This is a genomic window from Micromonospora lupini str. Lupac 08, assembly GCF_000297395.2.
GTDB classification, from domain to species: Bacteria; Actinomycetota; Actinomycetes; order Mycobacteriales; family Micromonosporaceae; genus Micromonospora; species Micromonospora lupini.
On record NZ_HF570108.1, the window covers coordinates 2066155 to 2181497 of the forward strand.

Sequence of the window (115343 nt, forward strand, 5' to 3'; positions counted from 1 at the left end):
GCGCGGGAACTCGCCGTCCGGCTCGCCGAGCTGAGCACCTTCGTGTCCGCGGTCTCGTACGCGGAGCTGGGCGACCTGGCGGCGACGCTGCACCGCGACCTGCAGGACCGGCCGTTCCGGGCCGCGGTCGTGGCCTCGTCACCCGAGGAGGCGCAGCGGCTGCTGACCGCGGCCCGCGAGGCCGTCGAATCCGGTGAGACGAGACTGATCCGCCCCGACGGCCGGTTCCTGCTCGGGCACGTCAGCGGTCCGGCCCGGATCAGCTTCCTCTTTCCGGGGCAGGGTTCCGGACGCGGCGTCAGCGGTGGTGCGTTGCGGCGACGGTTCGCCGAGGTCGAGGACGTCTACCTGCGCGCCGCGCTGCCCACCGGCAGCGACGTCGTCGCGACCGAGGTCGCCCAGCCGCGCATCGTCACCGGATCTCTGGCCGGGCAGCACGCCCTGTCGCTGCTCGGCATCGAGGCGTCCACCGCGATCGGGCACAGCCTCGGCGAGATCGTGGCCCTGCAGTGGGCCGGCGTCATGGACTCCGACACGCTGCTGCGCGTCGCGGGCGTCCGGGGCCGGACGATGGCCGGGCACAGCCAGGCCGGCACGATGGCCGACATCGGGGCGCCCCCCGAGACGGTCGACGGGATCATCGCGGGGCTTCCGGTGGTCGTGGCCGCCTACAACGGGCCCGAGCACACGGTCGTCTCCGGGTCGGTCGACGCGATCGAGGCGGTCTGCCACAAGGCACGGACCGCCGGTCTGAACGCGACGCGGCTGCGGGTCTCGCACGCCTTCCACTCCCCGCTTGTCGCCCCGGCCGCGGACACGTTCGCCGACGCCCTCGCCGGCGAGACCTTCCACCAGGTCGGCGCCCGGGTCGTCTCCACCGTCACCGGTGAGGTGCTGCCCGCCGGCACCGACGTGCGCGGCCTCCTGCGCCGCCAGATCACCGACCCGGTCCTGTTCCACCAGGCCGTCGCGTTCGCCGCCAAGAACACCGACCTGTTCGTCGAGGTCGGGCCCGGCCGGGTGCTCACGGGACTGGCCACGACGGTCACGGACGTCCCGGCGGTCGCCGTGGACACCGACAACGACTCGCTCGCGAGTCTGCTGCAGGTCGCCGGCGCCGCGTACGTCGTCGGCGCGGCCCCGGCCCCGGCGGCGCTGTTCGACGGGCGGTTCGTGCGGCCGTTGGAGGTCGGCGCCGAGTTCTCCTTCCTGACCAGCCCCTGCGAGCAGGCCCCGGAGCTCGGCGCGGCGATCGAGCGTGGGCCCGCCGTGGCGCCCCCGTCCACCACCGCCGACCCGGTCGGGGTGGGGGAGGAGTCCACCGAGGACCTCATGCGGCGGCTCACCGCCGAACGCGCCGAGCTGCCGATCGAACTCGTCCGGCCGGACAGCCGCCTGCTCGACGACCTGCACCTGAGCTCGATCACGATCGGCCAGGTGGCCAACCAGCTCGCACAGCGTCTGGAGCTGCCACCGGCGCAGATGCCGATCAACTTCGCGACCGCCACCGTCCGGGAACTCGCGGAGACGATGGAGACCCTGGCGCGTACGGCCAAAGACAGCGACGCCACCGCCACGCCTGTGGTGGCGGGTGTGGCCGGCTGGGCGCGGCCCTGGCGGCTCGACCTCGACGAGGTGCCGTTGCCTGCGGTTCCCGGCGACGCCACCGCCGGGAACGGCCGGTGGCACGTGCACGCGGCGGCCGACCACCCGTTCGCCGCGACCCTCGCCGCGTCGCTCGAACAGGCCGGGCTCGGCGGCGGCGTCCTGGTCTGCCTGCCGCCGGACTGCACCGAGGAGCAACTGGAGCCGGCCCTGCGAGGGGCACAGCAGGCCCTCGCCGCCGGCAGCACCCGCTTCGTCCTGGTCGGGCACGGCCGGGGCGCGGCGGCCATCGCCAGGACGTTGCACCTCGAGGCGCCGTCCGTGCTGGTCACCGTCGTGCACCTGCCCGCCGCCGGCGAGTCGGCGGTGGAGCTGGTGGTGCGGGAGGTCGCCGCGACGACAAGCTTCACCGAGGTGCACCACGAGGACGGGGTGCGGCGCGTACCGACGCTCCGCGCGCTGCCGGTGCGCCCCGCGACCGCGGAGGCTCCGCTCGGCGCGGACGACGTGCTGCTGGTGACCGGCGGGGGCAAGGGCATCACCGCCGAGTGTGCCCTCGCCCTGGCCACCGACAGCGGTGCCAGTCTGGCGGTGCTGGGCCGTTCCGATCCCGCCGAGGACGCCGAACTGGCCGCGAACCTGGCCCGGATCGCCGCCGCCGGCGTCACCGTGCGGTACGCCCGCGCCGACGTCACCGACGCGGCCGCCGTCCGGCAGGCGGTGCGGGACCTCTCCGCCGAACTCGGGCCGGTCACCGGCGTCCTGCACGGCGCCGGCCGCAACGAACCCGCCGGACTGGCCAGCCTGGACCCGGCCGCGTTCCGCCGCACCCTGGCACCGAAGGTCGACGGCCTGCGGGCCGTGCTCGACGCGGTCGACAGGTCCCGGCTCCGGCTGCTCGTGACGCTCGGCAGCATCATCGGCCGGGCGGGGCTGCGCGGCGAGGCGCACTACGCCACCGCCAACGACTGGCTGGCCGAGGAGACCACTGCCTTCTCCCGGGCGTACCCGGACTGCCGCACCCGGTGCCTGGAATGGTCGGTCTGGTCGGGCGTCGGCATGGGCGAACGGCTGTCGGTCGTCGAGTCGCTCAGCCGCGAGGGCGTCACGCCCATCACCCCCGACCAGGGCATCGCCATCCTGCGGCGTCTGGTCGCGGACACCACGGCACCTGTCGTGGTGGTGATCAGCGGCCGCACCGAGGGCATCCACACCGTCCGGTACCACCAGCCGGCGCTGCCGCTGCTGCGCTTCGTCGACCGCGCGCTGGTCCGCTACCACCAGGTCGAACTCGTGGTGGAGACGGAACTCAACGTCGGCACCGACCGCTACCTCGAAGACCACGACCTGGACGGCAACCTGCTGTTCCCCGCGGTGTTCGGGATGGAGGCCATGGCACAGGTGGCCGCGGCCCTCTCCGGCGCCGACATCGTCCCGGTCATCGAGCGGGCGGAGTTTTTGCGGCCCATCATCGTCGCGCCGCACGGGCACACGAGGATCCGGGTGGCGGCCCTCGTCACCGACGACGACGTCGTCGAGGTCGCGATCCGCAGCGAGGAGACCGGTTTCACCGCCGACCACTTCACCGCCCGGCTACGCCTCGGCGCCGACACCGTGCCCGACGGACCTCCGGACCAGGTGCCGGACGGTCTCGCGCCGGCCTCCATCGCCCCGCTCGACGACCTGTACGGCGGCACCCTGTTCCAGGGCGCCCGGTTCCAGCGGATCCGGCGGTACCACCGGGCCGCCGCCCGTCACGTGGACGCGGTCGTGGAGGCCGACGACTCGACCGCGTGGTTCGCCCCGTACGTCTCCGCGACGCTGCTGCTGGGCGACCCCGGCGTCCGCGACGCGCTGATGCACGGCAACCAGGTGTGCGTGCCGGACGCCACGCTGCTGCCCGTCGGCGTGGAACGCATCCACCCCGGCGGGGAGAAGCTGTCGTCCGCCCGCGAGCTGCGGTACTGCGCCACCGAACGCGAGCGCGACGGCGACACCTACGTCTACGACATCGCCCTACGCACGGAGTCCGGGATGACAGTCGAGCGGTGGGAGGGGCTGCGGCTGCGCGCGGTCCGCAAGCAGGACGGCGCCGGCCCCTGGGTGGCGCCGCTGCTCGGCCCCTACCTGGAGCGTGGCCTCGGAGACCTCGGGCTCACCGACGTCGCCGTCGCCATCGAGCCCGACGACCCGTCACCCGAGCCGGGCGAGCACTCCGTCACGCGCCGACGCGACAGCGCCCGCGCCGTCGGGCAGGCGCTCGGGCGGCCGGTCGAGATCACCTACCGGCCGGACGGTCGACCCGAGGTCGCCGGGGAGCACACCGTCTCGATCGCGCACGGCGCCGGCGTGACGCTCGCCGTCGCCGGAGCGGGCGTCCTCGGCTGCGACCTGGAGAGCGTGGCGCCGCGCAGCCCGGACGAGTGGAAGGGCCTGCTCGGCCCGCACGCCGCGCTCGCCGAGCAGCTCGCCGGCGACTCGGGCGAGGACGCCGACACCGCCGCGACCCGGGTCTGGACCGCGGTCGAGGCGATGCAGAAGGCAGGCCTGCCGATGCGCGGGCCACTCGTCCTGGGCGGTACGGCTCGTCCGGGCTGGGTGCTCTTCGCCGCCGGCGGCGCTCGGGCCGCCTCGTTCGTCACGAGCCTGCGCGGCAGCGACGGACGCGTCGTCATCACTGTTCTGGCCGGTGCGGAGGGATGAGCATGGAGAGCTACTACGAGCTGCGGCACACCGTCGGGTTCGAGGAGACGAACATCGTCGGCAACGTCTACTACGTCAACTACCTGCGGTGGCAGGGCCGCTGCCGGGAGATGTTCCTGAAGGACCGGGCGCCGACGGTCCTCGCCGACCTCCAGGACGACCTCAAGCTGTTCACGCTCAAGGTCGAGTGTGAGTTCTTCGCCGAGATCACCGCGTTCGACGAGATCGCCGTCCGGATGCGGCTGCTCGAACTGGCCCAGACGCAGCTCGAGTTCGGTTTCGACTACGTGCGGACCGGCCCGGCGGGCGAGACCCTCGTCGCCCGCGGCGCCCAGCGCGTCGCCTGCATGCGCGGCCCGAACAACCGGACCGTTCCCACCCGGGTCCCGGAAGCGCTCGAACGCGCTCTCGAACCCTACGCCGCCGCCGGGGTCCGGCGATGACGACCTTCGGTACGGACGAGTTGGCGGACCCGGTGCTGATGCGCCGCGTCTGCGGGACCTTCGCCACCGGCGTCACGGTGGTCAGCGTCGGCGGGGACGAGCCGCACGCCATGACCGCGAACTCGTTCAGCGCGGTGTCCCTCGATCCACCGCTGATCCTGGTGTGTGTCGGCCGGGACGCCCTCATGCACCAGGCGCTCAGCCGGGCCGGCGCGTTCGGCGTCTCCGTGCTGGCCGCCGACCAGGAGGCGGTGGCGCGTTACTACGCCGACCGACGCCGTCCACTCGGGCAGGAACAGTTCGAGTTCACCGAGTGGCGGCCGGGCGCGCGCACGGCGGCGCCGTTGCTCGGCGGCGCCGCCGCCCACATCGAGTGCGAGCTCTGGCGGTCGTACGACGGGGGAGACCACACGATCTTCCTGGGCCGTCCGTGCGGGATGCGCCGGTACGACGACGGCGACGGCGACGGCGAGGCCCTGGTGTTCCTCGGTGGCCGGTTCCGTCGGCTCGAGCGGGCGCCGTCGGCGGTGGTGACGTCATGACCGCCGTCATCCGCCCGGCGCCGTCCCTGCCCGGTCCGTCACGCGCGTCGGCCGTCAGCATGCTCATCACGATGGGCCGCGACCGCCTCGGCATGATGACGTCGGCGGCCGCCCGCTACGGCGACGCCGCGCTGCTGCCTGTCGGTCCGAAGGAGCTCTACTTCTTCAACCACCCCGACCACGCCAAGCACGTGCTCGCCGACAACGCGGCCAATTACCACAAGGGCATCGGTCTGGTGCACGCCCGCCGCGCGCTCGGCGACGGGTTGCTCACCAGCGAGGGTGAGCTGTGGCGCAAGCAGCGCAGGGTGGCGCAGCCGGCATTCCAGAGCCGGCGCATCGCCGCGCAGGCCGGCATCGTCGCCGAGGAGGCGATGGCCCTCGTCGCCCGGCTGCGGACGCTCGGCCGCAAAGGCCCGGTGGACGTGCTGCAGGAGATGACGGGTCTGACCCTCGGCGTGCTCGGGCGCACCCTGCTCGACACCGACCTCGGGCGGTTCCCGTCGATCGGCCGCGACTTCGCCGTGGTGCAGGACCAGGCCATGTTCGAGCTCGCGTCGCTGAGCGCCGTACCGCCCTGGGTGCCGCTGCCGCGTCAGGTGCGGTTCCGGCAGGCCCGCCGCCGTCTGCAGACGATCGTCGACCAGCTCGTCGCCGAACGCGGGACCCACACCGGTGACCGCGACGACGTGCTGTCGCGGCTCATCGTGTCGGCCCGGGCCGAGCCCGACCCCCGGGTCGGCCGGCAGCGGCTGCGCGACGAACTGGTGACCCTGCTGCTGGCCGGGCACGAGACCACCGCCAGCACGCTGAGCTGGGCGCTGCACCTGATCGACAGGCATCCCGAGGTGCGCCACCGGCTGCGGGAAGAGGCGATCGCGGTGCTGGGCGACCGGCTGCCGACCTTCGAGGACCTGGGCCGGCTGCGGTACACCGCCATGGTCATCGACGAGGTGGTGCGGATGTACCCGCCGGTGTGGATCCTGCCCCGCAAGGCGCTCGCCGCCGACGTGGTGGGTGGCTACCCGGTGCCGGCGGGCGCCGACGTGCTGATCTGCCCCTACACGCTGCACCGGCACCCGGACTTCTGGGACCAGCCCGAACGCTTCGATCCGGAGCGTTTCGACCCGGCCCGCACCACCGACCGTCCGCGGTACGCCTACATCCCGTTCGGCGCGGGACCGCGGTTCTGCGTGGGGAACCACCTCGGCCTGATGGAGGCCGCATTCGTTCTCGCCGTACTGGCCCGGGACCTGACGCTCACGACTGTCGCCACGCACGACGTCGTACCCGAGCCGATGTTGTCGCTGCGCATACGCGGCGGCCTGCCGATGACCGTGCGTCCGGCGGAGTAGAGGACACCGCCGGGTGACAGCCGACCGCTCTCACCCACGACCGCACCATCCGACAGCCCGACCCGGCCGGGTCGGGCGCCACCCGAGGGGGATCGTTGCCACCGAAACCAGTGGGTCCGCTGCGCAGACTCATTCCCGTCGTCTTCGTCCTGGTACTCGTCGCGGGGCTGTTCACGATCTCGCGGCTGCCGTCCGCGTCCGCCGCGGACCGACGCGCGATGGCGTCACAGTTCGCGTTCACCGAGATGCCCATCGCCCTGCCGCCGGGTCTGCCGCAGCGCACGATCCGGACGGTGAACCCGAAGTACGAGCACATCCGGTCCTGGATCTCGTCGGTCGGCGCCGGAGTGGCGGTCAACGACCTCGACGGGCAGGGTGGCGCCAACGACCTGTGCCTCGTCGACCCCCGCAGCGACAGCGTCGTCGTGACTCCGGCGCCCGGCGGCGGCGCCCGCTACGCGCCGTTCGTGCTGGACCCGGCGCCGTTGCCGATGGGACCGGCCATCGCACCGATGGGCTGCACGCCCGGCGACTTCAACGTCGACGGTCGGACGGATCTGCTTGTCGTCTACTGGGGACGGACCCCGGTCGTGTTCCTGCAGACCGGCAACGCGGCGGGACTGAGCCTCGCGTCGTACCACCCGGTCGAGCTGATCCCGCAGCAGCAGACCACCGACGGCCGCTACCGGGGACCACTGTGGAACACCAACGCGACAGCGGTCGCCGACTTCGACGGCGACGGCCGGCCCGACATCGGGATCTTCAACTACTTCCCGGACTCCCAGGTGCTCGACGCGCAGGGTCTGCCGAACGTGCAGATGAACCACTCCATGTCCCGCGCGCAGAACGCGGGCGGGGCGCACATCCTGCGGTGGACCGCGGCCACCGCCGGCGCCGAGCCGAGTGTCACCTACGAGGCGCAGAGCGCGATCGACCCCCGGTACGCCACCGGCTGGACGCTCGCCTCGGCCTCCGCCGACCTCGACGGGGATCTGCTGCCCGAGCTGTACCTCGCCAACGACTTCGGAAACGACCGCTTCTTCCACAACGTGTCGGCCCCCGGCCGGATCCGGTTCGCCCTGGCGGAGGGCCGCCGCGGCCCGCTGGACCCCAAGTCGCTTGTCGTCGGTCACGACTCGTTCAAGGGGATGGCCGTCGACTTCGCCGATCTGCGCGGCAGCGGCCGGTTCGACGCCTTCGTCAGCAACATCACCGAGTCGTGGGGGCTGGAGGAGAGCAACTTCGTCTGGCAGAACACCGCGGCGAACCCGCAGGAGGCGCGGGAACGGCTCTCCAAGGGCATCGCACCCTTCGAGAACAAGGCGTCCGCGAAGAACCTCGCCTGGGTGGGCTGGGGCTGGGACGTCAAGATGGCCGACTTCGACAACAGCGGACGGCTCGTCGTGGTGCAGTCCTGCGGCTTCGTCAAGGGCACTGTCAACCGGTTCAACTGGCTGCAGGAGCTGGCCGCCAGCAACGACCTGATGCTGCGCGAGCCGGACATGTGGCCCAACGCGCAACCGGGCGACGACATCGCCGGCTCGAACGCGCTGGCGTTCTGGGCGCCGGAGGACAACGGCCGCTACGTCGACCTGAGTCCGCAGCTCGGACTCGACGACCGGACCCCGACCCGCGGTATCGCAGTGGGTGACACCGACGGCGACGGCCGCCAGGACTTCGCGGTGGCACGCCAGTGGGGACCGCCCGCCTACTACCACAACACCAAGGCGCAGGTCGGCGACTTCCTCGGGCTGCGGCTGCACCGGCCCGCGCTCGCCGCCGCCACGGGCAACGACGCCCGCACCCCGGCGTACGGCGCGCAGGCCCGGGTGACCACTGCCGACGGCCGCACCCAGCTCGCCCAGCTCGACGGCGGCGGCGGGCACTCGGGCAAGCGCAGCTTCGACCTGTTCTTCGGACTCGGTGACCAGGGCGCCACGCCCGTCACCGTCGAACTGAGCTGGCGCGACCTCGACGGCGTCCAGCACCAGCAGACCCTGCCCCTCTCCGCCGGATGGCACGACCTCACGCTCACCGACCGAGCCCAGGAGCTGACCACACCATGACGGACGTCAAACGCGCCCCAATGGGCGTGACCACCACGGCCGAGGTCGCCGACGCGACCCGCAACGGCAGGGGGCCCGATCGGGCACCGGCCGGCGTCGACACGCGACCGCCCGTACCCCGGGTGGACAAGCGGGACCCCCGCTATCTGGCCCTGCGGAACTTCGCCATCTCCATGTCCATCCTCAACGTGCTCGGCTACACGGTCCTCGGGTTCGAGCAGCCCTGGACGTGGCCGCTGTTCGCCCTCGCGATCGGGTACACGGTCGAGATCGCGATCGAGGCGGTCGCCGCCCGCTCCCTGGGTCGCCGACCGGCCTACAGCGGCAACGGCGCGTGGGGCGTCTACACGTTCCTGCTGCCGACCCACATCACCGCGCTCGCCGCCAACATGCTGCTGTACGCCAACGACATGTTCTGGCCGATCGCCTTCGCCGTGGTCGTGGCCGTCGGGCAGAAGGCCGTGCTCCAGGCCCCGATCGCCGGACGCATGCGGCACTTCATGAACCCGTCGAACTTCGGCATCACCATCACACTGCTCGCGTTCTCCTGGGTGAACGTGGCGCCGCCGTACCACTTCACGGAGAACGTGCCCGACGTCTTCCGGATGTTCATCCCGATGGTCGTGCTCACCGCGGGCACGATCCTCAACGCGATGCTCACCAAGAAGGTCGCGCTGATCGTGGGCTGGGTCGGCGGCTTCGTCATCCAGGCCCTGATCCGGCACTACGTCTGGGACGTACAGCTCTGGTCGGCGCTGAGCATCATGACCGGGGTGGCGTTCGTGCTCTTCACCAACTACATGATCACCGACCCGGGCACCACGCCCTCCAAGCCCCGCTTCCAGTTCATGTTCGGCGCCTCGGTGGCCATGGTGTACGGCGTCCTGATGCTGTTCAACGTCGTCTACACCCTGTTCTTCGCGGTCACGATCGTGTGCCTGGCACGGGGTCTGTTCTGGTGGGGCAGGTGGCTCGCCGAGCGGCGCGGCACCCGCACCGCGGTGCAACCGGTGCCCCCACCGGCGGCGGTAGAGCTGCCGATCGCCCGCTGACCCCGCCGATCGTCCGCAGACCGGCCGGCCGTCCTCCTCATACGGGAAACCGCAAGCAGGAAGACGACCGGCCGGTCCGCGGCGCGAAGAATCAGTCGTGCATCCTGCCGTCACCGATTCGGAGAGAGGCTGCCATGACCGCCACACAGAGACCGGCCGTGCAGACCCCGATCGCCCCGATCCCGACACGCTCCGGTCGGCGCGGCGCGCTGATCGCGGGCAGTGTGCTCGCGGGAATCGCGTTGTCCCTGCTCTGGTCGTACCAGTTCGTCGACCAGACGATCGGCGACAACGTCGCCAACACCCTGCTGGGCCACGACGCGAAGGCGACCGCGATCGGGGGCACCGCGGCGGGTCTGCTGTTCGCGTTCGTCTCGGGGTTGGCGGGCACGTTCACGGCCTGCAACATCGCCATGGCCGCCTCGATCGGACCGATGACACACGCCGGCGCCGGCGGCACACCGGCGGAAGGGCTGCGCTTCATGCTCCGGCCGGTGGGCCTGCTGGCGCTGGGCATGGTCGCCGTCTCCGCCACGTACGGGTTCGTCGGAGTCCTGCTCGGCGACTCGCTGCCGCAGCTGTCGACGGCGACGACCGCCGGCGGCATGCCCGTACGACTCGTGCAGTCCGTGGTGGTCTTCGGCCTGATCGGACTCGCGTTCATCTACCTCGGCCTCGCAGCTCTCGACAAGGTCCCCGATCCCTTCGCGCGCCGCCCGTTCGCCCGCGTCTTCGTGCTCGGCATGCTTGTCGGCGCCTTCCTGATCGGCCGGCCGTACCCGTTGTTCCACAAGCTCTTCCAGTGGGCCGCCGACAACGGCAACCCCCTGTACGGTGCCGCGGCCTTCGTGCTCCAGTCGCTGGGCAACATCGCGATCGTGGGCATCCTGTTCGCACTCGTCGTCCTCGCCACCCGCGGAGGGCTGATCCGCTGGCTGTCCGCGCGACCGGCACGTACCCTCGCGGTCACCGGCTCGCTGCTGCTCGCGCTTGGCGTCTTCACACTCGTCTACTGGACCGTCCGGGTGCCCGCGATGTTCGGCTACGGCTGGTTCCCGACGATGCCCTACAACTGAGCGCGTCCGTCGGCCTCGTCCGACGGTGGCAGGATCTCGACGTACCCGTCGGTGCCGTGCACGCGGATCCGCTGCCCGTCGCGGATCAGCCTGGTCGCGTCCGCCACCCCGACCACGGCGGGCAGCCCGTACTCCCGGGCGATCACCGCCCCGTGGGTCATGAGGCCACCCACCTCCGTCACCAGGCCCTCGACCGCGACGAACAGGGGTGACCAGCTCGGGTCGGTGTAGGAGGTGACCAGGATGTCGCCGGGTTCCAGCTCGGCCTCGGCGATGTCCAGCAGGACGCGGGCCCGGCCCTCGACGACCCCGCCGGAGACTCCGAGGCCGGCCAGCGCGCCGGTCGGCACATTGTCGCGCCGGTACGCCCCGGCGATGGCCTCACCCTCGGAGGTGAGCACCCGGGGCGGCGTGAGCGTCTGGTGCCACCGGAACGCGTCCCTGCGCCGCGCGATGAGGTGGTCGTCGACCTGGTGCGTCCGCACGACGTCGTGCAGCTCGGAGAACGTGAGATAGGCGATGTGGTAGTTGTGGCGCAGCACGCCGGCCCGCACGAGACGCTCCGCCTCGGCCAGCAGGGCCTGCTTGTAGACGAAGTAGCGGCTGATGATGGCGTACTTCGGATACTCCCGGTACCCGATGAAGGTGCGGACCCGATCGATCATGCGCGCGGTCTCGTCGGCCTTGCGGTCCCCGTCCGGCAGGGCCCGCAGCCGCTCCAGCAACTCCTCGCGCTTCTGCTGCGCCTCCTGACGCCCCTGCGCGAAGCGCCGCCCGGCGGCCCCCGGCTCGACGAGCCTGATGTTGTCGAGGATCAGGGGCACGAGCGTGGTGGGGCGTTCACTCCAGCGCGGTCTCGTGATGTCGATCTCGCCGACGCAGCGCATGCCGTACCTGTCGAGGTAGGCCCGGATGGCGTCGCGCGCCTGCGTCCCGCCCGCGAGCTTCGGCAGCTCGTCGAGGAAGCCGTCGTCGTCGACGTCCCGCAGGAAGGCCACCACCTCCGGATGCGGGCGGATCACGTCCGCGACGTCGAGCAGCGCCAGGCCCATCTCCGACGTGATGTTGCCCGGAGCGGACAGCGTCAGGGTGTCGGCCGCGTTCTTCTCGCCCAGCCATTCCCCCAGTTGTTCGTTGAGCCACCAGGTGGCCTGCATCCCCGCCATGATCGCCTGCATGCTCAACGGATCGCTGAGGAGCCGCTTGTGCTCCTCGAACGCCTTCAGCAGGAAGTCGAACAGCTCCGGCCCCGTCACCGTCGCGATGTCGCGCCGCAGGGCGGCGAGAGACGCCTCGCTGCGCGCGATCAGCTCGGCGACGATCGCCGGGTCGTTCTCGATCGTGGCGGGTGCGCCGCCGACGGGCGGGCCGCTGGGCGCACCGTCCGGGAGCGTCGGGACGAAGTCGGGCCGGGCGAGGACGGTCTCCAGCGCGTCCTTGGTCAACGGATCGGACGTCTCCGCCATCCGGAGGAAGCCGGCGCGGCTCGCGGGCGAGGCCAGGAGCCGGGTGGCGTCGACGAACAGCCTCCCGCCGGCCTCGTGCATCGGCGCCATCGCCGTCAGCTGCCACATGGAGAGACCCAACGGCTTCATGGCGTCGGTCATCATCTGCTGATGGCCGACGGAGAGGTAGACGTGGTTCTCCCCGTCCCCGGCCGCCGCCGGGATGGGGAACAGCGTGGTGATCGGCCGGCTCTGCACGATCTCGACGTCACCGTCGACCAGGCACCATTCGATGTCCTGCGGGTCGCCGAAGTGCGCCTCGATCCGCCGTCCCACCTCCACCAGCCGCAGCACCTGCGCGTCCGTCAGCGCCGGCTGCTCCTGTCGTTCCGGACTGATCGCCTGCTTGCCGGTCCCGCCGGTCGGTAGCGCCTGGATGGCGAGACGCTTGGCGCTGATCGTCCGATCGACGATCACGCCGTCGCGCACCCGGTAGGCATCCGGGTTCACCAGTCCGGAGACCAGGGCCTCGCCGAGGCCGAAGCTGGCCTCCACGGTCGCGACCTTCCGGTTGGACGTGACGGGGTCGGCCGTGAAGAGGACGCCCGCCGCCTGCGCAAATGCCATCTTCTGCACGACGACGGCCAGGTGGACCGCGCGGTGGTCGATGCCGTTGCGCTGACGGTAGGTCACGGCGCGCTCGGTGAAGAGCGAGGCCCAGCAGCGGCTGACGTGCGCGAGGATGGCCGTCGCGCCTGTGACGTTCAGGTACGTGTCCTGCTGGCCCGCGAAGGAGGCCGTCGCCAGGTCCTCGGCCGTGGCGCTGGATCGCACGGCATACGCATCGTCCTCGCCGTGCCGGCCGAGCGCCCGGATGATGGCCGCCGCCACGTCGTCGGGCAGGGCGGCCCCTTCGATGGTCCGGCGGATCTCCGCGCTGCGGTCGCGGATCGCCTCCCGGTCGTCCGGCCGCAGGCGCGACAGGTGGTCGAGCTGATCGTCGATCGAGGGCACGTCGGCCAGGACCCGTCGGAAGGCGTCCGTCGTCACGCAGAAGCCAGCCGGTACGCGGATGCCGTCGATCCGCGACAGCGCCCCCAGCCGGGCGCCCTTCCCTCCGACGATCGCTACCTGCGTCTCGTCGACCTCGTCGAGACCTCGCACATACTTGTCGATCATCGCGCCCCGTTTCTTCGTCCGTTCCAGTGTCCGGCGGACGATTCTGCGGCAAGACCCGGGTCTTGCGGCAAGACCCCCATTGCGATATACGTTAAAGTGGGAGCGGATACCAGCGGTGTTTTTCCCGCTGCGGCAGGCCGTCCGGCACGTCCCCGCCGGCCCTCCACACGTCGCACGATCCCCGTCCAAGCGCCCTGCGGCAGCGCGGCTCACGCCGCCGTCGGCCCATCGTGCGGCGTCGACGCTGCTCGCACCGGGTATCCGAACCCGATCGGGGCGCGTACGCGAGAGGGGACCGTCATGGCGACGACCGCGCAGACCCTGTTCGTTCAGGGCGCTGGCACCGGCACCCACGACGAGTGGGACAACAGGTTGTTCGACAGCTTGCGGCGTGGGCTCGGGGACTCGTACGAGGTTCGTTACCCACGGATGCCCGACGAGGGCGACCCGAGCTACGCCGCCTGGAGCGCCGCCATCCGGCGGGAGATCGCGGCACTTGACGACGGCGCCGTCGTCGTCGGCCATTCGCTGGGCGCGGCGATCCTCGTCCACGCGCTCGCCGAGCGACCACCCGAACGGGACCTCGCGATGATCGTGCTGATCGCCGCCCCGTTCGTCGGCGCGGGCGGTTGGCCGGGCGACGAGTTCGAGTTGTCGCCCGACCTCGGTGCCCGGCTACCGCGGGGCGTACCGGTGCGGGTGTTTCACGGGCTCCGGGACGAGACGGCGCCGCCGTCGCACGCGGACCTGTACGCGGGTGTCATCCCGCAGGCGCGGGTGTACCGGCTGCCGGGGCGCGATCACCAGCTGAACGACGACCTCGGCGACGTGGCCGCAGTGATCAGGTGCGGTGACGCGCCTGCCGGCCGGGGGCGTCAGGGTGCGCCCGACGTCACTTGACACGGTTGGCTAATAGTATTAGCTTGAAGCTAACGCAATTAGCCAACCCCTTGGAGGATCCCGTGACCGAGTACCTGACCGTCGATGGCGGCACCCTGGCGTACGAGGTGAGCGGCGCCTCCGGGCCGCTCGTCGTTCTCGCCCACGGCATGGGTGACAGCCGCGCGGCGTACCGCTTCGTCGTGCCGCGCCTGGTGGCCGCCGGCTACCGGGTGGCCGCGGTCGACCTGCGGGGTTGCGGCGAGTCGAGCGCGCGGTGGCCCTCCTACAGCCGCACCGACATCGCGGGCGATCTGCTCGCGGTGATCCGCCACCTCGGCGGTCCGGCCGTGCTGGTCGGTCACTCGATCTCCGGCGGGGCCGCCACCATCGCCGCCGCCCAGGCGCCCGAGATGATCACGGGCATCGTCGAGTTGGCCCCCTTCACCCGCAAGCAGTCGATCAGGCTGGGTGACCTGCGGGTCGCCCGTTACCGCAAGGGCATGGCCCGGCTGCTCGGCACCGGCCTGCTGGGCAGCGTGCCGCTCTGGCGCAGCTACCTCGACATCGCCTATCCCGGGCGGAAGCCGGCCGACTGGACCGCCCGCACGGCCCGGATCGACGCCATGATGCGTGAGCCCGGCCGGATGGCGGCGATGCGCAGGATGGGCCAGTCGGCGCCCGTCGACGCGGGGGCGCAACTGGGAAACGTTCGCTGCCCGGCCCTGATCGTCGAGGGCACGCTCGACCCGGACTGGGCCGACCCGCGGGCCGAGGGGGAGGCGATCGTCGCCGCGCTGCCGGCCGGGCTGGGCCAGCTCGAGGTCATCGAGGGCGCGGGCCACTACCCGCACGTGCAGTACCCCGACGAGACGGTGACTCTGCTGCTCGCCTTCCTGGGCGCGCACGTCCGCGCCTAGGGTCGTGGCTCGCCCCGCCTCCGGAGCGCGCCGGCGACGCCGCGGTCAGGCCAGCAGTTGTTCCCGCATCCGCGCGCCCAGGTTGATCCGTCCCACCGCGCGCGGGCCGGCCGGATCGTGCACGTCCACGGTGTTGTTGCGACGCATCAGCGCGCGGACCGGCGGTGGCAACCGGGGCGGGTCGTCCATCGCGGCGAGGATCTGCGCGGCGCTCGTGATCAGTCGATCGACGAGGGCGGCGGCGTCGGTGTCCACCCGCACCCGGCCGTACTCCCAGCCCGCGGTGGTGAGGTCGAGGACCTCGAACAGGTGGGTCGCCAGCGGGTTCGGGTCGGTCACCCGATCGAGCCGGGCCGCCCGGCCGCCGACCACCGTGACGGCGGCGGCCACCTGGGCGTACGGGTGGAAGCCGCACGGCAACGCGAACAGTGGCCACCGCAGGCCGGGGCCGGCCTCCATCCACAGCGGCCGGTAGTTCCGCCGGTGCACCAGGAGCCGCCGGCCCGTGCGCCGGTGGATGTCCTGCGCCTGCGACCGCAGATCCAGGTGCGCCTCGTCGGCGACCTGGTGCAGAACCCGGGCCGCCACCACCAGGCCGTCGTCGCCGTCAAGCATCCCGGTCGCCGCTTCGACCTGCGCGGGAAATGGAACCCGCGCCTGGGTGCCGTATCCGTGCTGGAGGTCCCGCAGCAACGCCTGCTGCCGCTCCGGGTCGAGTTGGACCCGCCCGCCGCCCAGCAGTCGCTGGAGCCAACGCATGTCGCCTCGTTTCAGCAGAGCCGTCCCGAACCGTGGCAATGCTATGCGTCGGACGTTCCCCGGGTGCCGCAGGGGTGAGCGAGAGACGGCGTGCGCCGGCCGGGCGACGCGCGGGTCGGTGCCCGCGCCAGCGCCCGGCCGGCCCTGCCCCCGGCTACCGGGGTCCGTCGCTCAGGTGCGGCTCCACCGCTGGCTGGCTGCGCCGTTGCAGTCCCAGATCTGGGCGCGTGTGCCATTCGCCGTACCGTTGCCCACCAGATCCAGGCAGCGGCCTGAGGCGACGGCCGTGATCGAGCCGTTGGCGTTGAAGCGCCACTGTTGGTTCGCCTGGCCGTGACAGTCCCAGATGATCACCGATGTCCCGTTGGCGGTGCCGCCGTTGTAGACGTCGAGACACTTGCCTCCGTAGACCCGCAGCTCCTGGGAGCTGGTCGAGGTCCAGGACTGGTTGGCCTGGCCGTGGCAGTCCCAGACGATGGCCGTGGCGCCGTTGGTCTGGGACGCGCCGTTGACGTCCAGGCACCGGCCGGCGGACGTGTTGCGGATCGCCGACGTCGTGCTCGGTGGAGGAGTGGTCGGCGGGGGAGTGGTCGGCGGAGGCGTGGTCGGCGGAGGAGTGGTCGGTGGGGGCGTGCCGCCGCCGGTGACCAGGAACATGGCCGCGCCGTGTGCCGGCACCGACGCGCTGATCGTGCCGGTCGACGTCGAGGTGGTGTGGGACCACAGGTCGCGCACGGTGTACGAGCCGGCACTGCCGAGCCCGAGCGCGCTGGCCGTGGTGGAGATCGTGGTGGTGCCGCTGCCGCGGTTGAGCAGGACGGTGGCCACCCCACCGGTGGACATCGGCTTGCGCCAGACCTCCAGGTCACCGGTGTCGCTGATCTTGCGGCCCTGCTGACCGCCCCAGTCCTGGTTGACAGCGATCACGTCGGTGTTGGTCAGGATGGTGCGGGTGGCGGCCGACATGGTGCGGATGTCGTTACCGGCCAGCAGCGGGGCGTTCAACAGCGCCCACAGGCTGAAGTGGGCCCGGGACTCGGTGTCGGTGGGGCCGTTGCCGACCTCCAGCATGTCCGGGTCGTTCCACGCGCCGGGCCGGGCGTACGACTCCTTGCCGACCTGCTGGTCGAGGATGCCCATGATGGAGTTCCAGTTCCCACCGATGTCGCCTGTGGTACGCCAGGAGTTGCCCACCCCCGCGCCCCAGGTCCAGACGCTGTCCTGTCCCCAACTGCACAGGCTGTAGAGGATCGGCCGGTTGGTGGCCAGGAGCGCGTCCCGCATCGCGGTGTAGCGCTGCTGCGCGCTCCGGCCGAGGTGGTCGCCGCAGTTGTCGTACTTGAGGTAGTCGATCCCCCAGGATGCCCAGAGGTTGGCGTCGCGTTGCTCGTAGTTGATGCTGGCCGGGTACCCGGCGCAGGTGAGGGTGCCGGCCGAGGAGTAGATGCCCAGCTTGAGGCCCTTGTCGTGGACGTAGTCGGCGAGGGCCTTCATGCCGCTCGGGAACTTCTGCGGATCGGCGACCAGGTCACCGCTGCCGTTGCGTTGCTTCGTGGACCAGCAGTCGTCGATGTTGACGTAGCGGTATCCGGCCGCGGCCATGCCGCTGGAGACCAGGGTGTCGGCCGTCTGCCGGATGAGCCCTTCGTTGACGTTGCACCCGAACGAGTTCCAGTCGTTCCAGCCCATCTGCGGCGTGCGGGCCAGCCCGTTCTCCAGCGCCTGCGCGGGTTGGGTGGTGGTGAGCACCAGCGCGCCGCTGACCACCGCGGTGCCGAGGGCGGCCGCGAGGAAAGCGGGCAGCAGTAGGGCGATTCTTCGTCTGAGCATGTGCACTCCTTGCGGGTGGTCGGTGGCGAGGCCCACAGGAGCCAATGGCATAGATCGATGCCAATTTAACTCGTACGACATATGACGTCAACGTCGCCGGCATCCGGCGTGGGCCTCGGGGTCTTCGGGATCGACCGCGCAGCCCCTGTGGCCCACACCGTGGGACGGCTTTTAGTGAGGGTCATCTATATTGACGTCGCTCGGCGGCGGCGACAGGATCTCGGCACCACCACCCCACCGCCGCGATCTCCCCTGGGAGGCGTCATGCCCCGTCCCCGCCTGCCGCTCCTGCGGGCAGCCACCCGACTCGCCGCGCTCGCCGCGGCCACCGCCGGTGTGCTGCTCGCCGTCGCCACACCCGCCAGCGCCGCGGTCCCCACCGGCCGCTACGTCGCGCTGGGCGACTCGTACACCGCCGGCCCGCTGATTCCCACCCAGGTCGACCTGAACTGCCTCCGGTCCAACCGCAACTATCCGTCGCTGGTGGCCGCGGCCGCCGGCTCGGCGTCGTTCGCCGACGTGAGCTGCTCCGGCGCCACGACCGACGACATCCTCTACGGCGGCAGCGGCCAGCTCGGCATCACGGTGCCACCGCAGCTCAACGCGGTCACGCCGAGCACGGCGCTGGTGACGGTGCAGATCGGCGGCAACGACATCGGCTTCTCCGGCATCATCAGCGAATGCGCGGAGGCGAGCCTCAGCAGTCCCCTCGGATCGCCGTGCAAGAACCGGTACACCGCCGGCGGCACGGACCAGTTGCAGGCCCGGATCGCGGCCACCGTGCCGAAGGTGACAAGCGTGCTGCAGGCGATCCGCCGGGCCGCGCCGGGCGCGAGGGTCGTGGTGCTCGGGTACCCGGCGATCCTGCCCGACAGCGGATACGGCTGCTGGCCGGTGGTCCCGATCGCCTACCAGGACGTGCCGTACCTGCGCACCATCGAGAAGTCGCTCAACGCCATGCTGGCCGGCGCCGCCGCGGCGAACGGCGCCACCTACGCCGACGTCTACACGCCGTCGATCGGTCGCGACACGTGCAAGAGCAGCGGCACCCGGTGGGTCGAGGGGCTGGTGCCGCAGAACTCGGCCGCGCCCTTCCACCCGAACGCGCGCGGTGAGCAGGGCATGGGCAGCGCGCTGATTGCCACCCTGAACAGCTGACCGAACATCGTTCGGGCCGGCCCCGTCACAGCACGACGGCGGGGCCGGCAGCTCACGCCGTGGTACGGGTCGGCGCGAGCCCTCACCGCTGCCGGCGAGTGTTGAGCCGTGCGGCCTGTCGTGTCAGGTGGTCGCGCTCGGCGAGGTTGGGGGCCCGGTGGGCCGCCTCCGCGTACAGGCGTGCCGCAGTGGCGAGGTCGCCGTCGCGTTCGTGCAGGTACGCCGCCACCGCCGTGTGACGAGGCAGCGCGTCGTCCAGCGCCGTGAGCGCCGCCAGGCCGGCGCGAGCGCCGTCGGCCTCGCCGACGGCCACCGCGCGGTTGAGCCGGACGACCGGGCTGTCGGTCAGGCGTGCCAGCTCGTCGTACCACTCGACGATCTGCACCCAGTCGGTCTCCTCCGCGGTGGGCGCGTCGGCGTGGAGCGCGGCGATGGCGGCCTGGGCCTGGAACTCGCCCAGGCGGTCACGCGCGAGGGCGGTCTGGAGGATGTCCACGCCCTCGGCGATGACCGCGGTGTCCCACCGGCCGCGGTCCTGCTCGGCGAGTGGCACCAGGCTGCCGTCGGGCGAGGTCCGGCTGGCGCGGCGGGCGTGGTGCAGCAGCATGAGGGCGAGCAGCCCCGCCACCTCCGGGTGGTCGATCGCGCCGGCGAGCTGCCGGGTGAGCCGGATGGCCTCGGCGGCGAGGTCGACGTCGCCCGTGTAGCCCTCGTTGAAGACCAGATAGAGCACGCGCAGCACGGTGGCGACGTCGCCGGGTCGGTCGAACCGCACCGCGGAGACGGTGCGCTTGGCCCGGCTGATGCGTTGCGCCATGGTCGCCTCGGGCACCAGGTAGGCGTCGGCGATCTGACGGGTGGTCAGCCCGCCGACGGCGCGGAGCGTGAGCGCGACGGCGGACGACGGCGTCAGCGACGGGTGGGCGCAGAGAAAGTAGAGCTGGAGGGTGTCGTCCACCTCGGGCGCGGGCCCCGGCGCCGGCTCGTCGTCGACGAGGTCCTCACGACGACGGCGGGCGGCGTCGGCCCTGGTGGTGTCCAGGAACCGGCGCCAGGCCACGGTGATCAGCCAGCCCTTCGGGTCCCGCGGCGGGTCGGCCGGCCAGACGCGGACGGCCTCGACCAGCGCGTCCTGCACGGCATCCTCGGCCGCCGCGAAGTCAGCTCCGCGGCGGACGAGGATCCCGAGCACAGTCGGCGTGAGACTCCGGAGCAGTGCCTCGTTCATCGCCGAGGTCACTCCGCGATGGTGGGCGGCTCGGTCAGGAAGGGGCGCACCTCGAGCCACTCGTGGATCGGCTTCCCGCCCGCCCCCGGAGCGGCGGACAGTTCCCCGGCCAGCTCGACGGCGCGCTCGTAGCTGTCGACGTCGATCACCATCCAACCGGCGATGAGGTCCTTGGTCTCGGCGAACGGGCCGTCGGTGACCGGTGGGCGTCCCGGGCCGTCGTAGCGGACCCACGCCCCCTCGGGGGCGAGCGCCTGACCCTCGATGTACTCGCCGGTCTTCTCCAACCGGGACGCGAAGTCGCTCATGTACTGCATGTGCGCCGAGATCTCCTCCGGCGTCCACCGGTCCATGGGTACGTCGTTGACCGCGGCCGGACCGCCACGGTAGTGCTTCAACAGCAGGTACTTCGCCATCGTCGTGTTCCTCCTCGCTGGTGTGACCCGTTCCGGTCACGTTCACCTCGGGGACGGAGCCGCGCGCCGTTTCTCGACATTGCCAGGAAGAATATTTTGACGCCGGATGGAGGGAGGCCTCGGCGAGCCGGTCCGCGTTCAGTCGGTCGGCCGCGTTGCCGGGCGGTAGTCGAACCAGTCGAAGGAGGCGCTGCCCTCGGTCACGTACATGCCGACGACCCGGCCGGTGAAGCCGCCGGCGACCTCGGTGGACAGGTAGCGCCCGTCGAGTTCGGTCAGCAGGACGCGGCCCTCGGTGGTCTCCACCTCGAACGCGACCATGTCGGAGGTGGCGGGGCGTACGCCGAAGGGTTCGTCCGCGGCCGTCAGGTCGGCCGCGGAGGTCACGGTCGGCGGGTAGAGGTCGTGGGTCCGGGTGGCGATCGTCAGGACCAGCGGGCCAGCGGGTACGTCGAGGGACGCGAAGACCTGCCGGAACGGCCCGACCCGGCCGACGACGCGGGCGGTGCCGGCCCGAACCTCCAGGTCGTAGTGGTGCGCCTCGTCGACGCGGATGGTGAGCCCGGCCGTGCCGCTGCCCGGGTCCACCCGCGTGCCGGCGCGGCAGTCGTGGTGGCGCTGGCGCGTCGCCACGATCGTCGCGCCGGCACGGTCCAGCGTCGTGCCGGTCGCGTGCAGGGTGAGCCATCCGGGCCGCTCGGCAAGCGACCAGGCCGCGTCGGGGCGGGAACGGGGCGAGATCCAGCCGGGTGCGAGGAGTCGCGCGTCGAAGTCGTCGTGCTGGACACCGGGGTCGGGCGGGGCCGCGAGGGCCGGTGCGCTGCCGGCGGGTGCGGCGGTGACCTCCCGGACGTGGTCCAGGACGGGCCACCCGTCGACCCAGCGGACGGGCACGAGGAACGTCTCGCGACCGAGCACGTGGAACGGCGGCCACTGGCCCTTCGCCCGGATGCCGAGGAGCACCATCCACCAGCTGCCGTCCGTGGCCTGCACCAGATCGGCGTGCCCGGCGGCCTGTACGGGCAGGTTGGTGCCGCGGTGCGTGAGGACGGGGTTGGTCGGGGCGGGCTCGAAGGGCCCCCGTGGGCTGCGCGAGCGGGCGACCGAGACGGCGTGACCGGTGTGCGTGCCGCCCTCGGAGAGCAGCAGGTACCACCAGTCGCCGATCCGGTAGAGGTGCGGCGCCTCCGGGTACTGGCCGCCGGTGCCGGACCAGAGCGGGATCGGCCCCTCCAGCACCTGACCCTTGTTCGGGTCGATCCGGTAGGCGTCCACTCCGGAGGTCGTCAGCCAGCAGGTGCCGTCGTCGTCCCAGGCCAGGGACGGATCGACGTGTGGGAGGTCGAGGTAGACCGGCTCGGACCACGCGCCGGCGGGGTCCTCCGCGGTGACGATGAGGTGTCGGCCCAGGCTGACGTTTGTGGTGATCATCCAGAACCGGCCGTCGTGGTGGCGGATGGTCGGCGCGAAGATGCCCCGGGACGCGTCGGCGTCCGGTGGGATCTCCAGCTGGCTGGGCCGGTCGAGGATGTTGCCGATCTGTCGCCAGTTGACCAGGTCCCGACTGTGCAGCAGCGGTACGCCCGGGAAGTACTCGAAGCTGGAGCAGACCAGGTAGTAGTCCTCGCCGACCCGGCAGACACTCGGATCGGGATGGAAGCCCGGCACGATCGGGTTGCGGTAGCCCGGGGCGGCCGGTGTGCCTGCGGACACGTGGTGTCACCTCCCGGGCGGTCGATGCCAGGATGCTCCGAAATGTTCGCGATAACATCGTGTGCCCTGGATGCTATGAAGACGCCGTCGGGATGGCAACCCGCCCCGAATGTCAGGGCGGCGCCACCGGTCCACGACCCCGGAGGGGTCCTGGCGGGAAACATGCTCGGCATCTCTTGACGGGCGGCATCGCCATCTACGAAGGTCTATAGAGGGTGAGATGACGCGCCGCCGGGAGCCCGGTGCGCCGGTCTCCGGCTGTGACACGTTGCTGCGGGGTGCGAACGGGCGGCACTGTTAACGCTCACAGCGCGGAGTGCTCACCACACGCGGCAGCCGCACGTCTCGCCCGAGACCGCGAACGGCGCGCGTCCACGACATTCGACTTTCTCGGGGCGGTGGCCCGCACCGGCCCCACCTGCCTGCGCCTCTGAACTGCGCTGATTGGAGAGACCATGCCTGACGTGACACGAAGGAACGTGCTGAGGGCCGGTGCGGCGGGCGCCGGAGCCGCACTGCTGCCGGTCGCGTGGTCCGCCGTCGCCCGTGCCGGCTCGGTCGCGCCGCCGCAGGTGCTCGCCGCCGACGACCTGGCCCTGTGGTACGACGAACCGGCCGGCACCGACTGGCTGCGGGCGCTGCCGATCGGCAACGGTCGGCTGGGCGCGATGGTGTTCGGCAACGTCGACACCGAACGGCTACAGCTCAACGAGGACACCATCTGGGCCGGCGGCCCGTACGACTCCGCAAACACCCGGGGCGCGGCCAACCTCGCGGAGATCCGGCGGCGGGTCTTCGCGGACCAGTGGACCCAGGCGCAGGACCTGATCAACCAGACGATGATGGGCAACCCGGGCGGCCAGCTCGCCTACCAGCCGGTGGGCAACCTCCGGCTCGCCTTCGGGTCCGCCAGCGGCGCCTCCCAGTACAACCGGACACTCGACCTCACCACCGCCACCGTCACCACGACGTACGTGCTGAACGGCGTCCGGTACCAGCGTGAGTCGTTCGCCAGCGCGCCCGACCAGGTGATCGTGATCCGGCTGACCGCCGACCGGGCCGGCTCGATAACGTTCAACGCCACCTTCGACAGCCCGCAGCGGACGACGGTGTCGAGCCCCGACGCCGCCACCATCGGTGTCGACGGCATCTCCGGCGCCATGGAGGGCGTCAACGGGTCGGTGCGCTTCCTCGCCCTGGCCCACGCCGTCGCGACCGGCGGCACGGTCAGCAGCTCCGGCGGCACCCTGCGCGTCTCCGGCGCCACGAGCGTGACCGTGCTGATCTCGATCGGTTCCAGCTACGTCAACTTCCGCACCGTCAACGGCGACTACCAGGGGATCGCGCGCACCCGCCTCAACGCCGCCCGTGGTGTCGCCTTCGACCAGCTGCGCAGTCGCCATCTCGCCGACTACCAGGCCCTGTTCAACAGGGTGACCATCGACCTGGGGCGTACGGCCGCCGCCGACCAGCCGACCGACGTGCGGATCGCCCAGCACGCGAGCACCAACGACCCGCAGTTCTCCGCCCTGCTGTTCCAGTTCGGGCGGTACCTGCTGATCTCCTCCTCGCGACCGGGCACGCAGCCGGCGAACCTGCAGGGCATCTGGAACGACTCGATGACCCCACCGTGGGACTCGAAGTACACAATCAACGCCAACCTGCCGATGAACTACTGGCCCGCCGACACGACGAACCTGCCCGAGTGCTTCCTGCCGGTCTTCGACATGATCAAGGACCTCACGGTGACCGGCGCGCGCGTCGCCCAGGCGCAGTACGGCGCCGGCGGCTGGGTCACCCACCACAACACCGACGGATGGCGGGGCGCCTCGGTCGTCGACGGGGCGCTGTGGGGCATGTGGCAGACCGGCGGCGCCTGGCTGTCCACCCTCATCTGGGAGCACTACCTGTTCACCGGCGACGTCGGCTTCCTGTCGGCCAACTACCCGGCCCTCAAGGGCGCCGCCCAGTTCTTCCTCGACACCCTGGTCGCCCACCCGACGCTCGGATACCTGGTCACGAACCCGTCGAACTCGCCGGAGCTGCCGCACCACTCGAACGCCAGCGTCTGCGCGGGCCCCACGATGGACAACCAGATCCTGCGCGACCTGTTCGACGCGGTGGCCCAGGCCGGCGAAGTGCTCGGCGTCGACGCCACGTTCCGCTCGCAGGTGCGGACGGCCCGGGACCGGCTGGCGCCCTCGCGTGTCGGCTCCCGTGGCAACGTCCAGGAGTGGCTCGCCGACTGGGTCGAGACCGAGCGGAACCACCGACACGTCTCGCACCTCTACGGCCTGCATCCCAGCAACCAGATCACCAAGCGCGGCACCCCGGCGCTGTACGAGGCCGCCCGCCGGACACTGGAACTGCGCGGCGACGACGGGACCGGCTGGTCTCTCGCCTGGAAGATCAATTACTGGGCCCGGCTGGAGGACGGCACCCGCGCCCACAAGCTCATCCGCGACCTGGTGCGGACCGACCGGCTCGCGCCGAACATGTTCGACCTGCACCCCCCGTTCCAGATCGACGGCAACTTCGGCGCCACCTCCGGCATCGCCGAGATGTTGCTGCACAGCCACACCGGCGAACTGCACCTGCTGCCGGCGCTGCCCAGCGGGTGGCCCACCGGCCAGGTCGCGGGCCTGCGCGGTCGGGGCGGATACACCGTCGGCGTGCGCTGGACCAGCGGGCAGGCCGACGAGATCAGCGTCCGCGCCGACCGGGACGGCACGCTACGTCTGCGCGCCCGGCTCTTCACCGGTGCCTTCACCCTCGTCGACGCCACCGACGACAGCACACCGTCCACCACCCGACCGGACACGGATGTCGTCCAACTCGCCGTCCGCGCCGGGCACACCTACCGCGCCGCGCGGCCCGGTGTGACACCGTCGCCGACGCTGAGCAGCACGCCCACGCCCACCGTCAGCCCGACCCTGAGCCCGACGCCGTCCCTGACGCCGACCCCGACACCGACCGTGACGAGCACGCCCTCGCCGTCCGGCGCGCGGGCGACGTACACGGTGACGAGTTCGTGGTCCGGCGGCTTCCAGGGCGAGGTCACCGTGACCGCCGGCGCGGCACCGACCCGTGGCTGGACCGTCTCCTGGACCTTCCCCAACGGGCAGGTGATCAGCCAGATCTGGAGCGGCGTACACACGCAGAGCGGCGCGAACGTGCGGGTGACGAACGTCGACTACAACGGGTCGCTGCCGGCGGGCGGCTCGACGACGTTCGGCTTCATCGCCTCCACGACCGGCGCCAACAACCCGCCGACCGACATCACCTGCACGACGACCTGACCCGGCGCGTCCCGCGCCCTTCGTCCAGCCCGCCGTCGGCCCGGTGCCGGTGGCGGGCTGGGGCGGCCGGCGACTGCCGTCCGCGGCGCGTCGTCGCGGGCCGTCGCTACCGGCCTGGCTCACCGCCCGTGCGCTCGACCCGCCTTCGCCACCGGCGGTGCCGCCAGACGGCGACCGCGCAGGCCACGGCGACGAGCAGCGCGGCGGTGCCCTTCCACGCCCGCTCGAACCACTGTCGGTCGGTGCCGAACGCCGCTTCGCCGGCGGCCATGAGCCACAGCCCCGTCCATGCCCACTGCCAGCCGCGGGGCCAGGAGAAGGAGTCGGGCGGGTCGGTGAACGCGCCGAGCACAAGGAACGCGGTGCCGACGACGACGATCAGCGGTACGCCGATGCGCGAGACGACCTCCCAGAGGGACACGGTTCGATCATCTCCGGTGGGCGCAAGCACCGGCGCGGCCGCGCGGGCCGGCGGGCGTGCGAAATCCGGCCCGCCGACCACGAGCGCCCCGATCGCGCGGGCGCTCAGGAGACGGCGGCCCGCACCAGCTCGATGACCCGCTTCTCCACCTCGGGGCTCCAGGTCCGCAGCGCGTACGCCACCGGCCAGAGGTCCCCGTCGTCGAGGTTGGCCGTGTCCTGGAAGCCCAGGGTCGAGTAGCGGTAGTTGAACTTGCCGGAGTCCTGGAAGAAGACGACGATCTTGTCCGCCGCGTTCGCGTAGGCGGGCATCCCGTACCAGGTCTTCGGCGACAGTTCGGGGGCGGCGGCGGTCACCGCGACGTGCACGCGCTCGGCGAGCGCGCGGTCGTCGGGCGCCATCTGGGCGATCCGGTCGAGGAGCGCCTGCAACCCGTCGGCCTTCTTGGCACCCTTCTTGCCCTCGGCGCGCAGCTCGGCCGCACGCTCCTTCATCGCGGCGCGCTCCTCGGCGCTGAAGCCGTCGGACTCGGTCGTGGAGGTTTTCGCGGACATGTCGGGCTCCCTCTCGATGTTTCCCGGCCCGGCGTCGTGCCGGCTACCTGGGAGAAGGCTAGGCCGGGGCACCGGCCGGGCGCTTCTTGATTCCTGACCGGCTCGGGCCGGCGGGCCGGGCCGGCGGGCCGGGCCGGCGGGCTGGGTGGGCCGAGCCCGGCGGGCCGATCCGGTCCGGCGGGGCATTCGGGCGCCGTTGGGGAGCGCTTATGCTCGGAACCGGAGCTGGGCGCGTCCCCGTCCGGGCAGGAAACGATTCGAGGGCGGCGTATGAACATCGGGGAGATCGCCCGTCGGGCGGGAGTGTCCCGCAGCACCGTGTCGTACGTGCTGAGCGGCAAGCGAACCGTCTCGGAGGCCACCCGGCAGCGGATCCAGGCCGTCATCGACGAGCTGGACTACCGGCCGAACGCCAGCGCCCGCGCCCTGAAGGAGGGGCGTACCCGCACCCTCGGGCTGGTGATCCCACCGGCGAGCCAGCGGTTGACCGACATGCAGTTGGGCTTCGTGGCAAGCGTCGTCGAGGCCGCCGCCCGCCACGACCTGGACGTGCTGCTGTCCCCGTCCGGCGGAGACCACGACCGGTCGTTCGAGCGGATCGTCAGCGGGCGCCGGGTGGACGGCGTCGTCCTCATGGAGATCCGGTTGGAGGACGACCGGGTCACGCGGCTGACCAGAACGGGCCTGCCGTTCGTCACCATCGGTCGGACGGCCGAAGCGCACGGCATGAGCTGGGTCGACATCGACTACGCCGGGTTGATCGCGCGCTGCGTGCACCACCTGGCCGACCTGGGGCATCGGCACGTGGCGCTTGTCAACCGCTCCGCCGAGCTGGTGGCGGCGGGTTACGGGCCCAGCCATCGCGCGTTGGCCGGTTTCCAGGCGGCGGTCGCGGAACGGGGCCTGAGCGGCGTGGACGTCTGCTGCGGCGATGACACGGCCTCCGGTGAGGCGTGCGTGGAGCAGTTGCTCGTGACCCATCCGGCCGTCACGGCGGTGGCCACCATCAACGAGGCGGCGCTGCCCGGGATGCAGCGCGCGCTTACCGGCGCCGGACTGTCCGTGCCGGGCGACTTCTCCGTCACCGGCGTCGCCGCGCAGCACTGGGCGGAGGACTTCCGCCCGCCGCTGACCGCCGCGGACGTCCCCATGCGGGACATGGGCGCCGAGGCGGTGGCGCTGCTGCTGGAGATCATCGCGGCCCCCGAGAGCGTGCCGCGGCACCGCCTGTACAGCCCGCCCATCTCGTTGCGGTCCAGCACCGGCCCGGTCCGGACCCACTGACCCCTGCCGGGCGCGGGCCCCGGGGTCGGCGGGGCCCGCGCCGGTCGGCTACCGCCGCGCGGCTCGGCGCTCCTCCTGGGCGGCCGCGAGGATGAGGTAGCTGCTGGCCGTCCAGGTGTACGCGCGGTCCCGCAGCCCGGCGCCGGTCTCGGCGTCGAAGTTCTCCGCGAAACCGGACTTCTCGCACAGCGCGAGGAAGCGCTGGCTGATGTCGTCGGCGATCCCGGTGTGCCCGGCCCGCCGCAGACCGTCCTCGACCAGCACCGTGGAGGGGGCCCAGATCGGTCCCCGCCAGTAGCCGTCGGCGAGGTAGTGGGCCGAGTCCGTCGGCTCGGTGGCCAGCCCGTGCGTGGTGAGGTGGGTCTCGACGCTCCGGGCGAGCGCGTCGGCGATCGGGGCGGGCAGGTCGGCGCCGAGAGCGACGGGCATCAGGTCGAGCAGGCTGCGGCTCGTCCGCCGCTGCCCGGTGTGCGGGCTGCGGGCGGTGAAGCGCTCGCCGTCCCACAGCTGCCCGAGCATGGCCGCGTGGATCCGGTCGGCCTCCCGGGACCACCGGTCGGCGGGTTCGCCCAGCTCGGTGGCGAGGTCGGCCAGGCACCGCAGCTGGGAGACCAGGAACGCGGCGAGGTCGGCGGTCTGCAGGACCCGGTCGTCGTCGAAGGTGGTGGCGTTGTCCCAGCCGCTGTCGTTGCCGTGCTGGTAGTGCGGCAGGTCGTGGCCGGGGGCGCGGCGCGCGTCGAGCCAGAACCCGGTCCAGCGGGCCAGCCGGTCGTACGTCCGCGCGAGCTCCGCGCGCTCCGGTGGCTGGGGAAGGCGTCGGCGCAGGTGACGCAGGGCCCAGCCGTGGATGGGGGGCTTGACGTAGTTGTGCAGGACCTCGGAGTGGGTGACCGAGTCGGGTAGGGCTCCCGCGCCGTCCTGGTGGTCGAAGGGCAGCTGGAACTGGTGCCAGGCCAGCTCCGGCTCACCGGCCGCGAGCGCGATCGCGTTGAAGCAGTGGTCCCAGCTCCACACCTTGTCCATCCAGTGCTTGGACATCAGGACGGCGGGCCGGGTGACGAAGCCCGCCGGGGCGACGGTGGCGGACCACAGCACGTACGCGGCCAGTTCGGCGGCCGGGGTGTCCGCCCCGCGCCACGGCGCGACGGCGTCGACGAACGCGGCGAACTCGGCGCTGCGGTCGTGGCACACCTGCTCGAAGGGGACGCGGGTGGCGTAGGGCCGGCGGGCGGTGGCGTACTCCTCGATGGCGATCTCCCAGGTCTGGTCGCCGGGGAGGTCCAGGAAGCGGTCGGCGGCGCCGAGCGCCTCGACGCCGTCGGCGTGGAGCAGCGCGCCGGAGAGCACCGTGACCCGGTAGCGGCGCCCGGTCTCGTACGACGTGAAGACGTGTGAGCCGTCGACCGGGTCGCGGTAGAGGTAGGTGCCGCTGAATGGGGTGAGGGTGCCCGCGGCCGCCGCGATCCGCAGGCCGAGGTGCCGGCCCCGGATCCGCAGGGTGTCCGGTCCGTCGTAGACGGCCTCGATCAGGCCGCGACCGGCACGCCAGGTCAGCAGCGCGGGCGCGGCGACGACTGTGGCGCCGGCGGCCGCGGGGGAGAGGCGCAGCACCGGGTGCAGCCCGGTCTGGTGCGACACCAGGTGCAGGTCGTCGGCGTACGTCTTCTCGGCGACCACCGGGGAGATGTTGAGCCAGGATCCTCGGTAGCTGAACGGGATGTCCTGGATGGGAAACTCCGGACCGGACGGGGCGACGGTCATGGGTGGCGGTTGCCTTTCTGTGGTGCGGGTGGTCAGTCCTTGACGGCGCCGGCGGTCACGCCCATCGAGACGTACCGCTGAGCCAGGACCAGCAGCACGGCGGCCGGGATGGAGGCGACGACAGCGGTGGCCATGATGGCGTTCCACTGCTGGTTGTTGTTGCCGATGTAGTGGTAGATGCCGAGGGTGATCGGCTGGTGGTCGCCGCCGCCGGCGAGGGTCGAGGCGAAGATGAAGTCCGACCAGGACCACAGGAACGCGAAGAGCGACACCGTCACGATCGAGTTGCGGCTGACCGGCAGCACGACCGACCAGAAGGTGCGCAGCCGTCCCGCGCCGTCGACCACGGCGGCCTGGAGCAGCTCGTCGGGGATGCCGGACATGAAGGCCGTGAAGATCAGTACGGCGAAGGGCACCGCGAGTGTCGTGTCGGCCAGGATCAGGCCCGGCAGTGTGTTGAGGACGCCGAGGGTGAGATAGATGGCGTAGAAGCCCATCGCCATGATGATTCCCGGGATCATCTGGGCGATCAGCAGCAGGAAGCTCAGCGCCGGGCCGCCGGGTGGCCGCAGCTTCGCCAGCGCGTACCCGGCGGGGGCGGCGAGCGCCACGGTCAGTGCCACCGTGCCGAGCCCGACGAGGAAGCTGGTGCCGAGGTAGGGCAGTTGCTGGTCGAGGACGGCCCGGTAGCCGTCGAGCGTGCCGTCGGTCGGGAACAGGTGTGGCGGATCGGCCCGCATGTCCTGGTCCCTGGTGAACGACACATTGATCATCCAGTACACGGGGAAGAGCATCAGCCCGGTCAGCACCAGACCGACTACGGTCTTCCACCAGACGCGACGCGGTGACGTGGTCATCGTTGGTACTGCCTCCGCTGGGACCGGATGTAGACGAGCCCGGCGATCAGGGCCATCACGATGAGCAGGTTGCCGACGGCCGCGCCCGGACCGAACTCCGGCAGCATGTTGCCGAAGCCGAGGCGGTACGACCAGGTGGCGAGCGTGGCGGACGAACCGGTCGGGCCGCCCCGGGTCATGATCCAGATGATGTCGAAGACCTTCAGCGTGTAGATCAGTCCCAGCAGCAGCGTGATCGCCGAGACCGGGCGCAACAGCGGGAAGGTGATCGACCAGAACCGTTGCCAGCCGCTCGCGCCGTCGAGCGCGGACGCCTCGTACACCTCGACCGGGATCGCCTGGAGACCGCTGTAGAGCACCACCAGGTTGAACGGGATGCCGATCCAGACGTTCGCGATGATCACCGAGGTGAGCGACCAGGTCGGCGAGGTGAGCCAGTTGACCGGGTCGATCCCGACGACGCCCAGCGCGGCGTTGACCAGCCCCGAGTCGCTGTTGAGCAGCCACGACCAGGTCGAGGCCGACACGATCAACGGCAGCAGCCACGGTACGAGGATCAGCGCCCGCAGGGTGCCCGACAGCGGGAAGTGCTGGCGGAAGAAGAGGGCGAGGGCCATGCCGATGGTGAACTGGAAGACGAGCGACGCCCCGGTGAAGACCAGTGTGTGCGCCAACGTCGGCCAGAACGCCGGGTCGGTCAGGACGGTGCGGTAGTTGTCCAGGCCGGCGAAGGGTGCGCCGCCCTGCACGAACGAGCGGACCGTGTACTCGCGCAGGCTCAGCTCGACGTTGCGGTAGAGCGGGTAGGCGTAGAAGGCCAGCAGGTAGACGACCGTCGGCGCCAGGAAGCCCCACGCCACCCATCGTCCGGGCCGGCGGGTTCGAGGTGCGGGGGGCCCGGGTGGGGCGGCGTCAGCCGCCCCACCGTGGCCTCGCGTCGTGGTGGAAATCCGTGTCGTGGGGGTCATCGTGTCGGTTCGGCGCGCTTACTTGCTCGTGGCCGAGGCCTGCGCGGCGGTCAGCGCCTCCTGCGGCGACTTTCCGCCGCTCAGGGCTGCCTGCACGGCGGTCCACAGGGGTTCGGAGATCTTCGGGTACTTCGTGCCGAGGTTGTCACCGGTGCGGCCCTTCGCCGCCCGGACGGCCTCCACCCAGACCTTGAGCTTGGGGTTCTCGGTCGCCTGCCGGTCCTGTACGGCCGTGACGGGCGCGACGTAGGAGAGGGTGGTGTCGGTGGTGAGGAGATTGTCGGCGTTGGTCAGGCAGGTGACGAGCTTCTGCGACGTCGCGTACCGGTCGGTCTTCTTCTGCACCGGGATCGAGACGAACTCGCCGCCGGTCGGCGCCGGGGCCGGCCCACCGGCGCTGGCCGGGATGGCGATGGTGCCGTACGAGAAGCCGAGCTTCTCCGCGTTGGCGAGCTGCCAGGTGCCGTTCTCGGCGAACGCGAAGTTGCCGCTGGCGAACTCCTGCCAACTCGTGGTCTGGGTGTTGTTGATGACGGAGTTCGGTGCGAGGCCCTGCTTGAGCCAGTCCTTCCAGAGGGTCAGCGCGGACACCGCCTGCGGCGAGTCCAGGCTGGTCAGCTGGGCGCCCGATCCCCAGAACCAGGGCAGGAACTGGAAGCTGCCCTCCTCGGTGCCGATCGCGGAGAAGGTGATGCCCTTCTTGCCCTTCGCCTTGACCTTCGTGAGCGCCGAGGTCAGGGACGTCCAGTCGGTGACCGAGGCCGGGTCGACGCCGGCGGCGGTCAGCAGGTCCTTGTTGTAGTACAGCGCCAGGGTGTTGGCCCCGATCGGCACCCCGTACGTCTTGCCCCCGCTCTGGCCGGCGCCGAGCAGGTTCGGCGCCATGCTCGACACGTCCAGCTTGTTCTCTTCGGTGGTGGTGAGCGCGCCGGCCTCGGCCAGTGTCGAGATGACCGGGTTGTCGACGATCAGCACGTCCGGCGAGTTGCCCTGCTGGGCGGCGAGCAGCGCCTTGTTGGTGAGGTCGGTGGTGTCGTAGCCGGTCCGCTCGACAGTCACGCCCGCCGAGGTTCCGCACTTCTTGAGCAGGGCGACCCAGTCGGAGTCGTCGGCGAACTGCGGGTACGGGTCCCAGACGAGGTAGGCGCCGCCGCCACCACCGTCGGAGTCGCCGGACGACGACGAGCAGGCTCCGGCGGTCACTGCGGCGAGCGCTATCACGGCAACGGCGGCCAGGCGCCGCCGTCGGTTGAGTCCTGTCATGTGCTGCCTCACTTAGAGTCGATCGTCAGGTGGGGTGTCGTGGGTTGACCGTCGCGGGGCCGGACCACGTCCGACCATGAGGCGAACCGATTCGACGAAACGGTTCGCACGAAGATAGGACCGCCCGTGCTCGGTGGTCAAGGGTTGGACGAGCTGCCCGGACGGCGCTGCTGGGAAACACCGGCTTCACCCGATCGTCACTTCATTGACACGAGTGAGTCCCCGACCTACGATCCGTGCGAATCGATTCGCAAGCGCAGCCCTCCGGAGAGCGTCCCCCGCGCCCCACCAAGGAGCCGCCCGTGAAAACCCCGTCCCGCAGCAGGTCGGGACGAGCCCACGCGCTCGTCGCCCGACTCGTCGTCGGCCTGCTCGCCGCAACCACCGCCGTCACCGTCGCCGCGTCCCCGGCCCAGGCCGCCGACGAGTCGATAAGCGTCAACTTCTCCACCACCACCGGCACGCCGACCTACCGTGCCGCCGGCTGGATCTACGGCATGACCGAGAACGCCAGTGGCCCGCCCGACCACTTCTACCGCGACGTCAACTTCCGCTACATGCGCGCCGGTGGCGCGCAGCTGCCCGGCAGTGGCTGGGTCGGTGGAAACTACGATCGCCGCTGGAACGCCACAGTCGCCCAGGCGCGTCGGACCGTCGCCCTCGGCGGGCAGTTCATCCTGCTGCCGCACGACCTGTGGGGCGCCGACGGCGCCGGCATCTCCCGCTTCCCCGGCGACAACGGCAACTGGACCGACTACGACAACTTCCTGACCCGGGTCATCAACGACGTCCGGGCGTCCGGCCTGTCGGTGCAGTGGGACATCTGGAACGAACCCAACATCACCATCTTCTGGAACCGGCCGATCTCCCAGTACCTGGAGCTCTGGCGGCGCACCTACCAGCGCCTCCGGACGGAGTTCCCCAACCAGCTCATCGTCGGGCCGAGCTGCGCCTGCGTGCCGTCGACAAACCACGCGTTCTGGAACCAGTACCTGGACTTCGTGCGCTCGACGAACACGGTGCCGGACATCATCAGCTGGCACTCGTTGCCCGGTGACCCGGTCGCCAACGTCGCCGCCGCCAACGCCACCCTCGACCCGCGCGGCATCCCGCATCCCCGCCCCTACCAGATCAACGAGTACGGGGCGTCCAACGAGCAGAACCCGGCCGACGGCGCCTGGTACATCGCGCGTCTGGAGCGGGCCGGCGCGGACGGTCTGCGGGCCAACTGGGCCAGCGCCGGCAACCTGCACAACGACCTCGGCAACCTGTTGACCCGCAACTCCGCCGGCCAGCACCAGCCCAAGGGTGAGTGGTGGGCCTACCGCTACTACGCCTCACAGACCGGCCAGAACGTCTCGGTGACCGGCAGCCAGTCGTACGACGCGTACGCCACGAAGGCGAGCGGGGTGGCGAAGGTCCTGGTCGGTGGCGGTCGCACCACCGGGAACCTGAGCGTCAACCTGCAACGCCTCGACACGACGAGTGGCGTCGTGCAGAACAACCAGGTGCGGGTGCTCACGCAGCGCATCCCGTACAACAACGGCGGCGCGGTGCAGGGCCCGGTCACGGTCTCCAACAGCGTCGTCAACCTGTCCAACAACAACGCCGCGGTGAACCTGGGATACGGCAACCAGAACGACACGTACACGGTGACCCTGCTTCCGCCCTCCGACGGGGGCTTCCAGTCGGTGGCGGTGGCCCAGCACTCCCAGCAGTGCCTGGACAACACCGGCCTGAGCACCGCCGACGGTAACGTCCAGCAGCAGTTCTACTGCGAGGGCGGCGCCCAGCAGCTCTGGAACTTCCAGCCGGTCGCCGGCGTGGCGAACACGTACACCGTGGTCAACCAGCAGAGCGGCAAGTGCCTCGACGTCAGCGGCGGGTCCACCGCCAACAGCGCCGCCGTGGACCAGAGGACCTGCCAGGACGTGCCCTACCAGCAGTTCACCCTCCGGAAGGTGACCTACTCCGGTAACGACTCGCACGACTACCAGCTCGTCGCCCGGCACAGCGGCAAGTGTGTCGACGTCAACGGGGTCTCCACGGCGGCCCGCGCGACGGTCCTCCAGTGGCCCTGCAACCCGGTCGGCCAGGGCAGCCCGCTGAACCAGACCTGGCGGATCTGGGGGCGGTAGCCGGCGCGGAAGAGGTCAGGCGGTGGCCGCCGGCACGGGCGGCCACCGCCGGACTCCCGCCGAGCGGGCTCGCATTGACACTCATCGAAAATTGATCCTACGATTGCTGCGCATCGATTCGGCCGCCCCCGCCACCACCACCTGCGGCGTCGGCACATCCACGCGCTGCCACGACTCCGAGGAGCCACCTCGTGCGAACCCCGTCCCCCGCCGGGCCCGGCCTGGCCCGCGATCCCATTCCGAGACGTCGCCTCCCACGCCTGGCCGTCCTGGCCGGCGCCCTGGCCGGCGCTCTCGTCCTCGTCAGCGTCGGTGCGACGGCCGGCGCCGGGTCGTCCGCCGCCGCGCCGATGGCGGCCGCCGCCATCGTGGCGGGGCAGAGCACCACCATCGTCGGCGCGCCGTCCGGTCGCTGCGTCGAGGTCCCCAACTCCAGCACCACCAACGGCACCCAGACCCAACTGTGGGACTGCAACGGCGCGGCCGGTCAGACCTGGACCTGGACGTCGAGCAAGCAGCTCACGGTGTACGGCAACAAGTGCCTGGACGCCAACGGCCGAGGCACCACCAACGGCACCGCGGCGATCATCTGGGACTGCAACGGCCAGACCAACCAGCAGTGGAACGTCAACAGCAACGGCACCATCACGGGCGTGCAGTCCGGGCTGTGCCTCGACGCCAACGGCGCGGCCACCGCGAACGGCACCAAGCTGATCCTCTGGGCCTGTAACGGCGGCGCCAACCAGCAGTGGGGCTCGCCGACCACCCCGCCGACCACGAGCCCGCCGACCACCGGCCCGCCGACCACCCCGCCGCCGAGCGGCGCGCGCCCGTGCGACATCTACGCCTCGGGCGGCACCCCGTGCGTGGCGGCCCACAGCACGACGCGAGCGCTCTACGCGACGTACGCCGGCAACCTCTACCAGGTCCGGCGCTCGTCGGACAACACGACCCGCAACATCGGGCTGACCGGCACGGGCGGCACCGCCAACGCCTCGACGCAGGACTCGTTCTGCTCCGGCACGACCTGCGTGATCACCGTCGTCTTCGACCAGTCCGGTCGCGGCAACGACCTCTGGTACCAGGGGTCCAGCGTGGTTCCGGGCTCGCCGCAGAGCAGGCCGGCGACCGCGACCACGGAGTCCCTGACGGTGGGCGGCGCCAAGGCGTACTCGCTCTACATCAACCCTGGCAACAGCTACTGGCGCGACGGGCACCTGACCGGCGTGCCGACCGGCGCGGCGCCCGAGGGCATGTACATGGTGACCAGCGGGACCCACGTCAACAGCGGCTGCTGCTTCGACTACGGCAACAGCGAGACGACGCGCAAGGCCGACGCGGCCGGCGCGATGGACGCCATCAACTTCGGCAAGCAGTGCTGGTTCGGCGGCTGCTCCGGCAGCGGCCCCTGGGTGCAGGCCGACCTGGAGTGGGGCCTGTTCCCCGGTGGCAGCAGCTCGTGGAACCCGAACCAGCGGGCGTTCACCAGCAAGTTCGTCACGGCGACGCTGAAGAACAACGGCACGTCGCGCTTCGCCATGAAGGGCAGCGACGCCCAGTCCGGCAGCCTCTACACGCTGTGGGACGGCTCGCTCCCGCCGGGCTACAGCCCGATGAAGAAGCAGGGCGCGATCATCCTGGGCAGTGGCGGTGACTGCTGCAAGCCCGACGGCGGCGCGAACCTGAGCGCCGGCACGTTCTACGAGGGGGCCATGGTCGCCGGTTACCCGTCCGACGCGACGGAGAACGCGGTGCAGGCCAGCGTGGTGAGCGCCGGATACCGCTGACCCATCGACGGCGGGCCTCGTCCGCCGGTCACCACCGCCCAGAGCAGTGGTGACCGGCGCGACGGGGCCTTTCGTCGTTGCGTGGCGGCCGCCGGTGCTCGCCGCGTCGAATCGGACACTCGTCGATGGTCAGGCCGACGGGGGAGTGACCTCGGCGAGCGCGGTTCGTACGATCTCCAGCAGGTCGTGGCCCGGGTGGTCGATCCAGTGCTGGATGGCGACGCGCAGGGCGGCCAGGAACGTCGCGGTCAGCAGCCGGGAGCGCAGCGCCACCGCCGTGCCGGTGAGCCGGTGGGCGAGCTCCGCGGCCAGCTCGCGCTCGATCGCCGTGTACGCCGCCACCTGGTGCGCGGCCAGGCCGGGGTGCCCGCGCAGCTGCCGGCGTCGGGTGAGCCAGCTGTGGTCACGATCATCCGATGATTCCCTGGTGAACTGTTCGGCAGCCTGGCTCAGCGCGGTCCACGGCGCCTCGCTGCCCGGCCGCTCGTGGACCAGCTGCAACAGCCGGCGCAGGCGCACCGTGTCGCCGTGGAAGAGCGCCTCCTCCTTGCTGGAGAAGTAGTTCGAGAACGTCCGCCGGGAGACGTTCGCGGCGTCGGCGATCGCCTCGACCGTCACGCCGTCGGGGCCCTGTTCGGCGGCGAGGCGCAGGGCTGACTCGTGCAGGGCGAGGCGGGTGGCCGCCTTCTTGCGCTCCCGTAGGCCGGTGATCTCGTCCATCGCGCTCAGCGTACGTCGAGTGACCGGCTTCTCAATGGGCAAACTTGCCGACTGAGCAAGATCGGTAGATGCTTGCGTGAGGCAACCAACTCAGGCGCGCGAATGCGCGGGTCCGTGAGACCCGCGCAGGCCTGATCGACGTCGCCCTCGAAAACCACGACAAGCTGGAGGCCGCGCGATGAGCGCACCCACCACCACGGCCGGCACCGAGCCGATGACCCATCGGCAGACGCTCGAGGCGCTCAGCGGTCTGCTGCTGGTGCTCTTCGTCGCCATGTTGAGCAGCACTGTCGTCTCGACCGCGCTGCCCAAGATCATCGGTTCGTTGAACGGCTCCCAGAACCAGTACACCTGGGTCGTCACCGCGACCCTGCTCACCGCGACCGCCACCACCCCGATCTGGGGCAAGCTGGCCGACCTGTTCAACAAGAAGCTCCTCATCCAGGTCGCCATCGTGGTCTTCCTGCTGGGCTCGGTCATCGCCGGCTTCTCGCAGAGCGCAGGACAGCTCATCGCCGCCCGCGCGTTCCAGGGCATCGGGGTCGGTGGCCTGCAGGCCCTCGTCCAGGTGGCGATCGCCGCCATGATCCCGCCGCGTGAGCGGGGTCGCTACAACGGCTACCTCGGCGGCGTCATGGCGGTCGCGACCGTCGGCGGCCCGCTGCTCGGCGGCCTCATCGTCGACACGTCCTGGCTGGGCTGGCGCTGGTGCTTCTTCGTGGGCGTGCCGGTCGCCGTCATCGCGCTGATCCTGTTGCAGGCGACCCTGCACCTGCCGACGCTGCGGCGCGAGAACGTGAAGATCGACTATCTGGGTGCGGGCCTGATCGCCGCCGGCGTCAGCGTGCTGCTGATCTGGATCTCCTTCGTCGACGGCTCGTTCGCGTGGTTGTCCTGGCAGACCGTGGCCATGGTGGGCGGCGCGCTGCTCCTGCTCGCCCTCGCGGTCTGGGTGGAGTCGCGGGCGGCCGAGCCGGTCGTACCGCTCGCCATCGTGCGCCAGCACACCACCGCGCTTGCCATCCTCGGCAGCCTCGCGGTCGGCATGGCCATGTTCGGCGGCGCGGTCTTCCTCGGCCAGTACTTCCAGATCGGCCGCGGCTACAGCCCGACCGAGGCCGGTCTGCTCACCATCCCGATGATGGCCGGTGTCCTCGGCTCCTCGATCGTCGCCGGCCGGCTGATCACCAGGACCGGACGGATCAAGCCGTACATCGTCGCCGGTTCGATCATCCTGGTCGCCGGGTTCGCGCTGCTCGGCACCATCGACCACGAGACGTCGCTCGTCCTGGTCGGCGTCGCCATGTTCATCGTCGGCACCGGCGTCGGCATGACCATGCAGAACCTCGTCCTCGCCGTCCAGAACACGGTGGCCCTCAAGGACATCGGTGCGGCCAGTTCCAGCGTCGCGTTCTTCCGGTCGCTCGGCGGCACCATCGGTGTCTCGGTGCTCGGCGCGGTCCTCGCCCACCGGGTCACCGACCAGATCACGCGTGACCTGACCGCCGCCGGGATCCCCGCCTCCGGCGCCGGCGGAGACAGCAACCTCAACATCACCGCGCTGCCCGACGGGATCCAGCACATTGTGCGGGCCGCGTACGGTGACGCCACCGGACACATCTTCCTCATCTCCGCCGCGATCGGGGTGGTCGGCGTCATCGCCGCGCTCCTGCTCAGGCCGGTCACCCTGCGGACCAGCCTCGACCTGCCGGACGCCGCCACCTCGACGGCTGTCGGCGCCGACGCGGTCGACGGGGCGCCCGCGTTCGACCAGGTCACCATCGACCCCGCGCCGAAGGGGGCCCCCGACCGCCGTTGACGTCCGACCGCAGCGGGCCGCTACCGTCCTGCGCGGTGGCGGCCCGCTCCACCCGACGACAGTGACTGAATCGAGGCGCCTGTGGAGATCGCCGAGCTGGCGGTGCCGCGGCCGGTGGCACCCGGCCGGCGGGCCGCTCCGGCGCGCCGCGCGGCGCGCGAACTGCTGCTCGTCGCCACGCTGTTCCTCCTCTACAAGGTGGCGCGGATGGCCGTGGCCGGCCGGGTGTCGGCCGCGCTGGCCAACGGCGAGTCGATCTGGCACATGGAGCGGCTGTTGCACCTGCCCGACGAGTCCGCCGTCCAGCATCCGCTGCTCGTGTACGACCTCGTGGCGCACCTGGCCAACGGCTACTACGCGTACGTGCACTTCCCCGCGACGGTGCTCACCCTCGTCTGGCTGTACCTGCGGCACCCGGCGCACTACCTGTGGACGCGTCGCGTGCTCGCCTGTCTCACCGCGGGGGCTCTGGCACTGCACCTTCTGGTTCCGCTGGCGCCGCCCCGGCTCACCGCGCTGACCGGCCTGGTGGACACCGGCCGCAGGTTCGGGCCCACCGTCTACGGCCCACCAGACACCGACACCCTCAGCAACCAGTACGCGGCCATGCCGTCCCTGCACGTCGGGTGGGCGCTGGCCGTGGCCGTCGCGCTCGTCGCGGTGACCCGCGGGCGCCTCCGGTGGCTGTGGCTGGCCCATCCGCTCGTCACCCTGCTGGTCGTCGTGGCCACCGGCAACCACTACTGGCTCGACGGTGTGGCGGCGGCACTGATGCTCGGGGTCGTCCACCTGGTCCTGCCCGCGCCCGCCGAGCGACCCGCCCGAGAGGGGCCAGGGGTGGCCCACGACGCCCCAGAGGACGCGCGGCTCACCCGGTAGCGCTCCGGCCACCCGGGCCACGCCGTGGCATCCACGCGGCGTCTCTCCGATCGCTCGTGGTGGGTGGTGGTTCCGACCGCGACGACCGGACGAGCCCTCAGCCCACCGGCACTCCGTACTCGCGCTCGGTGAACAGGTCGACGTCTCGCGGGCCCAGTTTGGCGACCCGGCGGGCGTGCAGGGCGAGCTGCCGACGTGCCTCGCCGAGGCGGCGGCTGGCGATCGTCATCTCGTCGGACGCCTCGAACGGCTCCGTTCCGCTGGCCTGCAGCGCGGCGGCCAGCACCGCGTTGAACGCGGTCATGAGCCCGTTGGCCAGCGCGATGCCGTCCTGGTCCGCGCGCGTCCAGATCTCCGACCAGGCGGCCTCCACGGTGACCATGTCCCGGGCCAGCCAGTCGTGCAGCACCATCGGCCCCAGCGGCTTGTGCCCACCGAGCAGGTCGTTACCCGCCTCCGGCAGGCCCGATCGCCAGTACCTGGTCTGCCGCAACGCCTCGGCCTTGTGGGCGAGGCGGAGCGCGCCGGACAGAACCAGGATGTACGCCCGCTGCAGCTCGGCCCGCTCCCGCTGCCGCCGCTTGATCCGACTGTGCACCCACACCACGAACAGCGATGCGAAGGCGGTGATAGCGGAGCCGAGCAGCGCGGCCAGGGTTGAGTTCACGCCGACATGATGCCTGCCGCCGGTTGGCGTCGCCGCGCGGGCTCACCCTGGTCGGATCACCGCTCGGGTCCCGTCGCGGCGGCCGGTCCGCCGGCTCCGCATGTTACCGATAACAGGACCCTCCACTCGCGCGTCGCGCCGCGTTCGGCGTTCTGTGTGGCGAGTTGTCAGACGTCATTCGTTACGACTTGACGAACGGCATGTTATCGCTCACAGTCGATGCGAGGCGAACGGCGTCCATGGCTCACCGGGCGGGCCAGCTCGTTCCACCCTCGCGAGCACGACGTTGCGCAGGGCAGGCGGACGTCGCATCAGGACCTGTCAGCAGCCGCCGGCGACGCGCGGTGGGTGTCGCGCGCCCGCGTGGTTCGTCGTGCGGATGACCCGTCCTGATCTCCTCCCGCGCGACATCCCCCACCACCGACTGACCCACCGCAACAGAGGGAGTGGTCAATGTTCAGACACCGGTTCACCTCCGGGTCCATCGCGCTCGCGGCGCTGCTCGTCGTGGCAGCGGGCGCGACCACGCTCAATGGTGGCCTCGGCGCCACCACCCCGGTCGCGGATGTGGGCACCGCCGCTACGACCGCCGGCTGCGGCAAGGCCCCGACGCTGCGCAGCGGTACGCAGACGATCCAGAGCAACGGCAAGAGCCGCAGCTACATCCTGCGGATCCCCAGCAACTACAACAACACCAACCCGTATCGGTTGATCTTCGCGTTCCACTGGCGGGGCGGCACCGCCACCGAGGTCGACTCCGGAGGCACCAGCGGACGACCCTGGTCCTACTACGGCCAACTCGAGCAGTCGAACGACACCGCCATCCTGGTCGCACCCCAGGGCTTCGGCAACGGGTGGGGCAACGCCGGCGGCGAGGACGTCACCTTCGTCGACGACATGATCCGCCGCATCGAAGGCGACCTCTGCGTCGACACCACCCAACGCTTCGCCCTCGGCTTCAGCTGGGGTGGCGGCATGAGCTACGCGCTCGCCTGTGCCCGCGCCACCACCTTCCGCGCCGTGGCCGTCTTCAGCGGCGCGCAGATCAGCGGCTGTAGCGGCGGCACGCAACCCATCGCCTACTTCGGCCTGCACGGCATCACCGACAACGTCCTCAACATCTCGCAGGGCCGCGCGCTGCGCGACACCTTCGTGCGCAACAACGGGTGTACGGCGCAGAGCCCGCGCGAACCGGCTGCGGGGAGCCGGAGTCACATCACCACCACCTACTCCGGCTGCCGCGCCGGATACCCCGTCCAGTGGGCGGCCTTCGACAACGGCCACATGCCCGGCCCGGTCGACGGCACGTACGCCGAGAGTGGCATCACCACCTGGACCAAGGGTGAGGTCTGGAAGTTCTTCGCCCAGTTCCAGGGCACGACGCCGCCGACCACGCCCCCGCCCACCACGGCCCCGCCGACGACTCCTCCGCCCACGACGCCGCCGCCGACGACCCCTCCGCCGATTCCGGGCGGGTGTTCGGCCTCGGTGTCGTTGAACTCGTGGAACGGCGGGTTCGTGGCCACGGTGAAGGTGACCGCCGGCTCCGCAGGCACGAACGGGTGGGCGGTCGGCATGACGCTTCCGAGCGGCGCGAGCGTCACCAACACCTGGTCCGCCACGGCGAGTGGCAGCACCGGGGCCGTGCGCTTCTCGAATGTGGACTACAACGGGCGGCTCGCCGCCGGCCAGGTCGCCGAGTTCGGTTTCCAGGGCACCGGCAGCGGCTCGGGCCTGACCCCCACCTGCACCGCAAGCTGACACACGCGGCGGGCACCTGACGCGCCCGACGCGGGTGGCGGACCGCACCCGGTCCGCCACCCGCGACGCCACCGAGACGGCGGCGCGCGGTGTGACCAGGGGCCCGCCGTGCCCCGACCTGTTCCAAGGAGACCTCACATGCCAGGAATCACACGTCTGATCCGCCGTTCCTCAACCCTCGCGCTCCTGGTCGTCGGCAGTGTGCTGGCCGCCAGTGGCGTGGTGGGCGGTCTCACGACCCCCGCACAGGCCGCCACCTCGATCACGATCAACGGGGCGTCGGGTGGCCGTACGTTCGACGGCGTCGGCGCGGTCAGCGGCGGCGGCGGCAACAGCCGGCTGCTGATGGACTACCCCGAACCCCAACGCGGCCAGATCCTCGACTACCTGTTCAAGCCCGGTTACGGTGCCGCCCTGCAGATCCTCAAGGTGGAGATCGGCGGCGACACCAACTCCACAAGCGGGTCCGAGCCGAGCCACTCCCACTTCCGCGGCGACCTGAACTGCGACCGCGGCTACGAGTGGTGGATCATGGAGCAGGCCAAGGCCCGCAATCCGAACATCAAACTCGTCGGGCTGGCCTGGGGCGCGCCGGGTTGGATCGGCAACGGCAACTTCATGTCCCAGGACTCGATCGACTACCACCTGTCGTGGCTGGGCTGCGCCCGGCAGCACAACCTGACCATCGACTACCTCACCGCCGCCCAGAACGAGCGCAGGTACGACGCGAACTGGACCATCAGCCTGCGCAGCGCGCTCAACAACAACGGCTACGGCAACGTCAAGCTCATCTTCGGAGACGACTACCCGGGCAGTTGGAACCCGGCCAACGTGGCCGTGAACAACGCCGCGCTGCGCAACGCGATCGACGTCATCGGCGGCCACTACCCGTGCGGTTACCTGGCGGCGCAGTCGACCTGCACGGTGTCGGCGAACGCGACCGCCACCGGCGAGACGCTCTGGAACAGCGAGGGCGGCTCGCAGGACTACAACGACGGCGCCAAGCCGCTGGCGCGGGGCATCAACCGGGGCTACCTCGACGGGAAGATGACCGCGTACATCAACTGGAACCTGATCGGCGCGGTCACCCCGAACATCCCCTGGGCCACCGTCGGGCTGATGCTCGCCAACCAGCCGTGGTCGGGCTGGTACGCCGTCGGCAAGAACACCTGGACCCTCGCGCACACCACCCAGTTCACCGCGCCCGGCTGGAAGTACCTCGACTCGTCCAGCGGCTATCTCGGCGGCGTCCGTAACAACGGCAGCTACGTGTCGCTGAAGTCGACGAACAACTCCGACTACACCACCGTCATCGAGACCATGGACGCGACCGCCGCGCAGACGTTGAACCTCAACGTCACAGGCGGCCTGTCCACGTCGGCGGTGCACGTCTGGTCGACCAACCTGAACTCCTCAAACACCGCCGAGCACTTCGTGCGCGGCGCCGACATCACCCCGTCCGGCGGCGCGTACTCGCTCACCGTGCAGCCCGGCCGCATCTACACCATCACCACCACGACCGGCGCCGGCAAGGGCACCGCGACCAGCCCGTCACAGGGCCAGCTCGCTCTGCCGTACAGCGACAACTTCGAGAGCTACCCGGCCGGCAAGCTGGCGAAGTACCTGCAGGACAACCAGGGCGCGTTCGAGACGGCGACGTGCGGCGGCGGACGGACGGGCATGTGCCTGCGCCAGGCGTCCCCGATGGCGCCGATCACCTGGAAGACCCTTGCCGACCCCAGCACGTACGGCGGCAACCTGAACTGGAACAACTACACCGTCTCCGCCGACGTCATGCTCGAGAAGTCCGGCTACGTCCAGCTGGAGGGGCGTGTCGGCAGCCAGACCCTGGACCCGGTCAGCGCCCAGAACGCCTACTTCCTGCGCGTCACCGACGGCGGGGCCTGGTCGATCCTGCGCAACAGCACCAACAACCAGCTCACCACCCTGCGCAGTGGCAGCGTCGCCGCCCTGGGCACCAACCGTTGGCACACCCTCGCTCTCGGCTTCTCCGGCAGCACCATCACCGCCACCGTCGACGGCGCGACGGTCGGCACGGCCACCGACTCCGCGTACTCCGCGGGCCTGGTCGGTCTCGGGACCAGCCAGGGCCAGACCGCGCAGTTCGACAACCTGAAGGTCGTCGCCGGTGCGGGCGGCGGCACGACGGCGGCGCTGCGCAACACCGGCGCCGGTCGGTGCCTGGACGTCCCGTCGCAGTCGCAGACGAACGGCACCCAGGTGGCGTTGTGGGACTGCAACGCGGGCGCCAACCAGCAGTGGTCGTCGACCTCCGGCAAACAACTCCAGGTGTACGGCTCGAAGTGCCTGGACGCCGAGAGCGCCGGGACGACCTCGGGCACCCGGGTGATCATCTGGGACTGCAACAGTGGCGCCAACCAGCAGTGGAACGTCAACACCGACGGCTCGATCACCGGGGTGCAGTCCGGCCTGTGCCTCTCGCCGAACGCGGCCGGTACGGCCAACGGCACCCAGGTGGTCCTCGCCACCTGCAACGGCAGCAACAGCCAGAAGTGGACGCGAAGCTGAGGACGTACCCCATCTCGTCGATGGTGGCGCGTTCGCGGCGCACGGCCTGACACGCGCGCGTGGCCCGGCTCGGGATCGTTCCCGAGCCGGGCCACGCGGCGTAGCGGACCTGGTCGCGGCCGCTGGGTTCAGCGGTAGCCGGCGGCGACGATGTTCGCCTGCACCGCGTTCTCGGTCGCGTCGGACGGGTAGCCGGCCACCATCGCGCCCTCGTAGAAGGTTCCGACGCTCTGGTTGGAGTTGTCGATGCAGCAGTCACCGCCACTGCCCAGGATGATGGCGCCCTGCTTCCTCATCGGGTTGTAGCCCGAGGGCAGCGAGCCGTCCCAGAGCGTGTAGAGGTTGCCGGACTGGGCGTTGCTGCCCTTGATGGCGAAGCGCGTCGTGCCGTTGTTCTTCAGCGTCGCGGTGACGAACTTGCTGGTGAAGGGCCGCTGGTTCGGGTTCCACGAGCTGCTGCCGCCCGGGAACAGGCCCCACTCCAGGTCGGCCTGCACCCAGGGGCCGCTGCCGGAGCAGCCGCCGAACCAGCAGCTCGTGCCGAAGTAGATGGCGTCCATCGTGCCCCGGCCGTCGGCCCGACGGGTGGTCTCGCTGTTGCCGTAGTCGAAGCAGCAGCCGCTGTTGACGTGGGTTCCGCTGGTCACCAGGTACATGCCCTCCGGCGCGGCCCCGGTCGGGATGCCGGTCAGGTGCCCGTCGCGCCAGTAGCTGCTGTTGCCGTTGATGTAGAGCGAGTAGACCTTGTTGCCGCCCACCGTCAACGACTCCCGGGTCGCGACCGCGGGCTGCACGGCGCCCCCGATGCCCCCCGCGCCCTGGTAGCCGAGGTTGTTGCCCCGCCCGGACTGGTCGTAGATGACAGTGATGACGCACGTGGTGTTCGCGCAGAAGCTGTCCTGGGTGGCGGAGTTGGCCCGTCCTCCGGTGCTGAGCACCCCGATGTTCCTGGTGCTGTTGTCCGAGGAACGGCGTACCTGGTAGAGCGAGCCGTTGTAGGAGGCGTACAGGGCGCGGGTGGTGCTGTGCGCCGCGACGCAGGGCGTGCCACCGGCCGTGTAGATGTCGCAGGGCAGGGTCGTGCTCGGCGGGGGAGTGGTGGGCGGCGGGGTCGTCGGCGGGGGTGTGGTGGGCGGCGGGGTCGTCGGCGGGGGTGTGGTGGGCGGCGGGGTGGTGGGCGGCGGCGTCGTCGGGTTCACAACTCCCGTACAGGTGGTGCCGTTCAGGGCGAAGGAGGCCGGTGCCGGGTTGCTGCCGGTCCAACTGCCGTTGAAACCGAAGCTCGTGCTGCCGTTGGTGGGAATGCCGGCGTTGTAGGGGGCATTGGTGACGGCGACGTCGCCGCCCGCCTGGGTGAAGCTGCCGTTCCACAGTTGGGTGATGGTCTGGCCGGCGGTGAAGCTCCAGGTCAGTCGCCATCCGTTGACGGCGTCGCCCAGGTTGGTGACGGTGACGTTGGCGCCGAAGCCGTCCTGCCACTGGGAGCTGACCGAGTAGGTGACCTGGCATCCGGCGGCGGCCGCCGCGGCGCCGGTCTGGGTGAGGGCGGCGCCGACGAGCACGAGGGTGGCGGCGCCGGCGATGAGCGCCGACCGCCGGTGCCGGGGTTGTCCGATTCGCACGTGCTCTCCTCATCGGTGGGAGTCTGACGATGTGCCGGGGGCAGTCCCGTTCCCCCTGCTCGGGCCCGGACTCTGAGCAGGGGGAACGGCGGGACGTGGCCCGGTCTGCGGCCGCGTACGGCGACGCCGGGGCTGTCCGGCGCCGGGGCGCCGTCCGGGACGGCGTGGTCGGCGGGCCGGACGGTTCTGCACGCGGCGTTACGGTTGCCGGTCACCGCCCGCGGTCCTGCCCGGGACGCGGCGGTGATCGATGAAGATGGCCGTGGCCTGGAATCGTCCGGCCCTCGGCGTGAGTCGCCCGGTGGTGATCTCGGGCCGTCCCGTGCCGGCCACGCTCCACCCGCCCCACGCCGCGAACGATGTCGACCGCACAGCCCGGACCAGCAGTGACTGGCCCTTCGTGACGGTCGGATTACGCTCCGATATCGACGGTCGTCGGCTACGTTAGCGTTAACAGGATGGCATGTCTATAGATGTCCATTGGTATATCGCCCGCGCCGGTTCCTGATCGGCAGGCTCGGCGCTCCGCGTGTGCGGCGGACCGGCGGCGTCGGCGCCGACCGGAGAGTGCCGTCGGAGTCGGCCGGCCCCGAGGGATCCGGCTGTTCGAGGGGCCGAGCAAGGTGCGCGCCTGGTGTTGAATGTGGAGGGTGAGCGAACAGGTACCGGAAGGGGCGGCGACGGTGGAGCTGACGATTGTCGTAGAACCCGAGCTTCCGCTGACCGCCGAGCGGCTCGACGCCCTCACCCAGGGGTTCGCCGACGACCTGCGGACCCTCCCGAGGGTGCGCGTCACCCCCGCCACGACGCCCGCCTCCGGCCCGGGGAAGTCACCCGAGGCGTGGGAGCTGGGAATGTTGGTGGTGGGCGGCCTCTTCTCGGCCACCACCATGCGCGCGATCGTCCAGGTCGCCATCGCGTACACCGAGCGGACCAGGGCACGGTCGATCACGGTACGCAGCGGCGACACCGAGGTGGTGATCACGGGTAGCACCCGGATCGACGATCCCCTTCTCGTCGCCGAGCTGGCGCGGGTGATGGAGGCGACGCACCGGTCCGACCCGGCCCTCGCCTCGCCCGACCCCGACCCCGACCCCGACCAGGCCGCGATCGTCCCGGGTGACCGCCCGGGCGGCGTCCGGGCGTAAGCGGTGGGCCAGCGCCTGGCTCTGCTCATCGCCAACGACCGCTACATCGACGACTCGTTGGCGGACCTCTACGCACCCCGGGAAGAGGCCCGCGACCTCCAGAGCCTGCTGGCCGACGCCAACATCGGTGCCTTCGACCGCACCGTGCTGCTGGAGAACGAGTCGAAGAGCTCGGTGGAGCGCACGATGGAGACGATGCTGCGCAGCGCCGGGCCGGAAGACCTGATCCTGCTCTACTTCTCGGGGCACGGGATCCGTCGCGGCAAGCGGGGCAGGCTCTACCTGGCAGTGGCCAACACCGAGGTCGACTGCCTGTCGTCGACGTCGATCTCCGCGTCCTTCGTCCACGAGCTGCTCGACGAGTCCGAGGCGGCCAGCTCGGTCATCCTGCTCGACTGCTGCTACAGCGGCGCCTTCGACCAGGCCAAGTCACCCGCGGATCTCAACCTCGACGGGGAGCTGAAGACCGGCGACGGCCGCTACGTCATCACCGCCACCAACGCCGTCGAGCGCGCCATCGACGGTCAGCCGGCGACGGCCGCCACGCCGCGGCAACGCTCCGCCTTCACCGAGACGGTCATCGAGGGGCTGAGCACCGGTGCCGCCGACCTGACCGGCCGCGGTCGGATCACCCCCGAGGATCTCTGGCAGTACGTGCATCTGGAGCTGCCGAAACGGACGACCGAGCAGTCGCCGTGCCAGTTCGGCCGGGCGAGCAGCGAGGTGCACCTCGCGTTGTCCCGGGACGGTCAGCACCGCCAGCGTGATCCACGTGACCCGCGCGACCCGCGTCTCGGTGATCTGCTGGGCCCGCTGCAGGCCCGGGACGACGTGAAGCTGTGCGCGATCGAGTGGCGACAGCGCGGTCCGCTGAAGGTGCCGATCGGCCTCAACCACCGGCTCGACCAGCCGAGCGGGGAGCCGGTCTCGCTCGATCTCGCCTCGTCGGAGGGGCACCTGCTGATCGTCGGGCGTCCCGGTACGGGAAAGACCACCCTGCTGCGCACGATCATCGGAGGGCTGGCGCTCACCCACTCCGCCGACGAGGTCGTGTTCCACTGCCTCGAGTCCGGTGGCAACTGGCTCGGGCCGATGCGACGGTTACCCCACGTCGAGACGGTCCTGGGTGACGACGAGGTGGTCGAGCTGGGCACGCTGCTCGGCCAGCTCGAGAACGACGTGCTGCGGCGCAAGCGCCTGTTCCGTGAGCACGAGCTGGAGTCGCCCGCCAGCCTTCGGGCCCGGCGCGGCAGCCTGGACGCCGGCCCGCAGCCGGACATCTTCCTCGTCGTGGACCGTTGGCAGGACTTCGTCGCGCTGCAACCCGACTTCACCGCGCGCGTCATCGAGCTGGCGAACAAGGGGCTGGGGTACGGGTTCCATCTCGCCGTGGTCGAGCGCAGTTGGCGTTCGATTCCCCAGGAGCTGATAGAACTCCCGCAGCTGCGGATCGAGACGCGGCTGTCCGAACCGCAGGAGTCGATGGTCGACCCGGACCATGCGGCCCGGCTGCCCCTGTCGATGCCGGGCTGGGCGATCCAGGGGCGGCGTACCTTCCGCATCGCCCTCCCCGAGCTGACCGTCAGCGAGGTCGACCCCGACCTCAGCGTGGAGTTCGGCATGGTCGTCTCCGACGGTGCGACGCCGATGATCTCCATGATCGCCCAGGCCTGGGGTCTGCCGTCGGCGTCCCCGCGCGACGGCGCTCGTCCTGGCCCCTGGGAGGCCACCGACGAGGTGCTGAAGGTCCTCGGCCTCACCGACTACCGGGCACTGGCCGCCTTCGACGGTCCCACCGCGCCCGTGGGCCCACAGCAGCACCTTCAGGTGCCCATCGGATTCGAACTGGACGGGCAGCCGGTCCTGCTCGACCTGAAGGAGTCCGCCCAGGGAGGGATGGGCCCGCACGGCCTGGTCATCGGCGCGACCGGCTCCGGCAAGAGCGAGCTGCTGCGCGCGATCGTCGCGGCGCTTGCGGCGCGCCACTCGTCGGAGGAGCTGAACTTCGTCCTGGTGGACTTCAAGGGCGGCGCGACGTTCGCCTCGCTGGACGCGCTGCCGCACACCAGCGCGGTGATCACCAACCTGGCCGAGATGTTGCCGCTGGTCGACCGCATGCGCGACGCGCTGGCCGGCGAGATGGTGCGCCGGCAGGAGCTGCTGCGCTCCGCGGGCAACTACGTCTCCCGCTTCGAGTACGAGAAGGCGCGGGCGGCCGGTGAGCCCCTGGCGCCGATGCCGAGCTTGTTGATCATTTGTGACGAGTTCAGCGAGTTGCTGGCCGCCAAGCCGGACTTCATCGACCTGTTCGTGATGATCGGCCGGCTGGGTCGGTCGCTCGGTGTGCACCTGCTGCTGGCCTCGCAGCGCCTGGAGGAGGGCAAGCTGCGCGGCCTGGACGTCCACCTGTCGTACCGGATCGGTCTGCGGACCTTCTCCGCCGTGGAGAGCCGGATCGTGCTCGGCGTGCCGTACGCGTACGACCTGCCGAACGCGCCCGGCCACGGCTACCTGAAGGCCGGCAGCTCCGCCGTGGTGCGCTTCCGGGCGGCGTACGTCTCACGACCGCCGATCCACGACGAGGCCGAGGTGGGCGCGGACGTGGCGGAGGCACTCGCCGGCAGGACGGTGCTCGACCTGGTGGTGGAGCGACTCCGCGACCAGGGCCCTCCGGCGCACCAGGTCTGGCTGCCGCCGCTGGCCGAGCCGCCGAGCCTGGCCGAGCTGCTGCCACCCCTGAGCGTGCACCCGCGCCTCGGGCTGTGCACCGCGGACCGGGCGGGCCGGGGTCGGCTCGCCGTCCCGGTGGGCGTGGTGGACCGCCCGTACGAGCAGCGCCGCGACCCGATGATGGTGGACCTCGGCGGATCGGGCGGCAACGTGGTGATCGTGGGTGGCCTGCTCAGCGGCAAGAGCACCCTGCTGCGCTCGCTGATCGCCTCGCTGGCGCTCACCCACACCCCACTCGAGGTGCAGTTCTTCTGCCTGGACTTCGGCGGTGGCGCGCTGCGCAGCCTGGAGGAGCTGCCCCACGTGGCGGGGGTGGCAGTTCGTCGGGACACCGAGAAGGTCCGCCGGACGGTGGCCGAGGTGGTCGCCGCCCTCGACGACCGGGAGACCCGGTTCGCGCGGCAGGGCGTCGACTCGATGGCCGACTACCGGCGTCGGCGGGCGGCCGGCGAGTTTCCCGACGACCCGTTCGGCGACGTCTTCCTGGTCGTCGACGGCTGGAACACCCTGCGCCAGGACTACGAGGAGCTGGAACAGACCATCACCAACCTGGCCAGCCGAGGGCTGGGTTTCGGCATCCATCTGGTCGTCACCGCCGTGCGCTGGGCGGAGGTCCGGATCACGATGCGGGATCTCCTCGGCACCAAACTGGAGCTGCGGCTCGGCGACGCGGCCGAGTCGGAGATCGACCGGCGGGCCGCGCAGAACGTCCCGGTCGGCTCGCCCGGTCGCGGTCTGACGCGCGACAAGCTGCACTTCCTCACCGCGCTGTCCCGCATCGACGGTCTGCACGACACCGACGACCTGAGCGAGGCGTCGGTGACGCTGGCCCGGCAGGTGGCGGCGAGCTGGCCGGGTCCTCCGGCTCCGAAGGTCCGTCTGCTGCCGAAGAAGCTGACCGTTGCCGAGCTGGCCAAGGTCGTCGACCGCGCCACACCCGGCCTGCCGATCGGGGTCAACGAGTCCGCGCTGGCGCCGGTCCACCTCGACTTCGCCGTCGAACCGCACCTGACCGTCTTCGGGGACGCCGAGTGCGGCAAGAGCAACCTGTTGCGGCTGATCGCCCAGGGCATCGTCGAGCGGTACACGCCGACGCAGGCCCGACTGGTGATCGCCGACTACCGACGGAGTCTGCTGGGCGCGGTGGAGGGGGAGCACCTGCTCGACTACGTCGCGTCGAACCAGGTGTTCAGCCAGAGCGTGATGTCCATCCGCGGCGCACTGCAGAATCGTCTGCCCGGTCCCGAGGTGACCACCGCGCAGTTGCGTGACCGGAGCTGGTGGGTGGGTCCGGACCTCTACATCCTGATCGACGACTACGACCTGGTCGCCTCCGGCGGCAGCAACCCGGTCAGCGCTCTTCTCGAACTGCTGCCCCAGGCCAGTGACATCGGCCTGCACCTGATCGTCGCGCGCCGGGCCGGCGGCGTCTCCCGGGCGCTCTACGAGCCGGTCCTGCAACGCCTGCGCGAACTCGACGCGCCAGGGCTGCTGATGTCCGGCAACCGGGAGGAGGGCGCCGTCCTGGGCAATCTGCGGCCGAGCCGGCAGCCTGCGGGGCGGGGCACGCTCGTGCGCCGCCGCGACGGCCAGCAGCTCATCCAGACGGCGTGGGTCGATCCGGGCTGACCACCGGGCAGACTCACCGGGGGTGCGGCAGTGGAAGACCGGCGAGTTCCTCTGCCACGCGCTGCTCGGCCGCCTCCGCCCGCGTCGTCGCCTCGACGATCCGGGCGGTCAGCCGGCCCGCGGTCGCGCGTACCGCCATCGGCGGGGTCACCGAACCCGACGGCGGCACGACCTCCCCGGCCGGGGTGACCACGAGCCCGGCGAGGCGCGCTTCGGCGACCGCCTCCCGGGCGAGCCGACGCGCCTGTGCGAGGTCGTGCTCCCTGCCCGCCACCGCGGCGGCGATCCGGGTGTAGGCGTCGTACGCCTCGTCGAGTTGGCGGACCAGACGGCGAAGGACCTCGTCGGCCTCCTGCTGGCCGGAACCGGCCTGCCAATGGCCGGGGAGCAGGCGATGCAGCCGGCGGAGTTCGTCGGCGGCCTCGCCGACCGCCTGCGCGGCCTGCCTCCACCGCTCGCCCTGGTCGACGTGGCCCGGAGGTGGCGCGGCCACCAACCGCGAGTAGGGAAGGGCCGCCGTGCCGTCTGTCGTCATTCGTCGCCACCGCGAGCGAATCGGGCCCATATCTCGCCCTCGGTGACGGAGACCGAACCCGCGACGGTACGGATGACGTCGGCGACCTGGTGCAGCTCACCGGCGAGTCGGGGCAACTCGTCGAGCCAGGCCACGATGGACGCCGGCGGATTCTCGTCGACGGCGGGGGGTTCGACCGCACCGAGCCGGTGCGCGACGGTGTCGACGCCGAAGGCGATGTGGAGGAGAGCCTCGGGATCCATGTCGAGTGATCCGTCGCTCATGGTGTGCCACCTCCCGGCAGTGCCTCGCACCGACCGTGTGCCCGAAGGCCAGCCGGCTCTGCTCACGGTACCGGTCAGAGTGGCCAGTGCTGGGAGACGAGGTCGATGGCGCCGCGGATCGCGTCCGCAAGCGTTCCACCCACCGTGGCCAGCGCCGCGAGCGTCTCCAACGACGTCAGCACCGGCCTGCGGTCCGGCTGCCGTTGCTCGCGGGCCGCCTCGATCGCGGCCACCTCGCGGCCGGCGCGGTCCGGGTCCTCGAAGTCGGCGACGTGCTCCTTCAGGGTGCGCAGCAGCGCGTCGAGCCGCTCGGCGAGGTCGTTCGTCCCGTTGTACTGGACGAAGACGGCGTTGTCGCTGGCCATCGCCTGCTGCCCACCGAGGATCGTGTTGTGGAACACGATCGACCGGGGCGGCTGGTCGGGGTCTGTCACCGGGACCTCCTAGTTGTGCTGCTCGAAGGAGACGTTGGAGCTGGACATCGCCTGCTGACCGCCGAAGATGTTGTTCACGTTGCCGAAGATGTTCTGCACCTGGGCCGCGCGCTGCACCAGATCGCCGGTGTCCAGACCGCGTTCGGTCAGGAACGAGACGACCGCATCCAGCACGGCCCGCTCCAGGAGCTTGGTGTACTTCCACTCGTCGAGCAGTTGCAGGTGCTTGACCGCGGCCGGCTCGGCGACGAGTTGACGCACACTGACCCGGGCGCCGTAGTCGTGCGTCCGGAACTGCTCGCTCGCGGCGAGCGCGTCGTCCATCCGGGTCTTCATGCCCCGCTCGTGCCGCAGTCGCCTGACCAGGTGCCAGCCGCTGAGCACCGAGTCGGTCACCATGTTCGCCAGCACGCCACGCGCGATCCGGACCGTCGACTGCTCGGGACGCAGCCGGTCGACAAGCGCGTACCGGGCCTTGATGGGGTACATCACGGTGGTGACGAACTCGACGTAGAGCAACCCACCCTCGACGGCGGCGTGCACGAACGCGGAGATGTCGATGCCGAGGTCCTGCTCGGGCAGCACGAGCCGCCCGTCGGCGGTGTGCAGCGGCTTGCCGGCGCCGCTGACCACGATCCGGTCGTAGTAGCGCAGCCCGCCCTGCGGATGCCGGACGATCACGTCGATCACCTCTTCCGAGGCGCGGCTGCGTGGCATCCCGGTCGCCGGGTCGAGCAGCGGGTCACCCTGCCGGCGTACGCCGTCGGCGACGATGTGCGGCATCAGGGAGAGCCCCGGCACCCGGACGGCGCGGGGCAGCGGATCCTCCCGCATCCGCCGGATCGCGGCCCGGACGTGCGCGGTCAGCGCCGGCCCCAGCTCCGCCTGGTCGATCGGCGGGGCATCCGTGCCGGGGGCCCGACCGACGGCGGGCTGCACCGCGATGGCGTACGACCAGCCGTGTTCCGGCGCGCCGCAGCCCAGGAAGGGCTCGTCCTCCTGGACGGTGATGTTGCCGTACTGGGCGCGGGCCACCAGGTCGAGCCGGCGGGCCACCCGTTCGTTGGGCAGGGTCGGCAGGACCGGTGGGATGCCGGGGCGCAGCTCGTCGGTCAGGATCTGGTGGGTGGCCCGCTCGAACCGGACGAGGACGGCCAGCGTGGCGGCGCCGAGGAGGAGGGGCATCCAGGCCACGACGCCGAAGAGCCCGGCCGTCATCCTGGACCGCAGCGTGTCGACGAGCGCGTCCGCACTGAGATCGGGGCCGGTCCCCAGCAGTGGGCCGACGAGGAACTCGAGGCCGTCGGACAGACTGAACAGGGGCAGCACGAGCGCCAGGCCGCCACTGCACAGCACGATGGTGATCAGCGTTCCGAACACCAGGAAGCGAACGGGCAGGGACATCCTGCGCGCTTCCCGGGAGCGCGCCAGCAGCACGGTGAATCCGAGCACCAGCCAACCGGCGGTGGCGCTGAGCGAGGTCACCACACCGATGACGAGCAGGCCGAACAGGATGGCGTCGCGGACCAGGTAGCGGTGCCGTGCCCGGAAGCAGTGCCGGACGACCGCGTTGAGGTCGAAGCCGAACGAGAGCGCGACGGCACGCCGCTCGTCCTCGATCACCTCCCTGATCACCGTGTCGGCGTACGACTGGTCGAGGTAGGCCGCGCCGCAGAGGCGCCGTGTGGTGTCGGACAGCCGCGGCGGCACCTGGTACGACGGGAAGTCGAAGTGCTCGGTCTGCGACGCCTCGGTCACCGTCACGTCGTCATCTCCCGGCTCCCTAGATTTCCTTGCTGGTGCGGGTGGGCAACCCGCACGAGACGGCGATCGGGTTCCACCGGCGCAGAAATTCGTTCTTGGCCTTCTGGGACTGCTCGGAGAGCTGGTTGCCCCGCCGCCAGTTGGCGTCGAGTGAGCAGCCGGAGCTGATGGAGTGTCGCGTCCAGGCGGCGTACGCCGCGTCGGCGTCCCCGGCGTACGTGAAGGCGGAGACCAGGTGGGACCGCATCGCCGTGCCGTCGTCGAGCGCGTCGACGGTCAGTGCTCCGGCCTGGTCACGCTGGGTGCGGCGTTGCCGCGTGACGCCGTCCAGCAGGGCGAGCGAGCGGTTCAGGTCGCGGCACTCTCCCACTGCGGCGATGGCGGTGGCCAGGTCGCCGCGCGAGGCGGTCGACTCCGACAGCAGCGCGTCCACCGCCTCGGCCTGCGCACGCCGCCGCGTGTCCGGATCGTCGCTCGCCGTCGGCGTCGCCACACCGGACGCCGTCGTCGGGACCGGCTCGGGCGTCGGCGGCGTCTCGGTGAACGTCCTCTCGTCGGCGGTCGGGGTCGCCGAGGTGGACGTCGCGTCGGAGACGGCGGCGGACAGCGGCACGGTCATGCCCGCGACGAGCGCCACCGCGACTGTCACCACCACCGTGGGCACCAGGAGCTGGAGCCCTCGCCGCAGGTCACCGTCACGGCCGTCGCCACTGGCGGCTCGCGCCCACAGGTAGCCGGGTGACTCGGGTACGCCGCGGACGGCCGTCAACAGGTAGATGACGATGGCGAGCGCGGCGAGCACGTAGTGCCACAGGACCAGTCGACCCGGGACCTCGGACGGCTCCTCGGCGCCCCGGGCGAGCGCGACGAGCAGCAGCACCAGCACCCAGCCGGCGAACAGCAGCGCGCACACCAGCAGGTCCCACAGCGGGGGAGGCACGCCCGGCCGCGACGGCGCGCCTGTGGCCTCGCCGACGACGGGCGACGCTCCCGGGAGTGGCGATGGTTCCGGGAGTTCCGTCGTGAGAGGCGGCGTGACCGTCGGTGCGGTCGCGAGGGGTGCCGCGCCGGGCGGCTGGGTCGCGACCGGGACCGCGCCGGGCGGAGGCTGCTCCTGCGGCACGGTGGCCGCGTCGGGCAGGGCCGAACCGCACCGTTGGCAGGTGGGGAGGGCCGCATCGGTGTCGGCCCCACAGGTGACGCAACGCATCGATCACCGCCTTCCCCGGTAGGCGTTTGTCACGGTGGACCTTAGCGACGAGATCGACGTCCGACATCCTCCACCCGGGCCGGCGACGGCGATCGCGGATATCCGACAGTCCTCAGTGGAGGAAGCGGCCTTGCGTGGTTCGGCCGGGACGGCGGCGCAGATCCGGCAGGGGAGTGGTCACCCCGGCGTCAGCGGCCGTCGGCGGCGGTGATCGCACCGAGCGGCGAGCGGTCCTGCTGCCCCGTCCTGGCGCGCACTGGTCGGCCCGCTCGGGTGGCACTCCGGATCTTCGGGAACGGAGAGATACGGGGCTCCGGCTGCCCAGCGGTCGTCGACCGGGCGCTCAGGACGCCTCGCGGACGCGCGAGTCGGCAAGCCACACCTCGGCCAGGTCGCTGAGCGCGACACCGAGGACCTCGCTGAGGCACACCACGGTGCCGAACGCGGGCGCCGGAAGCCGGCCCACCTCGATCTTGCGCAGCGTCTCCGGCGACATGCCGGCCGCCAGGGCCACCTCGACGAGACTGCGGCCGCCCCGTGCGACCCGAAGCGCCGCCCCGAGGCGTTGCCCAGCGGCGATCTGCTCCGGCGTGAGGGGTGGGCGAACCATGTGAGCAGGATAGATGCGCCCGCACGGGCCGGCAATGTCGACCCGCCGACCCCTCCGCCCGACGTGGTATAAATATACCGGACCAGAGAGGGAAGGGTTGATCGTGATCGAGCTGAAGACCGCCGCAGAGGTCGATCGAATGGCCGTGACCGGCCAGTTCGTCGGCGAGCTGCTGGCCGAGCTGCGTGCGGTGGCGGCCGTCGGGGTCAACCTGCTGGACCTGGAGCACCACGCCCGCCGCCGGATCGAGGAGCGGGGCGCCGAGTCCTGCTACTGGGACTACACGCCGTCGTTCGGTCGCGGCCCGTTCCGCAACGTCCTGTGCCTCTCGGTCAACGACGCCGTGCTGCACGGTCTGCCGCACGACTACGTCCTGCGCGACGGTGACCTGCTGAGCATCGACATGGCGGTCGGGATCGACGGCTGGGCCGCCGACTCCGCGCTGTCCGTCATCGTCGGCACCCCCAGCCCGGCCGACCTGAAGCTGATCGAGGCCACCGAGGTCGCGCTGGCGGCCGGCATCGACGCCGCGCGGCCGGGCAACCAGCTCGGCGACATCTCCGCCGCCATCGGCGAGGTCGCCCACCGATACGGCTACCAGGTGAACGACGAGTTCGGCGGGCACGGGATCGGTCGGACCATGCACGAGGCCCCACACGTGCCCAACGACGGCCGGCCCGGGCGGGGCATGACGCTCAAGCCCGGCCTGACGCTCGCGATCGAGCCGTGGTTGTGCCGCAGCACCGGCAAGATCAAGTTTGACCAGGACGGGTGGACGATCCGGTCCGCGGACGGCTCGCGCTCGGCCCACTCGGAGCACACGGTGGCGGTCACCGAGGTCGGCCCCCGGGTGCTTACCAGCCGCCCCGGCCAGGGCGTACGGCCGGACAGCCGCAGCGGGCAGTCGGCCGCGACCTCCTGACGAGCACTGCGGTGGCCGGTGTCGAACGTCTGCGGGTCATCCTGGCTCGATCGGGATCGTGACCGTGGCCCGGGTCGGGCCGCCGACCGGGCTGTCCAGCGTCAGGCGGGCGTCGATGGCGTCGAGTCGACCCATGATGCCGCGCAGGCCGGTACCGCGGCCCGGGTCGGCGCCACCGCAGCCGTTGTCGTCGACGTGGATCCGTAGCAGGTCGCCGGCCCCGTCGTCGAAGGTCACGCTCGCCGCGGTGGCACCGCTGTGTTTCGCCACGTTGGCAAGGGTTTCGGCCACGGCGAAGTACGCCGCCGTCTGCACCGCCGGTGGGAGCTGCGCGGGCGGGTCGCCGGCGACGGTGACGGGCACCGCGAGGTCGAGCGCCAGGGCGCGGATGGCGTCACCGAGGCCGCGGTCGGCGAGGACCGCCGGGTGGATGCTCTGGGTGACGGTGCGAATGTCGCCGAGGGCGGCGGTCGCCGTGGCGCGGGCCTCCGCCAGCAGTTGCGCGGCACCGTCGACGTCGCGGCGCAGCAGCTCACCGGCCAGGCCGAGGGTCAGCGCCAGGGACACCAGGCGGGCCTGGGCCCCGTCGTGCAGGTCACGTTCGATCCGTTTCAGCTCGGCCGCCTGCTGGTCCACGGCGCTGCGGCGGGACCGGGTCAGCGTGGCGATCCGGTCGGTGAGCTCCCGCTCCCGGGCGCCGGGAGGGCGGCTGACCACCCAGGCGTGCAGTCCCACGATCGTCGCCATGCCGAGCAGCGTCCAGAACGGCCAGAAGTAGCCGCCGCCGGTGAGCACCCAGACGGTGAGGTCGGCGCACCCGATCAGGGTGCAGGCAGCGGCGTCGAGGGCGAGCCAGAGACGCCGGCCCGGTGGCACCCGCAGGGCCCGCCGCAGCAGGAGCCGGCCGAGCAGGACGATGCCGACGCCGAAGTACACCCACCGGGGCCAGAACACGCCGCGGCCGGTGACCAGCCACGCGACCGTGGCCGCGACGCAGAGCGTCCCGGCCACGGTCCTGCGGGTGGTGGCGGTCATCGGCGGGTGGCGCGGTAGGTGACGCGTCGCAGCAGCGTCTCCGCCGGCCCCCGGTGACCGGTGACGCTCAGAGCCCAGGCGGCGGCCAGCGAGACCAGCCAGGTGACGACCGCCGCGCCGGCGGCGGCGTACGTGCCCTCCAGGTGCAGCGCGAACGGCGCGAACAGCACCAGCCACACCGCGGACTGCAACAGGTATCCGCTCAGCGACCGTTGCCCGAGCGCGACCACCGGGGCGAGCAGGGCGCGGCCGCGGCGGGCGCGGTCGAGGCGCAGTGCCAGCAGGCCGAACAACGCCACGTAGCCCGGCCCTCCGTACTCGCCGCTCACCGCGTGGACGAGTGCCATGGCCTCGACCGTAGCGGCGTCGACGTGCACGGCGCCAGCGGCGATGAGCGTGTAGGGGACCGCGCCGACGACGGAGATGCCGAGGCAGCCCACGGCGACGCGGCGCAGCAGCGTGCGGTGTGCGGCGGGGTTCTCCAGGATGCGACGCCGGGCCGCCCAGATGCCCAACCACACGATGACGATGAACGGGAGCACGGTGGCCGTGTGCACCGGCCACTCGGCGAGACGGTCGAGGACGGACTGGCCGTACGACGAGGCGGCGAGCGACGGGTTCGGCGTGTTGGTGAGGACGGCGTCGCCGCCGCGCGCGCCGACGAGCGCGGTCACCGCCAGGACCCCGGCGTACGCGGTCTGGAAGCCCCACAGCCAGAGCACGACGCGGTGGAACCGGTCGCCGCGACGCAGCAACAGCAGGGTGGCGACGATACCGACGATGCCGTACGCGCCGAGGAAGTCCCCGAAGTACAGCAGCGCCGCGTGGAACAGGCCGAAGACGATCAGAGCGGCGTTGCGTCGCAACAGGATCCGCCGTGCGCGGTCGCCCTGCCGTCGGGCGATCTGCACGAGGCCGTACCCGAACATCACGGCGAAGACCGGGTAGGCGCGGCTGTCGACGAACATCGCCAGGACGGCGTTGACGACGCGCTGCGCGCCGTGCGGCGTGCCGTCCAGGCCGGGCTGGCCGGCGAACGCGGCGTTCGCGGCGTTCGCGAGCGCGATGAAGAGCAGCATGGCGCCGCGGGCGAGGTCGGGGGCGAGGGCACGGTCGGCCCGGGGAACGGGGCCCGCGTGGAGGGCCCTCGTGCTTGTGGTTGCGGTCATGTCCTCAGGCTCGTCGCTGACGAGACGCGTTTCGAGGAGCCTGGAACCCCTCCCGCGGTGGTACCAGTACCCCTATGCGTCGAGGTAGGCGAGGACGGCGAGGACACGCCTGTTGTCGTCCTCGGACGACTGCAGCCCGAGCTTGGCGAAGATGCTGTTGGTGTGCTTCGCGACGGCCTTCTCCGTGATGAACAGGGCCGCGCCGATCGCCGCGTTGGACCGGCCCTGCGCCATCTGCCCGAGCACCTCCCGCTCGCGGGGGGTCAACCGGTCCAGGGGCAGCACCCGGGTCCGGCTGTCGAGCAGCTTCGCCACCACCGTCGGGTCGAGCGCGGTGCCGCCGGCGGCCACCCGGCGGACCGCGGCCACGAACTCGCCGAGGTCGGACACCCGGTCCTTGAGCAGGTAGCCGATCCCGCCGTGGCCGTCGGCGAGCAGCTCCCGCGCGTACAGCCGCTCCACGTACTGGGAGAGCACCAGCACCGGCAGCCCCGGCACCTCGGCCCGCGCCGCGAGCGCGGCCCGCAGACCCTCGTCGGTGTACGTCGGCGGCAGCCGCACGTCGACCACTGCCACGTCGGGACGCCGCGTGACGAGCTCCCGCAGCAGATCCGGACCGCTGCCCACGGCGGCGACGACCTCGAAGCCGTGGGCCTCCAACAGCCGGATCAACCCGTCCCGCAACAACACCAGGTCTTCCGCCACCACCACCCGCACCCGGCAACGGTAGCGGGCCCCGCCGCCGGGCGTGGGTACGCGTCAGCGCAGGCCGGCGAAGAGGTCGTCCTCGGGCACCGGCGCGTCGGTCGTGTCCCGCACCCGGACGAAGGTCTCCGTGCCCATCAGCTCGGTGAACCGCTCCTGGCCGAGCTGAAGGAAGAAGATGTTCTCGGTCTGGCTGGCGTGCGCGGCCAGCGCCTCGAACTTCTGCGCGCCGTAGCTCCGCGTGTCGACCCAGGTGGTGATCTCGTCGTCGGGCAGGCCCAGCTCGGGCACGTCCGACGACGGGTCCGGATCGGCCCACTCGACGCCGAGCTCCTTCATGATCCGGCCGAACTCCGTGAACGCCGTCCGCGGCACGGTGGTCCAGTAGACCTTCGCGGCGACGTCGGTCTGCGCGACGGCGGCCATGGTGATGCGGTGCGCCTGGATGTGGTCCGGGTGGCCGTAGAAGCCGTTCTCGTCGTAGGTGACGATGACGTCCGGCTGGTAGCGGCGGATCAGGTCGGCGAGCCGGTCCGCGGCCTCGGCCACCGGCGTCGTCCAGAAGGAGCCGGGCTGGTCGTTCGTCGACCACCCCATCATCCCGGAGTCGCCGTAGCCGAGCGTCTCCAGGTGGGTGACCTTCAACGTCGCGCAGCTGGCCTCCAGCTCGTTCTGACGCATCTCCACGACGGCGGCCGGGTCGTGGCCGGGCTCGCCGGGCTTGACCCCGCCGGGGCCGTCGCCGCACCGCCCGTCGGTGCAGGTCACGAGGACCGTGGTGACACCTTCGGCGGCGTACCGGGCAAGGACGCCGCCGGTGCTCGTCGCCTCGTCGTCGGGGTGGGCGTGCACCGCCATCAGGGTCAGGGATCGCTCAGCCATGCCATCACCCTACGACCAGTGTCGCGCCCGCACGGCGAGTGTCCTGTTCGGGGACGCATTCTAGCCATTCGCGCGACAGCCCTGCCGTTCTTGCGCAACCCGCTGTCGGGCGGCCCGCGGGTCCCTGAGAATTTGGGGCTGGGCCGGTGGTCTCCGGCCACCTGTCGGCAGCGGAAATCAGGCGAAGAAGAGGGCCGGTCCCATGGCAGTGTTCGAGGACGTGCGACAGATCGACGCCGGGGTCCTGAACGTCGGATACGTGGACGCCGGCCCGGCCGACGGCGCTCCGGTGATCCTCCTGCACGGCTGGCCGTACGACATCCACAGCTTCGCCGACGTCGTACCGTTGCTCACCGACGCCGGCCACCGGGTCGTCGTCCCGTACCTGCGGGGTTTCGGCACGACGCGGTTCCGGTCCGACGACACCGTGCGCAACGGCGAACCGGCGGCCCTGGGGCTCGACCTCGTCGCACTCATGGACGCCCTGGGCATCGACAGCGCGAAGCTGGCCGGGTTCGACTGGGGCGCGCGTACGGCCGATGTCGTGGCCGCCCTGTGGCCGGAGCGCTGCCGGGGTCTGGTGTCGGTGAGCGGTTATCTGATCGACGGGCAGGAATCGGGCCGGACGCCGCTGCCGCCGAAGGCCGAGTTCTCCTGGTGGTACCAGTACTACTTCGCCACCGAGCGCGGCCGGCAGGGGTACGACAGGAACCGCCGCGACTTCGCCCGGCTGATCTGGCAGACCGCGTCGCCACGGTGGACGTTCGACGACGCGACCTTCGAGCGCAGCGCCGCCGCTTTCGACAACCCCGACCACGTCGACGTCGTGATCCACAACTATCGCTGGCGGTTGGCGCTCGCCGAGGGCGAACCGCAGTACGACGAGGTGGAGAAGCGCCTTGCCGGCAAGCCGACGATCACGGTGCCCAGCATCAGCCTGGAGGGGGACGCCAACGGCGCGCCCCACCTCGATCCCAGCGTCTACGGCAAGCAGTTCGCCGGCCGGTACGAGCACCGGACCGTCGGCGGCGGCATCGGGCACAACCTGCCCCAGGAGGCGCCCCGCGCGTTCGCCGACGCGGTCCTGGAGGTCTGAGCCGCCCCTGGCGCGGAGCCGCCGCGCCGGGACGTCCGCCCTCAGCGGCCGGAGGTCGGGCGTCCGCCCCGCCGCCGGCTCGGCGCGGGCGCCGGGCGTTCGGTGCGGATCGGGTCGCCCCGCACCAGGTCGTCGTGGATGCGCCAGCGGGCGGTGGTGACCGCGCGTCGGGCCTCCTCGTCGCCGCTCTCGACACGCTGCCGCAGCAGGTGCAGGGCGATGCGCCGGTTGAGACTGAACTGTCGTTCGTCGTCCACCACCACGACGAGGCCCGAGGGGCGGTGGGTGGCGCGTACCGCCGTGCTGGCCTTGTTGCGGTGCTGGCCGCCGGGACCGCCGGTGCGGCACCCGACGATGTCGACGTCGGCCTCGGCGAACGTCGTCGGCGGCGCGTCGCTCGGCGGCGGTTGAGCGGTCACGTACCAGTTCTTCCGACCGGCGCTCGTCCGGTAGGGGCTGGGCGCCTGCCAGCACAGTGTGCCCGTCCACGAGGCGGCGAACGCCTCGGCGTCGACGCCGGACATCCCGATCAGCGCCGACCGGTAGGTGCCGGGCCGGTCACCGGGCACCAGGTCGACCCGCTGGACCGTCACTCCGCGCCGGGTGGCGTCGTCCTCCAGGCGGTCCAGGAGCTGCCCGAGCGCCCAGGCGCACTCCCGTGGGCCACGGCCGGCGGACAGCAGCAGCTGCGCGCTCACGACCGTCCCCGCCCGTGGCGCCTGTCGCGCCGTTCCGACGACCGGGGCGCGGTTCCCACGTCCGGCGTCTTGTAGGTGACCAGGGGGATCGTGGTGGCCACCGGCGTGGCGAGACGGTGCTCGACGAGGTCGCCGATCACCTGCTCGATCCGCTTGTACGCCGTGGGCGCCTCCTCGAAGAGCAACTGGCGGTCGCCGCAGACCACCAGGGAACCCACAGGCGTACGCCGCAGCTCATCGACCGTGTGCTTGGCCCGGCCCCGGCGCAGCGCGTCGGCGCGGGACATCTTGCGGCCCGCGCCGTGCGCCACCGAGTGGTTGGCGTCCGCCCCCGAATGGGCGGCCACGAGATACGACGCGGTACCCCGCGTGCCGGCCACGAGCACGTCGCGGCCGTCACCGGGCGCCGCCCCCTTGCGGTGCAGGTAGACGCCGTCGCGCACCTCGACCAGGTTGTGGCACTGGTCGACCACCGGCTCGGTCGGCTCGGCCCCCAGGGCGTACGCGACGCGGGCGGCCAGCAGCCGTCGGTTGAGCGAGCCCCAGCGCACCGCCTCGTCGTGCCGGGCCAGGTAGTCGGCCGGGTCCGCGGCGGGGCCCGCCCCGTGCGCCTCGGTGTGCGTCCGCAGGATCCGCTCGCCCAGGCCCCGCGAGCCGCTGTGCACCACGAGGACGAGGTCCCCGGTGCTCAGCCCGAGCCGCTGCGCGTGGTCCGGCGCGAAGACGGTGTCGACGCGTGCCAGCTCGACGAAGTGGTTGCCGCGGCCGACCGTGCCGAGACCGTCCAGATGGCCGGCGGGAACGTCCCCCGGGACGACGGCCCAGGCCGGGTCGTCGGCGTCCCGCTCGGGGTCGAGCGCGCGGTCGAGGTCGGGGAACCGGGCAGCCAGCCGCTCGGGTACGACGCGCCGGAGTCGAATGGGGAACACCGCGATACCGCAACCGATGTCGGAGCCCACCAGGAACGGGTACAGGACTGTCGACGCCATGGCCGCGCCGATCGGGGCGCCCTTGCCCGGGTGCAGGTCCGGCATGCCGGCAACGTGGATCATGCCGTCGAGGGCGGCGACCCGCCGACACTGGTCCAGAGCGGCGGACTCGATCCAACTCGTGGGGGACGCGAACACGGCGACGGTGGCCGGGGCGGACGGGGACAGGGACTCCCGAGGGGAGTGGTGCTCAGACAACGACGCTCACTTCTCGTTCAAGCGAAAGGGACGGACGGCGGTACGGCGCCGGTGGGCGCGAAGCGGCCTCGGCGCGGTGCTCGGGTGGTGTCCGTCAGTACGTCATGGGCACCACTCTGGCGACGCCCGTCGGGTGTGGCAACCGGTTATCGACGACGCCCAGCCGAGATCGGCCCCTTCGGCAGCGCCTGGCCAGGCACGATTGCCGCTGGGCGACATCTGTCGGATGGATGATGGCCGCCGACGAGGGCGGCGGGTCATCATCCGGGAATGCTGACGGGGCGTGACGGCCTGCTCGCCGAGGCCCGCACCGCACTGGTGCGGGCCGACGGCGCCGTCCTCATCGGTCCGGCGGGGGTCGGCCGCACCGCCCTCGCCCGGGCCGTCGTCGCCGACCTGACGCCCCGGCTCTTCGCCGCCGTGTGGATCACCGCCACCGAGGCGAGCAAGGCGGTGCCGTTCGGCGCGCTCGGTCAACTCCTCGCCGGCGGCCACCCCGCCCTGCACCCGGCCCTCGTGCACAGCACCGTGCGGGCCAGTCTGGCGCAGCGGTGCGGCGCCACCCGTACCCCGGTCCTGGTCATCGACGACGCCCACCTGCTCGACGGGCCGTCCGCCGGTGTGCTGCTCGGTCTCGTCCAGGCCCGTGCGGTCCGTGCGCTGGTCACCGTCCGGTCGGGGGTTCCGGCCCCGGACGCGGTAGTCGCGCTGTGGAAGGACGTGGGGCTGCCTCGGCTGGTGGTGCCCGCCCTGGCCGAGGCCGAGGTCGGCGCGCTTGCCGAGGAGCTGTTGACCGGCCCGGTCAGTCGATCCACCACCCAGCTGCTGTGGCAGTGGACGGGCGGGCTGCCGCACCTCGCGGTGGCGCTGATCGACCACGGGCGGGAGGTCGGCTCGCTGGCGCGTGACACCGACCAGTGGCGCTGGCGGGCCGGCCTGGCGGTGCCGGCGCAGGTGGCCGACCTGCTCGACGGGGAACTGGACCGTATCGGTCGCCCCGGCGAGGAGGCGCTGGCCGCCCTGGCGCTGGGCGGGCCGCTGCCGCTGTCCGTCGTGGAGGCCGCCGCGTCGCCGGACCTGCTCGCCGACCTCGAACAGCTCGGCATGGTCCGCAGCGAGGAGCGCGGCCAGCAGGTCCTGGTGCGGTTGCGTGATCCGATGCTCGGCGCCGCGGTGCGTCGGCGGATGTCACCCGCGCGGCGTCGGCGCGTGTCGGCGGCGCTGCTGACCAGCACGCGGCAGACGACCCTGCACGGCCCACACGAGATGGCCAGCGCGCTCTGGGCGGTGCACGCCGGGCAACCGATCGGCCCGCCGGAGCTGGTCAGGTCGGCCAGCCTCTGCCTGTACGCCGATCCGGCCGCCTCGGAACAACTGGCCCGGCGTGCCTGGCAGGAGGGCGGCGGAGCCTCGGCGGCTGTCGCGCTCAGCGCCGCGCTTGTCGAGCAGGGCCGCACCGCCGAGGCGTACGAGACACTGCGGACCGCCGAACGGGACGCCGAGGCGGTCGGGGACCGGGCCGCCCGGGTGACTGTGGGAATGGCCCTGGCCGGGCACCGCACCTGGGTCGGGCGCGAGCCACGGCAGGCGTACGAGGATCTGCGGCGACTGCGCGCGGACGCCGAGGCGGCGGGTGACTCGGCCGGCCGGGCCGAGCTGGCCGCCGTCGGCGTGGTCGTCGAGCTGTTCAGCGGCGAGGCGGGGCGGGCGCTGCACCGCGCTCGGCAGCTGTTGGGGGAGTCGCTCCCCCGCGGCGCGCACCTGCGGGTCACCCTGGCGTCGGTCGCCGCGCTGGTGCTGACCGGCCGCACCGAGGAGGCGGTACGGGTGGGCCGTGCGGCGGTCGCCGCCCTCGAGCGGTCCGGCTCGTCGGCGCTGCCACAGGTCCGCGGCATGGCCGGGGCGGCGCTGGCGTTGGCCGAGCTGTGGCGACAACCCACCCCGACCGGCCCGGTCACCGACCCGGCCGCCGGACGCTGGCCGCTGCCCCCGGACCCGCTCGTCTCCGGTCTGTCGCACACCGCCTGGCCCCTCTTCGACGGATACGCCCAGCGGGTCAGTGGCGACCGGACGGGCGCCATCAGCCGGCTCCGGGACGCCGTCGCACAGCAGACCGGCGGCACCGGGATGTTCCGTTCCGAGGCCACCGGCTGGCTCGCCGTCACCCTGGCCGAGGACGGCCGTCCGGACGAGGCGGAGGCGGTGCTCCGGGAGCATCCGGTCGACGCGGTCGCGCTCGTGCCGGGACTGCGGCCGTGGGCGCTGGCCGCGATCGCCGAGGCGTCCGGCCGTCGGGTGCGGGCCGGACAACTGATGGACGAGGCGATAGTCGTCGCCCACGCCTCCGGCTGCTGGCTGGTGGAGCTGGGCTATCTCATCTACGCCGCACACCTGGAGCCGGTCGCCGGTCCCGCGCGCTACGCGGGTCGCATCGCCGAGGCCATCGGGTACGTGGACGCCGAGCGGCTGGTCGCCGCCGGACGGGCGGTGATCGCGCTGGCGGGACGCAATCCGACAGTGATGCTGGAACACGCCCACCGCCTCGTGGACATGAACATGGCCGGCGAGGCGTTGAAGGTGGCCGACGAGCTCGGCCGGCAGGCCGCCACGACCGGCAGCGTCCGGCTCGCCGTCGACCTGCGTGCCCGCCTGGGCACGGCGGTGCACGGAAACCCGGCGACGACGGCGGGGCTGACCGCGCGCGAGACGCAGATCGCCGGCTTCGCCGCCCGGGGCCTGTCCGACCGGGAGATCGCCGACCAGTTGGTGCTGTCGGTGCGTACCGTCCAGACGCATCTGGGTCGGGCGTACCGCAAGCTGGCGGTGACCTCGCGACGGGACCTGTCCGACGCGTTGCGGCCGGCCGGCTGACCACGCGGCGGCGGCCGTGGCGCGACGTGCGCCACGGCCGGCCGTAGTTGAGGACGCTAGGAGTTCTTGGTGTAGCAGGTGACCCGGCCGTTGGAGTCCTCGTGGCACTCCGCCCCCTTGGCGCCGAGGACGTTCACCGTGCCCACCAGGGCGGTGATGCCCAGCACCGTCAGGATCCCCGTGCCCACCTTCTTGGCCAGCTCGGCGAAGTTGGCAGTGACGTCGAGTCGGAAGCTGACCGGCGCGTACCGGATCTGCTCCCACAACTCGGCGATGCGCGGGTCGTGGCCGGTGATGCTGAAGTCGTCGCTGCTGTGGTCGTCGGTGACCCGGCCGCTCGCGACGGCCACGAACACGTTCTTGTTCTGGTCCACCACGTTCGGTCCGGCGGCGAAACTCCAACTGTGGCTGAGGAGACCGTTCTCGTGCACGTGCCCCTGGAACCAGTAGTGGCCGTCGCTGGCCATCCGCAGCCAGGCGGTGCCCTTGACGCTGGACGGCAGCAGGCTTCCGGAGAACGTGTTGCTCCACTCCTGCTCCAGCCGTTCCATCGCCGTCCGGGTCGACCCGACCGGATGCCCGACCTGCGCGCCCACCTGGCGCAGGGTCAGCGGCGCCCGGATGTCGAGGTACCGGGTCGCGGCCGTACGGACGCTTGTCACGGTGTCACTCCCTCGACTTCCACATGTGGACGGTGCCGTTCTCGTCCTTGTAGGCGTGGACCTTGCCCGGCTGACCGAAGAACGCGACCCACCCGGCGACCACGGCACCGAGGATGACGAGCGGAATCCACTTCAGGATGTTGCCGATCAGCTGCCCGACGTTCATCGTCACGCTGAGCCGGAAGTTCACCGGGGCGTTGCTGAGCTGGTCCCAGTACTGCCCGATCCGCGGATCCTGGCCGAGCTCGGCGAAGTCGTCACTGCTGCTGTTGTCCGACACCTTGCCGCTGGCGGAGAAGACGAAGGCGTTGCCGTCGGCGTCCAGAAAACCCGGCGTGGCCACGAACGACCAACTGTGCGCGACCGCGCCGTTCTCGTGCACGTGGCCCTCGAACATGTAGTGGCCGTCGCTGAACAACCGCAGCCACGCGCTGCCCTTCACGCTGGAGGGGAGCAGGCTGCCGGAGAACCACTCGCTGGACGTCTGGTCCAGTTGTGCCAGCAGCCGTCGGCTGGACCCGGTGGGGTGGCCGACGTCGCCCCCGACCTCCCGCATCGTCATCGGCGCCTCGAACCGGAGATACTTTCCGGCCGCCTGACGCAGGCTGGTCATGACGTGGTCACCAGGATCGGCACCAGCGCCCGACCGGTCGGCAGCGGACCCAGCGCCTTGCCCAGGATCGCCCCGACCGCCTTGAGCGGGTCGGCCACCCGCATGGCGTGCCCCCGGGTGGGGGAGGTGGTCAGCAGGTCACCGGGCCGCACCGCGCCGTGCGTCGCGTCGACCAGGCAGTAGACCTTGCCGGCCAGGGCCAGCGGCCGACGCTGGTCGCTGTCCGGACGCCGGTCCAGCACCATCGCCGGGGCGAAGCTGCCGGCTCCGGAGACCACGCCGGCCACCGCGCTGTCGTACGGCTTGTCGGCCAGTTCCAGCGCGCCGGTCTCGCCGATGACCAGCACCGCGCCCGGGATCGCCGAGTGCAGGTGGCCGGCCGCGACGTCGAACTCCTCGGCCAGGTCGGCGTTGCTGAGCGAGATGTCGCCGTGCACACCGTCGATGACCACCGTGTACGCCCGGGTGTCCGGGTTGGCGAAGGACATCGAGCTCTGGTCGCCGCTGATCCCGACGGTGTACGTGCGGGTCTTGCTGTGGCAGAACTTGATGTGGTTGTTCGTGCCGTCCAGGTCGACCTGGTTCGCCGCGACGATCTTCGAGCTGACCGCGTTCGTCGCGGACATGTTTGTCGCCGTGACGCTGGGGCTGTTCAGGTTGTTGGCCGCCCACAGGTCACCCGTCGTGCCGTTGAGCAGCAGTTTGTACTGCCGCGTGTCGGGGTGGGCGAAGGACATCGAGCTGTGCTCGCCGTCGATGCCGACGGTGTAGGTGCGGGTCTTGCTGTGGCAGAACTTGATGTGGTTGTTCGGGCCGTCCAGGTCGACCTGGTTGGCGCTGAGGCTCCGGCTGTTGACGTTGTTGGCCGCCCACAGGTTGCCGTTCTGCCCGTCCAGGATCGTCGTGTACGCGCGCTTGTCGTTCGCCAGGCTGATGGTGCTGGTGCCGCCGTTCATCCCGATCGTGTACGCGCGGGTCGTGAAGTTGGTGAGCACCAGGCCGTTGTCGGCGCCGTCGAGCACGACGGCCCGGGCGGCGACGGTGTCGGCGGTGATGGTCGTCGGCGGGGCCGGCGTCGGCGTGGCCGGTGCCGCTTGGGCGTCACCCTTGGCGACCGGCGCCGCCGTGGCGGGTGGTCCCTCGGCGCGCTGCGCCTGCTCCGCCTGGCGGGCCTGCTCGGGTACCCGCAGCGGCGGCGGTGCCGGCGCGGCGATGTCCGCCCGGGCCGGCGTGTCGTCGGTCCGCTGCGGCGGCGTGATCGGTGTCGTGGTGGGCCGGACGATCGCCTCGGCGCTGTCCGGGCTGCTGGCCTTCGCGGCCTCGTTGCTTGTCATGTGTCCATTGCAGCGGCCGGCCGGCCACCGATCGTCCGCACTCACTACGTAGCTTGGTCCGCTCGACTACGCAGTGGCCGGCGGCGGCGTACGCTGCCGCGATGACCGCAGCGCGCCGCATCCTGATCTACGGGGTGTACGGCGCCGGCAAGTCCACTCTGGCCGCACGGTTGGCGCAGCGTCTCGGGTTGCCGTGGTATCCGGTGGACGACCTGCTGTGGCTGCCGGGATGGGTCGAGGTGCCGGTCGCCGAGCAGCGCCGCCGGATCGAGGAGATCTGCCGCCGGGACACCTGGATCATCGACGGCGCGTACCACGGCTGGCGGGACGTGCCGTTGGCGCGTGCCGACCTGGTCGTTGCCCTGGACTACCCGCGGTGGCGTTCGTTCTGGCGGTTGCTCCGCCGGACGCTGCGCCGCCTGGGCACCGGCGAGATGATCTGCAACGGGAACCGCGAATCACTGGGCAGTGTGCTGTCCGGGGACTCGATCCTGCTCTGGCACGTCGCCGCGTTCGGCCGGGCACGGCGGCGGATGCGCGCCTGGCAGGCCGATCCGGCCGGGCCGCCGGTGCTGCTGTTCGCGAACCCGGCGGCCCTGGACGACTGGCTGGCGGGCCTGCCGACCCGCTGACGGAGCTACCGCCGTCGCCCAGCTGGCCTGTGGCGGCACCCCGGACGGCCAACCGGAGCCGACGCCGCGACCCGCGTCCTTGATCGGTGGCAGCTGAGCAACTCGACACGCCCCGCACCGCCCTGCTGAGCTGCCACCGATCGCCGCGCCGGCTCCCGTCCGACGAGTCGGCGCCGTCCGTGAACGAGGGCAGCGCCGACCCGGTCGCCGACGCGACGCAGCTTGCCGCATACGCCTGGGCGACCGCCCGCAAACCGATGTCGATCGGGGCCCGGCCGGCAGGTCACACCGGCCGGGCCCGTCGATCAGGAGGCCTGCGACCGTCGACGACGCGCGAGGAAGAGCGCGAGCCCGCCCAGGGCGACAAGCACACTTCCCATGCTCGTCATGGCAGGTACCACGCCGCTGCCGGTGACCGGCAGGACGTTCTGGCCCGACCTGTCGCGTGCGTCAGGTGCGCCTGACCTACCGGGGGCGCCGGGTGCCCCAGGGCTGCCGGGCGCTCCGGTGCGCCGGGGCTGCCGGGTGCGCCTGGGCGTGCCGGGCGCGTCCTGGGCGTGCCGGGCGCGTCCTCGGGCCGTGCCGGGCGCTCCTGGGCTGCCGGGGGCGCCAGGGCTGCCGGGCGCTCCTGGGCTGCCGGGGGCGCCGGGGCTGCCGGGTGCTCCGGGGCTACCGGGTGGGCCGGAGGGCCCCGCTGGTCCGGTGGGGCCGGTCGGTCCGGTCGGTCCGGGTGGACCTGTCGGCCCGGCGCACACCGGTGCGGAGATGGTGTTGGTGTCGAGGGTGACGGCGGCGGTTCGTGCCAGCGCGCGGCCCTGCAGGGTCGCGCCCGTGGCCATCGTGATCGCGGCCTGGGCCATGATGGTGCCCACGAAGGTGGTGCTCGTGCCGATCGTCGCCGAGCTGCCGACCTGCCAGAACACGTTGCAGGCCGACGCTCCGTTGATCAGGACGACGCTGCTGCTCGACGCCGTCGTCAGCGACGAGTCGATCTGGAAGATGAACACGGCCGCGGGGTTGCCCTGACCGTTGAGGGTGAGTGCCCCGGTGAGTTGCGCGGCTCCGATCCGGTAGACGCCCGCGTTGAGTGTGTTACCCCCGAGTTCCGCGGGCAGGATGGTGAACGGGGTCCGGCCGGCGGCGTCGTTGTACGCAGTGGTCAGGTCGCTCTGGGCCTGGAGCGCCACCGCGTCGCCGAGGTGGATCTCACCACCGATGGTCGCCGTTTCGAAGCCCGAGGCGGCGCTGCCCGGGAATCTGCCGAGACTCTGGGCGAGGAAGCTCGGGCCGGTGTTGGTCGGTTCGGCTCCGGCCAGGACGGAGAAGTTGCCTGCCGTCCCCAGTCCCACCGGGGCGTCGGCCGCGTTGGCGGCGGTCGAGCTGAAGAGGAGCAGGCTGGCTGCCACGGCGACGGCCGCGCAGGCGCCGAGGGCCGGTAGGACCGCCCGCCGGAGAAGACGAATGGGTCGTGCTGTCACAAAATCAACCTCCGTGCAGAAACTCGCAGGAGGCGTGACGCGTCCTGCGCAGAACGGCCTGGTGAGACGGCCGGGTGCGCTGACCACCACAACATGCGATCGGACGATATGCCGTGAAAACGGGACAATAATGGGTAAACGCGAGATCGGAAGGGCTCGCATTCGCGTCCTCCACAGAGGCCGGACGCTCAGTGCAGCCGCTGCTCCGGCAGGGTCGCCCGGCCCAGCACGCACGGCGAGGAGGGGCTGGAACTGGAGGCCGGGAACCGGAAACGACGCAGCTCGTCGATGGCGAACCCGGCCGTCCGGATGGCAGCGGTGGTGTCGCGGCCGGTGTGGCAGCCGGCGAACAGTCTGGGCCAGACCGTGGCGTCGGACAGCCGTTGGACCCGGCGTAGACGGCCGGGCTCCTCGGCGGCGACGTGCTCGAAGAAGCGCAGCTGCCCGCCCGGGCGTAGCACGCGGCGGATCTCGGCGAGCGCGGCCGACTGGTCGGGCACGGTGCACAACACCAACGCGACAACGGCGGCGTCGAATTCACCCTCTCCGGCGGGCAACGCCTCGGCCAGGCCGTCGACGACAGTGACCGGCACCGGTGCGGCCGGTGCGGCCCGGACGGCGGCGGCACGCAGTCGTCGCTCCGGCTCCACCGCGACGACCTCGGTCACCGTCGGTGGGTAGTGGGCGAACATGCGGCCGTTGCCGGCACCGACCTCGATCACCCGGCCGGTCAGGCCGGCGGCCAGGTCACGGCGGAACGCGGCGGTGCCGGCGCGGTCCATGGCGACAGAGAGCCGCTCGTAGACCCGGGCGAACACCGGGTGGGACACCGCGGCCACGTCGACCTCCAGAGGTGAGCGGGGCTGCTGCCGAGGGCAGGCCGCCCTCGACGAGGACGCTACCCAGGCCGCCGGACGACCACAATCATGACCGGCGATGTCCGCGCGCCGGCGTTTCGTGCTCCGTAGGCTGGTTTCGTCCTGCGGCTCGGCGTATCGCACGTAGACGGGAAGTGGTTCGGCCATGAAGATCGTCGTCGTCGGCGGCAGTGGTCTCATCGGCTCCAAGGTCGTGCACAACCTTGGCGAGCAGGGCCACGAGGCGGTGGCGGCGTCGCCCAAGACGGGCGTGAACACGCTTACCGGCGACGGGGTGGCCGAGGTGCTCGACGGCGCCGACGTCGTCGTCGACGTGTCGAACTCCCCGTCGTTCGAGGACGCCGCCGTGCGGGAGTTCTTCGAGACGTCGACGCGCACCCTCCTCGCCGCCGCGGCGACTGCCGGCGTGGGGCACCACGTGGTGCTCTCCATCGTCGGCTCCGACCGCCTCCCGGACAGCGGGTACATGCGGGCGAAGGTCGCGCAGGAGAAGCTCGTCGCCGCGTCCGGACTGCCGTACTCGGTGGTCCACGCGACCCAGTTCTTCGAGTTCGTCCAGGGCATCGTCGACGCCGCCACCGACGGCGACACGGTACGGCTGGCGCCGGTGTTCATCCAGCCGATGGCGGCGGACGACGTCGCGACCGAGGTGACCGCGGTCGCGGTCGGCGCGCCGGTGAACGGTGTGGTCGAGATCGCGGGCCCGGAACAGTTCCGCCTCGACGAGCTGGGCCGGTCCGTTCTGGCCGCCCGTGACGATTCCCGCGCGGTGGTGACCGACCCCGACGCCCGGTACTTCGGCGCCACGCTGGGCGTGCGCTCACTCGTCCCCGCCGACGGCGCCCGCATCGCCGCCACACGGCTGGACGAGTGGCGCGCCCGGACGGCGCGGTAATCCACCGTCACGTGGGCGTGGTGCCTGGGTCCTGCCGCAGGCGCTGCGCCAACTCCCGTACCGCCTCGACGAATCGCTCGTCGGACTCGGACCGCCAGTGCCCCTGGATCGGTGGGGGAACGCTGTCGCCCGGTGGCGTCACCACGTCGCTGGGATCGCGCTCCCGGCGGTCCACCGCCGCGGCCGGATCACCCTCGGACGTCCCTGACTCCCGGTCGGGAAAGACACGCCCGCCGATCGGATCGGTGTCGCGCCAGAGGTTCACCCACCGCCAGCCGACCCGGCGGCCGATCTCGTGCAGCACCGCGTCGTCGATGTACGCGGGAAACAGTCGCGCGTAGAGCCGGCACAGCGGTGAGCCGTGCGTGAGCAGCGCGATCCGGCTGCCGATCCGGGGCGGTAACTGGAGTACGGCCGCGGCGAGCAGGACCGAACCGTGGCTGTGTCCGGAGAGCAGCACGGCGTCACCGCGCTCGACCAGGTAGGTGATGCGTCGCGTCAACTCCGGCACGGCCCGCTCGGCGTAGCAGGGCGGCGCGAACGGGTGGGCGGCCCGGGGCCAGAAGGTCCCGAGGTCCCAGATGACGCCGACGTGCCGCCGGAACCCCTCGGTGCGGTAGGCGAAGACTCCGCCGAGGACCAGGCCGAGGAGGGCCGCCGCTTTCGCCCAGCTGGCGAACGCGATGCTGAAGGTGATCGCGTCGGACGGCAACCGGGCGTACCGCTCGACGACGTCGCCCGGAAACAGCCCCAGCAGATCGAGGGTGGTGGTGGCGGAGCCGATCCCGGCGAGACAGCCGAAGATCACGGCCAGCAGCACCAGGCGTTCGGTGAATCTGGCTCGCGCCAGCGCGTCACGGACCTGGCGCAGTCGCGGTGCGGCCTCCGCCGGCGCGTTCGGGTAGTCGCGCGCGATGATCGCCGCCGCCGCACGGCGGCGGCCGGGGCGGGAGACGATGACGACCAGGCCGGCGACGAGCACCGTGACCACCGCGGTGCGGAGAAAACCGAAGGTCGCCCAGGTGTACGCCCGGGGCGGGCCGGTCGTGATGCCCTCCCCGGTCGGCAGGTCGCGGTCGAGGTAGTCCGCCACCCGGTAGACGAGCTCGGCGGAGTACGCCACCGCCGTGCTGATCCCCGTGGCGGCGATGACAAGCGCTCCCAGCCCGAACAGCGGGCTGCCTCTGCGCCGCCAGAGCAGGACGACACCGAGAGCGGCCAGCAGTGTCGTCTGGGCGGAGAACAGCCAGATCAGGGTGGCGTCGTAGCCGGGCAGGGCATCCACCTCGTGCCAGGTGGCGGTGCTGGTCAGCACATGGGCCACGACCACGACGGTCAGGGCGATCGCAGTCGTCCGGAGGGCGGTGGTGATCGCGTCGAGCCGCCGGTCGGTGGGGGATCGATCGATCAGCGGTGGCGTGCAGAGCAGCACCACGCAGGCCGCCAGGAGCACGCCGGTGGCCACCGTCAACGCGACAGTGGCGCTCGACGCGCCGTTCGCGGCGCGGGCGGCGAGCAGGACGAGGCTGAGCGTCCCGAACGCGGCCGCGACGTGTATGGACCGGAGGCGTCCGACGAGCGGTTCGGAGTCCCACGTGCCGACAGTGCTGAGTCGATGCCCGGAGACCTCCTCGTCGGGCGCGCGGAACGCCTCGAACGACCGCCCGGGGCGGTTGCTGAGCCGCCAGACCAGGCCGATCGCGACGGCCGGTACCAGCGCGAACACCGCCAGCCGTCGTCCGAGGGGCTGGCCGCCGAACCAGGACAGCCAGCTGCGACCGGCCAGGCAGCGGGGGGAGTTCAGGCAGTGCCACGCGACGAGGTCGAGGGCGACACCGGCGATGGCGAGCACGTACAGCGCGGTGAGCGTCAGCGCCAGCACCCGGCACAGGGACTTGACCATGGCCTCCGAGCGGGGGTTCGCCGGACGCATCCAGATCGCCACGTTGACCAGCAGGAACGGCAGCAGGAGCACCAGCGCCAGGGTCCGGCCCACGGTCCCGGAGGGCAGGTCGCCCCAGCGGTACGCCTCAAGCGTCACGCCGCGCGCCTCGGGGGTGGACCAGTGGGGGCGGACGCGGACGAAGCCGCCCACGCGGTCGCCGGCGACCTGCACCGTCCGCTCCAGGCCGAGCACCTGCTCGGTGCTCGCGCCGGAGATGCCGTGCACCCGCAGCTCCACGATGTCGCCGAAGGTGTCGGGCTCGCTCACCCGCGCTGATCCATCAGCCATCGCCCCCCGAGGCGTCCGGCCGCCCGGTGCCGGCGTCCCGCCGCGGTTGGCCCCACCACCCGCGTGGCAGACCGGGGTCTACCCCGCCCGGACCCACCCAATCCCAGGCGACGCCCGCGGTGTCCGGGCCGCTCGCGGCGGTGCCGCCGGGACGCCTACCCGGTCCGGGTGCTCCCGGCCACCTGTCCGCGGTAGGCCCGCGGCGAGACGCCTGTGACGCGTTTGAAGGCGACGCTGAGTGCGCTCTCCGAGCCGTACCCGACGGCCAGGGCGATGGTGGCGACGGTGTCCGAGCCGCGACGGATGCGGTCCGCCGCGAGTTCGATCCGCCAACGCGTGAGGTACTCCAGTGGGCCCACGCCGACGACCTGCCGGAAGCGGGCGGCGAGCGTCGACCGGGAGACGGAGGCGGCGCGGGCGATCTCGTCCACCGTCCAGGACTGCGCGGGCCGTCCGTGCATCGCCCGCAGCGCGGGGGCGACCACCGGGTCGGCGAGCCCGGCCAGCCAGCCGGACGTGTGCTGCGGGTCGCGGGCCAGGTGCAGCCGCAGGACCTGGATCAGCAGGACGAGCGCCAGGTGTTCGGCGACGAGCCGCGACCCGAGCTGAGGCTGTCGCAGCTCGGCGTCGATCTCGTCGAGCGCCCACCGCACGGTGGCGGCCGCGGGGGTGTCGGCGGGCACGTGGATGATCGGCGGGAGGCTGTCCAGCAGGAGGCTGCGACCCCTGTCGCCCAGGGAGAACGCCCCGCCGATGAGGAACATGTCGTCGCCGTCGCCCGCGTGCGCCACGCCGTCGGCGGCGGCGGCGAAGATCGGGTACGCCGGCTGGACCGGGGCGTCGGGGTCACTGAAGAGCGTGTACGCGACCGGCCGGGTCAACAGGTAGCAGTCGCCCTCGGCGAGGTCGATCGGCTCGGGCTCGCCGTCGACGCGCAGGAAGCAGCGGCCGCGCCGGATCGCGTTGAACTTGGCGCCGGCCGGCGGGTCGAACCGGACCGCCCAGCGCCCACCGGCGACGAGGCCGGCGGAGACGTGACTCGTCGCACCGAGCAACGCCAGGACGTCCTCAAGGGGATCCATGCCGCCCTCCTGGACGCTCGCGAAAGTATTGCGGACTACAGACTATAGGCAGTCCAGAGCCGGGTTCCTAGCCTCGTTGACATGACAGCGAACCCACGCCTCACCACGTCGTACACAGCCCGCACCACCGCCGCCGAGATCCTCGACGGCGTGGACCTCGACGGGCGTCGGATGATCGTCACCGGGGGAGCCTCCGGCCTCGGTGTCGAGACGGTTCGCGCCCTGGCCGGCGCCGGCGCCGAGGTCACCGTCGCGGTCCGTGACCCGCGGCGGGCCGCCGGGCTCGTCGAGGAGTTCGCCACCGACGCCACCCGGGGCGCCGTCCGGTCGGCCGCGCTCGACCTTGCCGATCTGGCGTCGGTCGACGCCTTCGTCACGGGCTGGCGGGGCCCGCTCGACGCGCTGGTCGCCAACGCCGGCGTCATGGCGCTTCCCACCCGGCAGCTCTCCGCGCAGGGCTGGGAGCTCCAGCTCGCGACCAACTACCTGGGTCACTTCGCGCTCGCCGTCGGCCTGCACGACAACCTGCGCGCCGCCGGGGCGGCCCGGGTCGTGGTGGTCAGCTCCGGGGCGCACCTGGGCGCTCCGTTCGACGTCGAGGACCCCCACTTCGAGCGGCGCCCGTACGACCCGTGGACGGCGTACGGGCAGTCGAAGACCGCGGACGTCCTGCTCGCGGTCGGCATCACCCGGCGGTGGGCGAAGGACGGGATCACCGCCAACGCCCTCAACCCCGGGTACATCCACACGAACCTGCAACGCCACATCGACGACGACATGATGCGCGCGCTCGGCGCGATGGACGAGGCGGGCAACCTCGTCGTGCCGGACTACTACAAGACGCCCGCCCAGGGAGCGGCGACCACCGTACTGCTCGCCGCGTCGCCCCTGCTCGACGGCGTCGGCGGCCGGTACTTCGTCGACAACCAGGAGGCGGAGGTGGTGCCCGGCGGCCCGGACGCCACCGGCGGGGTGGCGGCGCACGCCGTCGACCCGATCGCCGCGGACGGGCTCTGGGCGTACGCCGAGAAGGTGCTCTCCGCGCGGTGAGCGCGACGGCCGTCGGAGGCCGGGCGCGGCGCGCTCCCGCGTCGCCGCGCCCGGCGGGCAGGATTGATCGGGGTACGGCGGGGTAGCCGCCGCCATGGTCGCTGCCGGTCGGCCCGGTACGGACGGGGGTGCCCCGGCGCGTCCCGGCGCGGGAGCGAACGCCGCTCCGGCGACGACAGTCGCCCGGCTCCGCGCCCGTCTGTCGGGCACGCTGCGGGACCGGGCCCGGAGGGTACGGGGCATCGGCGGCCTCGCTCTGCAGGCAGGTCTGGCCGCGGCGCTGTCCTGGCTGGTGGCGCATCAGCTGCTGCACGTCTCGCAGCCGGTGTTCGCGCCGATCTCCGCGGTCTCGACCCTCGCCGCGTCGATCGGCCAACGGCTGCGTCGTACCGTCGAGCTGATCATCGGCGTCACCGTGGGGGTGCTGGTCGGCGACCTGCTGCTCACGGTGACCGGCACCGGGTGGTGGCAACTCGCCCTGATCGTCGTGCTGGCGATCCTCGTCGCGCTGTTCCTCGCCGGCAGCGCGGCGGTGGTGATCCAGGCCGGGGCGACGGCGGTGCTGATCGCCACGTTGAGTCCGTCCGTGCGGGACCTGGAGATCCCCCGCTTCGTGGACGCTTTCGTCGGGGGAGCGGTGGCGCTGCTGGTCACCGCCGTCCTCCTGCCGTTGAGCCCGCTGCGGGTGCTCAACCGGGCCGCGCGGCCGGTGCTGGACCTGCTCAGCGACCAGCTCGACGCCACCGCCGGCGCGTTGGCCGACGGCGACATCGACCGTGCGCTGACGGCCCGCACGAAGCTGCGGGAGAACAAGGACGAGCTGCGGGCGCTCATCGAGGCGACCCAGGGTGCCCGGGAGGCCAGCACCCTCTCGCCTGTGCACTGGCACGAGCGGCACGGGCCGGTGGGCCGGTACGCGCAGGCGGCGGCGCCGATCGACCGAGCGATGCGCAATGCCGGAACGCTGATCCGCCGCGCGGTGACAGTGATCGAGGACGGCGAGCCGGTCCCGGAGGCGCTGCCGGGGGCGGTCGCCGACCTCGCCGAGGCGGTACGCGTGCTCAAGCGGCAGTTCGCCGCCGGTCACGAACCCACCGAGGCGCGGGCGCGGGCCCTGCGGGCGGTCTGCTCCGCAAGTGACGCCTACCGGGAGGGGGTCGGTTTCTCCGGTGCCGTCGTGGTGGCGCAGGTCCGCACGACGGTCAGCGATCTGCTGGTGGCCTCCGGGCTGACGCAGGAGGTGGCGAACCGGCTGGTCCGCCGCGCGTTCGACGCTCCGGAGCGTCCCGCCGGCGATCGACGATGAATGCCGTGGCAGCACACTGAGCCATAGCTGTTGCATCTTGAGCCAAAGTGGTGCCATGATGGTGCCATGGACTTGAGGCCGTACGTCGAGAACCTGCGCAACGAGTTCGCCGTGGCCGCCGAGGGCGTCGACCCGGAAGGTCGGTTGCTGGCCGAGCGGCTCTTCACCCAGCTGGAAGCGGCGACCCACCTCACGCTGCTCGAGGCGCTGTCCGACGCGGCCGACGAGATCACCCGCGATCTCGCCCCCGGGTCGGTGCACGTCCGGCTGCGCGGGCGCGAGCCCAACTTCGTGGTGACGCCCGCGAACCCGCCGACGGACGGCACGGACGCGGTGAGCGAACCGCCTCCGGCGCCGGCGCCGCTGCTCCCGCCCGAGGGCGACGAGGGCGGCACGTCCCGGATCAACCTCCGCCTCCCCGACCATCTCAAGGCAAGCGTCGACGGGGCCGCCAGCCGGGCCGGACTGTCCGTCAACGCCTGGCTGGTGCGAGCCGTCGCCGCCGCCGTCGCGGCCGGCGGCACGGATCGCCAGCCACCGCGCCGGCCCGAGCCGCCACGGTCCGGCCAGCACGTCACCGGCTGGGCGCGCTGACCGCCGCGCCCCTTCCCCACCTCCGCTCGTCCTCGCCACGCACCTTCCGGGAGACCACCATGCCTGTTTTCGAGACACCAGAACCGATTTCCGTCCAGGTCGAGCTGCCCGTCGGGGACGCCTGGATCGCCGCGACCGAGCGCACCGACACGGTGGTGCAGGTGCGGCCCCGTGACCCGTCGAGCAAGGCCGACGTGAGCGCCGCCGAGCAGACCACCATCGAGTACGCCGCCGGGCTCCTGCGGATCAGGGTGCCGAAGAGCTGGCGCCGGTACGGCTTCGGCTCGGGGCCGTCGGTCGACGTCCTCATCGAGGTGCCGAGCGGGACGCGGCTGCACGCCGAGGCGGCGTGGGCGGCGTTCCGCGGCGAGGGGCGGCTCGGCGAGTGCCGCATCAAGACCGGCAGCGGGATCCGGCTCGAGGAGACCGGGCCGCTGGAGATCGACAGCAGCCACGGCGAGGTCGCGGTGGAGCGTGTCACCGGATCCGCGCGGGTGAAGGCGTCCTCCGGAAAGGTGCGCCTCGGCGCGGTCGACGGCACCGCGGAGATCAAGAACTCCTCCGGCGACTGCTGGATCGGCCGCAGCGGCGGTGACGTCCGGGTCAACACCGCGTACGGCGACATCACCGTCGACGCGGCGATGGCCTCGGTGGCGGCTCGCACCGCGTACGGCAACGTGCGGCTGGGCGAGGTCGTTCGCGGATCGGTCGAGTCGCAGACCTCGTACGGCGCGATCGAGGTCGGGGTCCGGCGGGGCACCGCCGCCTGGCTCGACGTCAGCTCCCGGCACGGGCGCGTGCACAACGCGCTCGAGTCGGCCGACAGTCCGGCCGAGACCGACGAGACGGTCGAGATCCGCGCGAACACCTCCTTCGGCGACATCACGATCCGCCGTGCCTGACCGGCCACGACCCCCCACCACCACAAATGAGGAGACCATGACCAGCAGCAGGAAACCCGCGATCGTCACCACGGAGCTGCGGAAGTCCTACGGCGCCAAGGTCGTGCTCGACGGCATCGACCTGATGATCACCGAGGGAACGATCTTCGCGCTGCTCGGCCCCAACGGCGCCGGCAAGACCACCACGGTGCAGATCCTCTCCACCCTGCTCCGCGCGGACGGCGGCCACGCCCGCATCCTCGGCCACGACGTGACCCGCGAGCCCGACGCCGTACGCGAGCTGATCGGCGTCACCGGCCAGTTCTCCGCGGTGGACAACCTGCTGACCGGTCGGGAGAACCTGAACCTGATGGCCGACCTGTGTCACCTGGACAGGGCGACGGGTCGACGACGGATCGCCGAGCTGATCGAGCAGTTCGACCTCGCCGAGGCGGCGGACAAGCCGGCCGCGACGTACTCCGGCGGCATGCGTCGCCGGCTCGACCTCGCGATGACCCTGGTCGGCGACCCCCGCGTCATCTTCCTCGACGAGCCGACGACAGGCCTCGACCCGCGCAGCCGCCGCGCCATGTGGCACGTCATCCGGGCTCTCGCGGCCGAGGGCGTCACCATCCTGTTGACGACGCAGTACCTGGAGGAGGCCGACCAGCTCGCCGACCGCGTCGCGTTCCTCGACCACGGCCGGCTGATCGCCGAGGGCACCCCGCACGAGCTCAAGCGGCTCATCCCGGGCGGCCACGTGGTGTTGCGGTTCGACGACCAGGAGGGGCTCGACTCGGCGGCCCGTACGTTCGCGGCGGCCACCCGGGACGACGCAGCGCTCACCCTCCAGGTGCCGAGCGACGGCGGGGTCGGTTCGTTGCGGTCCGTCCTCGACCACCTCGACCGCGACGCGATCACCGTGGCCGGTCTCGCCGTGCACACCCCCGACCTCGACGACGTCTTCCTCGCCCTCACCGGCAGACCCGACGGTCGAGCCGACCAACCCGACGACCGACGTGACACCCGGGCCGGTCGGTCCGGCCAGGAAAGGGCTTCCGCGCGATGAGCACCCTCACCTTCGCCCTGCGCGACTCGACCACCATGCTGCGGCGCAACCTCCTGCACATGCGGCGCTATCCCTCGCTGACCCTCATGCTCATCGGCATTCCGGTCATCCTGCTGCTGCTCTTCGTCTACGTCTTCGGCGGCACACTCGGCGCCGGCCTCGGACCGTCCGGCGACCGCACCGACTACGCCAACTACGTCACGCCCGGCATCCTGCTCATCACGGTGGCCAGCGCGGCGCAAGGCACCGCCATCTCGGTCGCCATGGACATGGCCGAGGGCATCATCGCCCGCTTCCGTACGATGGCGATCTTCCGGCCGTCGGTTCTCACCGGCCATGTGGTGGGCAGCGTGTTCCAGTCGATGCTCAGCCTCGTGGCCGTCACCGGCGTGGCGCTGCTCGTCGGGTTCCGCCCCACTGCCACTGCCGTCGAGTGGCTCGCCGCGGTCGGCGTCCTCGCCATGATCACCTTCGCGGTCACCTGGTTGTCGGTAGCCCTCGGCCTGGTCTCGAAGAGCGTCGAGACAGCCAGCAACCTGCCGATGCCGCTGGTGCTCCTGCCGTTTCTCGGCAGCGGGTTCGTCCCCACCGACTCCATGCCGACGCCGGTACGCCTGTTCGCCGACTACCAACCCTTCACCCCGGTCATGGAAACCCTCCGGGGCCTGCTGTTCGGCACCGGGATCGGCGTCAACGGGCTCCTCGCGGTCGGCTGGTGCGCCGTCATCACGGTGACCTGCTTCCTCTGGGCCAAGGCGCTCTACAACCGCGGCCGGACCGCCTGACCCAGACGGGCGCTCGCGCCCGGTCCAGCCCTCGCGCCCGGCCACAGATCGGCGATGTTGCGGTGTCCGGCCGACCGGACGCCGCAACATCGCCGATTTGGTGTCGATCACGACCGCAGGATCGCCTGGGAGTTCCCGACCCCGGCCGTGGTCGCGCTTCGCAGGCGCGGGCGCGTCGAGTCCCGCGAGACGTCGAATGTTATCGATAACACGTGTCCCGGACCGGCTGCGCGGGGTGCGTGTCGGCGGCCGGAGTGCGCGCTCAGGGGCCCGGCGGCGGCTGCGGCACGGGCCACAGATCTGATCATGCGGGGGCGGCGGCCGTGGCGATGTTATCGCTGACATCGCGGTCGAGTCGGCCACCGTCGCGATCGGACGGACCTGCCGTGGCACTGCGGTGCGGGGCCCCGCCGTCACCCCCGCCGACCGAGGAGGCGCCGGGCCGAACGCCGGTCGGAGAGGTGTCGGCCCGGTCCGCTGGGCGAGGGGGTCGCGGGGCCGGCTGCCGTTCCGACGTGGCCCTTTCGGTGCTGCGTGGACCGGCTGGAGACCGAATCGCGGACTTTGCACCGTTCCGTTAACTACCCGACCGAGTCGGGGCGGCCTCCGCGTTCCGTTACGGAGCTGTTGCAGGTAGATGTCTTGACGGAGCTGGATGTGAGCGTTAACACTATCCCCGTTAACGGTGGAGGTGAACATGGAGCGTGTGGACGGAGCTGCCGAAAGCTACGTCGTGGGTGTCGATTTCGGCACTCTCTCCGGGCGGGCCCTCGTGGTCCGGGTGTCCGACGGTGCCGAGCTCGGGACCGCGGTGCACGAGTACGGCGACGGGGTCATCAGCGAGACGCTGCCCGGAGGTCGATCGCTGCCCCCGGACTGGGCCCTGCAGAACCCGGACGACTACCGCGACGTGCTGCGCCACGCCGTTCCGGCGGCGGTGTCCGCCGCCGGAGTGGACCCCGCAGCGGTGGTGGGCATCGGCATCGACTTCACCGCCTGCACCGTGCTGCCGACCGACGCCCACGGCACCCCGCTCTGCGAGGATCCCGACCTGCGCGACCGGCCGCACTCCTGGGTCAAGCTGTGGAAGCACCACGCCGCGCAGCCGCACGCCGACCGGATCAACGCGCTGGCCCACGAACGGGCGGAGCCGTGGATCGGCCGGTACGGCGGCAAGATCTCCGCCGAGTGGCAGTACGCCAAGGGTCTGCAGATCCTCGAGGAGGACCCGGAGATCTACCACCGGGCCGAGCGGTTCATCGAGGCCGCCGACTGGATCGTCTGGCAGCTCAGCGGCGTCGAGACCCGCAACGTCTGCACCGCCGGCTACAAGGGCATCCTGCAGGACGGGCAGTACCCGTCCGAGAGCTTCCTGACCGCGCTCAACCCCGACTTCGGCGACTTCGTGGCCAAGCTCGACGGGCCGCTCCTGCCGCTCGGCGCCCGCGCCGGCGCACTCACCGCCCGCGCCGCGGCCTGGACCGGCCTGCCGGAGGGGATCGCGGTGGCCGTCGGCAACGTCGACGCGCACGTCACCGCGGCGTCCGCGCAGGCCGTGGAGCCCGGTCGGCTGGTCGCCATCATGGGCACCTCGACCTGCCACGTCGTCAACGGCGCGGAGGTCGCCGAGGTGGCGGGCATGTGCGGTGTCGTGGACGGCGGCATCAGCCCCGGCGCCTGGGGCTACGAGGCCGGGCAGAGCGGCGTCGGCGACATCTTCGGCTGGTACGTCGAGCACGGCGCCCCCGCCGGGCTCGACTCGCACGAACGCCTCACCGAGCTCGCCGCCGGCCAACCGGTCGGCGCGCACGGCCTGATCGCGTTGGACTGGTGGAACGGCAACCGATCGCTCCTGGTCAACCACGACCTCAGCGGGATGATCGTCGGGATGACCCTGGCCACCCGGCCGCAGGACATCTACCGTGCGCTGCTGGAGTCCACGGCGTACGGCACCAGGATGATCATCGACGCGTTCGTCGAGGCCGGGGTTCCGGTGAACGACCTGGTGATCGCCGGCGGTCTCACCAACAACAAGCTGCTGATGCAGATCTACGCCGACGTGACCAAGCGACCGCTGAACATCATCGCGTCCGCGCAGGGGCCGGCGCTCGGCTCGGCGATCCACGCCGCCGTCGCCGCCGGGGCGTACCCGTCGATCCACGAGGCGTCGCAGGCCATGGGGCGTGTGCACGAGGCCGTCTACACGCCGGATCCCGAGCGGGCGCGCGCCTACGACGCCCTGTACGCCGAGTACCGGGCGCTGCACGACCACTTCGGTCGGGGTGGCAACGACGTCATGCTCCGCCTGCGGGCGATTCGCAACGCGGCGGTCGAGTCCGCCGCGGCCACGCACGAGGCGCCGCTGGAGGTCGTCGCATGAACGCAGAGGCACGTCGACAGATCGGCGAGCTGCGCGAGACCGTCGCCCGGCTGCACACCGAGCTGACCCGCTACAACCTGGTCGCCTGGACGTCCGGCAACGTCTCCGCGCGGGTCCCCGGCGAGGACCTCATGGTGATCAAGCCGAGCGGTGTGGGCTACGACGACCTGACGGCCGACACCATGGTGGTCTGCGACCTCGACGGTGTCCTCGTCGAGGGCGACCTCGCCCCGTCCAGCGACACGGCCGCCCACGCCTACGTCTACCGGGCCATGCCCGAGGTCGGCGGGGTCGTGCACACGCACAGCTCGTACGCCAGCGCCTGGGCCGCCTGCGGAGAGGCGATCCCCTGCCACCTCACGGCGCAGGCCGACGAGTTCGGTGGGGAGATCCCGCTGGGCCCGTTCGCGCTGATCGGCGGCGACGACATCGGCAAGGGAATCGTCGCCACGCTCGCCGGGCACCGCTCACCCGCGGTGCTGATGCGCAACCACGGCGTCTTCACCATCGGCCGGGACGCCCGGGCGGCGGTCAAGGCCGCGGTCATGTGCGAGGACGTGGCCCGCACCTCGTACCTGGCACGGACCCTCGGGCAGCCGGTGCCGATCGCGCAGGCCGACATCGACGCCCTCTACCACCGCTACCAGAACGTCTACGGCCAACAACCAGTCGCACCGGCAGGTCCCTGACCGTCTCCATCGGCCATCCGGGCCCGCCGGTCTGCTCCACCGACGCACCAGCACGCACCACCCGCGTACGCCACCCTTCGCACGTCGGCGGCTCGCGCGGTTCCACCACACCCAGCCAAGGAGAACTGATGAGAAAGATGCGAACGCAGTCCGCTCCGTGGCGCGCTGTCGCGGTCCTCGCCAGCGTGCTGCTCGTCGGCGGCGTGGCGGCCTGCGGCAACAGCGACACCGGCGGCGGCGGGTCCAAGGACGACGGCAAGATCACCATGGGCTTCTCCCAGGTCGGTGCGGAGAGCGGGTGGCGTACCGCGAACACCACCTCGATCAAGGAGTCCGCCGCCGCGGCAGGCATCGAGCTGAAGTTCGACGACGCGCAGCAGAAGCAGGAAAACCAGATCAAGGCGATCCGCAACTACATCCAGCAGAAGGTCGACGTCATCGCCTTCTCGCCGGTCGTGGAGTCCGGGTGGGACACCGTGCTCAAGGAGGCCAAGGACGCCGGCATTCCGGTCATCCTGACCGACCGTTCGGTCGACTCGGCCGACAAGAGCCTGTACAAGACGTTCCTCGGCTCGGACTTCGTCAAGGAGGGCCGGCTCGCCGGTGAGTGGCTGGTCGAGCAGAAGAAGAGCGCGACCGGTCCGGTGAACATCGTGGAGCTGCAGGGCAACACGGGCGCCGCTCCGGCCAACGACCGCAAGAAGGGCTTCGGCGAGGCGATCGCCGCCAACCCGAACCTGAAGATCATCGCTTCCCAGCCGGGTGACTTCACCCGGGCGGGTGGCAAGCAGGTCATGGAGCAGTTCCTCAAGGCCAACCCGAAGATCGACGTGCTCTTCGCGCACAACGACGACATGGGTCTGGGCGCGCTCGAGGCCATCACCGCGGCCGGCAAGGTGCCCGGCAAGGACATCACCATCATCACTGTCGACGCGGTCAAGGACGGCATGCAGGCCCTCGCCGACGGGAAGTTCAACTTCATCGCGGAGTGCAGCCCGCTGCTCGGCCCGCAGCTGATGGACCTGGCCAAGAAGGTCAAGGCCGGCGAGACGGTGCCGCCTCGGATCGAGACCGAGGAGACCACCTTCACGACCGAGCAGGCCAAGGAGGCTCTGCCCACCCGCAAGTACTGATCGACGCAGGGGGGTCGCCGCGCTCGCGTGGCGGCCCCGCCGCGTCGCCCCATAAACCCGAACGGACCGGGCATGACCCGCGACGACCCGCGCCACGCCCGCCCGAGCCTCCCGCAGGGGCGGCCGGGCGGGCGCGGTGGGAGCGCAGCGGCCCTTCCGCGTCGACAACCCCCAGAAGAGGTCTGATGGGATGACGGATAGCCGTCCGGTCCTGACGATGACCGGGATCAGCAAGTCCTTTCCCGGGGTGCGTGCACTCCACAATGTCAACTTCCGGCTCTTCCCCGGCGAGGTGCACGCCCTGATGGGCGAGAACGGCGCCGGCAAGTCGACCCTGATCAAGGTGCTGACCGGCGTCTACGACACCGACGAGGGCACGATCACCCTCGACGGTGAGCCGGTGTCCTTCAGCGGGCCGATGCAGGCGACCGCCGCCGGGGTGAGCACCGTCTACCAGGAGGTCAATCTCTGCACCAACCTCTCGGTGGCGGAGAACATCTTCATCGGACGCGAGCCGCGGCTCCTCGGCGCCGTCCGCTGGGGCGAGGTCCGCCGACGCGCCCGCGCGCTCCTGACCCGCCTCGACCTCGACCTCGACGTCAGCGCGCCGCTGGGCTCGTACTCCCTCGCGATCCAGCAGATGGTCGCGATCGCCCGTGCGATCGACATCCAGGCCCGGGTGCTGATCCTGGACGAGCCGACGTCCAGCCTCGACGCGGGCGAGGTCGCGCAACTGTTCCGCATCATGCGGCAACTGCGCGACGAGGGCATCGCGATCCTGTTCGTGACCCACTTCCTCGACCAGGTCTACGAGATCGCCGACCGCATCACGGTGCTGCGCAACGGCGGGCTCGTCGGCGAGTACCTGACCGCCGAGCTGCCCCAGCTCGGCCTCGTCGAGAAGATGATCGGCAAGGAACTCGACGTCCTCGAAGGGCTCGAGGAGCACTCCCGTCGGGACCTGGGCGCGCTTGAGGAGGGCACCCCCCTGGTGGCGGTGTCGAACCTCGGGCGGGCGGGCGCGGTCGCGCCGTTCAGCCTCACCATCCACGCCGGCGAGGTGGTGGGCCTGGCCGGTCTGCTGGGCTCCGGGCGTACCGAGGTGGCGCGGCTGTTCTTCGGCGCCGACCGGGCCGACGGTGGGCAGGTCGCGATCGACGGCACATCGAGCAGTCTGCGTACCCCCGCGCAGGCCATCGACCAGGGCGTCGGCTTCTGCTCGGAGAACCGCCGTGCCGAGGGCATCGTCCCCGAGCTGTCGGTCCGCGAGAACATCATCCTCGCCATGCAGGCCGCCCGCGGCTGGCTGCGGCCCATCCCGCGCCGCCGGCAGGACGAACTTGTCGACAAGTACGTCAAGGCCCTCAACATCCGTCCGGCGGACCCGGAGGTGCCGGTCCGCAACCTGTCCGGCGGCAACCAGCAGAAGGTGCTCCTGGCCCGGTGGCTGATCACCGAGCCGCGGCTGCTGATCCTGGACGAGCCGACCCGGGGCATCGACATCGGCGCGAAGACCGAGATCCAGCGGCTCGTGACGCAGTTGTCCGACGGCGGGATGGCGGTGCTGTTCATCTCCGCCGAGCTGGAGGAGGTGCTGCGCCTCAGCCACAAGGTGGCCGTCATGCGCGACCGGCAGATGGTCGCGCAGCTCGCCAACGACGAGAGCCTCGACGCCGAGCGCATCATGCAGACGATCGCGAGTGGATCTCACCGGGAGGAGGCGGACCGATGAACGACACGAAGGGCCGCTATCGGACGCTGATCGGTCACCGGCTGTTCTGGCCCGTCGCCGTGCTCGTCGCCATGCTCGCCGCGAACACGATCTACCGGCCCGGGTTCCTGTCCATCGAGCTCAAGGACGGGCACCTGTACGGCTCGCCCATCGACATCCTGCGGTTGAGCGCGCCGTTGATCCTGGTCGCGTTGGGCATGACCCTGGTCATCTCGACCGGCGGCATCGACCTGTCGGTCGGCTCGGTCTGCGCGATCAGCGGTGCGATGGCCTGCATGTACATCAGCAAGCAGCCCGACCAGAACAGTCTGGCAGTGGTGGTGACCGCCCTCGCGATGGCGTTGGGGGTCGCGCTCGTGCTGGGCGTCTGGAACGGGGTGCTGGTGGCCGTGATCGGGATCCAACCGATCATCGCCACCCTGATCCTGATGGTGGCCGGCCGGGGCCTCGCCCAGCTCATCACCCAGGGGCAGATCATCACCATCAACTCCGGGCCGTTCCGGTCGATCGGGTTGGGTCACCTGCTGACCCTGCCGCTGGCGATCTTCATCGCCCTCGCCGCGGCACTGCTCGTCGCCGCGTTCACCCGTCGAACCGCGCTCGGCATGATCATCGAGTCGGTGGGCGGCAACGCCGAGGCCAGCCGACTCGCCGGCATCCGCTCCGGCCGGGTCATCTTCCTCGCGTACGTCGTCAGCGCCGTCTGCGCGGCGGTCGCCGGCTTCATGATGACTGCCAACGTCTCCAGCGCCGACGGCAACGCCGTAGGCCTCTGGGTGGAGTTGGACGCCATCCTCGCGGTCGTCATCGGTGGCACGTCCCTCGCCGGCGGCCGGTTCTTCCTGAGCGGCACCATCCTCGGCGCGCTGATCATCCAGACCCTGACCACCACGGTGTACGCCATGAACATCTCACCGCAGACCTCGCTGCTGTTCAAAGCGGTGGTCGTCATCGCCGTCTGCCTCATCCAGGCGCCGGCCTTCCGAGCCAAGTTCAGCCGGCGCAGACGAAGCGCCCCGCCACCGCCGCGCCCCGTCGCCGACAAGCCGAAGGAGCAGGTGCCGGCATGACCACCGGATCGCTCACCGCCCCCCGCCGCACCCGGATCCGGCTGCCCCGGCGTCAGGTGCCGGTGCTGGCCACGCTCGCCCTGCTCCTGGTGATGTACGGCATCGGCGTGTCCCAGTACACGGCGTTCTCGAACGTGCAGGTCATCTTCAACGTCTTCATCGACAACGGCTTCCTGCTCGTCGTCGCGGTGGGGATGACCTTCGTGATCCTCACCGGTGGCATCGACCTGTCGGTGGGGTCAGTCGTCGCCATGACGGCGATGGTGTCGGCGGATCTGTTGCAGAAGGGTCTGCCCGCGGCGCTCGTGCTCGTCATCGCCCTGCTCATCGGCCCGACGCTCGGCCTGTTGATGGGGTGCGCCATCCACTTCTTCGACATCCAGCCGTTCATCGTCACGCTCGCCGGGATGTTCTTCGCCCGCGGGATGTGCACGTTCATCTCCGGCTCGTCCATCCCGATCACCGACGGGTTCTGGACCAGGATGTCGCAGGAGCGGATCGGGAACTCCCAGGGCAACTTCGTCTCGATCAGCGTGTTGATCGCCTTCGCGGTGGTGCTCGTCGCGGCGTACGTGCTTGCCTACACCCGGTTGGGGCGCAACGTGTACGCGGTCGGCGGCAACCCGCAGTCGGCGCTGCTGATGGGCCTGCCGTTGGGGCGGACCCGGATCGCCGTCTACACGATCAGCGGGCTGTGCTCCGCGATCGGTGGCATCCTGCTGTCCTTCTACACCCTCTCGGGCGCGCCGCTGATCGCTGTCGGCATGGAGTTGGACGTCATCGCCGCCGTCGTGATCGGAGGCACCGTGCTCACCGGTGGCTCGGGTTACGTCTTCGGCACGGTGCTGGGCGTGCTGGTGCTGGGTGTGATCCAGACCCTCATCACCTTCGACGGGAGTCTCAACTCCTGGTGGACCAAGATCGTGATCGGTGGTCTGCTCTTCGCGTTCATCCTCCTGCAGCGCCTCATCGGAATCCGTTACAAGTGACCGTTCCTCTCGCGGAAGGCAACCCCATGGCACCACAAACCCAACCCGAGATCTGGTTCCTCACCGGCAGCCAAGGCATGTACGGCGAGGAGACGCTCCGCCAGGTGGCCGAGCAGTCCCGCCAGATCGCGGCCGCGCTCGACGACTCGCCGCAGATTCCCGCCCGCGTGGTCTGGAAGCCCGTCCTGACCAACAGCGGTGAGATCCTGCAGGTCTGCCGGGACGCCGCCGCCCAGGGTGCCGTCGGGGTCATCGCCTGGATGCACACGTTCTCGCCGGCCAAGATGTGGATCTCCGGTCTGGACGCGTTGCAGACGCCGCTGCTGCACCTGCACACCCAGGCCAACGTTCTGCTGCCGTGGAACGACATCGACATGGACTTCATGAACCTGAACCAGGCCGCCCACGGCGACCGGGAGTTCGGGTACATCCAGACGCGTCTCGGTGTGGCCCGTAAGACGGTGGCCGGGCACGTCAGCGACCCGCGGGTGAGCACTCGGATCGGGGCGTGGGCGCGCGCGGCGCTCGGCTGGTCGGCGATGCGGTCGCTGCGGCTGGCCCGCTTCGGTGACAACATGCGCGACGTCGCGGTGACCGAGGGCGACAAGGTCGAGGCCGAGCTGCGGTTCGGGGTCTCGGTCAACACCTACGGCGTCAACGACCTGGTCGAGGTGGTCGGCGAGGTCACCGACGCGCAGGTGGACGACCTGGTCAAGGAGTACGAGGACACTTACCGCATCGTCGGCGAGCTGCTGCCCGGCGGTGAGCAGCACGACTCGCTGCGGTACGCCGCGCGCGTGGAGTTGGGCATGCGCGCCTTCCTGGACGCGGGCGGGTTCCGGGCCTTCACGACGAACTTCGAGGACCTCGGAGGGCTGCGTCAGCTGCCGGGCATCGCCGTGCAGCGGCTGATGGCCGACGGCTACGGCTTCGGCGGTGAGGGCGACTGGAAGACCTCGGTCCTGGTCCGCACCCTCAAGGCGATGTCGGTGGGCGTGAGCGGCGGCACGTCGTTCATGGAGGACTACACCTACGACCTCACCCCGGGCAACGAGCTGGTGCTCGGCGCCCACATGCTGGAGGTCTGCCCGACCATCGCCTCCGACGTGCCCAACGTGGAGATCCACCCGCTGAGCATCGGTGGCCGGGAGGACCCGGTCCGGCTGGTGTTCGACGCCGCACCCGGTCCGGCCGTGGTGCTCGGGCTGTCCGACATGGGGGAGCGCTTCCGGCTGGTGGCCAACGAGATCGACGTGGTGGCCCCGCCGCAACCGCTGCGCCGGTTGCCGGTCGCCCGTGCCGTCTGGCGGCCGCGCCCCGACCTGCCGGTCTCGGCCGAGGCGTGGATCACCGCCGGCGCCCCGCACCACACCGTGCTGTCGCAGGCGGTGGGCACCGAGGAGCTGCACGACCTGGCGGAGATGAGCCGCACCGAGCTGGTCGTCATCGACGCCGCCACGGAGCCGCGCCGCTTCGCCGACGAGCTGCGCTGGAACCAGGCCTACTACCGGCTGGCCCGCGGCTTCTGACCCTGCGGTCGGTCGGATCGTACGGATAACGGGTGGTCCATCCCTGCCTTCGGGCGGGGCTGGGCCACCCGTTCGCGTGGCACCAGCAGGGCCACGAGGCGGTTGTGTTACGCCTTGACTAACAGCATGTTATCGCTCACAGTCTATAGCCAAGATGGTCGATGTCGTGGCTGGCCCGGTCGCGCGCGAGTCCTACCCCGCGGTTTCGGCACCTCGTCACCGCGACGGTCGGGCAATCGGTGTTAGCGATCACATGCCGGGCCTGGTCAGCTCGGTGCCCCGCCCGGTGCCGCGGACGCCGGCCCAGACCGCACGGTTCGCGTCAGCAGAGGAGGATCATGCTTTCCATCGGTCGGGTTCCCCGGGGTGCGCCACGACGGCGCGGGTTGCTGTCGAGACTCGCCGTCGCCGCGATGGTGCTGGTGGTCGGTGGCGCGGCCGCAGCGGTGGCCGCGGCGCCCGCGTCGGCGGCAACTGTCGACACGAGCGCGTGGTACGTGTTGGTGAACCGCAACAGTGGCAAGGCCGTGGACGTGTACAACATGGCCACGACCGACGGTGCGCGGATCACCCAGTGGACGCGTAACAGCGGCAACCAGCAGCAGTGGCAGTTCGTGGACTCCGGAGGCGGTTACTACCGGATCAAGTCGAGGTTGTCGGGCAAGGTGCTGGACGTGTCCGGCCGCTCGACGGCCAACGGCGGGGCGATCGTGCAGTGGTCCGACAACAACGGCACCAACCAGCAGTTCCGGTTGACCGACTCGGACAGCGGGTACGTGCGGTTGATCAACCGCAACAGCAACAAGGCGATGGAGGTGCAGGGCGCCTCGACCGCTGACGGTGGCAACATCGTGCAGTACGACGACTGGAACGGCACCAACCAGCAGTGGCAGCTCGTCCGCGTCGACGGCGGGACCGACCCCACGACGCCGCCCCCCACGACGCCGCCGCCCACGACGCCGCCCCCGTCGAACGGCACGTACAACAACCCGGTGGTCTGGCAGGACTTCGCCGACGTCGACATCATCCGGGTGGACAACGTCTACTACATGTCGGCCTCCACCATGCACTACTCGCCGGGCGCGCCCGTGCTGCGCTCGTACGACCTGGTGAACTGGGAGTACGCCGGGCACTCCGTACCGCGGCTGGACTTCGGCTCGAAGTACGACATGAGCGGCGGTAGTAACGCGTACGTCGACGGGATCTGGGCCTCGACCCTGAACTACCGCCCGAGCAACAAGACGTACTACTGGGCCGGGTGCATCGACTTCGCGCAGACCCACATCTACACCGCGTCGGCGGTCGACGGCACGTGGAGCAAGCTCACCACGATCCCCAACTGCTACTACGACGCCGGCATGCTGATCGACGACAACGACACCATGTACGTCGCGTACGGCAACAGCAACATCAGCGTCGCGCAGCTCTCCGCCGACGGGAAGACCCAGGTCCGCAGCCAGCAGGTCTACTCGACCCCGTCGAGCATCGGGACGCTTGAGGGCGCGCGCTTCTACAAGCGCAACGGCGCCTACTACATCTGGCTCACCCGGCCGGCCAACGGCCAGTACGTGCTGAAGTCGACGAACGGTCCGTTCGGCCCGTACGAGCAGCGTCAGGTGCTGCTCAACCTGCCCGGCCCGATCTCCGGTGGCGGCGTGCCGCACCAGGGCGGTCTGGTGCAGACCCAGAACGGCGACTGGTACTACATGTCCTTCGTCGACGCGTACCCCGGTGGTCGGATGCCCGCCATGGCCCCGATCACCTGGACCGGCGACGGCTGGCCCGTGCTGCAGACGGTGAACGGCACGTGGGGCACCACGTACCCGAAGCCGAACCTGCCCACGCCGCCGCGAGCGGTCAAGCCGCTCACCGGCACCGACACGTTCGCCGGCACCACCCTCGGCCCGCAGTGGGAGTGGAACCACAACCCCGACAACAGCAAGTGGTCGGTCAACAACGGGCTGAACCTGCAGACCGCCACCGTCACCGGCGACCTGTACAAGGCGCGCAACACGCTCACCCATCGGATCCAGGGCCCCACCTCGACGGCCACCATCGAGTTGGACTACTCCACGATGCGCGACGGTGATCGCACCGGCCTGGCGGTGCTGCGCAACTCGTCCGCCTGGATCGGTGTCCGACGGGACAACGGAGCCACCCGTCTGGTCATGCAGAACGGGCTCACGATGGACGGCAGCTGGAACACCACAAGCACCGGCAGCGAGGTGGCGAGCACCGCCGTCTCCGGTGGCCGGATCTGGTTGCGGGCCAACGCCGACATCAGACCCGGGTCCGGCCGGCAGGCCCGCTTCTCGTACAGCACCGACGGGGTCAACTTCACCTCGTTCGGCAACGCCCTGACCCTGGCGAACAACTGGCAGTTCTTCATGGGTTACCGGTTCGCCATCTTCAACCACGCCACGCAGTCGCTCGGTGGCGCGGTCACCGTCCGCCGATTCGACCTGACCACACCGTGACCCCGGTCACACGACGGTAATCTGCCGGTGACGCGAACGGACCAGCCCTCGCACCACGGACGGTGTCCGCGTCGCCACCTCCGGCCCGCCGCCGCCCTGTTCCACGCTCTGTCCAGGAGCGCGGAGCGGGGCGGCGGTCCGCTGTGGCGGCTCGGGTCGAGGGTGGGCGGTACGCGTGGCGCGGGGTGCCGGCCGCCCGGCCTGGCACACGCCGTGTCGTTCACGCTCAGCCGTGCCGTATTCGAGGCGGTGCCTGGCGTAGACTGTCGGCGATCCAGCGCTGGTCACCTGCGATTCAGCACCGGCGTGGTGGCTGAGCGAGGGGGTCGGGCCGGGCCGCTCCAGTCAACGTCGACGGGTCGCGGATCGGGTTGCAGGCGGGGGGAGTGAAATGGCCGTGCACGGTCCCGCGATGACAGATGTCGCTCGTCTGGCCGGTGTCTCCCACCAGACGGTGTCGCGGGTGCTCAACGGGCACCCCAACGTGCGTGAGCAGACCCGATTGCGGGTGCGGGCGGCGATCGCCGAACTCGGCTACCGTCCGAACGGCGCCGCGCGCGCACTGGTGACCGGCCGGTCCCAGGTCATCGGCGTGGTGGCACAGAACACGACCCTCTACGGCCCGGCGTCGCTGCTCGCCGCCCTGGAGCAGACGGCCGCGGAGGAGGGCTTCGCAGTAAGCGTGGGCAGCGTCCGTAACCTCGACCACCGGTCCATCTCGGCCGCGGTCGAGCGGCACCTGGCGCACCGGGTGGCCGGCATCGTCGTCATCGCGCCCGTCGAGTCGGCCGGCGAGGCGCTGGAACGACTGCCGCAGGACGTCCCACTGGTGACTGTCGACGGCGATCCGCAGCGGCCGGTGCCGTTGGTGACCGTCGACCAGGTGGCTGGCGCTCGGGCGGCGACCCAGCATCTCCTCGACGCGGGGCACCGCACCGTGTGGCACGTGTCGGGGCCGTCCGACTGGTTCGACAGCGCCGGTCGGATCGAGGGCTGGCGGGCGGCGCTGCTGGCGGCGGGGATCGACCCACCGCCGCTGATGCACGGGGACTGGTCGGCGGCGTCGGGCTACCGGTGCGGGCAGATGCTCGCCCGGATGCCGGAGGTGACCGCGATCTTCACGGCCAACGACCACCTCGCCCTGGGCGTGCTGCGGGCGTTGCACGAGTTCGGGCGGCGGGTGCCGACCGAGATCAGCGTCGTGGGTTTCGACGACGTGCCGGAGGCCGCGTACTTCATTCCGCCGCTGACCACCGTGCGCCCGGACTTCGACGCGGTGGCCCGGGCGAGCCTGCACATGTTGCTGACCCAGATCGAGTCGGGCATCGGTGGGGGCGCCCTGCGGCAGACCATCGCGCCGACCCTGGTCGCCCGCGACAGCGTCGCCCCGCCGCGCCACTGACGGCGCCGGCGCCGCACGCCGCGCGCTGTCCGCTTCGCCGTCCCGGCCGCTTCGCCTCGATCAACCACCTCGGCGGCCCGCCGTCGGCTCTGCCGTCGTGTGCGCCGGCGTGCGTCCATGCGCAGGCGGTTCCCGGGTACGAAACGGCGACCGTCGATCAATTGCCGACAGGGGTTGCGCGAGGTCGTGTCGGTGGCGAAGCCTCCGTTACGAGACCGTGACACCGGTATTTCGGATCAAGTGTTGACGTGCCCTATGTGAGCGCTAACACTACCCGAAAGGTGACAGGTGGCCCCGGCGGTCAGCGGGGGGAATCGGGAGAGGAGAAGCCCGTGAGCAGGAAATTCCTGGTTGCTCTCGGTAGTGCGGCGCTGGCGCTGAGCCTGGCGGCGTGCAGTGGTGGAGGTGCCGGCAGCGGCGGCGACACCGGTGACAAGAAGCCGGGGGACCTGACGATCGGCGTCTCGATGCCGACGCAGACCTCCGAGCGGTGGATCGCCGACGGCAACGCGGTGAAGTCCAAGCTGGAGGCGAAGGGCTACAAGGTCGACCTGCAGTACGCGGGCGACGACATCCCGACGCAGTCGCAGCAGGTCGACCAGATGATCACCCAGGGCGCGGACGTCCTGGTCATCGCGGCGATCGACGGCACCGCGCTCAGCAGCCAGCTCCAGGCCGCAGCGGCCGCGAAGATCCCGGTCATCTCGTACGACCGGCTGATCCGCGGCAGCAAGGACGTCGACTTCTACGTCAGCTTCGACAACTACAAGGTCGGCGTCGCCCAGGGCACCGCGCTGCTGGTCGGCCTCGGCCTGCTGAACAAGGACGGCTCGAAGGGCACCGCCAAGGGGCCGTTCAACATCGAGCTCTTCGCCGGTTCGCTCGACGACAACAACACGCAGTACTTCTTCGGCGGCGCGATGGACACGCTGAAGCCGTTCGTCGACGCCGGCACGCTGAAGGTGAAGTCCAAGCAGACCACCCCCGAGCAGGTGGCGACCCTGCGGTGGCAGCAGGAGACCGCGCAGAAGCGGATGGAGAACCTGCTCACCTCCAGCTACAACGACGGCTCGAAGGTCGACGGCGTGCTGTCGCCGTACGACGGCATCTCCCGGGGCATCATCACCGCCCTGCAGAACGCCGGCTACGGCAGCGGCGCCAAGAAGCTGCCCGTCGTGACCGGTCAGGACGCGGAGATCGCCTCGATCAAGCTGATCAACGACGGCGTGCAGAACTCGACCGTCTTCAAGGACACCCGCCTGCTGGCCGACCAGGCCGTGAACGCCGCCGAGGCGTTCCTGCAGAAGAAGGAGCCGCAGGCGAACGACACGAAGACGTACAACAACGGCGTCAAGGTCGTCCCGGCGTACCTGCTGCCGATCGCGACCGTCTACAAGGACGACATCAAGGCTACGCTGATCGACTCGGGCTACTGGACGGCGGAAGAGGTCGCCGCCGGTCAGGCCAAGAAGTAAGTCACCCCGTCGGGCTCGGCGGTCGTCCGCCGAGCCCGACGCCGTGACGGACCGCGTCCACACCCGACAGAGGACAGTGACAATGGACGACACCATCCTCGAGATGCGTGGCATCACGAAGACCTTCCCCGGGGTGACCGCGCTGGAGGACGTCAGCCTCGCGGTGCGCCGGGGGGAGATCCACGCCATCTGCGGTGAGAACGGCGCCGGCAAGTCCACCCTGATGAAGGTGCTGTCCGGCGTCCACCCCTCCGGCTCGTACGACGGGGAGATCCTCTTCGACGGCAAGCCGATGCAGTTCCGGGGCATCCGGGACAGCGAGGCCAACGGCATCGTCATCATCCACCAGGAACTCGCCCTGGTGCCCTACCTGTCGATCGCCGAGAATCTCTTCCTCGGCAACGAGCGGCGTGGCCGTGGCGGGCTCATCGACTGGAACAAGGCCAACGCCGAGGCGGCCGAGCTGCTGGCGTCGGTCGGGCTGCACGAGAACCCGGTCACCCCGGTCATCCAGCTCGGCGTCGGCAAACAGCAGCTGGTGGAGATCGCCAAGGCGCTGTCGAAGAAGGTGCGCCTGCTCATCCTGGACGAGCCGACGGCCGCCCTCAACGACGTCGACTCGGCGCACCTGCTCGGCCTGTTGCGGCAGCTCAAGGAGCAGGGCATCACCTGCATCATGATCTCGCACAAGCTCAACGAGATCACCGCGATCGCCGACTCGACCACCGTGATCCGCGACGGCCGCACGGTGGAGACCCTGGACATGCGCGCCGACGACGTGAATCAGCAGCGCATCATCCGGGGCATGGTCGGTCGTGACATCGAGAGCTTCTACCCCGATCGCGTCTCGTCGCCCGGGGAGGAGGTGCTGCGGATCGAGGACTGGTCGGTGCGGCATCCCACCCAGGAGCGGATGGTCGTCGAGGGCGTCAGCGTGTCGGTGCGCGCCGGTGAGGTCGTCGGCATCGCGGGGCTGATGGGCGCCGGCCGGACCGAGCTGGCGATGAGCGTGTTCGGCCGATCCTACGGCCGCGACATCAGCGGCAAGCTCTTCGTGCACGGGCGGGAGGTCAACGCCCGTACCGTCGCGGAGGCCATCGACAACGGCATCGCGTACGTCACCGAGGACCGCAAGCGCTACGGCCTCAACCTCATCGACGACGTCCGGCGCAACGTCTCGGCCGCGGCCCTGGACCGGCTTGCCCGCCTGGGCTGGGTGAACGGCAACGAGGAGATCAAGGTTGCCGAGGCCAGCCGCAAGGAGATGAACATCCGCACGCCCAGCGTCATGGCGGTGGTCGGCAAGCTCTCCGGGGGCAACCAGCAGAAGGTCGTGCTGTCGAAGTGGCTGTTCACCGACCCGGATGTGCTGATCCTGGACGAGCCCACCCGGGGCATCGACGTCGGTGCCAAGTACGAGATCTACACGATCATCAACCGGCTGGTGGCCGCAGGTAAGGCGGTGATCGTGATCTCGTCCGAGCTGCCGGAGCTGCTCGGCATGTGCGACCGCATCTACACCCTCGCCGCGGGCCGGATCACCGGCGAGAAGCCGGTGGGCGAGGCGACCCAGGAAAGCCTCATGGAGCTGATGACCAAGGACAAGGAGCTCGTCGGATGACCAGCATCAAAACCCCTTCGACGGAGCGCCCGACGCCCCCGGACAGCACACCCGCCGTCGCCCTGCACAGTGGAACGAGCGACCTGCGGGCGCTGGTGTTGAACAACCTCCGGCAGAGCGGGATCTACGTCGCCCTGGTCGTCATCGTCGCCCTCTTCGCGGTTCTGACCGACGGGGTGCTGCTGAGTCCCGGCAACATCACCAACATCGTCCTGCAGTACTCGTACATCCTGGTGCTCGCGATCGGGATGGTCATCCTCATCATCGGCGGGCACATCGACCTGTCGGTCGGATCGGTCGTCGCGCTCACCGGAGCGGTCTCCGCCGTCCTGGTGATCCAGCAGGGTCACCCCTGGTGGATCGGCGTCGTGGCCGCGCTTGTCGTCGGCGTCGCGGTCGGCGCGTGGCACGGCTTCTGGGTGGCGTACGCAGGCATCCCGGCCTTCATCGTGACGCTGGCCGGCATGCTGCTCTTCCGGGGCCTCACCCTGCAGGTGCTCGACAACATCTCCCTGTCGCCCTTCCCGGCCGAATACCAGAAGGTCGCGGCGGGCTTCCTCAACGGGCTGCTCGGCGGTCAGGGCTTCGACGCGTTCACGCTGCTCATCGGCGCGCTCGCCGTGGCCGGGTACGCGGTGAGCGGCTTCCGCACCCGCCTGGCGCGCATCCGCTACCAGCAGCCGGTCGAGTCGTTCCCGCTGTTCGTCGCCCGGGTCGTCCTGGTGGGCGCGGTCCTCATGTACTTCGCCTGGCAGTTGGCGCACGCCCGCGGGCTGCCGATCGTGCTGATCATCCTGGCCGTCCTGGTGCTGGTCTACGGCCTGCTCACCCGGCGTACGGTCTTCGGCCGTCAGGTCTACGCGATCGGCGGCAACCTCTCGGCGGCGGCGCTGTCGGGCGTGAAGGTCCGCACGGTCAACTTCTGGATGTTCGTCAACATGGGCTTCCTCGCGGCGGTGGCGGGCGTCATCTACTCGTCGCGGTCCAACGGGGCACAGCCCGCGGCCGGAAACATGTTCGAGCTGGACGCGATCGCCGCGGCGTTCATCGGTGGCGCAGCGGTCACCGGTGGCGTGGGCACCGTTGTCGGCGCGATGGTCGGTGGTCTGATCATGGCGGTGATGAGCAACGGCATGCAGCTGATGGGCATCGACCAGTCGACGCAGTCGGTGGTGAAGGGCCTCGTCCTGCTCGTCGCCGTAGCGTTCGACGTCTACAACAAGCGCCGCGCCGGCACGGCCCGCTGATTCGACGACAGCGCGAACGTGTGCCCCTCCCCGTCCCACGGGCAGGGGCACACGTCGTTCGGGCGGTACGGGGCGTCCCGCGGTGCCGGGGCGTCCTGCGGTGCGGGGGTGTCCCGCGGTGCCGGGGCGTCCCGCGGTGCGGGGTGTTCGGCGGTGCAGGCGTTCGGCCACCCGGCCATGTCGAATCCGCATTGTGGCGCTCACGGAAGCCTGCGCCGGTCGTCGCCGGGGGAAGGCTCGCGCGATGCGGGAACCGCCTTGCCGGAGTCGGCTGCACCTTCCTCGAGCCCTGTAGAGCTGCCCCAGATATGGGGCGGCATCCCCGCGGCATGCGACAGGACTCGCAGCCGCGCCGGTGACGACCGCCGTGTTGGTGAAGGGTGTTGCCGGAGCCACGGGTGCTGCGGTGTCGCGCGCGCCCGCTGCCAGGGGTGATCCCGCCGCACCGCTGCCGGTGCGGCGGGATCATGCGGTCAGTGGCAGGCGCCGGTGCCGCTGTCGTTGTAGGTCTGCCCGGCGACCGGCACGAACTGCCAGTCGTAGCTGCCGGAGTGCAGGGTGAACTTCAGGACCCCGAACGCCGAGCTGTTGCGGGCCTCGCTGTTGGGCTGGATGGTGCCGAAGCCGTAGTGGTCGGCGCCGCCCATTCCGGCCACGAAGCTGCGCATCCCCCGGCTGGCGTCGTAGCCGCCGGCCGGGTTCATCGGGCCGAACCGCTCGTACACGTGGTTGTGGCCCCAGACCACGACGTCGGCGTTGTAGTCGTAGAGCGCCTGGTACAGCGGGCGTGTCGACGTCGACGGCGCGTGGTTGGAGCTGGACGTGAACAGCGGGTGGTGCCAGTACGCGAGCGTGCACGGCTTGCTGCTGGCCGCCAGGTCGGCGCGCAACCACTGCTCCTGCGTCGACCCGGCCGACGTGCTGACGTTCGAGTTGAGCGACACGATGTGCCAGTTGCCGAGGTCGAAGGAGTAGTACCCGCGACCGCTCGGCCCGGCGGACGTGCCGAAGTAGTTGTAGTAGCCGGTGGCGCCGGACGTGTTGTAGTCGTGGTTGCCCGGCGACGGGCGGGTACGCGCCTTGTGCCGCCCCCAGGTGGGCTCGTAGTAGCTGGCGAACTGGGACGCGGTGCCGCTGTCGTAGACGTTGTCGCCGGTCGTGAAGACGGTGCCGGAGATGCCGTCGAGCAGCGCGGCGGTGGCGGTGTCACCGGAGCCGGAGGTGGCGATGTCGCCGGCCCCGACCAGGACCGGGTCGCCCGACGGCGGTGTCGTGGTGCCGGTCGTGACCACCAGCTGCGGGGCGTCGCCTCCGCTCTCCCGCGTGTCGTAGTAGGCGCCGTCGCCGCTGGCGGAGGTCGCGCCGAAGCTGTACGTCCCGTTGCCGGTGACCGCGGAGGTGACGTCGACCTCGTACCAGGTGTTGCCGGCGACCGTGCCCAGCGACCCGAGGGTGGCCCCGTCGATCGTCGGCTGGTTGCTCCAGGTCGTGCCGGTCTCCGACCAGGTCGTGTTGGACATGGTGCGGAACGTGCCACCGGCGTCGCTGCCGCTGTTGCCGCTGATCGTGCGCAGCCGCAGCTTGGCGCTGCTCACCGTGCCGCTGACGCCGCTCACCGTGAAGCGCAGGAACATCCGCCGCGCGGGTGAGTTGTCGACCACGACCTGCGTGGACGTGCCGTAGTTGGTGGACGCCGTGTCGCTCTGGACGTAGGTGTCGGCGACCGGCGTGAACGTCACGCTCGCGGCGGAGGCCGCGCCCGAGCCGGTCAGGACGACGGCGGCGGTGGCGGCGACGAGCACCGCGACCGTTCCGATCGTGACCGGTGGGCGGGCGATTCGAATGTCCATCCAGGACCCCTTCGTTGCGGGTGGAAAGCGCAAGGAATGTAGGAAGGTCGATGAACCGACGGACTGCCGCCAGGTGAACAGTACGCTCAAGCAGTGAAACATCTCGATGTTTGTCAGATGTTCACCCACCGCATGCCTGTCCGCCCCGCACGGTCCCTTGTGACGCCCCGGATCGGATCGTCACGATGGCTGACCGTCGCCACCGACGCAGAGGAGATGCGCGTGTACCTGTCGACCGTCTCCCGGCCGGCCGCCGACCCGCCCGACGCCGACCCGCCCGACGCCGGGCCACGACGCCGGCGGCTCGCGCTGGTCAGCGGCAACGTGGTCGCGCTCGGCACGGTCAGCCTGATCACCGACGTCTCGGCCGAGATGGTGGCCGCCGTCCTGCCGCTCTACCTGGTGCTGGGCCTGCAACTCAGTCCGGTGGCCTTCGGCGTGCTCGACGGGGTCCACACCGGCGCCACCGCACTGCTGCGGGTTGTCGGGGGCTTCGTCGCCGACCGGTTCCGGCGGCGCAAACTGGTCGCCGGCGTCGGCTACGCGCTCTCGGCCGTCGCCAAGCTCGGCCTGCTGCTCGCCGGCCGGTCGGTGCCCGCGATCGGCGCCGTCATCGCCGTCGACCGGCTCGGCAAGGGTGTCCGCAGTGCGCCCCGCGACGCGCTCATCACGCTCTCCACTCCTCCCGAGGCCCTGGGTCGGGCGTTCGGGGTGCACCGGGCGATGGACAGCGTCGGCGCGTTCCTCGGGCCACTCGCCGCGTTCGCCGTCCTGCTCCTCGTCGGGCAGTCGTACGACGCGGTCTTCGTCACCAGCTTCTGCGTCGCCGCCCTGGCCGTCGTCGTGCTCGTGCTGTTCGTCCGCGAGCAGCCGACCACCAGGCCGGCCGCCGACCCGACCACCAGGCCGACCACCGGGCCGACCACCGAGCCGGCCAAAGAGCCGGCCAAAGAGCCGGCCAACGAGCCGGACGAGCCTCGGGTCTCCGTCCGCGAGGCGTTCGGTCTGTTGCGCAGCCGGCCCGTCCGTCGGCTGCTCCTGGCCGCGACGATGCTCGGGCTGGCCACCATCGGCGACGGCTTCGTCTACCTGGTGCTCCAGCGCCGGGAGGACCTCGGCCTACGGTGGTTCCCGCTGCTGGCGGTCGGCACCAGCCTGGCCTACCTGGTGCTCGCCGCCCCCCTCGGTGTGCTCGCCGACCGGATCGGGCGGCTGCCGGTGGTGGTGGGCGGCTACGTGGCCCTCGGCGTGACCTACCTGCTGCTGTCCGGCCCGGTGCACGGCTGGCCGGCGCTCGCGCTGACGTTGGCGCTGTACGGCGCGTTCTACGCGGCCACCGACGGCGTGCTCATCGCGCTCGCCGGACCGGTGCTGCCGCCGCGGCTACGGACCACCGGGATCGCGCTGGTCCAGACCGGGCAGGCGCTGGCGTACCTCGTCTCCTCGGTGGTGTTCGGTCTGGCCTGGCAGGCGTGGGGGCCGCAGGCGGCGGTCCGGGCGGCGGCCGTGGTCGTCGTCGGCGTCCTCGTCGTGACAGTGCTCCTGCTGGCCGCCCCGTCTCGCCCGATTCTCCGGAAGGTGTCCCCATGACCGCGATGTCGACCCGGGCGAAGCTCGGCGTGGTGGCCGCGAGCGCGGTGCTGTTGGGCAGCGTCGCGGCCGGCTACGCCGCCATCGCCGCCGAGCCGGCCCGGACCCCGCCACCGGCCGCCGTCGGGGACCAGAGGGTCACGCTGGTGCCGGGCCCGCGCCTGCTGGCCATCACCGACAGGTACGTCTCCAGCGTCGCGACCGCCGATCCCGCCGGGCCGCGTACCGTCTCGGGTCTGGAATGCCTGCGGGTGTACGCGGCCGCCGGCACCGGTGTCTGCCTGAAGCCTGCGACCGCTTGGTCGTACCAGGTCGTGGTGCTCGACGCGGCGCTGCGCCAGAAGCGGACGCTCAGCGTGCCTGGCCTGCCCAACCGGGCCCGGGTCTCGGCCTCCGGCCGGATGGTCTCCTGGACGACGTTCGTCGGGGGCGACTCCTACACGGCGAGCGGCTTCTCCACCCGCACCGGGATCCTCGACACCGTCACCGGCGCCACCGTGACGTCGCTTGAGGAGTTCGCCATCACGCGCGACGGCCGCGGCTACCGCAGCCCCGACGTCAACTACTGGGGCGTCACCTTCACCGCCGACGACAACCACTTCTACGCGACAATGGCCACCGGCGGCAAGCGGTACCTCGTGCGCGGCGACGTGGCCGCCCGGACCGTCGAGACGATGCGGACGAACGTGGAGTGCCCGTCGCTGTCGCCCGACGGCGCCCGGATCGCCTTCAAGGAGGCGATCGACGCCGACCCGACGAAGGGCTGGCGGCTGTCGGTCCTCGACCTGGCTTCCGGACGGGTCACCGCGACGGCGGAGACCGCCAGCGTGGACGATCAGGCCGCCTGGCTCGACGACGCCACGCTTGCCTACACGCTGCGCCAGAGCGACGGCCGGCCCGACGTCTTCAGCGTCCCGGCCGACGGTTCGGGAGCGCCGAGACTGCTGATCCCCGGCGCCGAGTCGCCGTCGCCGCTGACCTGACGCCCCGCCGGCATCCTCGGGCGGCCAGGACACCTGACCGCCTTGCCGCGGTCAACGTCCCGTCATGTCGGCTTCCGCGCCGCAGCCTTCGCCGTTCATCGACGGCCCCGAAGGTATGGACCATGACAAGGCTGAGCCGTCGCATATTCGTCCTCAGTGGACTCGCCGCCGCCGGCGCCGCCGTGACACCCTGGCAGGGTGCCCGCGCCGCGGTGCCGTACCCCTTCAAACTCGGTGTGGCGTCCGGTGACCCGGCGTCCGACAGCGTGGTCCTGTGGACCCGGCTGGCGCCCTCGCCGCTCAACGCCGACGGACAGGGCGGCATGGCCAACGCCGACGTGACTGTCGAGTGGCAGGTGTCCACGACCGACCGCTTCTCGTCGCTCGTCGCGTCCGGCTCGGTGGTCGCCCGCTACGCCGACGCCCACTCGGTGCACGTCGTCGCGGGTGGCCTCGCCGCCGACTCCGACTACTACTACCGGTTCCGGGCCCAGGGGCAGATCTCCCCGGTTGGACGCACCCGCACCGCGCCGGCCCCGGGCACCTTCGGCCGGGACCTGGTCATGGCCTTCGCGTCCTGCGCCCACTACGAGGCCGGCTACTACACGGCGTACCGACGGATGGCCGAGGACAACCCCGGGCTGATCCTGCACCTCGGCGACTACATCTACGAGGGCGGCGTCGGCAGCTCCACGGTCCGGCAGCATGTGGGTAACGAGATCGTGTCGCTGGCCGACTACCGCCGCCGGTACGCCCTCTACAAGTCCGACCCGGACCTGCAGGCGGCGCACGCGGCCGCGCCGTGGCTGGTCGTGCCGGACGACCACGAGGTGGAGAACAACTACGCCAACATGGTCCGCGCCGACAGCAGCCCGACGCTTACCGCGGCCCAGTGGACCGCCCGGCGCACCGCGGCCTACCGGGCCTACTACGAGAACATGCCGCTGCGGCCGGCCTCCGCGCCGAGCGGCAACAGCATCCCGCTGTACCGCCGCGTCCGGTGGGGGCAGCTCGCCACCTTCCACATGCTCGACACGCGGCAGTTCCGCGACGACCAGGCGTGCGGTGACGGCTGGAAGGTCTGCGCCGACGCCGACCTGGCCTCCCGGTCGCTTACCGGCGCGACCCAGGAGGCCTGGCTGCTTGACGGTCTGGCGCAGCACTACGGCACCTGGGACATCCTCGGCCAGCAGGTGTTCTTCGCCCGCCAGTACGAGGCGAGCGGGGCGGCGAGCATGGACGCCTGGGACGGCTACCGGGCGTCGCGCAGCCGCATCCAGACGGGCTGGCAGCAGCGCGGGGTGCGCAACCCGCTCGTGCTCACCGGGGACGTGCACAAGTCCTGGGCCAACGAGCTGAAGGCCGACTACGCCAACCCGTCGTCGGCGACGATCGGCACCGAGCTGGTCTGCACCTCGATCACCTCGACCGGCAACGGCACCGGCAGCACGACCATCCCGAACGCGGCGACCAACCCGCACCTGAAGTTCTACTCCGACCGGCGCGGCTACGTGCGTACCACGATCGGTCGCAGCCAGGTCCGCGCGGACTTCCGGGCGGTCAACACGGTGACCGAGCACGACGCGCCCGCGTCGACGGTGCGCTCGTTCGTCATCCTCGACGGCCAGCCCGGCCTGCAGGCCGGGTAGAAGGAGCATCCCCATGACCGCACTCACGACACTTCTCGCCGCGTCCCTGCTGGCCCCGACCGTCGTGGCGCCGGCCCCGACCGCCATGACTGCCGAGGCGGTCACCTGGACCACCGCCAACAGCGTGGCGACCGGCGACCAGGACCTGCCCGCCATCGCCATGAACCGCAACGGTCAGGTCGCGGTGGCCTGGGAGGACGACCGGGACAGCACGGCGCCCGAGGACGACACCCACACCGAGATCTACCTGCGCCTGTTCCGCGACGGCACACCCGGCTACGAGCTGAAGCTCTCCACCGGTGGCACCAGCGGAGCGGCCTGGCGGCACATCAGCCCCGACGTCGGGCTCGACGACCGGGGCAATGCCGTGGTCGTCTGGGCCGCCGACGGCGACGGCAACGGCGTCTACAACATCCAGTACCGGGTGGTGTCCCCGGCCGGCGCGATCCTCGGCTCGGGGCAGGCCAACGCCAGCGACGCCGGGCAGCAGATCTGGCCAAAGGTGGCCGTCGACCCCGACGGCGCGCCCACCACCGCCGCCGTCGGCTTCACCGCCGTCTGGGAGGACGTGCAGGGGACCGCTCCGGCCACCGTCAAGGCCGCCGGCTTCACCGCCCCCACCACCAAGGCGTACGAGGTGACGGCCTCGCAGACGACCGGCTCGCACCACCGGCCCGACGTGGCGGTGTCCGCCTCCGGCGAGGCGCTCGTGGTCTGGGACGAGGACGCCGACGCCAACGGCTCGTACAACATCGGTCTGACCCGGCTGGCCCGGTCCAACGGCGCGGTGGTGCTGTCCCGGCGCACCGCAAACGCGCAGAGCGGCGGGCAGCAGCAGCGGGCGTCGGTCGCGGCGACCTTCGCCGGTGACTTCACCGTCGGGTGGGAGTCGGACCACACTGGCGCCCGGGGCGTGTGGGCGCGCTCGTTCACCGCCGCCGGCGTCGCCCGGCACGGCGAGGTCCAGGTGTCCACCGGGACCGGGGCCGTCGCCCCCGGGGTCGGCATCGACGACGACGACAACGTCGTGGTGGGCTGGACGGTGTCCGGCGCCAACCCGGACGTCTGGGCACGCGGCCTCAACCCGGACGGCACCTCCACCGGTCGGCTGCCGGCCCAGGCGCTGAGCCAGACCACTACCGGTCGGCAGGAACACCTGGCCGTCGCCGCGTCCCCGTGGGGCGAGGTGAGCCTCTGCTACACCGACGACAACGACGGCAACGCCTTCGACCAGGTGCTCCTCGGTCTCGGGGCGACGAACTCCACGTGGCTGATGACCGCCGACGAGCTGCGTCGGCGCAAGGCGCGGGCCGCCGTCGTACCGGCGGGCTGAACGGAGGGGGTGCACGGGCCGCGTCTCGACGTCGAGGGGCGGCCCGTGAGCCCGAGCGTGGTCAGCCGATGTGGCCGGGCTCGGCGCTGGCCGTCGTCGCCTCGTCGTCCCGCGCGGACGACGGGCTGGGCATCGCGCGGAGGGTGACCGTGCCCTCGGAGTGGTCGACCTCGAACAGCGTTCCGGCCGGGAAGGCCGCCAGCGTCTCCGGAGGCAACTGGATGGTGCCGTCCCCGGCCACCACGGCGAAGTCGCGGCCGTCCCGCCCCTCGGCGCCGACCCGCCCGTCGCGGATGGTGACGGCCCGGCCCAGTCGGGCGCCCACCTCACCGTCGTGGGTCACCACGACCACTGTGGTGCCCCGCTCGGCGTTGATCGTCGCCAGCGCCGCGAGCACCTCGTCGCGGCCGGACGCGTCGAGCTGACTGGTGGGCTCGTCGACCAGGAGCAGGCCCGGCCCGGCGGCGAGCCCCTGCGCCAGCGCCGCCCGCTGCCGCTGACCCGGCGTCAGATCGGCCAGCCGCCGCTTGCCCTCGCCGCCGAGACCGACGAGATCCAGGATCGCCTCCGGCGGGTCGAGCCGCCGCCCGGCGAGGCGTGCCGCCGGTCGCTGCGCCATCCAGATGTTGCGCGACAGCGACACGTACGGAAGCAGGTTGCGCTCGGCGCCCTGCAACACGGTGCCGACGGTGGCCCCGCGCAGGGCCGCCAGACCGGAGGGGGAGAGGCGGGACAGGTCGTGGTCACCCACGTGCACGCGCCCGGCGCTGGGCTGTAGGAGGCCGCCCAGGATCGCCACCAGAGTGGACTTGCCCGAGCCGGACGGACCGACCAGAGCCACCATCTCACCGGCGGCGATCTCCAGGTCCACCCCGGAGAGCGCGACGACGTCGCCGGTCCCGGTGGAGTAGATGTGGATCAGTCGGTTGCAGGTGACCGCGACACCCGCGGGGGCGGTCGAGGCGCTCATCGGCCGGTCCGGCGGCGAATCGAGGCGGCGACGATCCGTGCCAGCACCACCGCGGTGAGGGCGAACAGCGCGACAGTGGGCGCCACGAACAGGAGCAGGCGTCCGGCGTCCGGCCAGTCGGGCAGCGGGAGCGGTGACCGGCCGCGGCTGAACAGGCGCTGCCCGTCGCGGGTGAGCAGCCAGATCACCACTGTGGCGATGCCGCCCGACACGGTGGCGACCACTACCGGCCAGCCGTAGCCGCCGCGTACCGCCCGCGCTGGCAGGCCCTGCCGCCGCAGCGCCACAAGCATGGCCACCCGGTTGCGCTGTTCGGCTGCGGCCAGCGCGACCAGCCCGGCCGCCCCGATCAGCACCCCGGCCAGGGCGGCGAACAGGTTGAAGCGCAACGCGATCGCCGCGCCCTGTCGGTCGTAGCCGTCGCGTACGGCGGCGATCGTCCGGTCGTGCTTGACGACCAGCCCCTGGGCGCGGAGCCGGTCGAGGACGTCGGCCGGTGCGGTACGCGTCAGCCACACCTCCTTGGTGCCGCTCTGGCCGGCGACGGCGAGCCGGTCGGCGTACTCCAGGTCGACGACCAGACCGGATCCGCCGAGGCGCGGCAGGCGGTCGGCCAGACCCACGACCCGCGCCTCGCTCGGCGTCCCGTCGATCGCCTCGTAGCGGTGGGAGGAGCCGAGCATCTCCCCCTTGGAGCGGGTCAACCAGCCGGGTAGCGGGGACGGCGAGTCGGCCACGCTGATCCCCGCCGGCTTGACCCGCCGGCCGTCCGGGATGTCGATGACGAGCCCCGCGTCCTTTCCTTCACCCGAGGAGAGGAAGCTGTAGTTCGGGTCGGTCTGCCGCCACCGCTCCAACTCGCCGAACTGCGCGCCGGTCAGTCGCACGCGGTCCCCGTCGAAGTCGCCATCGCCGTCGGTGTCGCCATCGCCGGTGAGGAGCTTGTCGAAGCGCACCACAAGCGGCTGCGGGACGACTTCCGCGAGGATCTCGATCTTGACCAGCCGGCAGGTCTGCGCGCACTCGGGAACCGGGAAACGGTATTCGTCGTGGCCGGGCTCGACGTCCTTCAGCGCGACAACCACTCTGGTGCCGTTGGCGCTGGCGACGGTGACGACGAGGCGGACGCGGTTCCCGCCGAAGGCGGCCTTGTCGAAGTCTGCGGTGGCCAGCACGGTGAGCAGTCGGCCCCGCAGGTCCAGTGGCTCGCCGGGCGGATCGGGCCGGATCGCGCGCGCGACGTCCGCCAGGGAGGCGCCGTAGAACGACCGTGGCACGGTCACCGTCGCCAGGCGGCCGGAGTCCACGGCGAGGACCGGCGTGTCGGCCTCGGAGGCGGCGTTGGTCACCACCGCTGCCATCGCGAAGCGGCCCTCGGGATCGACGGCCCGGACGGCGTTGAGCAGATGGGAGCGCGACGTCGCGTCGACCTCGACCACCCGGGGCGCCCCGACCTCGATGGTCGCGCGGTCGGCGTAGGCGGCCGACGCGACCTCGCTCGTCGCCGCGGTGAAGGCGAGCATCGCGACGGCCACCGTGAGCAGCGCGATCAGGGGTCGGAACCGGGGCTGCCGGGCCACCTGCACGAGGGCGAGACCGGAGGCCGTCCGGCCCCGTGCCAGCAGCGCCGCGCCCGCCACCGCCCCGCCCAGCATGGCGACCCGGGCGAACAGGAGGCCGGCGGCCAGGGCGCCGACGACCGGCGCCACCAGGGCCAGCCCGCTGGGGGTGCCGCCGGAGCGCACCTGCACCACGGCGGCCACGGCGACGGCCACCGCGACCATGTCGCCGACTGTCGCCCGCCACCCCCGTGCGCGCGCCGGAACGCGACGTAGCAGGTCGACGACCGGCGCGGACATCGTCCGGGCCTGGGCCAGCAGCACCGCGACGAGCGCGCCGAGCGCCCCGACGGCGGCGTAGCCGACCACCGTCGCGTCCACCGAGACGTCGGCCTGTGTCGGCAGGGTGTGCGCGGCGAGCAGCCGGGCGGCGGCGACGCCGCCGAGGCAGCCGAGGGGGATCGCCACCAGCACGGGCACGGCGTGTTCGCCGATCGCCAGTGCCCACAGTCGTGGGCGTTGCACGCCGCGCAGCAGCAGGAGGCCCTGCTCCGGCCGACGTTCGTCGGCGCCCGAGCTGACCGACACGAAGAGCACCAGCCAGCTGAGCAGGACGAGGAGCCCGGCGCCCAGCGTCACACCGTCGGCCAGTTGCCCACGTTGCAGCGCGACCCGGTCGAAGAAGGCCGACAGGGAGGTGCCGGAACCGAAGCCCCGCAGGTCGGAGTCGCGTGCCAGCACCGCCACCATCGACTGGAGATCCCGCACGGAGTGGCTGTCCAGCAGTCGCTCGGTGAGATAGAGATCCGCCGTAGCCCGGCGCGTGATGACCTGGTCGTCGACCAGGGGCGCGGACTCGGAGGTGAAGATGGCGTCCTCGGCGCTGCCGGGCACGGCCGTTGCCGCCGCACCCGCCGCCGGCGTCCGGATGAACTCCGCGCCCACCCAGAACGGGTCGGTCACGTCGAGGGGCCGGTAGACGCCGGCGACCCGCACCGGCACCGCGCCGAAGGTGAACTGGCCGCCCGCGGCGACACCGAGACGTTGCGCGGTGTGCGTGCTGACCATCACCTCGGGCAGTTGCCCCTTCGTGGTGGCGCGGGGACACGCGCCGGTCACGGAGACCCGCTCGCAGACCCCCGATCGGAACACCAGGTTCGAGGTTGCCTTCCCGGCCCGGCCGGTCGCCACCCCACCGCTCTGCGAGCCGAACACCACGTCGAAACCGGCCGGCGCGAGTTCCCTGACATCGTTCCCGAAGGGGGCCCGGGATGGATCACCGGGCATCCCCGGGTAGTCGGTGGATTCGGCGAGACGCAATTGACTGTCGGTGGGATCGGCAGTGGCCAGCTCGTTTCTCGCCACGGCCTGACCGGCCGCGGCAACGTAGCTCGGCGCGGCCGCGGCGGCGGCGCCGGCGAGCACCGCGAGCAGCAGCACCGCCAGGGCCTGTGCCCGGCGGGCCGTGAGCGCTCCCCAGATGATCGCCAGCATCGAATGTGACGCTATCGATCGGTCAGCTCACCCACCGTCCCTGTCGACGGACCGAGATCGACCCGTGACCGGGCGGCCTCAGTCGCGGACGACCTCGGCGCGCCCCTCGACGAGGTGGAGCTCCGCCTCACACGCGGCGGCCACCTCCGGATCATGGGTGGCGAACACGACGGCAGCGCCGCGCCGCGCCTCGTCGTGCAGCAGATCCAGCACCCGTTGCCGGTTGCCCGCGTCCAACTCGCTTGTCACCTCGTCGGCCAGCAGAACCCCGCCGCGCAGCGCGAGGCCGCGGGCGATGGCAGTCCGCTGCTGCTGACCGCCGGACAGCTCCTCGACCAGTTGGTCGGCCTGGGTGGCGAGGCCTAGGTGGTCCAGCGTCGTCGCGGTCTGCCGGCGCGCCTGCGGTGCCGCCACGCCGTCGGCGACGAGTGCCACCTGCAGGTTCTCGGCCGCGGTGAGGATCGGGGCCAGGCCGTTGTCCTGCGGGATGAGGACGATGCGGTGCTCCACCGCGTGGTCACGGTCGCGCAGCGGCTGCCCGTCGACGCTCACCACGCCGTCGCGGGGCCGCAGCAACCCGGCCATGGCGTGGAGCAGGGTCGTCTTGCCCGCGCCCGACGCCCCGGTCACCGCCAGGACCCGACCCGGGCGGACCGTCACCGAGACGTCCCGCAGGACGACCGGCCCGTCACCGTAGCTGATGGACATCTCGTCGACTGTCAGCATCTGCACGCGCCCCCTCCGTAACCGGCGTCCCGCAGAGTGCCACGCCGGGACGTGGCGCACAATCCCCGTCGACCGGCCACGCCCGTCACGCCTCCCGGACGCGCCACGTCAGCCTCTCGTAGCAGACGAGCGCGATGAGCAGGGCGGTGAGCAGCCCCAGCGCCGCCAGCGCGGGAAGGAACCGGGCGAGCGGCGCCAGCAGAAGCAGGATGCCGATCGCGACGAGTGGGGCCGGCGAGGTGGACACGGTCAGCCGTAGGAACAGGAACCGGCCGACGAGGTAGAGCGCCACCCCGCCGTACAACACGCTCGTCGGCAGCCACTCCAGCGGCACGCCGCCTCCGTGTCCGGGGGCCGCGCGACCCATCGCACTCGCGAGGACCAGGTGCAGGCCCAGGGCGAAGGAGAGGACCCCGGCGACAAGTGGCAGGTGGGCCAGGGTGTACGCGTCCGACGCCAGGCGCTGGCGGTGCCGACTGCGGGGCGACGCCTCGGCCAGCGCCCGGGCGGCAGCCGGCGCGGCATCGACGAAGTAGAGCCGCCACAGGCACACGGTCGCGGCGAAGCCGAGCAGCGCGGCCACCAGCACCGGCCAGTGGATCAGTCGCGAACCGGCGCCGCCGCCGGCCGACAGGAGCGACTCACCGAGCACGATGATCAGCACCAGGCCGTGGCGTTCGGCGAAGTGCGTCCCGCTGCGAACCTCCCCGAAGCTGGCGGCGGTGGCGACCCGACCGCCGCCGTAGTCGACCAGGAACGCCACCGTCCACAACACGGTTTCCGCGGACCCGCCGAGCACCGCTCCGGCGAACAGCGGGACCCAGGCGAGGGTGGTGGACGCGGCGAAGCGCAGCGTCTGCCGCCGGTACTGCGGATTGCCGGACGAGGCGTACACCATGAGCGCGAGGTGCAGCCCTCGGACGACGGCGTACGCGACGGCCAGGATCAGGGGAGGACTCACCGCGGCGTCGTGGCGCTGCCACGCCTCGGGGATCACCAGGGCGGCCACGAAGATGGCGGCCATCGCCACTGTCATACCCGCGGTCACGACGCCGCGGTCCGCGCGTACCTGGTTGCCCAGCCAGGTGTAGCAGCTCCACGCGTACCAGAACCAGAGCAGGAGCAGCAGCCCCTGGTAGAGGGTGAGAGGGCTCAGCGACTCCGCCAGGAAATCGATCAGCCGCGTCAGCGCGAACACCAGCACCAGATCGAAGAAGATCTCGAAGGTCGTGGCCCGGTGCGCCTCCTCCACGAGCACCGGCCGGGATCGGGTGACGCGGCTCATCGGCTCATTCTGGTCGGCTCGCCGCTCCGGCCGGGCGGCAACGCGGGTACGCGTGGCCCGGTCAGCCGAAGAGCAGGTCGAGGTGGGCGTCCAGGGCGGTCAACGCCTGCTCGGCGGTGTACTGCCCACCGAGCAGGTGGACGCCCAGCCCCTCCATCAGCGCCAGTAGTCCCGTGGCGGCGGCGTCGCCACGGCCGTCCGGCAGCACGCCGGCGATGAACGCGGTGAGCTGCGCCGTGTCCTCACGCAGACGAGACGCGGCCGACGGTCGCACCGCCGTGTACGCGAGGAACGCGAGCGCCACCCGACCGTCGTCGCGGGTGTGCTCGTCGAGCGGCAGGAGCGCGGCGATCATCGTGCGCAGCAGCAGCCGGGGGGAGGGGTTCTCGCCCAGTCCCGCCACCGCCTCCGTGACCCGGATCTGGCTGCGCTCGCGGACCACGCTCAACGCGAACGCCATCATCTCGTCCTTGGTGCGGAAGTAGTGCTGGACCATCCCGGCGGACACGCCCGCCGCGGTGGCCACGTGGCGGAGGCTGACCGCCTCCAGGCCCTGGTCCGCGGCGACCCGCATCAACGCGTCCGCGATGAGGGTGCGTCGCTGCTGGTGATCGACCTTCTTGGGCATGGCCTCGATCGTTTCACAGTGGGGTGTCGGCAGACCCCGCCGACGTGCGGCGCCCGGCGGTGTCGCCCACCGGTGTGCCCCGGGCGCTGCGCAGCAGTCCGTCCGGGTCGTCGGCGTACAGCCGCAGCTCGTCCATCGGCGCCGACCGGCCCGACGGCAGGTCGAAGGTCGTCGGCCGGCGCAGCAGGACGTCGACGCTTGTCTGGCTGCCGACCGAGAGGTGCAGGACGCGACGGTCACCCTCCTGCTCGACCTGCACCGACCTCCTGGAGGGCAGCGAGCGGTGACGTTTGCGCAGCGCCTCGACGTCCGTCCACGGGATCCAGATGTCGATGCCCGAGTTGATCCGCACCCGCAGCCCGGAGTCACGCACCAGGTGTGGGTGGATGGTCATGCTGGCGTAGAGGCCGACCATCCAGAGCACGCCCCAGAT

88 protein-coding genes (2 of these 88 only partly in view) are annotated in these 115343 nt (G+C 71.4%); 47 read left to right on the forward strand and 41 right to left on the reverse strand.

Annotated features, from left to right (window positions below; translation table 11 throughout):
• The 7 genes from MILUP08_RS10785 to MILUP08_RS10815 form a co-directional block, all read left to right on the forward strand.
• Nucleotides 1–4308 carry the 3' portion of a type I polyketide synthase gene (locus MILUP08_RS10785; RefSeq protein ID WP_007457476.1) on the forward strand. Its footprint begins 1476 nt before the window's first position, so 4308 of the gene's 5784 nt are visible here — the last part of the coding sequence; its start codon lies off the left edge, out of view; the stop codon is at nt 4306–4308.
• A 2-nt stretch (nt 4309–4310) separates the two neighbouring features.
• A complete protein-coding gene (locus tag MILUP08_RS10790; RefSeq protein ID WP_039905788.1) occupies nt 4311–4751 on the forward strand; it encodes an acyl-CoA thioesterase in 441 nt (146 codons plus the stop codon).
• The gene (locus tag MILUP08_RS10795; protein ID WP_007457479.1) at nt 4748–5293 is read left to right on the forward strand and encodes a flavin reductase family protein; all 546 of its coding nucleotides are present in this window, start codon (nt 4748–4750) and stop codon (nt 5291–5293) included. Before MILUP08_RS10790 ends, MILUP08_RS10795 begins: the two co-directional genes overlap by 4 nt.
• A complete protein-coding gene (locus tag MILUP08_RS10800; protein WP_007457480.1) occupies nt 5290–6648 on the forward strand; it encodes a cytochrome P450 in 1359 nt (452 codons plus the stop codon). Before MILUP08_RS10795 ends, MILUP08_RS10800 begins: the two co-directional genes overlap by 4 nt.
• A 95-nt stretch (nt 6649–6743) precedes the next feature.
• The gene (locus MILUP08_RS10805) at nt 6744–8714 is read left to right on the forward strand and encodes a CRTAC1 family protein (protein WP_007457482.1); all 1971 of its coding nucleotides are present in this window, start codon (nt 6744–6746) and stop codon (nt 8712–8714) included.
• Nucleotides 8711–9766, forward strand: coding sequence for a hypothetical protein (locus MILUP08_RS10810; protein ID WP_007457484.1), 1056 nt, complete (start codon nt 8711–8713; stop codon nt 9764–9766). Before MILUP08_RS10805 ends, MILUP08_RS10810 begins: the two co-directional genes overlap by 4 nt.
• A gap of 134 nt (nt 9767–9900) precedes the next feature.
• Complete coding sequence (locus MILUP08_RS10815) at nt 9901–10842, forward strand: hypothetical protein (protein WP_007457486.1); 942 nt, start codon at nt 9901–9903, stop codon at nt 10840–10842.
• On the opposite strand, the gene rph is transcribed toward MILUP08_RS10815, so the two are convergent.
• Nucleotides 10833–13466, reverse strand: coding sequence for a rifamycin-inactivating phosphotransferase (gene rph, locus MILUP08_RS10820; RefSeq protein WP_007457488.1), 2634 nt, complete (start codon nt 13464–13466; stop codon nt 10833–10835). The two genes, MILUP08_RS10815 and rph, sit on opposite strands and share 10 nt — an antisense overlap.
• A 300-nt stretch (nt 13467–13766) precedes the next feature.
• Here rph and MILUP08_RS10825 point away from each other — a divergent pair, with 300 nt between their 5' ends.
• Nucleotides 13767–14366, forward strand: coding sequence for an alpha/beta fold hydrolase (locus tag MILUP08_RS10825; RefSeq protein ID WP_007457491.1), 600 nt, complete (start codon nt 13767–13769; stop codon nt 14364–14366).
• Between the two features lie 62 nt (nt 14367–14428).
• On the forward strand, nt 14429–15265 hold the full coding sequence (locus tag MILUP08_RS10830; protein WP_007457493.1) for an alpha/beta fold hydrolase: 837 nt from the start codon (nt 14429–14431) through the stop codon (nt 15263–15265).
• Between the two features lie 45 nt (nt 15266–15310).
• Here the strand turns inward: MILUP08_RS10830 and MILUP08_RS10835 are convergent, their stop codons facing one another.
• Both MILUP08_RS10835 and MILUP08_RS10840 read right to left on the reverse strand, forming a co-directional pair.
• Nucleotides 15311–16024, reverse strand: a complete 714-nt coding sequence (locus tag MILUP08_RS10835) for a hypothetical protein (protein WP_007457494.1) — start codon at nt 16022–16024, stop codon at nt 15311–15313.
• Between the two features lie 171 nt (nt 16025–16195).
• The gene (locus MILUP08_RS10840; RefSeq protein WP_007457495.1) at nt 16196–17854 is read right to left on the reverse strand and encodes a glycoside hydrolase family 27 protein; all 1659 of its coding nucleotides are present in this window, start codon (nt 17852–17854) and stop codon (nt 16196–16198) included.
• A 264-nt stretch (nt 17855–18118) separates the two neighbouring features.
• Here MILUP08_RS10840 and MILUP08_RS10845 point away from each other — a divergent pair, with 264 nt between their 5' ends.
• Entirely contained in the window at nt 18119–19012 is an 894-nt protein-coding gene (locus MILUP08_RS10845) for an SGNH/GDSL hydrolase family protein (protein ID WP_007457496.1), read from the forward strand.
• 82 nt (nt 19013–19094) lie between these two features.
• Here the strand turns inward: MILUP08_RS10845 and MILUP08_RS10850 are convergent, their stop codons facing one another.
• The 3 genes from MILUP08_RS10850 to MILUP08_RS10860 all read right to left on the reverse strand — a co-directional run bounded on the left by MILUP08_RS10850 (nt 19095) and on the right by MILUP08_RS10860 (nt 22369).
• Nucleotides 19095–20240 carry an RNA polymerase sigma factor gene (locus MILUP08_RS10850; RefSeq protein WP_039907683.1) on the reverse strand — a complete coding sequence of 382 codons (1146 nt, stop codon included), beginning with the start codon at nt 20238–20240 and terminating at the stop codon, nt 19095–19097.
• 8 nt (nt 20241–20248) lie between these two features.
• Entirely contained in the window at nt 20249–20656 is a 408-nt protein-coding gene (locus tag MILUP08_RS10855; RefSeq protein ID WP_007457498.1) for a YciI family protein, read from the reverse strand.
• A 138-nt stretch (nt 20657–20794) separates the two neighbouring features.
• Nucleotides 20795–22369, reverse strand: a complete 1575-nt coding sequence (locus MILUP08_RS10860; protein ID WP_007457499.1) for a glycoside hydrolase family 43 protein — start codon at nt 22367–22369, stop codon at nt 20795–20797.
• Nucleotides 22370–22824: 455 nt separating this feature from the next.
• Between MILUP08_RS10860 and MILUP08_RS10865 the strand changes: the two genes are divergently transcribed.
• Nucleotides 22825–25668 carry a glycosyl hydrolase family 95 catalytic domain-containing protein gene (locus MILUP08_RS10865; RefSeq protein ID WP_007457501.1) on the forward strand — a complete coding sequence of 948 codons (2844 nt, stop codon included), beginning with the start codon at nt 22825–22827 and terminating at the stop codon, nt 25666–25668.
• A gap of 106 nt (nt 25669–25774) precedes the next feature.
• On the opposite strand, the gene MILUP08_RS10870 is transcribed toward MILUP08_RS10865, so the two are convergent.
• On the reverse strand, nt 25775–26089 hold the full coding sequence (locus MILUP08_RS10870) for a hypothetical protein (protein WP_007457502.1): 315 nt from the start codon (nt 26087–26089) through the stop codon (nt 25775–25777).
• Nucleotides 26090–26193: 104 nt separating this feature from the next.
• Complete coding sequence (locus tag MILUP08_RS10875) at nt 26194–26643, reverse strand: iron chaperone (RefSeq protein ID WP_007457504.1); 450 nt, start codon at nt 26641–26643, stop codon at nt 26194–26196.
• A 270-nt stretch (nt 26644–26913) separates the two neighbouring features.
• Between MILUP08_RS10875 and MILUP08_RS10880 the strand changes: the two genes are divergently transcribed.
• The gene (locus tag MILUP08_RS10880; protein ID WP_007457505.1) at nt 26914–27927 is read left to right on the forward strand and encodes a LacI family DNA-binding transcriptional regulator; all 1014 of its coding nucleotides are present in this window, start codon (nt 26914–26916) and stop codon (nt 27925–27927) included.
• 48 nt (nt 27928–27975) lie between these two features.
• Here the strand turns inward: MILUP08_RS10880 and MILUP08_RS10885 are convergent, their stop codons facing one another.
• The 4 genes from MILUP08_RS10885 to MILUP08_RS10900 form a co-directional block, all read right to left on the reverse strand.
• Nucleotides 27976–29688: an amylo-alpha-1,6-glucosidase gene (locus MILUP08_RS10885; protein ID WP_007457506.1), complete on the reverse strand. Its 1713-nt coding sequence runs from the start codon at nt 29686–29688 to the stop codon at nt 27976–27978.
• A gap of 32 nt (nt 29689–29720) precedes the next feature.
• Nucleotides 29721–30545 carry a carbohydrate ABC transporter permease gene (locus tag MILUP08_RS10890; protein ID WP_007457507.1) on the reverse strand — a complete coding sequence of 275 codons (825 nt, stop codon included), beginning with the start codon at nt 30543–30545 and terminating at the stop codon, nt 29721–29723.
• Nucleotides 30542–31405 (reverse strand): carbohydrate ABC transporter permease, encoded by an 864-nt coding sequence (locus MILUP08_RS10895; RefSeq protein WP_007457508.1) that lies wholly within the window; start codon nt 31403–31405, stop codon nt 30542–30544. The genes MILUP08_RS10890 and MILUP08_RS10895 overlap by 4 nt, the downstream gene beginning before the upstream one ends.
• A gap of 126 nt (nt 31406–31531) precedes the next feature.
• The gene (locus MILUP08_RS10900; RefSeq protein WP_007457509.1) at nt 31532–32776 is read right to left on the reverse strand and encodes a sugar ABC transporter substrate-binding protein; all 1245 of its coding nucleotides are present in this window, start codon (nt 32774–32776) and stop codon (nt 31532–31534) included.
• Nucleotides 32777–33078: 302 nt separating this feature from the next.
• Here MILUP08_RS10900 and MILUP08_RS10905 point away from each other — a divergent pair, with 302 nt between their 5' ends.
• Together MILUP08_RS10905 and MILUP08_RS10910 are read left to right on the forward strand one after the other, a co-directional pair.
• Entirely contained in the window at nt 33079–34914 is a 1836-nt protein-coding gene (locus MILUP08_RS10905; RefSeq protein WP_007457510.1) for an RICIN domain-containing protein, read from the forward strand.
• A 191-nt stretch (nt 34915–35105) separates the two neighbouring features.
• Nucleotides 35106–36701 (forward strand): arabinofuranosidase catalytic domain-containing protein, encoded by a 1596-nt coding sequence (locus tag MILUP08_RS10910; protein WP_007457512.1) that lies wholly within the window; start codon nt 35106–35108, stop codon nt 36699–36701.
• A 129-nt stretch (nt 36702–36830) separates the two neighbouring features.
• On the opposite strand, the gene MILUP08_RS10915 is transcribed toward MILUP08_RS10910, so the two are convergent.
• Nucleotides 36831–37421, reverse strand: a complete 591-nt coding sequence (locus MILUP08_RS10915) for a TetR/AcrR family transcriptional regulator (RefSeq protein WP_007457514.1) — start codon at nt 37419–37421, stop codon at nt 36831–36833.
• Nucleotides 37422–37599: 178 nt separating this feature from the next.
• On the opposite strand from MILUP08_RS10915, the gene MILUP08_RS10920 reads away from it, so the two are divergent.
• Together MILUP08_RS10920 and MILUP08_RS36610 are read left to right on the forward strand one after the other, a co-directional pair.
• Nucleotides 37600–39240, forward strand: coding sequence for an MDR family MFS transporter (locus MILUP08_RS10920; RefSeq protein WP_007457516.1), 1641 nt, complete (start codon nt 37600–37602; stop codon nt 39238–39240).
• Between the two features lie 81 nt (nt 39241–39321).
• Nucleotides 39322–40119, forward strand: coding sequence for a phosphatase PAP2 family protein (locus MILUP08_RS36610; protein WP_007457517.1), 798 nt, complete (start codon nt 39322–39324; stop codon nt 40117–40119).
• 97 nt (nt 40120–40216) lie between these two features.
• On the opposite strand, the gene MILUP08_RS36615 is transcribed toward MILUP08_RS36610, so the two are convergent.
• Nucleotides 40217–40786 (reverse strand): hypothetical protein, encoded by a 570-nt coding sequence (locus MILUP08_RS36615; protein WP_007457520.1) that lies wholly within the window; start codon nt 40784–40786, stop codon nt 40217–40219.
• A gap of 453 nt (nt 40787–41239) precedes the next feature.
• Between MILUP08_RS36615 and MILUP08_RS10935 the strand changes: the two genes are divergently transcribed.
• On the forward strand, nt 41240–42547 hold the full coding sequence (locus MILUP08_RS10935) for a CE1 family esterase (protein WP_007457522.1): 1308 nt from the start codon (nt 41240–41242) through the stop codon (nt 42545–42547).
• 138 nt (nt 42548–42685) lie between these two features.
• Nucleotides 42686–45097 (forward strand): ricin-type beta-trefoil lectin domain protein, encoded by a 2412-nt coding sequence (locus tag MILUP08_RS10940; protein WP_007457523.1) that lies wholly within the window; start codon nt 42686–42688, stop codon nt 45095–45097.
• Between the two features lie 128 nt (nt 45098–45225).
• Here the strand turns inward: MILUP08_RS10940 and MILUP08_RS10945 are convergent, their stop codons facing one another.
• On the reverse strand, nt 45226–46719 hold the full coding sequence (locus MILUP08_RS10945) for an arabinofuranosidase catalytic domain-containing protein (RefSeq protein ID WP_007457525.1): 1494 nt from the start codon (nt 46717–46719) through the stop codon (nt 45226–45228).
• A gap of 650 nt (nt 46720–47369) precedes the next feature.
• Between MILUP08_RS10945 and MILUP08_RS10950 the strand changes: the two genes are divergently transcribed.
• Nucleotides 47370–47867, forward strand: coding sequence for a hypothetical protein (locus MILUP08_RS10950; protein WP_007457529.1), 498 nt, complete (start codon nt 47370–47372; stop codon nt 47865–47867).
• Between the two features lie 3 nt (nt 47868–47870).
• Nucleotides 47871–52226, forward strand: a complete 4356-nt coding sequence (gene eccCb, locus MILUP08_RS34160) for a type VII secretion protein EccCb (RefSeq protein WP_007457531.1) — start codon at nt 47871–47873, stop codon at nt 52224–52226.
• Nucleotides 52227–52239: 13 nt separating this feature from the next.
• On the opposite strand, the gene MILUP08_RS10960 is transcribed toward eccCb, so the two are convergent.
• From MILUP08_RS10960 to MILUP08_RS10985, 6 genes are all read right to left on the reverse strand, one after another.
• Nucleotides 52240–52761: a hypothetical protein gene (locus MILUP08_RS10960; RefSeq protein ID WP_007457532.1), complete on the reverse strand. Its 522-nt coding sequence runs from the start codon at nt 52759–52761 to the stop codon at nt 52240–52242.
• Nucleotides 52758–53024, reverse strand: a complete 267-nt coding sequence (locus MILUP08_RS10965; protein WP_007457534.1) for a hypothetical protein — start codon at nt 53022–53024, stop codon at nt 52758–52760. Before MILUP08_RS10965 ends, MILUP08_RS10960 begins: the two co-directional genes overlap by 4 nt.
• Before the next feature lie 74 nt (nt 53025–53098).
• Complete coding sequence (locus MILUP08_RS10970) at nt 53099–53458, reverse strand: hypothetical protein (RefSeq protein ID WP_007457536.1); 360 nt, start codon at nt 53456–53458, stop codon at nt 53099–53101.
• 9 nt (nt 53459–53467) lie between these two features.
• A complete protein-coding gene (locus MILUP08_RS10975) occupies nt 53468–55222 on the reverse strand; it encodes a hypothetical protein (RefSeq protein WP_007457538.1) in 1755 nt (584 codons plus the stop codon).
• 19 nt (nt 55223–55241) lie between these two features.
• Entirely contained in the window at nt 55242–56162 is a 921-nt protein-coding gene (locus MILUP08_RS10980) for a hypothetical protein (protein WP_144056900.1), read from the reverse strand.
• Nucleotides 56163–56775: 613 nt separating this feature from the next.
• Nucleotides 56776–57042: a helix-turn-helix domain-containing protein gene (locus tag MILUP08_RS10985; protein WP_007457542.1), complete on the reverse strand. Its 267-nt coding sequence runs from the start codon at nt 57040–57042 to the stop codon at nt 56776–56778.
• A 103-nt stretch (nt 57043–57145) separates the two neighbouring features.
• Here MILUP08_RS10985 and map point away from each other — a divergent pair, with 103 nt between their 5' ends.
• The gene (map, locus tag MILUP08_RS10990; RefSeq protein ID WP_039907692.1) at nt 57146–57964 is read left to right on the forward strand and encodes a type I methionyl aminopeptidase; all 819 of its coding nucleotides are present in this window, start codon (nt 57146–57148) and stop codon (nt 57962–57964) included.
• 36 nt (nt 57965–58000) lie between these two features.
• On the opposite strand, the gene MILUP08_RS10995 is transcribed toward map, so the two are convergent.
• The 4 genes from MILUP08_RS10995 to MILUP08_RS11010 all read right to left on the reverse strand — a co-directional run bounded on the left by MILUP08_RS10995 (nt 58001) and on the right by MILUP08_RS11010 (nt 61755).
• Nucleotides 58001–58999: a sensor histidine kinase gene (locus tag MILUP08_RS10995; RefSeq protein WP_007457546.1), complete on the reverse strand. Its 999-nt coding sequence runs from the start codon at nt 58997–58999 to the stop codon at nt 58001–58003.
• The gene (locus MILUP08_RS11000; protein ID WP_007457548.1) at nt 58996–60168 is read right to left on the reverse strand and encodes a DUF418 domain-containing protein; all 1173 of its coding nucleotides are present in this window, start codon (nt 60166–60168) and stop codon (nt 58996–58998) included. The genes MILUP08_RS10995 and MILUP08_RS11000 overlap by 4 nt, the downstream gene beginning before the upstream one ends.
• A 72-nt stretch (nt 60169–60240) precedes the next feature.
• Nucleotides 60241–60885, reverse strand: coding sequence for a response regulator transcription factor (locus MILUP08_RS11005; RefSeq protein ID WP_007457550.1), 645 nt, complete (start codon nt 60883–60885; stop codon nt 60241–60243).
• 42 nt (nt 60886–60927) lie between these two features.
• Nucleotides 60928–61755: a PIG-L family deacetylase gene (locus MILUP08_RS11010; protein WP_007457552.1), complete on the reverse strand. Its 828-nt coding sequence runs from the start codon at nt 61753–61755 to the stop codon at nt 60928–60930.
• 202 nt (nt 61756–61957) lie between these two features.
• On the opposite strand from MILUP08_RS11010, the gene MILUP08_RS11015 reads away from it, so the two are divergent.
• A complete protein-coding gene (locus MILUP08_RS11015) occupies nt 61958–62851 on the forward strand; it encodes an alpha/beta fold hydrolase (protein ID WP_007457556.1) in 894 nt (297 codons plus the stop codon).
• A 41-nt stretch (nt 62852–62892) separates the two neighbouring features.
• Here MILUP08_RS11015 and prfH read toward each other — a convergent pair whose 3' ends face one another.
• The gene (prfH, locus tag MILUP08_RS11020) at nt 62893–63549 is read right to left on the reverse strand and encodes a peptide chain release factor H (protein ID WP_007457558.1); all 657 of its coding nucleotides are present in this window, start codon (nt 63547–63549) and stop codon (nt 62893–62895) included.
• Nucleotides 63546–64736, reverse strand: a complete 1191-nt coding sequence (locus MILUP08_RS11025; RefSeq protein WP_007457560.1) for an RNA ligase RtcB family protein — start codon at nt 64734–64736, stop codon at nt 63546–63548. The genes prfH and MILUP08_RS11025 overlap by 4 nt, the downstream gene beginning before the upstream one ends.
• A 270-nt stretch (nt 64737–65006) precedes the next feature.
• Here MILUP08_RS11025 and MILUP08_RS11030 point away from each other — a divergent pair, with 270 nt between their 5' ends.
• The gene (locus MILUP08_RS11030; RefSeq protein ID WP_007457562.1) at nt 65007–67607 is read left to right on the forward strand and encodes a LuxR C-terminal-related transcriptional regulator; all 2601 of its coding nucleotides are present in this window, start codon (nt 65007–65009) and stop codon (nt 67605–67607) included.
• A gap of 56 nt (nt 67608–67663) precedes the next feature.
• Here MILUP08_RS11030 and MILUP08_RS11035 read toward each other — a convergent pair whose 3' ends face one another.
• Genes MILUP08_RS11035 through MILUP08_RS33730 form a run of 3 tightly spaced genes read right to left on the reverse strand, consistent with a single transcriptional unit; the run spans nt 67664 to nt 70216 of the window.
• On the reverse strand, nt 67664–68269 hold the full coding sequence (locus MILUP08_RS11035; RefSeq protein ID WP_007457564.1) for a hypothetical protein: 606 nt from the start codon (nt 68267–68269) through the stop codon (nt 67664–67666).
• 4 nt (nt 68270–68273) lie between these two features.
• A complete protein-coding gene (locus tag MILUP08_RS11040; protein WP_007457566.1) occupies nt 68274–68882 on the reverse strand; it encodes a hypothetical protein in 609 nt (202 codons plus the stop codon).
• Nucleotides 68879–70216: a hypothetical protein gene (locus tag MILUP08_RS33730; protein WP_007457567.1), complete on the reverse strand. Its 1338-nt coding sequence runs from the start codon at nt 70214–70216 to the stop codon at nt 68879–68881. Before MILUP08_RS33730 ends, MILUP08_RS11040 begins: the two co-directional genes overlap by 4 nt.
• 101 nt (nt 70217–70317) lie before the next feature.
• Here MILUP08_RS33730 and MILUP08_RS11050 point away from each other — a divergent pair, with 101 nt between their 5' ends.
• Nucleotides 70318–70848, forward strand: a complete 531-nt coding sequence (locus MILUP08_RS11050) for a P-loop NTPase family protein (RefSeq protein ID WP_007457568.1) — start codon at nt 70318–70320, stop codon at nt 70846–70848.
• A gap of 305 nt (nt 70849–71153) precedes the next feature.
• Here MILUP08_RS11050 and MILUP08_RS37090 read toward each other — a convergent pair whose 3' ends face one another.
• Both MILUP08_RS37090 and MILUP08_RS11060 read right to left on the reverse strand, forming a co-directional pair.
• Nucleotides 71154–72326, reverse strand: coding sequence for an ice-binding family protein (locus tag MILUP08_RS37090; protein WP_007457570.1), 1173 nt, complete (start codon nt 72324–72326; stop codon nt 71154–71156).
• A gap of 188 nt (nt 72327–72514) precedes the next feature.
• Complete coding sequence (locus tag MILUP08_RS11060) at nt 72515–73165, reverse strand: class I SAM-dependent methyltransferase (RefSeq protein WP_007457573.1); 651 nt, start codon at nt 73163–73165, stop codon at nt 72515–72517.
• A 184-nt stretch (nt 73166–73349) separates the two neighbouring features.
• On the opposite strand from MILUP08_RS11060, the gene MILUP08_RS11065 reads away from it, so the two are divergent.
• Complete coding sequence (locus MILUP08_RS11065; RefSeq protein WP_007457575.1) at nt 73350–74099, forward strand: SDR family oxidoreductase; 750 nt, start codon at nt 73350–73352, stop codon at nt 74097–74099.
• A gap of 7 nt (nt 74100–74106) precedes the next feature.
• Here MILUP08_RS11065 and MILUP08_RS11070 read toward each other — a convergent pair whose 3' ends face one another.
• Together MILUP08_RS11070 and MILUP08_RS11075 are read right to left on the reverse strand one after the other, a co-directional pair.
• A complete protein-coding gene (locus MILUP08_RS11070) occupies nt 74107–76311 on the reverse strand; it encodes a hypothetical protein (protein WP_007457577.1) in 2205 nt (734 codons plus the stop codon).
• A 176-nt stretch (nt 76312–76487) separates the two neighbouring features.
• The gene (locus MILUP08_RS11075; protein WP_007457579.1) at nt 76488–77414 is read right to left on the reverse strand and encodes an AraC family transcriptional regulator; all 927 of its coding nucleotides are present in this window, start codon (nt 77412–77414) and stop codon (nt 76488–76490) included.
• Between the two features lie 81 nt (nt 77415–77495).
• On the opposite strand from MILUP08_RS11075, the gene MILUP08_RS11080 reads away from it, so the two are divergent.
• From MILUP08_RS11080 to mmsB, 18 genes are all read left to right on the forward strand, one after another.
• Complete coding sequence (locus MILUP08_RS11080; protein WP_007457580.1) at nt 77496–78464, forward strand: SDR family NAD(P)-dependent oxidoreductase; 969 nt, start codon at nt 77496–77498, stop codon at nt 78462–78464.
• 94 nt (nt 78465–78558) lie between these two features.
• A complete protein-coding gene (locus MILUP08_RS11085; protein ID WP_007457582.1) occupies nt 78559–79770 on the forward strand; it encodes an FUSC family protein in 1212 nt (403 codons plus the stop codon).
• 66 nt (nt 79771–79836) lie between these two features.
• Complete coding sequence (locus MILUP08_RS11090; RefSeq protein ID WP_007457583.1) at nt 79837–80364, forward strand: AKAP7-like phosphoesterase domain-containing protein; 528 nt, start codon at nt 79837–79839, stop codon at nt 80362–80364.
• A gap of 59 nt (nt 80365–80423) precedes the next feature.
• Nucleotides 80424–81266 (forward strand): DUF4097 family beta strand repeat-containing protein, encoded by an 843-nt coding sequence (locus MILUP08_RS11095; RefSeq protein WP_007457585.1) that lies wholly within the window; start codon nt 80424–80426, stop codon nt 81264–81266.
• 37 nt (nt 81267–81303) lie between these two features.
• Nucleotides 81304–82314 (forward strand): ATP-binding cassette domain-containing protein, encoded by a 1011-nt coding sequence (locus tag MILUP08_RS11100; protein WP_007457588.1) that lies wholly within the window; start codon nt 81304–81306, stop codon nt 82312–82314.
• The gene (locus MILUP08_RS11105) at nt 82311–83099 is read left to right on the forward strand and encodes an ABC transporter permease (protein ID WP_007457589.1); all 789 of its coding nucleotides are present in this window, start codon (nt 82311–82313) and stop codon (nt 83097–83099) included. The genes MILUP08_RS11100 and MILUP08_RS11105 overlap by 4 nt, the downstream gene beginning before the upstream one ends.
• 697 nt (nt 83100–83796) lie before the next feature.
• A complete protein-coding gene (araB, locus tag MILUP08_RS11110) occupies nt 83797–85479 on the forward strand; it encodes a ribulokinase (RefSeq protein ID WP_007457591.1) in 1683 nt (560 codons plus the stop codon).
• Entirely contained in the window at nt 85476–86168 is a 693-nt protein-coding gene (locus tag MILUP08_RS11115; protein WP_007457592.1) for an L-ribulose-5-phosphate 4-epimerase, read from the forward strand. The genes araB and MILUP08_RS11115 overlap by 4 nt, the downstream gene beginning before the upstream one ends.
• 128 nt (nt 86169–86296) lie before the next feature.
• Nucleotides 86297–87301, forward strand: a complete 1005-nt coding sequence (locus MILUP08_RS11120; protein ID WP_007457593.1) for an ABC transporter substrate-binding protein — start codon at nt 86297–86299, stop codon at nt 87299–87301.
• 190 nt (nt 87302–87491) lie between these two features.
• A complete protein-coding gene (locus MILUP08_RS11125) occupies nt 87492–89033 on the forward strand; it encodes a sugar ABC transporter ATP-binding protein (RefSeq protein WP_007457594.1) in 1542 nt (513 codons plus the stop codon).
• Nucleotides 89030–90103 carry an ABC transporter permease gene (locus MILUP08_RS11130; protein WP_007457595.1) on the forward strand — a complete coding sequence of 358 codons (1074 nt, stop codon included), beginning with the start codon at nt 89030–89032 and terminating at the stop codon, nt 90101–90103. The genes MILUP08_RS11125 and MILUP08_RS11130 overlap by 4 nt, the downstream gene beginning before the upstream one ends.
• Nucleotides 90100–91092 (forward strand): galactofuranose ABC transporter, permease protein YjfF, encoded by a 993-nt coding sequence (gene yjfF / locus MILUP08_RS11135; RefSeq protein WP_007457597.1) that lies wholly within the window; start codon nt 90100–90102, stop codon nt 91090–91092. The genes MILUP08_RS11130 and yjfF overlap by 4 nt, the downstream gene beginning before the upstream one ends.
• Before the next feature lie 26 nt (nt 91093–91118).
• On the forward strand, nt 91119–92621 hold the full coding sequence (gene araA, locus MILUP08_RS11140; RefSeq protein WP_007457599.1) for an L-arabinose isomerase: 1503 nt from the start codon (nt 91119–91121) through the stop codon (nt 92619–92621).
• Nucleotides 92622–92959: 338 nt separating this feature from the next.
• The gene (locus MILUP08_RS11145; protein ID WP_007457602.1) at nt 92960–95098 is read left to right on the forward strand and encodes a family 43 glycosylhydrolase; all 2139 of its coding nucleotides are present in this window, start codon (nt 92960–92962) and stop codon (nt 95096–95098) included.
• 412 nt (nt 95099–95510) lie between these two features.
• Nucleotides 95511–96500: a LacI family DNA-binding transcriptional regulator gene (locus MILUP08_RS11150; protein ID WP_193376570.1), complete on the forward strand. Its 990-nt coding sequence runs from the start codon at nt 95511–95513 to the stop codon at nt 96498–96500.
• A 332-nt stretch (nt 96501–96832) separates the two neighbouring features.
• Nucleotides 96833–97975: a multiple monosaccharide ABC transporter substrate-binding protein gene (chvE, locus tag MILUP08_RS11155; RefSeq protein ID WP_007457606.1), complete on the forward strand. Its 1143-nt coding sequence runs from the start codon at nt 96833–96835 to the stop codon at nt 97973–97975.
• 82 nt (nt 97976–98057) lie between these two features.
• A complete protein-coding gene (mmsA, locus tag MILUP08_RS11160) occupies nt 98058–99596 on the forward strand; it encodes a multiple monosaccharide ABC transporter ATP-binding protein (RefSeq protein ID WP_007457609.1) in 1539 nt (512 codons plus the stop codon).
• Nucleotides 99593–100843 (forward strand): multiple monosaccharide ABC transporter permease, encoded by a 1251-nt coding sequence (gene mmsB / locus MILUP08_RS11165; RefSeq protein WP_007457611.1) that lies wholly within the window; start codon nt 99593–99595, stop codon nt 100841–100843. Before mmsA ends, mmsB begins: the two co-directional genes overlap by 4 nt.
• 473 nt (nt 100844–101316) lie before the next feature.
• On the opposite strand, the gene MILUP08_RS11170 is transcribed toward mmsB, so the two are convergent.
• Nucleotides 101317–102693 carry a CBM96 family carbohydrate-binding protein gene (locus MILUP08_RS11170; RefSeq protein WP_007457615.1) on the reverse strand — a complete coding sequence of 459 codons (1377 nt, stop codon included), beginning with the start codon at nt 102691–102693 and terminating at the stop codon, nt 101317–101319.
• Between the two features lie 216 nt (nt 102694–102909).
• On the opposite strand from MILUP08_RS11170, the gene MILUP08_RS11175 reads away from it, so the two are divergent.
• The 4 genes from MILUP08_RS11175 (at nt 102910) to MILUP08_RS11190 (ending at nt 108248) form a co-directional block, all read left to right on the forward strand.
• Nucleotides 102910–104283 carry an MFS transporter gene (locus tag MILUP08_RS11175; RefSeq protein WP_144056901.1) on the forward strand — a complete coding sequence of 458 codons (1374 nt, stop codon included), beginning with the start codon at nt 102910–102912 and terminating at the stop codon, nt 104281–104283.
• A complete protein-coding gene (locus MILUP08_RS11180; RefSeq protein ID WP_007457618.1) occupies nt 104280–105266 on the forward strand; it encodes a TolB family protein in 987 nt (328 codons plus the stop codon). The genes MILUP08_RS11175 and MILUP08_RS11180 overlap by 4 nt, the downstream gene beginning before the upstream one ends.
• Nucleotides 105267–105388: 122 nt before the next feature.
• Nucleotides 105389–106915, forward strand: coding sequence for an alkaline phosphatase D family protein (locus MILUP08_RS11185; protein WP_007457621.1), 1527 nt, complete (start codon nt 105389–105391; stop codon nt 106913–106915).
• A gap of 13 nt (nt 106916–106928) precedes the next feature.
• Nucleotides 106929–108248, forward strand: a complete 1320-nt coding sequence (locus tag MILUP08_RS11190; protein WP_007457625.1) for a hypothetical protein — start codon at nt 106929–106931, stop codon at nt 108246–108248.
• A gap of 61 nt (nt 108249–108309) precedes the next feature.
• On the opposite strand, the gene MILUP08_RS11195 is transcribed toward MILUP08_RS11190, so the two are convergent.
• From MILUP08_RS11195 to MILUP08_RS11220, 6 genes are all read right to left on the reverse strand, one after another.
• Entirely contained in the window at nt 108310–109218 is a 909-nt protein-coding gene (locus MILUP08_RS11195; RefSeq protein ID WP_007457627.1) for an ABC transporter ATP-binding protein, read from the reverse strand.
• Nucleotides 109215–112271, reverse strand: coding sequence for an ABC transporter permease (locus MILUP08_RS11200; protein WP_007457629.1), 3057 nt, complete (start codon nt 112269–112271; stop codon nt 109215–109217). The genes MILUP08_RS11195 and MILUP08_RS11200 overlap by 4 nt, the downstream gene beginning before the upstream one ends.
• Nucleotides 112272–112349: 78 nt before the next feature.
• The gene (locus tag MILUP08_RS11205) at nt 112350–112997 is read right to left on the reverse strand and encodes an ABC transporter ATP-binding protein (protein ID WP_039907717.1); all 648 of its coding nucleotides are present in this window, start codon (nt 112995–112997) and stop codon (nt 112350–112352) included.
• Nucleotides 112998–113082: 85 nt separating this feature from the next.
• The gene (locus MILUP08_RS11210; protein WP_007457632.1) at nt 113083–114282 is read right to left on the reverse strand and encodes a low temperature requirement protein A; all 1200 of its coding nucleotides are present in this window, start codon (nt 114280–114282) and stop codon (nt 113083–113085) included.
• 61 nt (nt 114283–114343) lie between these two features.
• A complete protein-coding gene (locus MILUP08_RS11215; protein ID WP_007457634.1) occupies nt 114344–114910 on the reverse strand; it encodes a TetR/AcrR family transcriptional regulator in 567 nt (188 codons plus the stop codon).
• A 13-nt stretch (nt 114911–114923) separates the two neighbouring features.
• Nucleotides 114924–115343: the 3' portion of a hypothetical protein gene (locus MILUP08_RS11220; RefSeq protein WP_051065693.1), read on the reverse strand. 279 nt of this gene lie beyond the right edge of the window; 420 of the gene's 699 nt are visible here — the last part of the coding sequence; the start codon falls outside the window, past its right edge — the gene reads right to left on this strand; it ends in the stop codon at nt 114924–114926.

Excerpts from the sequence above, each read along its gene's own strand:
- MILUP08_RS11205 (WP_039907717.1), bottom strand. The coding sequence starts at position 112,997 with ATGCTGACAGTCGACGAGATGTCCATCAGCTACGGTGACGGGCCGGTC.
- MILUP08_RS11180 (WP_007457618.1), top strand. The coding sequence starts at position 104,280 with ATGACCGCGATGTCGACCCGGGCGAAGCTCGGCGTGGTGGCCGCGAGC.
- MILUP08_RS10855 (WP_007457498.1), bottom strand. The coding sequence starts at position 20,656 with ATGGCGAAGTACCTGCTGTTGAAGCACTACCGTGGCGGTCCGGCCGCG.
- MILUP08_RS11040 (WP_007457566.1), bottom strand. The coding sequence starts at position 68,882 with ATGACCAGCCTGCGTCAGGCGGCCGGAAAGTATCTCCGGTTCGAGGCG.
- MILUP08_RS11030 (WP_007457562.1), top strand. The coding sequence starts at position 65,007 with ATGCTGACGGGGCGTGACGGCCTGCTCGCCGAGGCCCGCACCGCACTG.
- MILUP08_RS11050 (WP_007457568.1), top strand. The coding sequence starts at position 70,318 with ATGACCGCAGCGCGCCGCATCCTGATCTACGGGGTGTACGGCGCCGGC.
- MILUP08_RS11010 (WP_007457552.1), bottom strand. The coding sequence starts at position 61,755 with ATGGCTGAGCGATCCCTGACCCTGATGGCGGTGCACGCCCACCCCGAC.
- MILUP08_RS10835 (WP_007457494.1), bottom strand. The coding sequence starts at position 16,024 with ATGCGTTGGCTCCAGCGACTGCTGGGCGGCGGGCGGGTCCAACTCGAC.
- rph (WP_007457488.1), bottom strand. The coding sequence starts at position 13,466 with ATGATCGACAAGTATGTGCGAGGTCTCGACGAGGTCGACGAGACGCAG.
- MILUP08_RS11090 (WP_007457583.1), top strand. The coding sequence starts at position 79,837 with ATGGACTTGAGGCCGTACGTCGAGAACCTGCGCAACGAGTTCGCCGTG.
- MILUP08_RS11000 (WP_007457548.1), bottom strand. The coding sequence starts at position 60,168 with ATGACCGCAACCACAAGCACGAGGGCCCTCCACGCGGGCCCCGTTCCC.
- mmsA (WP_007457609.1), top strand. The coding sequence starts at position 98,058 with ATGGACGACACCATCCTCGAGATGCGTGGCATCACGAAGACCTTCCCC.
- MILUP08_RS10985 (WP_007457542.1), bottom strand. The coding sequence starts at position 57,042 with ATGGTTCGCCCACCCCTCACGCCGGAGCAGATCGCCGCTGGGCAACGC.
- MILUP08_RS10810 (WP_007457484.1), top strand. The coding sequence starts at position 8,711 with ATGACGGACGTCAAACGCGCCCCAATGGGCGTGACCACCACGGCCGAG.
- MILUP08_RS11100 (WP_007457588.1), top strand. The coding sequence starts at position 81,304 with ATGACCAGCAGCAGGAAACCCGCGATCGTCACCACGGAGCTGCGGAAG.
- MILUP08_RS10815 (WP_007457486.1), top strand. The coding sequence starts at position 9,901 with ATGACCGCCACACAGAGACCGGCCGTGCAGACCCCGATCGCCCCGATC.
- MILUP08_RS10880 (WP_007457505.1), top strand. The coding sequence starts at position 26,914 with ATGAACATCGGGGAGATCGCCCGTCGGGCGGGAGTGTCCCGCAGCACC.
- MILUP08_RS10940 (WP_007457523.1), top strand. The coding sequence starts at position 42,686 with ATGCCAGGAATCACACGTCTGATCCGCCGTTCCTCAACCCTCGCGCTC.
- MILUP08_RS11095 (WP_007457585.1), top strand. The coding sequence starts at position 80,424 with ATGCCTGTTTTCGAGACACCAGAACCGATTTCCGTCCAGGTCGAGCTG.
- MILUP08_RS10790 (WP_039905788.1), top strand. The coding sequence starts at position 4,311 with ATGGAGAGCTACTACGAGCTGCGGCACACCGTCGGGTTCGAGGAGACG.
- MILUP08_RS11185 (WP_007457621.1), top strand. The coding sequence starts at position 105,389 with ATGACAAGGCTGAGCCGTCGCATATTCGTCCTCAGTGGACTCGCCGCC.
- MILUP08_RS11130 (WP_007457595.1), top strand. The coding sequence starts at position 89,030 with ATGAACGACACGAAGGGCCGCTATCGGACGCTGATCGGTCACCGGCTG.
- MILUP08_RS11190 (WP_007457625.1), top strand. The coding sequence starts at position 106,929 with ATGACCGCACTCACGACACTTCTCGCCGCGTCCCTGCTGGCCCCGACC.
- mmsB (WP_007457611.1), top strand. The coding sequence starts at position 99,593 with ATGACCAGCATCAAAACCCCTTCGACGGAGCGCCCGACGCCCCCGGAC.
- MILUP08_RS11080 (WP_007457580.1), top strand. The coding sequence starts at position 77,496 with ATGACAGCGAACCCACGCCTCACCACGTCGTACACAGCCCGCACCACC.
- MILUP08_RS11150 (WP_193376570.1), top strand. The coding sequence starts at position 95,511 with ATGACAGATGTCGCTCGTCTGGCCGGTGTCTCCCACCAGACGGTGTCG.
- MILUP08_RS11195 (WP_007457627.1), bottom strand. The coding sequence starts at position 109,218 with ATGAGCGCCTCGACCGCCCCCGCGGGTGTCGCGGTCACCTGCAACCGA.
- araA (WP_007457599.1), top strand. The coding sequence starts at position 91,119 with ATGGCACCACAAACCCAACCCGAGATCTGGTTCCTCACCGGCAGCCAA.
- MILUP08_RS10900 (WP_007457509.1), bottom strand. The coding sequence starts at position 32,776 with ATGACAGGACTCAACCGACGGCGGCGCCTGGCCGCCGTTGCCGTGATA.
- MILUP08_RS11015 (WP_007457556.1), top strand. The coding sequence starts at position 61,958 with ATGGCAGTGTTCGAGGACGTGCGACAGATCGACGCCGGGGTCCTGAAC.
- MILUP08_RS10850 (WP_039907683.1), bottom strand. The coding sequence starts at position 20,240 with ATGAACGAGGCACTGCTCCGGAGTCTCACGCCGACTGTGCTCGGGATC.
- araB (WP_007457591.1), top strand. The coding sequence starts at position 83,797 with ATGGAGCGTGTGGACGGAGCTGCCGAAAGCTACGTCGTGGGTGTCGAT.
- MILUP08_RS11175 (WP_144056901.1), top strand. The coding sequence starts at position 102,910 with ATGCGCGTGTACCTGTCGACCGTCTCCCGGCCGGCCGCCGACCCGCCC.
- MILUP08_RS10875 (WP_007457504.1), bottom strand. The coding sequence starts at position 26,643 with ATGTCCGCGAAAACCTCCACGACCGAGTCCGACGGCTTCAGCGCCGAG.
- MILUP08_RS10960 (WP_007457532.1), bottom strand. The coding sequence starts at position 52,761 with ATGACGACAGACGGCACGGCGGCCCTTCCCTACTCGCGGTTGGTGGCC.
- MILUP08_RS11145 (WP_007457602.1), top strand. The coding sequence starts at position 92,960 with ATGCTTTCCATCGGTCGGGTTCCCCGGGGTGCGCCACGACGGCGCGGG.
- MILUP08_RS11105 (WP_007457589.1), top strand. The coding sequence starts at position 82,311 with ATGAGCACCCTCACCTTCGCCCTGCGCGACTCGACCACCATGCTGCGG.
- MILUP08_RS10935 (WP_007457522.1), top strand. The coding sequence starts at position 41,240 with ATGTTCAGACACCGGTTCACCTCCGGGTCCATCGCGCTCGCGGCGCTG.
- MILUP08_RS10845 (WP_007457496.1), top strand. The coding sequence starts at position 18,119 with ATGCCCCGTCCCCGCCTGCCGCTCCTGCGGGCAGCCACCCGACTCGCC.
- MILUP08_RS11215 (WP_007457634.1), bottom strand. The coding sequence starts at position 114,910 with ATGCCCAAGAAGGTCGATCACCAGCAGCGACGCACCCTCATCGCGGAC.
- MILUP08_RS10890 (WP_007457507.1), bottom strand. The coding sequence starts at position 30,545 with ATGACCACGTCACCGCGTCGCGTCTGGTGGAAGACCGTAGTCGGTCTG.
- MILUP08_RS10920 (WP_007457516.1), top strand. The coding sequence starts at position 37,600 with ATGAGCGCACCCACCACCACGGCCGGCACCGAGCCGATGACCCATCGG.
- MILUP08_RS10840 (WP_007457495.1), bottom strand. The coding sequence starts at position 17,854 with ATGCTCAGACGAAGAATCGCCCTACTGCTGCCCGCTTTCCTCGCGGCC.
- MILUP08_RS11085 (WP_007457582.1), top strand. The coding sequence starts at position 78,559 with ATGGTCGCTGCCGGTCGGCCCGGTACGGACGGGGGTGCCCCGGCGCGT.
- MILUP08_RS11120 (WP_007457593.1), top strand. The coding sequence starts at position 86,297 with ATGAGAAAGATGCGAACGCAGTCCGCTCCGTGGCGCGCTGTCGCGGTC.
- MILUP08_RS11210 (WP_007457632.1), bottom strand. The coding sequence starts at position 114,282 with ATGAGCCGCGTCACCCGATCCCGGCCGGTGCTCGTGGAGGAGGCGCAC.
- MILUP08_RS10915 (WP_007457514.1), bottom strand. The coding sequence starts at position 37,421 with ATGGACGAGATCACCGGCCTACGGGAGCGCAAGAAGGCGGCCACCCGC.
- MILUP08_RS11200 (WP_007457629.1), bottom strand. The coding sequence starts at position 112,271 with ATGCTGGCGATCATCTGGGGAGCGCTCACGGCCCGCCGGGCACAGGCC.
- MILUP08_RS10885 (WP_007457506.1), bottom strand. The coding sequence starts at position 29,688 with ATGACCGTCGCCCCGTCCGGTCCGGAGTTTCCCATCCAGGACATCCCG.
- MILUP08_RS10795 (WP_007457479.1), top strand. The coding sequence starts at position 4,748 with ATGACGACCTTCGGTACGGACGAGTTGGCGGACCCGGTGCTGATGCGC.
- MILUP08_RS10995 (WP_007457546.1), bottom strand. The coding sequence starts at position 58,999 with ATGACCGCCACCACCCGCAGGACCGTGGCCGGGACGCTCTGCGTCGCG.
- MILUP08_RS10800 (WP_007457480.1), top strand. The coding sequence starts at position 5,290 with ATGACCGCCGTCATCCGCCCGGCGCCGTCCCTGCCCGGTCCGTCACGC.
- MILUP08_RS11115 (WP_007457592.1), top strand. The coding sequence starts at position 85,476 with ATGAACGCAGAGGCACGTCGACAGATCGGCGAGCTGCGCGAGACCGTC.
- MILUP08_RS11065 (WP_007457575.1), top strand. The coding sequence starts at position 73,350 with ATGAAGATCGTCGTCGTCGGCGGCAGTGGTCTCATCGGCTCCAAGGTC.
- yjfF (WP_007457597.1), top strand. The coding sequence starts at position 90,100 with ATGACCACCGGATCGCTCACCGCCCCCCGCCGCACCCGGATCCGGCTG.
- MILUP08_RS33730 (WP_007457567.1), bottom strand. The coding sequence starts at position 70,216 with ATGACAAGCAACGAGGCCGCGAAGGCCAGCAGCCCGGACAGCGCCGAG.
- MILUP08_RS10965 (WP_007457534.1), bottom strand. The coding sequence starts at position 53,024 with ATGAGCGACGGATCACTCGACATGGATCCCGAGGCTCTCCTCCACATC.
- MILUP08_RS10865 (WP_007457501.1), top strand. The coding sequence starts at position 22,825 with ATGCCTGACGTGACACGAAGGAACGTGCTGAGGGCCGGTGCGGCGGGC.
- MILUP08_RS10825 (WP_007457491.1), top strand. The coding sequence starts at position 13,767 with ATGGCGACGACCGCGCAGACCCTGTTCGTTCAGGGCGCTGGCACCGGC.
- MILUP08_RS11170 (WP_007457615.1), bottom strand. The coding sequence starts at position 102,693 with ATGGACATTCGAATCGCCCGCCCACCGGTCACGATCGGAACGGTCGCG.
- MILUP08_RS11075 (WP_007457579.1), bottom strand. The coding sequence starts at position 77,414 with ATGGATCCCCTTGAGGACGTCCTGGCGTTGCTCGGTGCGACGAGTCAC.
- MILUP08_RS11125 (WP_007457594.1), top strand. The coding sequence starts at position 87,492 with ATGACGGATAGCCGTCCGGTCCTGACGATGACCGGGATCAGCAAGTCC.